This window comes from Sanguibacter biliveldensis, from assembly GCF_033798665.1.
GTDB lineage: Bacteria > Actinomycetota > Actinomycetes > Actinomycetales > Cellulomonadaceae > Sanguibacter > Sanguibacter inulinus.
This window is the reverse complement of the sequence record NZ_CP138359.1, coordinates 3,616,789-3,731,680: the sequence shown is the minus strand read 5'-3', so window position 1 is coordinate 3,731,680 and position 114,892 is coordinate 3,616,789. Positions and strand designations below refer to the sequence as shown.

The window sequence follows — 114,892 nt, the reverse complement described above, 5'->3', positions numbered from 1 at the left end:
CGGCCAGCCACTGCTCGGCGAGGCCGAAGCCGCGCTCGGCGAACCCGGCGCCGCCGGGGAAGGCGTCGTAGACGAAGACCGTCGCGCGCTCGGTGTCCACGTGCATCGCCGTCGAGACGCCGCCCAGGTCCCAGCGGTCGCAGGTCGCCAGGAGGGGGAGCAGGCCGATCGAGGCATGCTCGGCGGCGTGCAGCGCACCGGGGGCCTCGTCGGCGTCGACCTGGGCGTCCTCGAGCAGCTCGGCCGAGACCGTCCACCACACGGCGGCTGTCCGCAGCGTCCGCACGGGGAGGTCGAGGGGCTCGGTCCCGAGGACCTCTTGCGAGGGCATCCGGCGCCGCTGGAAGCTCTCGACCTGGCTGTGGACCTCGACAGTGCCGAAGCCCCACTCGACCGCGGGGCGGCCGTCGGCCGAGACCTGCGAGCCCCAGTCGACGTGCTCCTTCTCCTCGATGACGTCGATCGAGGTGGTCGACCGCGACCACGTGCCGTAGCCGACGTCTTCACGGCCGACGAGGGCGACCGAGTCGACGAGGTTGTAGTCCTCGACCACGAAGGTCTCGCCCTGGTGCACGTACACCGCGCCCGTGTGGACCGACCCGTCGGCGGCTGCGGCGTCGACGGTCCCGAGCAGGCGTCCTGTCGCGGACTCGACGACCGAGACCGGCGTGCCACCCTCGCCGCGGATGTTGGTGAATCCTGCGGCGTTCTCGTGGTGCGTCCAGAACCAGCCGGAGCTGCGGTGCCGCAGGGTCCCGCGCGCTGTGAGCTGGTCGAGGAGCGTGCGGGCCGCGTCTCCGCCGAAGAGCGGGAGGTCCTCGGTCCGCACAGGCAGCTCGCCGGCGGCGGCGCACAGGTGCCCGGCGAGCACGTACGGGTTGGTCGGGTCGAAGACCGTCGCCTCCATGGGTGTGCGGAAGATCGCGTCGGGGTTGTGCACGAGGAAGGTGTCGAGAGGGTCTTCCCGCGCGACGAAGGCGACGAGCCCGTCGGCCCCGGCGCGGCCCGCGCGCCCGGCCTGCTGCCAGAGCGAGACGCGGGTGCCGGGCCAGCCGATGATGAGCACGGCGTCGAGGCCGGAGATGTCGACGCCGAGCTCGAGGGCGTTGGTCGTCGCGAGGGCCCGGATCTCGCCCGAGCGCACGGCGGCCTCGAGGGCGCGGCGCTCTTCGGGCAGATAGCCGCCGCGGTAGGCCGCGACCTTCCCCGGCAGCGAGGGGTCGACGGGTCGCAGGTGCTCCTGGGTGGTCGTCGCGACGGACTCCGCGCCGCGCCTCGACCGGGTGAAGGCGAGGGTCCTGGCGCCGTGGACCGTGAGGTCGGCGAGCAGGTCCGCGGCGACAGCGGTCGCGGACCGGCGGGGTCTGTCGGCGTCGGCCGCGGCGTCGACGGGGTCGGCGTCGTCCACGAGCCCCAGGTCGTCGACGAGCCCGAGGTCCGCTGCGCCGCCCACGTCCCACGGGTCGTCGGTGAGCGCCGCGACGGCGGCGTCCCCGTCGGCCCTGTCTGCCCTGGACCGTTCGAAGGAGGCGGCGTCGTAGCGCGGGAGCTCGGGTGGCTCCCACAGGGCGAAGGTCTTGCGACCCGCGGGCGAGGCGTCCTCGGTCACGGCGACCACCTCGGAGGGGTCGACACCGACGAGCCGCCCGGCGCTCACGGCCGGGTCGGCCGTGGTGGCCGACGCGACGACGAAGGTCGGCCCGACGCGGGGGAGCAGCAGCCCGCTCGCGCTGCGGTGCTGCCCGGCTGCGCGTGAGCGTCCGCTGCCGCGGGTCGCCGAGCTCGGTGCGTAGTACGCGGCGAGGCGCTGCAGCCGGCGCAGCACGAGGGAGACGTGCGCGCCGAAGACCCCGCGGAAGGCGTGCCCCTCGTCGACGACCACGTAGCGCAACGACCTCAAGAACCGGGCCCACCGGGCATGGTTGGGCAGCATCGAGAAGTGCAGGTAGTCCGGGTTGGTGAGGACCACGTCGGCGTGGTCCTGGATCCACTTCCGCGCCGAGAAGGGGGTGTCTCCGTCGCAGGTGTCGACCTGCACGTCGCGGGCCCTCGACGCCGAGAGCAGCCGGGTGACCGAGGCGAGCTGGTCGGCGGCGAGCGCCTTGGTCGGGCTGAGGTAGAGCACCGAGCCGCGGTCGCGGGCGGACTCGATGCGGCCGGGGTCGAAGGCCGCGTCGGCGCGGTCGCCGCGCACGGAGGTGAGGGCGGGCAGCCAGAAGGCGAGGGACTTGCCCGAGCCCGTCGACGTCGCGACGATGGTGTGCTTGCCGGACCACGCGGCCTCGGCGGCCTCGACCTGGTGCACCCAGGGGCGGTCGACACCTAGGGCCTTGTACCCCGAGACGAGGGACGGGTCGGCCCACGCCGGCCAGTCGGCCTGCGTGCCCTCGCGGGCGGGGATGTGCTCGACGTGCGTCAGCTGCCCCGAGCGTCTGCCTCCGGCGAGGAGGACGTCGAGGAGTTCGTCTACGCGGGCCACCCGAGGATTCTCCCACCCGCCGAGGTGCCACCGGAGCTGGAGGCACGTCGGCGGTCAGGCGTCAGTAGATCTTCCGTCCCCGCTCGTCGGGGACCCCGGACTTGCGGAAGAAGTACGTGTTGATCTGGTCGCGCCACTCGACGGCCGACCTGTGCTGCTCGGCGAGGCGCTCGGTGACGCGGGCGGCGAGGTCGGGGTCGGCCAGCGGCGCGACCTTCTCCCACGCGGTGAGCATCTCCTCGACACGCTCGACCCCCGCGAAGTGCGTGTCGTAGATGTGCTGCACGACGGTCTTCCCCGAGTGCAGGACGTGGGAGTACGGCACATGGTGCAAGAACAGCAGGAGCTCGTCCGGGCAGGTGTCGAGCGACTCGTAGGTCTGGGCGAGGTCTAGCGGGAAGAGCCCTGCGAAGCCCGTGCCTGTCGCGCAGCTCCGGTCGACGCCCACGCCGTCGCGGTCGGCGAAGTGGTACGTGCCCCAGGCCGTGTACTCGTAGCCGTCGACGTCGGGCCCGTAGTGGTGACGCGTCGGGCTCACCATGAAGCCCACGCCGAGAGGTGCTGTGTACTGCTCGTACACGTCGAGGGACCCCGACAGCAGGTCGTGGACCGTCGACCGCAGCTCCGCAGGTGCGTCGCCGAAGGTCAGCGCGACCCACTCGTCGAGGATCTCCTCGGCCGTGAGCGTCGGGTCCCAGGCGAGGCGGCCGAAGGCGTAGAGGTTCGCCTGGGCGAAGGGGTGACCCGTCCAGAAGACGTCGTCCCCGACGTTCGAGACCGCGGCGAGACCACCGCCTGCGCTCCGGGGTGCGCCCGCGCCGCTGTCGGCGTCACCCGAGGCCGCAGCCTCGGTCCGGGCAGCCGCGGTGGCGGGCCCTCGGCTCGTCCCCGACGTCACGTCGGAGACCGCTGGCCCGTCGTCCCCCCACGGCCGCGCCTGGAGCGCGTCCGTCCACTGCGGCGCGAGGTACGCGACGTGCTTCTGCTGCCCCGTGTACTCCTGGGTCACCTGGACCTCGACGGCCACCCGGGTCTGCGGCATCGCCAGGACCACGGGGGAGAGCGGCTCGCGCACCTGGAAGTCGACCGGCCCGAGCTTGACCTGCAGCACGACGTTGTCGTCGAAGCGACCGTCGAGCGGGGTGAAGTGGTCGTACGCGGCCCGCGCCCTGTCGGTCGACCTGTCCCGCCAGTCCTGGTGGTGGTCGTAGACGAAGGCCCGCCAGTGCACGGTCCCACCGTGCGGGGCGAGCGCGCGGGCCAGCATGTTCGCCCCGTCGGCGTGGTCGCGCCCGTAGCTGAAGGGGCCCGGTTGCCCCTCGGAGTCGGCCTTGACGACGAACCCGCCGAAGTCGGGGACGGCCGCGTAGACGGCGCTCGCGGCCTGGGCCCACCAGGCCTGGACGCCCGGGTCGGCAGGGTCGGCCGTCGCGAGACCACCGAGCACGACGGGCGACGCGAAGCTCACCGACAGGTGGACGCGCACGCCGTAGGGCCTGAAGGCGCCGGCGAGCGCGACGACGTCGTCGAGGTGCGTGGTGAGCAGCTCGGCCTCGCGCCGCCCGACGTTGACGTTGTTGAGGGCGACGCGGTTCACGCCGCTCGCCGCGAGCAGCCGGGCGTACTGGCGGACCTTGCCGAGGTCCGGGCGCAGCGACCCGTCGTCGTAGAAGAGCGACCCGCCGGAGTACCCGCGCTCGACCTGCCCCATGACGGGGTGGACCGAGATGTTGTCCCAGTGGTCGAGGACGCGCAGGTCGTGGGTGGGCCTGTGGACCTCGACGGAGAGCCCGGCGCGCTCGTGGCTCGAGGTGCCCGACGCGGTCGAGGTGCTCGTGCCCTCGGGACCGCGCGCCCCCTGCGCGCCCGGTCCCCCCAGGGCGAGCGCACCCTCGCGCACCAGGTGGAACCAGCCGTGCAGCAGCCCGTGGCCGGTCTCGGCGAGCACCGTGGTGGTCGGGTCCTGCGGGGTACCGGACCTGACGACGACGAAGCCCTCGTCGCCGAGCGTGCTCGACGCCTCGTCGGCTGCAGCCTCGCGGGGCTCGCCCGGGCCGGTACCGCGGGGTTCGCCGAGACCTGCACCGGCTGCGGCGTCGATCGCCGCAAGCACCGGTTCGGGTGCGTCGTCGGGGACGGCACCCAGGAGTGCGAGGGTGAGGCGACCGGGGGCGGCCTCACCACCGCGGAGGGTGGCTGCGTGCGCGACCTCGGCGCGCACGGTGTCGACGAGAGGCCCGTCTCCGAGGACGACAGTGTCGACAGCACCCAGGGTCGCGAGTGCTGCGTCGGGGAGCCAGGCGGGGTGCACGCCGGGGGTCTGCGGGATCATCGGAGGTCTCCGTCGGTGAGGGCAGGTTCGGGGGACAAGGGTGCTAGGTCGGACCGGGTTGCGGAGTCGGACCAGGCTGCGGCGTCGGGCAGGGGTACCGCGTGGGACCGGGGTGCTGCGGCAGCCGGTGTCGCCACGACGAGCACCTGCTGCGGTGCCAGACTCACGGTCTCGCCCGTGCGCAGCGCCGTCCCGCCGAGCAGCTCGTCGCCGTCGACCGGGGACGCGACGTCGACGGCGTCGTCGCGGTGGTTGATGACGAAGGTGACCCGGCTCCCGTCGTCCTGGTAGCGCGTGGCCACCTCGACGTCAGGCACGTCGGCGAGCGGGCCGACGAGCTCGTGGCGGTCGAGCACTCGTCGCATCACCCAGGCGACGCCGTCGGTGTCGAGACCGGCACCGACGTACCACGCCTCCCCCTCACCCACCGGGTTGCGGGTGACGGCTGCGGTCCCGGCGTAGAAGTCCCGGGAGTACCGCCCGACGACCTCGGCGCCCTGCGGCAGCACGAGCTCGAAGAGCAGCGTCGAGCCGACCTCGATGGCGTCGCCCTGCCCGTCGTCGAGCACCACAGGGTTGACCACGTCGGCCTCCTGCGCGTCCCACTCGTCGACCCGCACACCCACGAGCGGTGCGAGCGGCCCGGGGACGTCGGTGAGGAAGGCGTTGTCGTCTTCGTCGACCCGACCCGACAAGAAGGTGGTCACCACAGTCCCGCCCCGCTGGGCGACGGCCGCCAGACGCTCCGCGAGGTCGCCCTTGACCATGTGCAGCGCCGGTGCGACGACCACGTCGTAACCGCTGAGGTCGGCCGTCACCGCGACGGCGTCGATGTCGACGTTCGCGTCCCACAGCGCCCGGTGGTACGCGAGCACCACCTGCTGGTACCGCACACGCCGCGAGGGTCCGTCGGACATCTCGAGGGCCCACCACGAGTCCCAGTCGAAGAGGATCGCGACCCGAGCCCGGGTGCGGGCGCCGAGAGTGAGCGTCCCGACGCGTCCGAGGTCTGCCCCGAGCGCGGCCGCCTCCCGGAAGACCCGGGTGTCGGAGCGCCCGGAGTGCCCGATGACCGCGCCGTGGTACTTCTCGCTCGCGCCGCGCGAGGCCCGCATCTGGAAGTACAGGACGGCGTCGGCACCGTGCGCGACGGCCTGCCAGCTCCACGACGCCATGACCCCTGGCGCCTTGAGCGGGTTGACGTCGCGGCTCGCGGTGACGCTCGGCGTCTGCTCCATGAGCCAGAACGGCTGACCGTCCTTGAGGCCGCGCATCAGGTCGTGGGTGAAGGCCATCCGGGCCTGCGACCGCGCGTCGGGCGGGTAGTTGTCCCACGACGAGAAGTCGAGGTGCGGCGCCCACCGGTGGTAGTCGAGGTGCTTGAACATCCCCATGAAGTTGGTCGTCACGGGCACGTCGGGGCTCGACTCGCGGATCGCGGCCTTCTCGTCGACGAAGTTCGCGAGCATCGCGTCGGTCATGAAGCGCAGGTAGTCCAGGGTGATCCCCTGGAAGGCCGTGTGCTCAGGCCCGCGCCAGTGCTCGCTGAGCGCCGACGGCGGCACGATCTGCTCCCACGCCGTGAAGGTGTGCGACCAGAAGGTGGTGCACCAGGCGTGGTTGAGCGCGTCGAGGCTGCCGTAGCGCTCGCGGAGCCAGCTGCGGAACCCTTCCGCGCAGAGGTCGCAGTAGCAGGCGCCGCCCGCCCCGCCGTACTCGTTGTTGACGTGCCACGCGACGACAGCGGGGTTGCCCGCGTACCGGGCAGCGACCCGCCGGGCGAGCTCGGTCGAGAACCTGCGGTACGCCGGTGACGAGGGGCACGAGTTGTGGCGCTGGCCGTAGAGGTGCCGGCGTCCTTCGAAGTCGACCCGGGTCACCTCGGGGAACTCCGTGGCGAGCCACGGTGGTTGCGCACCGGTCCCGGTGGCCAGGCAGATGAGCCGGCCCTCGGCGCTCGCCCGCTCGACGATCGCGTCGAGTCGCGTGAAGTCGTAGGTGTCGGCCGCGGGCTGGGTGTGCGCCCAGGCGAAGACCCCGAGGGTGACCGTGGTGATGCCGGCCGCGTCGAAGAGCCTGTAGTCCTCGTCCCACACCTGCGGCCCCCACTGCTCGGGGTTGTAGTCGCCGCCGTAGGGCAGGTGGTCGGTGGTCGGGAGGGTCATCCGAGGAACTCCTGGGTGATGTCGGTGCGCAGCCGGGCGCTCGAGCTGAGCAGCACGGCGGCGACGAGGGGGGCGAGCAGCACGGGCACCACGTCGGAGGTGAGGTAGGTGGTCCCGGCCAGCAGCACGAGGAGGGAGAGGTGCTTGAGGGAGGTCAGCGGTCGTCGGCCCAGCAGGTACCCGGCCAGGCGTGCGACGTCGCGCGCCCTGAAGTCGAAGAGCGCGGTGATCACCAGGGCGTTCATGCCCCACACCAGGGCGAGCGCGGCGACGACGACGAGGGCGCTACCCCACCACGCGGGGACGCCGGCGACGTCGAGGTGCGCGAGCGAGAAGGCGATCACCGCGAGACCGGCGACGAGCGGTGCCCAGAGTCTGAGGACGGCCAGCGCGTCGCGTCTGTAGGCACGCCAGTAGCGGCGACCCGTGGCGAGGTCGGCGATCTCCTCGGGGTGCGCGAGGACCGAGACCGCGGCCGCGAGGGCCGGGCCGGCGGGCAGCAGGGCGAGCACGAGGAGCGGCAGGTTGCTCGGGTCGCGGTCGAGCACCGTGGCCAGGGCGAGCGCTGGTGCGAGGCTCACCAGCATGACGACCTCGAGCACGAGGAACCTGTAGCCGAGGACGGCGCCCCGGGCGAGGAAGCCGTCGCCGATCTGGGTGCCGTCCCGGTGCTCGACCGGGCGCACCCCCGTCAGGCTCACCGGACCACCTCGTCCTGCCCGACGATCCGGCGGTCGTCGAGCCACGACGGGGTCTCGTCGACGACGGGCGTGATCTCGACGAAGGTCACGCCGTGCCGGCGCAGGTCCAGGTCGAGCTCGACGCGTCCGTCGACCACGGGCAGGCTCGCGTGCCGGCGGACCGGCTCGGCGAGCGCCCGGAGCGTGGCGACCTGCCGCTCGCTCGGCGACCGCGGGCGGCCCATGTGCTGCCAGGCGGCGAAGGCGTTGCCCTCGGTCTCGTCGACGCTCGCTGTCTCGACGAGCACCGTGGCCGGGCCGGACGTGCTGGTCGAGCCCGAGCACGTGCCTGTACCGGCCGGGTCTGCGACAGGCAGCGACAGCCGGACCTCGTGCCGCACGGGCGCGGCCGGACCCTCGGTCCCGTGGACGGGCTGCCACGCCAGGACTGTCACCCGCCCGTCGTCGTCGCGGCAGACGAGGTGGTCGTCTCCGCGGGCGAGCACGTGCTGACCCATCCGGGCCATGAAGGCGAAGAGGTGGAAGGTCGGCTTCTTGATCTGCCGGTGCGTGAGGAGACCAAAACCACCGTGGAAGATCGCCGCGGGGACACCCTCCTCCTCGAACATGTCGCTGAAGGTCCAGTACGAGAAGGAGTCGACGAGGTCGCCGCCCGCCGCGAGCACCGGGGCCAGGTAGGCGGCGTTGAAGGCTGTGTCGTGCACGGGGTTGTCGGGCCTGTACGACGAGCTGTACTCGGTGATGTGCACGGGGACCCCGGCGTAGCGCGTGCCGGCCAGGTGCTCCCGGGGCGCGGCGAGCTGCTCGAGCAGGTGGTCGGACTCGCGGAGCGTCTGGTAGGTGCCGAAGGGCACGTGCTGCGCGGGCCCCGTCGCATAGGCGTGCGAGCTGACGAAGTCGAGCGGCGCGTCGTGCGCCTCGACGAAGGCGAGGAACGGCTCCCACCAGGCGTCGGCCCCGGGGGAGATCGCCGGACCGCCCACCTGGATCTGGGGGTCGACGTCCTTGACCGCCCGGGCCGTCACCTCGTAGAGGCGGAAGTACTCCTGCTGGTCGGCGTCGAGCCAGAAGTTCACGAGGTTCGGCTCGTTCCACACCTCGACGGGCCACCCGCGGACCCGCTCGAGGCCGTAGCGCTCGACGAGGTGGGTCAGGGTCGCCCGGACCAGGTCCGCCCACGCGTCGTAGGACGAAGGGGGCGTGATGTTGCCCTTCCACCAGAACACCGTGGCGTCCCCGGAGGCGAGGGCCTCGGGCATGAAGCCGAGCTCGAGGAAGGGCTCGATGCCCAGCTCGAGGTAGGCGTCGACCACCTGGTCGAGGTAGGTGAAGGAGTAGAGCACCTCCTGGCGGCCGTCGACCTCGTAGGGCTTGTAGATCCCCATGCCGTCGCTGAAGAGCCCGTGACCGCGGATGTGCCGGAACCCGATCTCGCGCTGCACGAGGGCGAGGGAGTCCTGGTAGTCGCGGCGCAGCGCGAGCTCCATCCGGCCGGTGCCGACGCAGGTGCGCCAGGAGTCGCCGAGAAGGCCTGTCGAGGTGTCGGGGACGATCGTGCGCACGGGGGTCTCCAGGTGGGGGAGTCGTGGTGGGTCGGACGGGAGAACCGGGCGGGTCGGGCTGCGCGTGGTGCGCGACCAGACCCGCCCGGGGCGGCTGTCAGCCGTTGGCCTCGGCGTACCGGTCGTGGGCGGCGTTCACGAGCTCGATGTACTGCGTCGAGCCCTTGGCCTCGATCTCGGCGACGTAGGCGTCCCACTCGGACAGGTCACGCTGGCCGAGCACGAACTGCAGCGTGCCCTGCTGGACCGTGTCCTTGAGCGGGGTCTCGAGCAGGGTCGCCTGCTCACGCTCGATCTCGTCGAAGGGGAACGGCGGCTGCAGCGGCAGGACCTCCTTGTCGGCCATGCTCTCCTGGAAGGCGACCTCCTCGTCGGAGAAGGTCGACCACAGCAGGTCTGTCGTGCCGCCGTAGGCGAAGACACCGCCCGAGAACCCGAAGTCCTTCTGCAGGTGCTTCGGGGCGCCCGGGTTGAGACCGATGAAGTCGATCCCCGGATCCAGGACCCGCGTGCCGTCGGCGTCCTTGGTGTACGTCGTGCCCTCGACGCCCCACTTGGCGAACTCCTGGCCTTCGTCGGAGTACCAGAGCCAGTCGATGAACTGCATCATCGCGACGAAGTTCTCGTCGTCCTTCGCGTCGGAGCTGATCATCAGGCCGTTCTCGAGCAGCGCCGTGCCGGAGACGACGTCACCGACAGGCCCGGCGGGCAGGCGGATCTTCGAGATCTCGGCGTCCGGGAGCGTCGCGGCCAGGGCCGGGCGGTAGTCGTTGACGAGGGTCTGGGCGTTCGTGCTGATCGCGAAGGACTTGCCGTTCGCGAGCTTCTGGATCGCCGAGTCGTCGTCCTGCGTGAAGCTCTCCGGGTCGATCAGGCCGTCCTCGACGAGGCCGTGCAGGTACGTCACCATGTCGCGGTACTCGTCGGTGGTCCCGGGGAAGACGAACTCTCCGGCCTCTTCGTCCCACCTCTGGTTGGCGTAGCCCCAGCCTGCGGAGGTCCCGTAGGTCATGCCGAGCAGGTTGAGCAGGTTGCCCGCAGGGGTCGGGATGCTGAAGCGGTCCGAGAGCGGGTAGACGTCCGGGTAGGCCTCTTTCATGGCCGCGAGCATGTCGCGGAACTCGTCCCAGTCCTTCGGCTGCTCGAGGCCGAGCTCCTCCATGATGTCGGTGCGCACGGCGATCGTGTAGTCCTGCCACACGGCCTCGTGCAGACCGGGCAGCACGTAGTACTTGCCGTCTTCCTGGCGGAGGGTGTCGAGGTTGGCGTCGAGCCCCCACCGCTCGACCTTGTCCTTGAAGTTCGGCATGAGGTCGATGTAGTCGCTCACGGGCAAGATCGCGCCCGAGGAGACGAAGGCGGCCTCCTGGCCGGGGTACGTCTTGGGCAAGATCAGCGGGGCGTCACCGGCCCCGACGAGCAGGCTGCGCTTCTGCTCGTAGTCGCTCATCGGCACGACAGTCGGCTCGAGCGTGACGTTGGCCCGCTCCTCGATCTCCTGCCAGAGCATCCAGTCGTCCTGGATCGGGTAGTTCGGGTGGTCGCTGAACAAGATCGGGAAGGACAACGGCTCCGTCGCCGTGAACTGGTCGCCGACACCGTAGTCGGCCATCGACCCCGCGTCGTTGGCGAGCGCGGCGCCGGTGTCGTCGTCGGACGCCCCGCCGCTGCCGCAGGCCGCGAGGGCGAGCATCCCTGTCGCGACGGCGACTGCCGTCATGGTGTGTGTTCGCTTCATTGCTGGACACCTTTCGATACGCACTTCGTCGGTCGGATCGTTCGGAGGTTGCAGGTGCTGAGGGTGCTGAGGGTGCTGCGGATCTTGTGTGTGTGGGAGCTCAGCCCTTGACCGAGCCGAGCATCACGCCCGACACGAAGTACTTCTGGATCATCGGGTAGAGGCACAAGATGGGCAGGACGGTGAGGATGATCGTCACGGCCTGGATGTTCGCCGAGACCTGGGCGACCTCGGCCACACCGGCACCTGTCGAGCTGGCCGACGTGGCGCCCGAGATGAGGTTGCGCAGGTACACGGTCACCGGGAACAGCTCGGCCTTGTCCATGTAGAGGAAGGCCGCGAACCAGGAGTTCCAGAAGCTCACCGCGTAGAAGAGCAGCATCGTGGCGAGCACGGCCTTCGACAGCGGCAGCACGATGCGGGCGAGGGTGCCGTAGGTCGACAGGCCGTCGATCTGCGCGGCCTCCTCGAGCTCTTCGGGCATGTTCTCGAAGAAGGACTTCATCACCAGCAGGTTGAACACCGAGATGGCGTTGGGCAGCACGATCGCCCACAGCGTGTTCTTGAGCCCCAGGCTCGTGATGAGCACGTAGTTGGGGATCAGCCCGCCGTTGAAGAACATCGTGAACACCGCGATGCCGATGAGCAGACCGCGCCCGCGCAGGTTCTTCTTCGACAGCACGTAGGCGTAGCAGGTGGTGAGGACGATCGCGATGGCTGTCGCGACCACCGTGTAGACCACGGTGTTCTTGTAGTTGGTCCAGAACATCGAGTCGCTCATCACCAGCTGGTACGTGGTGAGGTTGAAGCCCTTCGGCAGCAGGTTGACCTGCCCCGCGCGGATCGCCGAGTCCGAGCTGAAAGACTGCGCGAGGATGTTGACGAAGGGGTACAGCGTCACGACGACGACGCCGAGCAGCACGACGGCGTTGACCACCTGAAAGACGCGGTAGCCGCGCGAGTCCTTGAGGCCCCGGGTGCGGGTGGGCGCAGGTGTGCGGGGCGGGGTCCCGGGCGTGCCGGGGGTCCCTGTCGGGGAGACTGTCGTGGTCACCACAGGCTTGCTCCAACGGCTCGGCGCGAGATCGCGTTCGCGGACAGGATGAGCGTCAGCCCGATGATCGCCTCGAAGAGACCGATCGCCGCGGCATAGCTGAAGTTGTTCGACACGAGCCCGACGCGGTAGAGGTATGTCGAGATGACGTCGGCTGTCGGATAGGTCATGGGGTTGTAGATGAGCAGGATCTTCTCGAAGCCCACAGCCATGAACGCGCCGATGTTGAGGATGAGCAGGGTGACCATGGTCGGGCGGATGCCCGGGAGGGTGACGTGCCAGGTCTGGCTCCACCGGTTGGCCCCGTCGATCCGGGCGGCCTCGTAGAGGCTCGCGTCGACGGTGGTCAGCGCCGCGAGGTAGAGGATCGTGCCCCAGCCGACCGTCTGCCACACCTCGGAGGACACGTAGATGGTCCGGAACCACTCGGGCTGCTGCAGGAACGAGATCGCGTCCCCGCCGAAGAACCCGAGGATCTGGTTGACCGTGCCCTCGAGGGACAAGATCTGCATGAGCATCCCGGCCACGATGACGATCGACAAGAAGTGCGGCAGGTACGAGACGGTCTGCACGAAGCGCTTGAAGTACCGCGAGCGCACCTCGTTGAGCAGCAGCGCCAAGATGATCGGCAGCGGGAAGCAGATGAGCAGAGACAGCGCACCGAGGGTCAGCGTGTTGCCGAAGACCTTCCAGAACGTCGGGTCCTCGAGGAACATCTGGATGTAGCGCAGGCCGACCCACTCGTCGCCGAAGATGCTCCCGCCCGGGCGGAAGCGCCTGAAGGCGATGACGTTGCCGAGCATGGGGAGGTAGCGGAACACGAGGAAGAAGAGCAGCGGCAGCACGGCGAGGGAGTAGATCTGCCAGTCCCTCCGCAGGACCTTGCGCAGCGGTGGCCGACCGTCCGACCTGCCGCGCCGCGCGGTCGACCGCGCCTTCTGCGTCCGGTCCGCCTGTGCAGGCGGTGTGGCCGGCGGCGGGGCGACAGCCTCGGGGGCCGTCACGGCCGGCCCCCGGTGGGCGCCCCGACCTCGACGTCCGTCACGAGCTCGCGGGTGTGGTCCGCCCGGCGCTCCTCGCCGACGAGCCGCAGCCCGAGCCTCGTGCTGACCTCTGCGCTCGACCTCGAGACGAGGAGGTCGACGTCACCGGGCTCGACCACCCTGTGGCCGGCGAGCCCGACGAAGGAGGTGAGGTCGGCGTGGACCGTGAAGGTCACGCGGCGTGACTCACCGGGGTCGAGCGCGACCCGCGCGTAGCCGACGAGCCTCACGACGGGACGGGTCACCTGCGCGACGTGGTCGTGCAGGTACAGCTGGACGACGTCCGCGCCGGCGACGTCACCGGTGTTCTCGAGCGTCACCTCGACCTGGACCTCGCCGTCGACGTCCCACGCAGCCCTGTCGCCAGGCTCTGCGCCGACGACGGAGGCCTCGCCCCACGAGATCGACGCGTAGCCGAGGCCGTGGCCGAAGGGGAAGGCCGCTGTCGGGTCGACGGACGACACGCTCGACCTGTGCCCGAGCGGCGGCGAGAGGTACGTGCCGGGCTGCGACCCGGGGTCGGCCGGGATGCTCACGGGCAGGCGTCCCGAGGGCGAGACCGCCCCGGTGAGGATCTCCGCGAGCGCGACCCCGCCGAGCTGCCCGGGGAAAAAGGCCTGGACGACGGCGGCGGCCTCGTCGGCGAGCCCTCCCAGCGCATAGGGCCTGCCGGTGAGCAGCAGCAGCACCACGGGGGTGCCCGTTGCGAGCACGGCCTCGACGAGCTCGGCCTGCACGCCGGGCAGCCGCAGGTCGGTCGCGTCGCAGCCCTCGCCCGAGGTGCCGCGGCCGAAGAGCCCGGCGCGGTCGCCGACGGCGACCACGCACACGTCGGCGTCACGGGCGCGCTCGACCGCCTCCGCGATGCCGCTGCGGTCGGGGTCGCTCACGTCGCAGCCGCGGGCGTAGGTCACGTCGTGGTGCTCGGCGAGGGCCGTGCGGACGGACGGGATGTCGATCCCGACGGCGTGGTCGGGGTGGTGGACCCCGACGTGCGCGGGGAAGGAGTAGCAGCCGAGCATGGCCATCGGCTGGTCGGCGAGCGGGCCGACGAGCGCGACCCTGGCGCCGGGTGCGAGCGGGAGCGTCGCGTCGCGGTTGGCGAGCAGGACGACGGCCTCGCGTGCGAGCCGCAGCGCGACGTCCTGCCGTTCGGCGTCGTCGAGGGTGAGGGTCTCGACGTCCGCGGGCAGGGCCTGCCAGCCAGGGTCGAGCAGGCCGAGCTCGGCCTTCTGGGTGAGCACCCTGTCGAGGGCCCTGTCGACGAGGGCCTCGGGGACGTCGCCGCGCCGGACGGCCTCGACGAGGGCCGGCCCGTAGGCGTCGACCGTGGGCAGCTCGACGTCGACCCCGGCACGGAGCGCGAGGTGCGCTGCCGCTGTGGCGTCGGCCGCGACCTTGTGGAGCGTCTCGAGGAACTTCACGCCGAAGTAGTCGGCGACCACGATCCCGTCGAAGCCCCAGGTGTCGCGGAGCAGCGTGGTGAGCAGGCCTTCGTCGGCGGCGGCCGGGACCCCGTCGACCTCGGCGTAGGAGTGCATGACCGAGCGGGCCCCGCCGAGGCGCAGTGCCATCTCGAAGGGCGGCAGGATCACGTCGCCGAGCTCGCGCGGGCCCATCGACGCCGGTGCGAGGTTGCGGCCCGAGCGGGAGGCGGAGTACCCGGCGAAGTGCTTGAGCGTCGCCACGACGCCAGAGTCCTCGAGGCCGCGCACGTAGGCCGCGCCGACGGTCCCCACGAGGTAGGGGTCTTCGCCGATGGTCTCCTCGGTGCGGCCCCAGCGGTAGTCGCGGGTGACGTCGAGGACCGGGGCGAGCCCCTGGTGGACCCCGGCGGCACGCATGGACTCACCGATCTGCCGGGACATCTCGGCGACGAGCGCGGGGTCGAAGGACGCCCCCCACGACAGCGGCACCGGATAGGCGGTCGCCTGCCAGGCTGCGAAGCCGGCGAGGCACTCTTCGTGGACCTGCGCGGGGATGCCGAAGCGGCTGGCCGCCATGATCTGCTCCTGCGAGGCGGCGAGCGACCTGGCACCGGAGACCGGGTCCACGGGGACGGTGCCGAAGGGCCGGGTCAGCTGTCCGAGGCCGTGCTGGACGAGCGTGTCCCACGGTGGGACGTCCTGCGTCAGGTCGGCCTGGTGCGGTGCGACGCCTCCGCCCGAGGCGTCGGCCCCGACCCAGACGCCTACGAGCTGCGCGATCTTCTCCTCGAGGGTCATCACGGCGACGAGCGCCGCGGCCCTCTCGGCCGGTGCGAGCCGGGTGTCCCTCCACGGGGCGTCCAGCTCAGGGGTGCCTGTGGCTGCCCCGGATGTCTGCGTGGTCATGCGACCCCTCGTCGTCGGTCACGTCGTCGTGCCGTCGCCCGGCGTCGTCGCCGGGCGCACCACTCCGTCGTGGTCTCGAAAGTATCGGCCGAAAGGGCGATACCTGTTGAGACGTGACAGTAGGGTGAAGTCTCGACGGGCGTCAAGGGTTTCGTGGAACAGGCTTTCCCGCTGTCGAGCGCGGGGGAGCGGGTGCTATGGTCGCTCGAAAGTTGCGACCCGACGACAGGTGAGAGCCGCATGGCAGCACGCACGACCAGGGGCGATGCCCCGACCGAGGCCGGGGCGCCGGGCGCGCCTGCGGTCGCCGCTGCCCACGCCGGGCCGGCCGCCCCCGCGACCATCGCGTCGATCGCGGCTGAGGCCGGGGTGTCGATCCCGACGGTCTCGAAGGTCCTCAACGGTCGCCCGGACGTCGCGCCCGAGACGCGCTCGCGGATCGAGGAGATGCTCGAGCGTCACCAGTACAGGCGGCGTCGTCAGCGGCCGACCTCGGCCGGGCAGCCGCTCATCGACCTCGCCTTCCACGAGCTCGACTCGGCGTGGTCGATCGAGATCATCCGGGGTGTCGAGGACGCCGCCGCGGCAGCCGGGGTCGGCGTGGTGCTGTCCGAGCTCGGGGGCGTGCACAGGCCTCCCCAGGAGTGGCTCGACGCGGCGCTGGCCCGCAGGCCTCTCGGTGTGCTGCTCGTGCTCTCCAACCTCGACGCCTCGCAGCGCCACCAGCTCGAGAGCCGGTCGATCCCCTTCGTCGTCGTCGACACCGCGGGCGAGCCGCCCGAGGACGTCCCGACGGTCGGGTCGAACAACTGGAACGGCGGGCTCTCCGCGACCCGGCACCTCCTCGCCCTCGGTCACCGGCGTGTCGCCGTGATCTCCGGTCCGAGCGACGTCCTGTGCTCGCGGGCGCGGGTCGACGGGTACCGCAGCGCGCACGACGAGGCCGGCGTCCCGCTCGACCCGAGCCTGACCCGCTACGGCGACTTCTACGTCGACGGCGGCTACGAGCACGGCCTCGCGCTGCTCTCGCGGCCCGACCGGCCGAGCGCGATCTTCGCGGGGTCGGACATGCAGGCCCTCGGGGTGCTCCGCGCCGCCCGCGAGCTCGGCCTGCGCGTCCCCGAAGACCTCTCGGTGGTCGGCTATGACAACCTGCCGCTCACCGAGTGGATCGGACCCGCGCTGACCACGGTCAACCAGCCCCTCAAGGAGATGGCCGGGACCGCGACGCGCATGCTCATCTCGCTCGCGCGGGGTGAGAGCATCCCCAACCGGCGCATCGACCTGGCGACGTCCTTGGTCGTCCGGGAGAGCACGGCGCGCTGGGAGGGGTGAGATCCGAGGTGCGTGCCGGACCCGCCGGGAGAGGCTGATGCCGCGGGTGGACCGTGCACGAGCCGCGCCACCTGCACGACCTTCACAGCCCCGGACGATGGCGCCCGGGGATCGACATGACCGACGACGAGGACGGCACATGGCCCTGTTCGACCTGCCCCTGGACCAGCTCGAGACCTACCGCCCGGAGGTGCCCGAGCCCGACGACCTCGACGCCTTCTGGCGCAGGACCCTCGACGAGGCGCGGGCACGGCCGGCGCTCGTCGACGCGGTCCGCGTCGACACCGGGCTCACCCTCGTCGACACCTGGGACGTGACCTTCGCCGGGCACGGCGGGGACCCGGTCAAGGCCTGGTTCTCCCGCCCGGCCGGTTCGGAGGGGACGCTGCTGCCCGCCGTCGTCGAGTACGCGGGCTACGGACGCGGGCGCGGGTTCCCGCACGAGAGGCTGACCTGGGTCGCGGCCGGCTACGCGAGCCTCGTCATGGACACCCGCGGCCAGGGCAGCCAGCACGGAAGCGGGGGAGACACCCCCGATCCCGTCGGCAGCGGTCCCGCGGCGCCAGGCTTCGTCACGCGGGGGATCGACGACCCGAGCGGGTACTACTACACGCGGCTCATCACCGACGCGGTCCGGGCCGTCGACGCCGTCCGCGAGCTCCCCGGGGTCGACCCGGCCCGGGTCGTCGCGGCGGGGAACAGCCAGGGCGGCGGGCTCTCGCTCGCCGTCGCCGGGCTGGTCCCCGACCTCGCGGCGCTGCTGACCAGCGTGCCGTTCCTGTGCCACGTGGGACGGGCGCTCGGCATCACCGACCAGCACCCCTATGGCGAGGTGGTCACCTACCTGGCGGTCCAGCGCGAGAAGGTCGACCAGGTGATGCGGACCCTCTCCTACGTCGACGGGGTCAACCTCGGCCGTCGGGCGACGGCCCCGGCGCACTTCGCCGTCGCGCTGCGCGACACCATCTGCCCGCCGTCGACGGTCTTCGCGGCGTACAACCACTACGGGAGCCGCGGTGGGTCGCCTGTCGTCGAGACGGAGATCTGCGTCTACCCCTTCAACCACCACGAGGGCGGCGACGCCCTGCACGTCCGCCGCCAGCTCGAGTGGCTCCGCGAGCGCGTGCCTGTGTGAGGGCTCGGCGCGACCTGCTCACGAGGTCGTGGGTCCCGCGCCGAGGTCGGTGCCGCTCACCGCTCGGCCCGGCCTAGGTCTCGACCGACACCAGGTCGCACGCCCTCCGCCGAGGTCGCACGGACACGCCGGCTGAAGGACCTGGGAGACCGGTTCTGGCGTGTCCGGACGACCTCGAGGCGAGGGGTGCGACCTCGCGGAGAGGGCCAGGGGTGAGTGGGAGAGACCGGGGTGGGGAGAACCTGCCTGTCGGTCTCTGCGTCAGCACGGCCGCGGCTGCTCGTCAGCGGCTGTGCTGGGAGGCGACGACCAGGTCGATGATCGTCCCGCCGATCGTCAGGTACAGCAGCGCGATGAAGATCGTGTGGACCAGCGTGAACCCGAGGAAGGTCTTCACGGCACCGGTCTGCGAGAAGTGGTCGCGCACCTTGCGGACGAAGGACGCCGGGTGGGTCACGTCCCAGCTGTTCAGACGCAGGTACCGCCCGAGGTACACGCCGACCGCGCTGAGCATGATGATCGCGATCGCGACCAGCCGGGTGTCGGGCCGCGTCAGCCCGGCGACGTCGTCCGTCGGGTGCATGGCGACGCCGTACATCACCTGCACCACGAGGACGTTGACCACGAGGTTGAGCACCCCGGACATCGCGAGGGTGATGACCAGGACGATGTCGTACCAGAGCGGTGTCGGGTCGTCGTCGGTGCGGTGGCTGAGGTTGAGCTCGGTGATGAGGTAGCTCGCGTTCGGCAGCAGCAGCAACCAGACGAGCGCGCTCACCACGGCGATGCTGATCGCGACAGGGTGCAAAGCCCCCTCGGTCGAGTCGCTGCGCGCGCCGGAGAGGGCTACGAAGGTCGCCACGAACCCGACCAGCAGCACGAAGACCGGCAGGATCGACAGGCCGATGTTGAGCAGCATCGGCCTGTACAGCGGCTGGTGGAAGGCGCGGGCGCGGGCGACGACGAGCACGACGGCGAAGACGTTCATGCCGATGACGCCGAGGACAAGACTGGGGATGACGGGCTCCTAGGGCTGTCGGTGCCGGTTGCGGCGTGTCGGGGGGCTCTGCTCAGGCATGTCGGTCGCGCCCCCGGTGAGCGAAGAGCCCGTACCGAGAGGCATGCCCGAGCGTCTGTACTGGGTGCTCGACGCCAGCCCGGCGAGCGCTAGGGCGGAGCCGACGCCCGCTGTGACGACGGCCGCTGTGGTGCTCTCGAGGAACCAGGGCAGCGGGACGACGCCGAGGAGCAGCCCGCCGAGCGCGACGAGCCAGACGTCTGCGCGCCAGTAGTAGGTGAAGGTCCACCAGCCCGGTGACCTCGTCCCGGGGCCGGGCGGGCCGAGCCGCCGCTCTGTGCGCAGGTACCACGCCTTCTTGACCCAGGAGCCGACGAGGGCCCCGGTGACCGCACCGACCAGCCCGCCGTAGACGCCGAGGAGGAAGACGACGTCAGACCCGCTGTCGAGGTTCGACAGCGTCGGGCTCGCCGCCTGGTCGACCGAGGCCTTCGACAGGGTCAGCGGCACGATCGCGACCCACACGGCGAGCGAGACCACGATCCACGAGGCGTGCGTCACCAGACCGAGCGGCCTGAACAGCGCGATGTTGTTCCCGTACCCGCGGACGATCGCCCCGCGTCGTTGCAGCTCGCCGACGAAGGTCAGGCAGCCGCCGACGAGGAAGGCACCGAAGGGTGGGAGGAGCACGTCTGTCGTCGTCGGGTAGGCGTCGACGAAGGGCAACGACAGGCCACCGAGCGTCTCTCCCCGCCGCACGAAGGCGAGGGAGTAGGTCACGGCCACCACTGCGCCGAGGACGAGCAGGATCGCACCGGCACCGAGCAGCAGAGCCCACCACCGCCTGGGGAGCACCTGGGTGCCGGGTCGAGTCATGCCCTGACCTTAGGGGAGGATGCCTGCACACGAGCGCCGCACCCCGCCCGCTCGGCCTCCACGCTGGCCGTCTACGGTCGAGCCGTGCAGCACTCGTGGTCACGGGCCAGAGCCCGTCAGGTCGTCGGCGTCGTCACGCTCGTGCTCGCCGCGGCCTTCGTCGTGTGCATCGTGCAACGCTACGGGCACCACTCCCGGCACATGTCTGCGCCCGGCTCGACGCCTGCGACGCCGCTCGAGCGCGGGGTCGGCTGGTCGGCTCTGCTGGGTGCGGCGCTGTGGTCGGCAGCTGCGGTCGACGGCCTGCTACGTCGCCCGTCCTCGGCGCGCCCGTTGAGCGTGTCCGCCAGGTCCGCCGTGGTCGCCGCGTCGTCCGCGGTGCTGACTGGCGTCGCGGTCGTGCAGCGGCTGCTGGTGCACCGGGACTCGACAGGGACCCTCGACGCGGTCGGCAACCTCACCCCGTTCGACGAGGTGCTCATGGCGATGTCGCTGACCGCGTGCGCGGTCGCGGCGATCTTCTTCCTGGTGGGACGGCTACGCGCGAAGTCACGGTCGGGCGCGCGAGCCGGTGGCGCGGTGTGAGTCTGGTGAACGCTTCGGGGCGACTGCTGCCGTGACCCGCAGCCGCCCATAGGCTCCCAGCACAGGCAGACCAGGGGGAAGAAGGCGCACATGACCACGACACGACGACGAGCGACCGGGGTAGGCCTGGGGCTCGTGCTCCTCACGACGGCCTGCAGCGAGAGCGGCGGCCTGACGATCAGCAACGAGAGCCCAGACTCCGTCACGGTGCGGCTCGGGGACGAGGAGGTCGTCGTGCCCTCCATGGGAGGCGCTCTGCTGCATCGCTACGGCTGCTCACCAGGTGACGTCGCGGTGGTCTCGGCCTCAGCCGCGGGCGACTCGACCATGCTGCAGGGCCCCGTCTGCTCCGACCAGCAGATCGTGGTCGACCGTGCAGGCCGCGTCACCGTGGCTCCTGAGGCGACCGACGGCTAGGAGCAGGGAGCTCGTGGGGCCTCGACTTTCCGCGCGCCCAGCTCGTCAGCGCCCCAGCACGAAGGCCTGGATCGCGACCACGGCGGCCCCGCGTGCCCAGTGCGCCAGCTCGGGGCTCTGCAGGCGGATGTCGAGGGGGCGGGTCCGGGGGTCGCGGTCGCCGTGCAGGCCGTGCTGGACGGCGTCGGCGGCGACCTCGGCCAGGCGCACGCCTTCGCCGCCGAGCACGACGCGCTCGGGCATCGTGAAGTTCGCGACCGCGGCCATGAGGCGGCCGAGCGCGCGTCCGCTCGCGTCGACGAGGTCGCGGGCCACGGGGTCGCCTGCGGCCGCGAGGTCGAGCAGCTGGTCGTACGTGACGTCCCGGCCGAGGTGTCGGGAGGCCTGGGTGACGAGCGCCCCCGTCGTGAGCATCGCCGTCGCGCAGCCTGTGTGCCCGCACGGCCCGACGGGCCCGTCGGGGGCGAGCGGGAAGTGCGACAGCAGGCTCAGCCCGGCCTCGGGGCTCTCGACCGCCTCGTCGTGCACGACGAGGCCGTAGCCGATCCCGGCACCGATCGTCACGAGCGCGAAGCGGGAGCAGCCGTGGCCCTCGCCGAACCAGTGCGTGGCCTCGGTGACCGCGACGATGTCGTTCTCGACGACGGTCCGCAGGCCTGTGCGTTCTGACAGCAGCGCCGCGAGGGGCAGGTCGCGCCAGCCGAGGTGGTCGGCGAGGGTCACGTCGGTGCGTCGCTTGACGTGACCGCCGAGGCTGACACCGAGCCCGGTGACGGATGCTGACGGCCGGACCGTCGCGAGGGTCGCGACGAGCTCGTCGACGAGGGTCGCGACGACGTCGACCACGTGCTCAGGGTCGGTGGCGTCGAGCGGTGCGTCGGTCGCGGCGAGGACGCCTGCGCGCAGGTCGGTCAGCGCGGCGTAGGCGTGGTCGCCGGTGAGCTTGACGCCGACGAAGTGGTGCGAGGACGGGTCGACGTCGAGGGGCTGGGCGGGGCGCCCGAGCCGTGGTGCGTCCTCGGTCTCTGCGGGGGTGAGTGCTTCGACGAGCAGCCCGGCGTCGAGCAACGGCTTGGTGAGCCGGGTGAGGCTGCCGGGGGAGAGGCCCAGCCGCTGCGACAGGGCGCTGCGTGACAGCGGCCCGTCGAGGAGGACCTCGAGGGCGATCTGGCGCGTCGGCCCGGACAGCGGTGTCCACGCTGTCGGAGCGGACGGCGCCGACACCGTCGGCTGGAGAGGGGAGGTCATGGTGTGGACGAGTTTATTCCACCTGTCAACTATGTGTTGCCCGCTCCCTGCCCCGGTCACGCCCAGGTCGTCCCATCAGGTCCGAGGTCGCACGGACACGCCAGATTCGCGGGTTCTCGACGATATCTGGCGTGTCCGTGCGACCTCGCGCGACGACGTGCGACTTCGGGACCCCACCCTTGACAGTCCTTTAAGTTTTGACGTAGAAATAATGCTGACGGGCGTCAGCAGTCGACGACGCTCGGCGGCTGCCGACACCGCCGTACCCGGCAGCACCCCAGCAGCACCCCGCGACGACGCCCTGACGAAGGAGTCACCCCTGTGACGACTGCAGCACCCGACCTCCTGCACCTGCGCGCGGCCGGGGTCAGCCTCGTCCTCGACGTGTCCGGGACCCTCCTCCCTCGTGTCCTGCACTGGGGGGCCGACCTCGGGGACGTCTCCCAGGCCGAGCTCGTCGAGCTGCGCCGTGCGAGCGTCCCGCAGGTCGCCGGGTCGAGCTTCGACCAGCCCGCAGCCCTGACCGTCGTCCCCGAGGCCTCCGCAGGCTGGCTCGGGACCCCGGGCATCAGCGGCCACCGCGCCGGAGCCGACTTCACGACGGCCCTGCGCACCACCGGGCCCGAGGCGATCACCCTCGGCGCAGGGGAGCGTCCAGGCTCGCAGCGCGTCACCATCCAGGCCGAAGACCCCGCAGCCGCCCTCGCACTCACCCTCGACATCGAGCTCACCGCAGCCGGTGTCGTCCGCACGCGCTCGTCGGTCACCAGCACGGCCGCCGCGGACCGTGCTCCCTACACGCTGTCCTCTCTCGACGTCTCGCTCCCGGTCCCGACCGAGGCCGACGAGATCCTCGACTTCACAGGTCGCTGGATCCGCGAGCGCTCGGCGCAGCGCAAGCCCTTCACCTACGGCACGCACGTCCGCGAGGTCCGCAAGGGCCGCAGCCTCGACGGGTCGTTCCTCGTCGCTGCCGGCCGCACCGGCTTCGGCTACCGCTCGGGCGAGGTGTGGGCGGTGCACGTCGCGTGGTCGGGCAACTCGCGGGTCGTCGCCGAGAAGGTGATGAACGGCGCCCGACAGCTCGCGGCCGGCGAGCTGCTGCTCCCGGGCGAGATCATCCTGGCGGCCGGCGAGACGTACACCTCTCCGTGGGTCCACGCCTCCTACGGCGACGGTCTCGACGAGGTCTCCGGCCGGTTCCACACCGACCTGCGGGCCCGCCCGCAGCACCCGTCGGTCGCGAACGGGCGCCCCGAGCGCCCGGTCCTCATCAACGTGTGGGAGGCGGTGTACTTCGACCACCGCCTCGACAAGCTCAAGGCCCTGGCCGACGAGGCTGCGGCGATCGGTGTCGAGCGCTACGTCCTCGACGACGGCTGGTTCCGGCACCGCCGCGACGACAAGGCGGGTCTGGGCGACTGGTTCGTCGACGAGGGTGTGTGGCCCGACGGTCTCGGACCGCTCGTCGACCACGTGCACGGCCTCGGCATGCAGTTCGGCCTGTGGTTCGAGCCGGAGATGGTCAACCCCGACTCCGACCTCGCGCGGGCGCACCCGGAGTGGATCTTGCGGCCCGGCGACAGGCTGCCGCTCGAGGCCCGCTGGCAGCAGGTCCTCGACCTCGGGCACCCGGGCGCCTACGACTACGTCCTCGAGCGCGTCGACTCGATCGTCTCCGAGTACGGCGTCGACTACGTCAAGTGGGACTTCAACCGTGACGTCGTCGAGGCCGGTCACACGACGACGGGCCAGGCCGGTGTGCACGAGCAGACGCTCGCGGTCTACAGGCTCATGGACGAGCTGCGCCGTCGGCACCCCGGTCTCGAGATCGAGAGCTGCTCGAGCGGCGGCGGCCGCGTCGACCTCGGCATCCTCGAGCGCACGGACCGCGTGTGGGCCTCGGACTGCATCGACGCCCTCGAGCGGCAGAGCATCGAGGCCGGGACCGGTCTGCTGGTGCCGCCCGAGCTCATGGGCTCGCACATCGGCTCGCCGCACTGCCACACGACGGGCCGCCGCCACGACCTGAGCTTCCGCGCGGGGACGGCGTTCTTCAGCCACCTCGGCATCGAGTGGGACCTCACGTCGGCCTCGGACGAGGACAAGGCGCAGCTGGCCCGCTGGATCGCCCTGCACAAGCAGCACCGCGGTCTGCTGCACACCGGGACGGTCGTCCGCGCCGACCACCCGCAGCCCACCACCTGGGTGCACGGTGTGGTCTCGACCGAGCAGGACGAGGCGATCTTCGCCGTCGTGCAGCTCGGGTCGGGCGCGGACGAGTACCCCGGCCGCGTCCGTCTGCCCGGCCTCGACCCGGCGCGCCAGTACCGCGTCACGCCGATCGACCCTGCCGACGCGATGGGCACCCGCTCTGGCGCTGCCCGCCTCGCGTGGTGGGACGACGGCGTCCAGCTCTCGGGCCGCACGCTCGACCGCGTCGGCGTCCAGGGGCCGACCCAGAACCCGGAGCACCTGGTGCTCCTGCACGTCGAGGCCGTCTGACCGGCCACCGAGAGACCTGCTCCGCCCGTTCGACCACCCACCCCGCACCACCCGAACCAGAGGCCATCATGACCACGGACTCCTCCGCACCTCTCGTGCGCCGCACGGCGACGACCCTCGCCGACGGCCGCGACCTCTTCTACTTCGACGACTCCGAGCCCTACGTCTCGGGGGAGCAGACGCGCCGTCTCGACGACCCGCGCCCGCTGCCCGGGCGCTACGAGCCCGTCGTGACGATCGGTGCCGATGGCGTCGAGACCGTCCAGCCCGTCACCGGTCCGACGATGCGCTACGACGTGCTGACAGGCGAGTGGATCCCGCACGCCGCGCACCGCATGAACCGCACCCACCTGCCCCCCGCCGACGCGAACCCGCTCGCCCCCGCCAAGCCGGGTGCCGCGTACTCCGACGGTGAGATCCCGGCCGAGGACTACGACGTCGTCGTCTTCGAGAACCGTTTCTCCTCGCTCATGCGCGTCCCGGGGACCGTCGACGAGATCACCCACGTCGACGGCGAAGACCTGTGGCAGCAGCGCCCGGCCGTCGGCCGCTGCGAGGTCATCTGCTTCTCGCCCGACTCGACGAAGTCCCTCGCCCAGATGAGCCCTCGTCGCATGCGCACCATCATCGAGGCCTGGGCCGACCGCACGACCGAGCTCGGCAAGGTCGACGGCGTCGAGCAGGTCTTCTGCTTCGAGAACCGCGGCCAGGAGATCGGCGTGACGCTCCACCACCCGCACGGGCAGATCTACGCCTACCCGTACCTCATGCCCAAGACCGAGACGATGCTCCGCCAGGCGCGCGCGCACCGCGAGAAGACCGGCCGCAACCTGCTCGCCGACGTCCTCGACGCCGAGCTGCGCTCGGGCCGGCGCATCGTGCTCGAGTCCGAGCACTGGGTCGCCTACGTGCCGATGGCTGCGCGCTGGCCCATCGAGATCCACCTCGCACCGCGCCGCGACGTCGCTGACCTGCCGGGCCTGACCGACGCCGAGCGCGAAGACCTCGCGACCGTGTACCTCGAGCTGCTCGGGCGCATGGACAGGTTCTTCCCGGCGGCCGAGGACGGCACGCCCACCAAGGCCCCGTACATCTCCGCCTGGCACCAGGCCCCGGTCCGCGAGGGCCGCGACGACCTGCGCCTGCACCTGCAGATCTTCTCGATCTTGCGGGCACCCGGAAAGCTCAAGTACCTCGCCGGCTCCGAGTCCGGCGGTGGTGCGTGGATCTCCGACACGACTCCTGAGCGCATCGCCGACCGTCTCGTGCAGGTGGCGTCATGACGAGCATCGACGTGGACTGGCTCGACGCCTGGGACGTCGAGGACGGCAGCGCGCAGGCGCGTGCCCTCTTCACCGAGGTCTTCGACGCAGCGCCCGACGGCGTGTGGTCGGCTCCGGGCCGCGGGAACCTCATCGGTGAGCACACCGACTACAACGGCGGTCTCGTGCTGCCCTTCGCGCTGCCGCACCGTACCTACGCGGCCATCACGCGCCGCGCAGACCGCACGGTGCGCCTCGTCTCCGCGCAGGAGGCCGGCACCGTCGTCACGGTCGACCTCGACACCGTCGCCCCGGGCACGGTCACCGGGTGGGTCGCGTACGTCGTGGGTGTCGCGTGGGCGCTCGAGCAGGCCGGCGCGACGCTCGGTGGCTTCGACGTGGCGATCACGTCCTGCGTGCCCTACGGCGCCGGGCTGTCGTCGTCGGCTGCCCTCGAGGGGTCGGTCGCGATCGGTCTCGACGCACTCTTCGACCTCGGGCACGGGGCTGACGACGCAGGTCGCCAGCACCTCGTCGCCGCGTGCATCCGCGCGGAGAACGAGATCGCCGGTGCACCGACGGGCGGCATGGACCAGGCCGCTGCGCTCCGCTCGCAGGAGGGCCACGCGCTGCTGCTCGACTGCCGCAGCCTCGAGGTCCGCCAGATCCCCTTCGACCTCGCCTCCGACGGGCTCGCGCTGCTCGTCGTCGACACGCGTGCCCCGCACGCCCTCGTCGACGGTCAGTACGCCGCGCGCCGGGACACCTGCGAGGCGGCCGCGGCCGTGCTCGGCGTCGAGACGCTGCGCGAGGTCACCGACCTCGACGCGGCTCTCGCGACTCTCACGGCCCCCGGTGCGCTGGATGCCTCTGGGCAGGACCCCGAGATGACCGCGCGACGCGTGAAGCACGTGGTCACCGAGATCGCCCGTGTCGGCGAGGTCGTGTCCTTGCTCGACTCCGGACGGACGTCCGAGGTCGGTGCCGTGCTGTCCGCGGCCCACGCCTCGCTGCGCGACGACTACGAGGTCAGCTGCCACGAGCTCGACGTCGCGGTCGACGCGGCCGTGCAGGCCGGTGCCCTCGGCGGACGGATGATCGGCGGCGGCTTCGGTGGCTCCGCGATCGCCCTGGTCCGCGTCGAGGACGCCGAGCAGGTCGCCGGCGAGATCGCCGCAGCCTTCGAGTCCGAGGGCCTGCGCGCGCCCGGGTTCCTGGTCGCGGTCGCGGGTGGCCCTGCGGCCTGACCCGAGACCGTGGCCGGGGGCACCTCCCCACCAGGTCGCCCTTCTTCGCCGAGGTCGCACGGACACGCCAGATCGGGGCCCCTGAGCCCGGATTCTGGATCCTTCTATGTCTCGTCAAGTGGGTTGGGTGTGGCGTTGAGGGTTCGGTAGATCTGGCGGGCGAGGTAGCGCTTGATGCAGCGTCGGATCTCTTTGGTGGTCAGGCCCTGGGCGCGTCGTTTCTCGACGTAGGCGCGGGTTTGTGGGTCGTGGATCATGCGATTGAGCGCGGTGGTGTGCAGTGCGCGGTTGAGGCGTCTGTCGCCGCCGCGGTTGAGCCGGTGGCGGGTGGTGTTGCCTGATGAGGCGGGGATGGGGTTCGTTCCGGCAAGGGCGGCGAAGGCTGCTTCGGAGTGCACTCGTCCGTGGTGAGACCAGGCGGTCAGGGCGATCGCGGCGGTGATGGGGCCGATGCCAGGCTTGTCTAGGAGCGGTGCGCCGTGGCTGGCCCGGACGAGGTCGTTGATGCCAGCGGCGTTGGTCGTGATCTGGTCGGTGAGGTCGTGTGCTTGCTTGGCCAGGCGGATCGCTTCGGTGCGGGCGGTCGCTGTGGCGAGGTCTTCGGCGCGGGGTCGCCAGCGGGCCACGATCATCACTTGAGCGTTGGTCAGGGGTCTGCGTGCGTCGATGCCCAGGTCCACCAGGCGATGCAGGGCGGTCAGGGCGTTGAGGGTGGCGGTGCGCTGGGTGGTCATGAGGTCGCGAGCGGTGATCAGGACGCGTAGCGCGGCCCGGACTCCCTCGCTCAGGCGCGGGTGACGTAGCTGGTCGGTGGCCAGGGGCAGGGCCGCGGCGGCGATGCGGTGGGCGTCGAGGACGTCAGACTTGCCCCTGGCTCGGTGGGCCCGGGCGTCCATCTGGGGTGCTTCGGCGACCGGGTAGCCGCGGGTTTCGACCGTTGTTGCCAGCTGGGCGCCGTAGGACCCGATGCCTTCGATGACCCACAACGCCTCGAGGTCGCCGCCGGTGCGAGCACCAGCCCAGGCGATCGCGCGGGCCATGCCGGCCTGGGTGGTCGGGAACTGGGCAGAGTCGATCTTCTGGCCGGTGGGTGTCACGACCGCCAGGACGTGATTGCGGGCGTGGGTGTCCACGCCGATGACGAACGGGTGAGCATGGGCGACGATAGTCATGGTGGTTGGAGCCCTTCGCTGATCCAGGGAAAACGGTCCGGCCACTGACGGCCGGCGCCAGCCTGGGGAACAGTCACTCCGGGACAGCACTGTGACGAGTCGCGCCCGCGAGGGTGGACAGCCTTCTGATCAGGTCACCGAGGTGGGCCAGGACGGCGCCGGCCACCCCACCTCGACCGGACAGATCCAGACCAAGGCACCCGATGATCGGGGCCAGCGTGTCCGTGAGTCACGACCAAGGCAAGCGGCCAGCACCATCCTCACCAGCCAGTCCCAGACCAGCCACCCCAAGACTCACAGCGTGTCCGTACGACCTCGCTAGCTGTGGTGCGACCTCGTCGGGGACGTTCGCGGGCGCGTCGTCAGGGATCTGTGCGGAGCAGGCCGTAGATGCACAGGTCGTGGCGGACCCCGTCGATCGGGTACGCCTCACGGAGCGTCCCCTCCAGGGTGAAGCCGAGCCTCTCCGCGAGCGCACGGCTGCGCAGGTTGTCCGCAGCCGTGCGCAGCTCGACGCGGTGCATCCCCTCGTCCTCGAAGAGCGTCTGGACGACGGCGCGCACCGAGCGCGTCATGATCCCGAGCCCCTGGTACGCAGAGCCCAGCCAGTAGCCGATCTCGGCCTTGTCGACCTCGCGGGTGATCCGGGCGCCGACCACGCCGGCGATCTCCCCGCGGTAGACGACCGCGCTCGGGAGCGCGCGTCCTTCGGCCCACGAGCGCTGGCCGGCGGTGACGTACTCGAGGGTCTCCTCGCGGGTGAGGTCCGGGCGGGCGATCTCCTCCCACGGCCGGAGGTGGTTGAGGCTCGAGAGCACCAGCGCGTGGATCGCGTCGGTGTGGTGGTGGTCGAGCAGCACGAGCTCGATGTCGTCGTCGACGCGTGAGGCGAAGGTTCTCGTCATCCCCCGACCCTAGCGACGGTATGCCGTCCGGAGAGGTCGCACCTCTCCGCCGAGGTCGAGCCCCAGGACCGCGACCTCGCCGCAGCCGTCAGCTGCGCTTCGCGACCGTCAGCAGCACGACCGAGTCTTCGTCGGCCTCGAGGGAGTGCCGGGCGTCGGGGATCACCAGCAGCGCACCCGGCGCCCCGTCCCAGCTGTCCTCGCCGCAGACGAGGCGGACCCGTCCCTGCAGCACCTGCAAGGTCGCCTCCCCGGGGCTGTCGTGCTCCGCGAGACCTTCACCGGCGGTCAGGGCGATGATCGTCTGCCGCAGCGTCTGCTCGTGCCCCCCGTAGACGGTGTGCGCGCTGCGTCCGTTCGAGGACATCCGGGCCTCGTCGAGGGTGGTGCGGGCCTGGGCTGTGAGCGAGAGCTTCTCCATCTCTCGAGCCTCCCAGCACAGAGGTCGCAGCACACGTGACCTAGGCCCTGGATCAGAAGATCTCACAGTCGTCCAGCGAGGCGGTGAGTCCGTTTGGCGGACCGCGTCCCGCCTGTCGGACTGGGTCCTAGGACCCCGGAGGGCCTCGGGAAGTCGTCGGACGATAGTGGTACCGGCGTACCCGCCCGGCCCCCACCCCGCAGAGAAGATCACATGAGCTCCCTTCCTCACGGCCGCATCGTCGTGGTCGGCGGCGGCATGGTCGCCCACCGGTTCGCCGAGCACCTGTGCCAGCGCTCGCCCGAAGGCGACTGGACCCTCACCGTCATCGGCGACGAGCCCCACGCCCCCTACGACCGCGTGCACCTCTCTGAGTTCTTCGCAGGGCGCACCCCGGACGACCTCGTGCTCGACGCCGGACCCTGGTCAGACCCGCGGGTCACCCTCGTCACCGGCGACGCCGTCGCCGCCCTCGACCTCGCGGGGCAGACCGTCACGACCCGCTCCGGCCGCGTCGAGGCCTACGACGACCTCGTGCTCGCGACGGGCTCGTGGGCCTGGACCCCGCGCACCGACGGCACGGACCTGCCGGGCGTCTTCACCTACAGGACGATGGCCGACGTGGTCGCCCTCGACGAGTGGGTCCGGCTGCGTTCGGAAAAGCTCGGCCGCCCGCTCGCCGGAGCCGTCGTCGGCGGGGGAGTCCTCGGCCTCGAGGCCGCCGCCGCCCTGCAGACCCTCGGCACGAGCGCGACTGTCGTCGAGTTCTCCGACAGGCTCATGAGCGTCCAGCTCGACCCGGGCGGCGGCGAGGCGCTCCGCGTCCTGGTGACCGACCTCGGCTTCGACGTCCGGACCTCGACAGGCGCGACACGTCTGGGGGCAGCCGGCGACGGAGCCGTCGCGACCATGGAGCTCTCCGACGGGACGAGCGTCCCCGCCGACGTCGTCGTCTTCTCGACGGGCGTCCGCCCCCGCGACAGGGTGGCCCGCGAGGCCGGCCTCGCGGTCGGCGAGCGCGGTGGCGTCGTGGTCGGCCCGACCTGCCGCACCTCCGACCCGTCCGTGTGGGCTATCGGCGAGTGCGCCTCCTACGAGGGCGAGTGCACGGGCCTCGTGGCGCCCGGGAACAAGATGGCCGAAGTGGTCGTCGACCAGCTGCTCGGTGGCACGACGACTTATGAGACCTTCCCCGAGGGCACCCGCCTCAAGGGCGTCGGAGTCGAGGCCGCGAGCTTCGGCGACGTCTTCGCCCTGACCCCCGGCGCACTCGAGGTGACCTTCGCCGACCCTGTCGCCAAGACGTACAAGAAGCTCGTCGTCTCCGACGACGCGAAGGTCCTGCTCGGCGGGGTCTTCGTCGGCGACGTCGCGCTCTACCCCTCGCTGCGCCCGATGCTCGGCCGCCCGCTCGGCGCCGACCCGTCGGCCTTCCTCGCCCCCGAGGGCGGCGCCGGCGTGCCGTCCCTCGAGCTGCCCGACGACGTGGTCGTCTGCTCCTGCGCGAACGTCACGGCAGGCACCGTCCGCGGTGCCGTGACCGAGCACGGGTGCACGAGCGTCGGCGAGGTCAAGGCCTGCACCAAGGCGGGGACAGTCTGCGGGTCGTGCGTCCCGCTGCTCACCAAGATCGTCAACGCGACCCTCGAGAAGTCCGGCATCGAGGTGTCCCGCGCGATGTGCGAGCACTTCTCGATGGCCCGCGCCGAGCTCTACGACCTCGTGCGGCGCGAGGGGCTGCGGACCTTCTCCGAGATCGTCGGGGCCCACGGGACCGGCCGCGGCTGCTCGGTCTGCAAGCCTGTCGTCGCCTCGATCTTGTCCTCCCTCGGCCCCGGCCACGTGCTCGAGCCCGAGCAGGCAGCCCTCCAGGACACCAACGACCACGTCATGGCCAACATGCAGAAGGACGGCACCTACTCGGTCGTCCCGCGTGTCCCCGGGGGCGAGATCACCCCGGAGAAGCTCCTGGTGATCGGCGAGGTCGCGCAGGAGTTCGGTCTCTACACGCGCATCACCGGTGCCCAGCGCATCGGGATGTTCGGGGCGCGGATCGACCAGCTCCCCGCGATCTGGACCCGCCTGGTCGACGCCGGCTTCGAGTCCGGTCAGGCCTACGGCAAGGCCCTGCGCAACGTGAAGTCCTGCGTCGGGCAGGCCTGGTGCCGTTTCGGGGTCAAGGACTCCGTCGGCATGGGGGTCCAGATCGAGATGCGCTACCGAGGGCTGCGAGCGCCGCACAAGTTCAAGATGGGCGTCTCCGGCTGTGCCCGCGAGTGCGCGGAGGCCCGGGCCAAGGACGTCGGCATCATCGCGACCGAGAAGGGCTGGAACGTCTACGTCGGCGGTAACGGCGGCTTCACCCCGCGCCACGCCGACCTGCTCGCCGAAGACCTCGACGACGAGCGCCTCATCCAGGTGATCGACAGGTTCCTCGCCCTCTACGTCCGCAGCGCGGACAGGCTCCAGCGGACGGCGCCGTGGGTCGCGGACTACCCGGGCGGGATCGCGGAGCTGCGGCGGGTGGTCGTCGACGACGCCCTCGGCATCGGTGCGGAGCTCGAGGCGTTCATGGCCCACCACGTCGAGAGCTACCGCGACGAGTGGGCCGAGACGCTCGCGGACCCCGAGAAGCTCAGCCGCTTCGTGTCCTTCGTCAACGCCCCCGACCAGCACGACCCCGACCTCTCGTACACCTCCGAGCGCGGCCAGGTCCGGCCTGCTCGGGCCGGAGAGGTCGCCGACCCCAACCCCGTGATCGCCCGCACGCTGGAGGTACGACGGTGAACGCCACGACTGATCGCTGGACACGGGTCTGCTCGCTGCCCGACCTCGTCCCCGAGCGCGGGGCGGCTGCACTCGTCGACGGTGTGCAGGTCGCGCTGTTCAGGCTCGAGGACGACACAGTCCTGGCCGTGCAGCAGCACGACCCCTTCTCCGGCGCGAACGTCCTGTGCCGCGGTCTCGTCGGGTCCGTCGGCGACGTCACGGTGCTCTCCTCGCCGATGTTCAAGCAGGTCTGGTCGCTGCGCACGGGTGAGTGCCTCGACGCCGGTGGCAAGGAACCGCAGGACCTCGCGACCTTCCCGGTGCGGGTCGACGGCGGCGACGTCTTCGTCGGACCGGCGGTCGTGCGGTGACCGTGTCGCAGGTGCACGCGCCCACGATGCTCGGGCTCGACCTGGCTGGTCGGCAGGTCCTCGTCGCCGGAGGTGGCCCTGTGGCCACACGCCGCGTGGGCACGATGCTCGACGGTGGGGCAGTCGTCGTCGTGGTCGCCCCGGAGGTGACCGACGAGCTGCGGAGCCTGGCTGCGGCCGGACGGGTGACGCTCCTCGACCGGACCGTGGAGCCTGGCGACGTCGACGGCTGCTGGCTCGTCCACGCCTGCACGGGCGACGCCGACGCCGACGCGATGCTGGCCCGTCAGGCAGACGCGCAGCGGGTGTTCTGCGTCGTGTCCTCCGACGTCACGCTCGGCTCGGCCCGCTCACCGGCGACCGCAGACGTCGCGGGCATGGTCCTCGCGGTGGTCTCGTCAGGGTCGGCGGACCCGCGACGGGTCGCTGCGGTCCGCGACAGCCTGGTGTCCCTCGTCCGCGGCGGACAGGTCGACCTCGGCGCGGTGCGCCGGGAAGCTGGCGGGGCTGGTGCCATGACCGGTGCTGCCGGTGCTGCCGGTGCTGCCGGTGCTGCCGGTGGGGCCGGGACAGCTGGGGAGCCTGCTGACCTCACGGGTCCTGGGTACCTCTCGCTGCTCGGTCCCACGGTCCTGCAGCCCGGCTCGGTCGCGCTCGTCGGCGGTGGGACGGGCGATCCCGACCTCATGACGGTCAGGGCGCGCACGCTCCTCGCGCAGGCCGACGTGGTCGTCGCCGACAGGCTCGGGCCCACGGCCGTGCTGACCGAGCTCGCCGACCACGTCGAGGTGGTGCACGTCGGCAAGAGCCCGGGCATCCACCAGGTCCCGCAGCAGGGCATCAACCAGATCCTCGTGGACCGTGCGCAAGCAGGGCTGCGGGTGGTCAGGCTCAAGGGCGGAGACGCCTTCCTCTTCGGTCGCGGCGGTGAAGAGGTCCTCGCCTGCCGGGCCGCCGGCGTGCCGGTCCAGGTGGTGCCGGGCATCACGTCGGCCGTCGCGGCGGCGGAGGTCGCCGGCATCCCGGTGACCCACCGCGGGACCGCCGACAGGGTGCACGTGGTCAACGGCCACGGCAGGCTGACCGACCTCGACCTCGCGGCACTCGCGACGCCGGGTGTCACCGTCGTCATGCTCATGGGGCTCGCGGGCATCGAGCGGATCGTGGCCGAGGCCCTCGCGGGCGGTGCCGCGCCGAGCAGACCCGCGGCTGTGGTGGTCCGGGCGACCCTGCCGGGGGAGCAGGTCGTCCGCGCCCCGCTCGCCGACCTCGCGAGCGCATGCCACGCAGCCGGTCTCACGTCGACCGGGGTCATCGTGGTCGGCGAGGTCGCCCGCGAGGGCTTCCTCGACCCGGCCGCGCCAGGTCGCGCTGCCGAGGCCCCGCCGAGCCGCAAGCAGCTCCGCGAGGCGGCTGCCGCTGTCGCACGCGCCTGACCCTGTCCGACGAGGTCGTACCCGTACCCACGAGGTCGTCCCTGCACCCACGAGGTCGTCCCTGCACCCACGAGGTCGTACAGACACGCCGTTCTGCGGGTTGACCACCGCGATCTTGGCGTGTCCGTACGACCTCGGGGGGATGAGGGTGATCTCGGGGTCACGCTCAGGCGGGTTCGGTCAGCTGAAGTCGCAGCCGACAGCCATCGTGACCACTCCGAGGACAGGTCCGTGGAGCGGCTCCCAGAGTGCGGCGAAGGCTTCGCCCTGCTCGCGGGTCTCGAAGATGACGCCGATGCCCGAGCCCGAGGACCCAGCGCCGTCGGCCCCACCGATGCCGAGCTCGGCGTCAGCCCCAGGCTGACACCTGAACGGCACCTCGGGGTCGAGGTATCCGAGGTCGAGCACCTGGTTCGCCGGCCTGTACAGGGCAGGGTCGACGTCTGCGAGGTACTCGCGGTCGCTGCCCGCGATCCACACGATCGTCTCGTCCGGGCGGCTGTCCCCGCGGAACGCCACGTCATGCGACATCTGCGCGGGCCACCCGGCGGCGACGCCAGGGTTCGGGACCGCCTGTCCCTGCTCGTCCATCCACAGCGACGCCACGTCGCCCGTGACCACCAGCTCTTCAGGGGTGGTGATCGGGGCGCCGGGGTTGAACGACTCGTCGTAGGGGATGCGTTCGGTCACCGTGGCCGTCTGGGAGACCCAGATCGAGTACCGCCCTGCCGGGAGCGGGGTCGTGCCGTCCGTGCACAGCGTGCGTGCGAGCGGGCCGGTCGTGGACACCTCCGACGGGAAGCCGTCACCCAGGTCGAAGGGCGTGGTCGTCGCAGTCGGTGCCTGCTCGGTCCACCCGACGACCACGCCGTCCTTGACCGCGACGGCGGTGAGGTGCGTCGAGACGACTCCGGCGAGCCCGTCGCCGGAACGGTTCCAGAAGGTCGCCGTGATGCTGTCGCCCGCAGCCCCCTCGATCCAGGTCGGGCTGAAGCCGAGGTCCGGGCTGCCTGACGGAGGAGTGACCACGGCACCGCACGCCGGGAACACGGCGGTCGGGTCCGCCTGCGGCAGGGCAGCGGGCTGGGACGGCTCTGGCTCCGTCGGAGCCGTGGGCTCGGCGGGCGCCTCGGTCTCGGCGGGCTCTGAGGTCGGCTCGGCGGGTGCGGTCGTCTCGCTCGGGGCCGAGCCAGGCTGCGGAGAGCCGATCACGTCAGGCAGCGGAGCGCTGTCGTCGCCGAACAGCTGCACGGCGGCGAAGGCGCCGGTGCCGACGAGCGTCAGCCCGGCGACGGCAGAACCGACGACGAAGAAGGGTCGGCGTCGACGCTTCGCTCGGATGCGCTCGGCAGCCGCCCGGCGGATCTGCTCAGCAGGCATGGCTCCGTCGACGGCGTCGTCCGCAGCGCGGGTGAAGGTGGTACGCAGGTCGTCGTTCACCGGTGGCTCCTCGGCTCGTCGTCGGTCGGGTGGTCTGTCCTGGTGGGTGGTGCGCCAGTTCCTGGCGCATCCTCCTGTGCTCGAAGGGCGGCAGAAGCACCAGACGTGCCCGGTGTGCCGGGCGAGGCTCCAGGGAGCGAGGGAGCGAACCGTTCGTCGCCCACAGCGCTGGCCGCACGCCCGCTGCCTGCGGGGACCGGTGCGAGGTCGGCCAGCAGACCGCGCAGCGCCGCGTGCGCGTCGGCGACGTGCCGGCGGGCCGTCCCCTCGGCGATGCCGAGCTCGTCGGCGATCTGCGGGACGGTGAGGTCGTCGTAGTACCGCAGCACCACGCAGGCACGCTGCCGCGGCGACAGCCGCTGGAGGGCGACGGCCACGTCGACCTGGTCGCCCGTCGCAGGCGCCGTGCTCTCCTGACGGTCGGCGCTCGCGGTGAGGTGCCTGATCCGCGACCAGCGCGTCCGGCGGCGGTACCCGTCGAGGTAGATCGTGTAGATCGCCCGTCGTACGTAGGCCTCTGCCGCGTGCGGCTGCGGTGCGGACTTCCGCGAGAAGACCTTCACCAGCGCGTCCTGCACGAGGTCTTCGGCGTCGCGCACGTTCCCGCTCAGCAGGTACGCGTACCCCAGGAGTGCTCGGTGCCGAGTGCGCACCAGCTCTCCCATGTCGTGCTCCCAGTCGTCCATCTCGTCCCCTGTCCTGGTGTTGCTGTCACACATCATGACGCTCGGGGTCGGCAGAACAGTGGGGGTGAGTTCTGGGTGACTCGCTGTGGGCTGATGCCGCCCGCGCTGCTGGGTCAGCCGCAGGCAGCCTCGCCGTCCACCTGGACCGGCGCGTAGCCGAAGGCCTCGGTGAAAAGGTCGACGAACCGTGCGGCGTCCTCGGGAGTCTCGAAGGCCACGGCGTACCCGAGGGTGAGCTGCAGGTCGTCTGTCGGCGACACCCCGGCGAGGGTGCCCGCGGCCTCGGGCTGGCAGGTGAGTGGGAGGACGTGCTCTCCAGGGGCGTAGCCGATGTGCTCGAGGGTCGTCCAGGCAGCTTCCTGGACGATAGCGGCGTCCATCCTGTCGGTCTGGCTCCGGGCCCCGAACCCGGCGATCGGCGAGAACCAGACGACGCTCTGGGCTGTCGCGGTCCCGGCCTGGACCGCAGGCGTGACGTCGGCGGGCCAGTCGAGCGACGCGGACGACTCGTCGAGGGCGGCCTCCGGGCTCCCGGTGGCCGAGCCGTCGGGAGCGCCGGCGCCGGTGGGGGTGCCCTCGGACATCGTCCCGGCCGCGTTCCCGAAGTACCTCACGACACCACCGTCGTCTGTCTCTGCGAGCGTCATGCTCAGCGCTGGTCCGACGACGAGTCCCGGGTCGCCGATCTCGGGCCAGGTGGCAGGACTGGGCGCGTCAGGGTCTTCGACGCGGGTGATGCCGTAGACGGTGTAGGTCCCGGGCTCGTACGCACCCGGCCGGGAGACCTGACCGCAGGCCTCGACGCCCCAGCTCGACAGCACCGCGACGCTGTCCGCGTCGAGCGAGGTCTGCATCCTCGACCATGTCGTCGGGCTCGCCGGAGGGGTCGCGACGACCACGCCGTCCTTGACCAGCACGAAGCCTGTCGGGCCGACGACCGTGCGCTCCACCTCGTCGGCACGGATGTTGACGTAGAGGGTCGGCAGAGGCTCGGTCGTCGAGAACGGCCGGTCGTCGAGCGGACCAGAGGTGATGTCGTCGCCGTCGAGGTCGCCCACCGCGGCGGGACGGTCCGCGGCGAAGGAGTACATGATCGACGGGGACGCCGTGGCCTCGAGGTAGTCGGGCGCGGGCTGCCCGCACAGCGTCCTGATGCTCTGGCCGCGCGGGTCGTCCGGGAGGGCGACGACAGGTGCGTCGTCGTCGCGGAACAGCTGGAGTGCGGCGAGGGCGCCCGTCGCGGTGACGGCGAGGCAGGCTGCCGTCGCGCCGGTGACCAGCACGGGCCTGCGCCGCCTGCGCTGCCGGACCGTCGCGAGGACCTTCTCGGAGGCCGCGTCGGGGTCGACCCTCGAGGCACCGAGAGAGGCCAGGGATCCGAGGTCGTCGCGCAGGGTGCGGGTCACTGTCGTGTCCTTGTCGTCGGGCTGGTCTGGTGCGCAGGAGCGCGGTCGATCTCCGGTGCAGCGGTGATAGGTGGCGCGAAGCGTGCGTGGTCTCCGGCGCCGGGCTGGTCGTGGCGACCGGACTGGTCGCCACCGCTGTCCGCGGAGCCGCCGTCGGTCTGGTCGGGCTCCGCAGAGCCCGGCTCGACAGCCGGGGACGCACCGAGCGTGACGGGAGAGTCGTCCGGGAGCTCGACGTCCTCGCCGAGGATCGCCCGGAGGGCCTGGTGCGCGTCGGACAGGTGCCGCTTGACGGTCCCCGGAGCGCACCCGAGAGACTTCGCCACCTGGGGGACGGTGAGGTCGTCGTAGTACCGCAGCACGACGCAGGCGCGCTGTCGGGGGGTGAGAGCGTCGAGGGCCACGGCCACGTCGAGCTGGGCGCTCGTGGCCAGCTCAGCACTCTCCTGGCGGTCGACGACCCCCACCAGGTGCTTGATGCCGGACCACCGTCGCCGTCGCCTGTACTGGTCGAGGTAGAGGGTGAGGATCGCGCGGCGCACGTAGGACTCCGAGGTCGCGGCCTCGGGCGCGCGACGACGGCTGAACACCTTGACGAAGGCGTCCTGGACCAGGTCTTCGGCTTCCTTGACGTTGCCGCACAGGAGGTAGGCGTAGCCGGTGAGCGCGCCGATGCGCTCGCGCACCATCCTGCTCAGGTCGTGCTCGTCGGTCATCGGTCCCCCTGCTGTCCCTGCTGCCCGGTGCCGACAGTCGTCGGTGCCCTCACCCCTCCACAACGCACCGTGCCCGCAGAACGTTGGGGCGCGTCCCCCTGCGCACCCCGTCCGGCCTGCGTAGACTGCCCGCTACGTCGACCGAGTGTGATCGGCGTCACATGCGACGGACGTCGTGTGCGGTGCAGTCGTCAAGGAGGACGGATGCTCGAGCTCGGAACCACCAGTCTTGTCATCGTCGGCGTGATCGCGGTGATCGGGGCGCTCTCCCTCGTCGTCGCCGTCGTGCTCCGACGCCAGGTGCTCGCCGCCCCCGAGGGCACGGACAGCATGAAGGAGATCGCGCTCGCGGTCCAGGAGGGGGCCTCGGCGTACCTCAGCCGGCAGTTCAGGACCCTCGCACTCTTCGTCGTCGTGGTCTTCGGGCTGCTCTTCGTGCTGCCCGGCGACGCGAGCATCCGGGTGGGCCGCTCGGTCGCCTTCGTCGTCGGGGCCGGCTTCTCGGCCGCGATCGGGTACCTCGGCATGTGGCTCGCGACCCGGGCGAACCTCCGCGTCGCCGCGGCCGCGATGCACCCTGGAGCCCGGACCGAAGGGGCCCGCATCGCGTTCCGCACCGGGGGAGTGGTCGGCCTGTCCGTCGTCGGCCTGGGGCTGCTCGGTGCCTCCGGGGTCGTGCTGCTCTTCCGCGGCGACGCGCCGTCGGTCCTCGAGGGCTTCGGCTTCGGAGCGGCGCTGCTGGCCATGTTCATGCGCGTCGGCGGTGGCATCTTCACCAAGGCCGCCGACGTCGGCGCGGACCTCGTCGGCAAGGTCGAGCAGGGCATCCCCGAGGACGACCCGCGCAACGCCGCGACCATCGCCGACAACGTCGGGGACAACGTCGGCGACTGCGCTGGCATGGCCGCGGACCTCTTCGAGTCCTACGCCGTGATGCTCGTGGCCGCGCTGATCCTCGGCAAGGCGACCCTCGGCGAGCAGGGGCTCGTCTTCCCGCTGATCGTCACCGCGGCCGGGGCCTTCGTCGCGCTGCTGGGCATCGCGACCACCCGGGTGCGCGGGTCGGAGAGCGGGCTGCGCGCGATCTACCGCGGCTTCTACGTCTCCGCCCTGCTCGGCGCGGTCCTCGCTGCCGTCGCCGCCTTCGCCTACCTGCCCGCGACCTTCGCCGAGTCGCCCGGGACCGCCGACCTCTCCGACGTCACGAGCGACCCGCGGGTCGTCGCGAGCCTCGCCGTGCTCGTCGGGGTGGTGCTCGCCGGGATCATCCTCTGGGTCACGGGGTACTTCACGGGCACCACCTCCAAGCCGACGCTGCACGTCGCCGCGACCTCACGGACCGGCGCCGCGACGGTGATCCTCTCCGGGATCGGCGTCGGCTTCGAGTCCGCCGTCTACACCGCAGGCATCATCGCCGCGGCGATCTGCGGGGTCTTCCTGCTCGCGGGCGGCTCGGTCTGGCTCTCGCTGTTCCTCGTGGCCCTCGCCGGCTGCGGGCTGCTCACCACGGTCGGTGTCATCGTCGCGATGGACACCTTCGGGCCGGTCTCGGACAACGCCCAGGGGATCGCCGAGATGTCGGGCGACGTCGACGAGGAGGGCGCCCAGGTGCTCACCGACCTCGACGCCGTCGGCAACACGACCAAGGCGATCACCAAGGGCATCGCGATCGCGACGGCCGTGCTCGCCGCGACGGCGCTCTTCGGCTCCTACGCCGACGCCGTCCAGTCCGCGCTGCGCGACGTCACCGACGCCGCGAGCACGGGGATCGTCACGTCGATGCTCAGCTTCTCGATCATCTCGCCCGTCACCCTCGTCGGGGTGATCCTCGGGGCGGCCACGGTCTTCCTCTTCTCGGGGCTGGCCATCGACGCCGTGACCCGGGCGGCCGGGGCGATCGTCTTCGAGGTCCGGCGCCAGTTCCGCGAGCACCCCGGGATCATGACCTACGAGGAGCGTCCCGACTACGGCCGGGTGGTCGACATCTGCACCCGCGACTCGCTGCGCGAGCTCGCGACCCCTGGCCTCCTTGCGGCCTTCGCGCCGATCGCCGTCGGCTTCGGGCTGGGGGTCGGTCCGCTCGCCGGGTTCCTCGCCGGGGCGATCGGTGCCGGGGTGCTCATGGCCGTGTTCCTCGCCAACTCCGGGGGTGCGTGGGACAACGCGAAGAAGATCATCGAAGACGGTGCCTACGGCGGCAAGGGCTCGCCCGCGCACGAGGCCGTGGTCATCGGCGACACCGTCGGCGACCCCTTCAAGGACACCGCTGGCCCCGCGATCAACCCGCTCATCAAGGTGATGAACCTGGTCGCGGTGCTCGTCGCGCCCGCGGTGGTCGCGATGAGCGTCCCGGCCGACGCGAACCACACGCTGCGTATCGGGATCGCGGTCGTGGCGGCGCTGATCGCCTTCGGGGCGATCGTCGCGAGCCGCCTGCGGGCCGCACGCGTGGACGCGGCGTCGCTCACCGAAGAACCCGCGGGAGCTGCGCGACGACCTCAGGACGGGTGACTGGCCTGCGCTGACCGCTGACCGGCTGCGGTCGGCGCAGGCCGGCCGACCAGCAGCCTCGACCGCACGACCGCACGACCGCACGACCGCACGACCGCACGACCGCACGACCGCACGCCAGCACGACCGCCTGGCCGCCTGGCCGCCTGGCCGGCGGTCATGCGGTCGCGGCGGTTGCGGCGGCGGGTGCGCAGGGCGAGCATGACCGCATGGACCACCTCGACGACCAGCACCCGCCGTCAGACGGCCCGAGCGGCCAGCCGCTGCGGATCCTCAGCTACAACATCAAGAGCCTGCAGATGGACGCGACCGCCGTCCGCGACGTCATCCGCGAGAGCGACCCCGACGTCGTCGCGATCCAGGAGCCCTGCCGCTACCTCACGGGCGGTCGCCGCCGGATGCGAGCCCTCGCCGCGGCGACGGGGACGGTCTGCGTGATCCCCGGAGGCAGCCCCTTCGGCGCCTACACGACGGGGCTCCTCGTTGCCCGCAGGCACGAGGGCGCCGTCGTCCGACGCCGCGGCCGACCGCTCAGCTGGCGGTGGTGGCGTCGGCGCGACCTGCGGGCGTGGCCGACGCGGCGGGGGAGCGCGCTCGTCGACCTCGGCGACGTCGTCGTGGTCTCGGTCCACCTCGGGCTCGACGCCCGCGAGCGCCTGGACCACTGCGCCGAGGTCGCGCGGCTCGTCGAGCGTGCCGGGGCGGCACGGTGCGTGGTCGCCGGGGACCTCAACGAAGAACCGGGTGGACCGGCGTGGCAGGCCCTCGGCACGCTCCTGCACGACGCCGTGCCCGATGCGCCGGGCCTCACCTTCGCGGCACCCAAGCCGCGTCGGCGGATCGACGGGGTGCTCGTCGGGGACGGGTTCGAGGTGATCTCGTCGAGGGTCCTGCGCACGCCTGCGGCGCTGCGGGGGAGCGACCACCTCCCGCTGCTCGTGGAGGTCGTGCGCCGGGCCTGAGGGTCTGGGCCCTGAGGACGGCCCCGCCGTCACGCTGAGCTACGTACCGACGGGCCGCGTACCGACGGGCCGCGTGCCGACGCGCCCCTCGTGCACAGGCGTTCCGGGTGCGTGCCGCGACGGCGCGTCCGACCATGGGGCATGGCTGATCACCCCGACACCCCGTCCCCCGACCACCTGCCACCCGAGGGCGTCGACGACGCGACGGTCGAGGCCGTCGGCGGCGTGACCGCGGCGCTCGAGGTCGTCGAGCAGGCGCGTGGCATGCTCTACGCCTTCCACAGGCTCACGGGGCGCGCCGACAACGAGCTCGCCGAGGCCCTCGACAAGCTCGAAGAGGCCGGTCACAAGGAGCTCGCCGACGAGGTCCGGGCCGACCTGGTGGGCCTCAACGTCCTGCAGGGGCGCTGGACCTTCCAGGTGGTCGAAGACTACGACGACGGCTACTGGACGCGGTTCCGCGGCTGGGAGAAGACCGTCCGCGACAGGCTCCTCGGCGGCCGGAGGCACGTCTACGAGGCTGGCCTGAAAGAGCAGAACCGCACCCCGGGCCGTGAGGGGCACGAGGCGCGTCCGCCGGGCTGAGGAGCAGCTGGCGCGCGGCGCGCACCGGTTTGGAAGGGTGCTCTGCGCCGCGCACCATAGAGAGATGACACCCTCCAGACCGCGCGCGTCTCGCCCCAGGGCCCTGGCCTCCGTCGTGCTCGCGGGTGCGGTGGCCCTCTCGGTCTCGGCGTGCGGCGACGACCAGCAGGCCGGAGGCTCGGACGAGGCGTTCTGCGCCGACTACGCGCAGTTCAGCCAGGCCGAGTTCCTCGACGGGGTCGACACGACCGACGTCGCATCGGTCCTCACGGCCCTCGACACGATGGTGCAGGACGCCAAGCAGATCCAGCCGCCGGACGAGATCTCCGCAGCGTGGACGACCGTGTTCCAGGCGAGCGAAGACCAGGTCCAGGTGATGCGCGGCGTCGACTGGTCCTCCGAGGCGGCGCAGCAGGAGTACTTCGCGTCGGTCGAGGGCTTCAGGTCCGACGAGCTCGACGCGGCGACGGCCGAGGTCGAGGACTACGTCGCCGAGCACTGCGCGTCCTGAGCGACCGGGTGAGATCCGCAGCGGATGGGGACTAGTGCCCCGATTCTGAGTTGCGGCTGTGAGCGACGCCCCCCGACTATGGACGCATGACTACACGCCGGTACACCAAGAACCTGTTCGCGACCTCCACGGCCGCCGTCCTCGCCCTCGGCCTCCTCGCCGGGTGCAGCAGCGGCGGGTCCCTCGAGGACTACTGCAAGGAGGGCGAGGCCCTCTCCTCCGGCGACTTCGCCCAGGACATCGACCCCAACGACCCCGACGCGATGAAGGCTGCCTTCGACGACATCGTCACGAAGGTCAAGGACATCGACGCCCCGGACGAGATCAAGGACGACTGGAACGTCCTCGTCGAGTCCGTCGAGAAGCTCAACGACGGCATGAAGGACCTCGACCTCACCGACGCCGACGACCAGGCCAAGTTCATGGAGCTCACGACCGAGCTCAACTCTGACGAGGTCACCGCAGCGAGCGACCGCGTCACCACCTTCAACGACGAGAACTGCGAGGCCTGATCCTCCAGGTCCCGGCGTGACCGACTGACAGAGGGCGGCTCCCCGACAGGGGAGCCGCCCTCTGCGCGTCTGCCGGCCGCGACGCGCTCGGGTGGTCTGCTCTGATGAGGAATCATTGCTGCCATGAGCCCGACCACGCACAGCGCCCCCGGCCCCTCGACCGACCCGGCCCTCGTCGCCCTCCTCAGGGCCGACCTGCAGGCCAGCGGGTTCACTGTCGAGGGTGTTGAGGACGCGCTCGGCCCTGTCGCCGCAGCGGCCCTGCACCGTGAGCAGGCGCTGCCCGCGCTCCGGGCGAGCGCACCGCAGGTGCCCGCGGCGACCCATGCCTCAGGTGCCTCGCCCTCTGGTCCGGCAGCCCCGGCGGCCCTGGTGGTCCCGGCACGGTCGGCGGTCCTCACGCTCACGCGGCTCTTCGTGCTCGGGCGCGAGGTCCCGGCCCGTGACCTCGACGCCGCACTCCCGGGCCTGGGGTCGGCCGGTGCGCAGGAGCTCGGCCTCGTCGCCCTCGACGACCCCACCGACCTCACCGCTGCTGGGCCGGTCGTCCGCCCGCTCGTCGACCTCCGGCCGTACTCCGCGCACGACGCCCGTGGTCCTGTCGACTGGTGGCTCGCCTCAGACCTCGGCGAGCTCGCCACGAGCACCCGGCTCTCGGGCGACCACGTCCTCGGTGCGGGTGGTGCGTCGATCACCCTCGCCCAGGTGACAGGCCGGTCGCCGCGAGCCCGGGTCCTCGACCTCGGCACAGGTTGCGGCATCCAGGCGCTGCACGCGTCGCGTCACGCCCAGACCGTCGTCGCGACGGACATCTCCGAGCGTGCGCTGCGCTTCGCGGCCTTCAACGCCGCCCTCGACGGGGCTGAGCTCGACCTGCGCCTCGGGTCGATGCTCGACCCCGTCGCCGGCGAAGAGTTCGACCTCGTCGTCTCGAACCCGCCCTTCGTCATCACCCCGCGCACCGTGCCCGCCGGGTCCGTGGAGCCCGGGCGCGACGCAGCCGACCGACCAGCGGGCCCCGGCGAGATCCCGACCTACGAGTACCGAGACGGCGGACGCTCGGGTGACGACCTCGTGCGCGACCTCGTCACCGGGGTCGGAGCGGTCCTGGCCCCCGGCGGGGTCGCGCAGATGCTCGGCAACTGGGAGCACCGCGCCGGGGAGGCGTGGACCGAGCGGGTCGGACGCTGGCTCGACGAGTCTGGCCTGGACGGCTGGGTGGTCCAGCGCGAGGTCCTCGACCCGGCCGAGTACGCCGAGACCTGGATCCGTGACGGTGGCACCACCCCGGAGCGTGAGCCCGAGGCCTGGGCGAGCGCCTACGGTGCGTGGCTCGACGACTTCGCGTCCCGGGACGTCGAGGCCATCGGCTTCGGGTTCTTCGTGCTGCGCAAGCCCCTCCCCGGGGAGGAGGTGACGCTGCGGCGTCTCGAAGAGCACACAGGATCGGTCCGCCAGCCTCTCGGTACGCACCTCGAGGCGAGCCTCGCCGCGCACCTCTGGCTCGAGACCCTCGACGACGAGGCCCTCGCGCAGCAGAGGCTCGTGGTCGCGGCCGACGTGACCGAAGAGCGTTTCTACACGCCGGGCGCCGCCGACCCGAACATCGTCATCGTGCGCCAGGGCGACGGGCTCGGCCGGGGCGTGCACGCGTCGACCTCGCTCTCGGCCCTGGTCGGGGCGTGCGACGGCGAGCTCTCCGTCGGGCAGATCGTCGCGGCGATCGCGACGATCTTCGAGGTGTCCGGCGCGGAGCTGGCCGCCGAGCTGCTGCCTGCGGTCCGCAACCTCGTCCGGGACGGTTTCCTGGTCCGAGACGCGGGGTGACGTCCGGCCGTCCGCGGCAGCCTCACTGCCAGACGGGCCGGCGCGGCCTGACCGCCGGACGGGCCGGCGTGGCCTGACCGCCGGACGGGCGGTCGCAGCCCGACCTCTAGCCGGACCGCGGCAGCCTGACCTCGAAGGTCGCCCCGCAGGATGCTTCCCCCGTGCCACGGGGACCGGTCCCGGGGCCGCCTCCGAGCGGCTGCGCCGGACTGTGCGCCGTGAGTGTGCCGCCGTGCTCCTGCACGATCGCCTGGGCGATCGCGAGGCCGAGACCCGTCGAGCCCCCGACGCGGTTGCGGGCCGAGTCCCCGCGGCTGAACCTCTGGAACAGCGACGGCAGCAGCGCCGGAGCGATGCCCGGGCCGTCGTCGGTCACGCTCACGACCACAGTCCCGGGCTCGGCCCGCAGCCCGAGGACCACCCGGGTCCCCGGAGGCGTGTGGACCCGGGCGTTGCTGAGCAGGTTGACGAAGACCTGCCGCAGCCGCGCCTCGTCTCCGCGGACGACGACGTCGGGGGCCGGCGCGTCGTCGTCCGCATCGTCGGTGCCCTCAGTGCCGTCAGTGCTGCCTGGGCTGTCAGTACTTCCAGTGCTCTCAGCGCTGCCAGTGCTGCCTGTGCGCTCAGTGCTCAGCAGGTCCAGCTCCCACACGTGGTCGTGGCTGGCCGCGTGGGCGTCGGCGAGCGCGTCGACGGCGAGCAGCGTGAGGTCGACCTCCTCGCGCTCGAGCGGACGGCCGGCGTCCAGCCGGGCGAGCAGCAGCAGGTCTTCGACGAGGGCGCCCATGCGCAGCGCCTCCGACTCGATCCGGTCGAGCGCGCGCAGCGTGTCGACGGGGACGTCGTCGGGCGACCGTCGGACGAGCTCGGCGTAGCCGCGGATCGAGGCGAGCGGGGTCCGCAGCTCGTGGCTCGCGTCGGCGACGAACTGGCGGACCTGCGTCTCGGACTCGTGCCGGGCGGCGAGCGACGACTCGACGTGCCCGAGCATCCTGTTGAGCGCTGCCCCCACGGTCCCGACCTCGGTCCGCTCGTCGGTGTCCTGCGGGTCTACGCCGTGGATCTGCTCGACCTCGCCCCTGTCGAGCTGGAGCTCGGAGACCCGCAGCGCGGCGCCCGCCACGCGTTCGAGGGGGCGCAGCGCCCGCCGGACCAGGACTGTCGCGGCCGCAGCGGCGAGCAGCACGGCGAGGACGATGAGCGCGACCTCGACCGCGACGTAGGAGCGCAGCGGGTCGTCGGCAGGCGCTGTCGAGACCGCGGTGACCACGGTGTCCCCAGAGGGCGTGGTGGTCGAGATCGCGAGGAAGCTGCCGAGGTCGCCGAGGTCGACCTCGTGGATGCGGCCGTCGGTGGCGAGGGCCTCGAGGGTCGCGAGGGCGTCGGTCCCCACGAGCGAGCGGAAGTCCCCGCTCTCGTCCACGTACCCGGCGTGCACGACCGTGCTCCCCGAGAGCAGGACGTCGATGTCGCCCGCCCCCTGGCCGGGGACCTGGTACTGGGAGGGAGCCTGCCCGGGGTCGGCCGCCGAGCAGTCTCCACCGTCAGGGCACCCGGAGGCCGGTGGGGTCGACGAGCCGCCGAGGTCTTTGAGCGGCCTGTCGACGGCACGCGAGCTCGCCTGCCGGAGGTCGTCCTCGATCTGCCCGACCAGCTCGCTGCGCAAGGAGAGCGTCGACACCACCGCGAGGATCGAGCAGATGAGCAGCACGAGACCGATGAGCAGCGCGACGAGCTGGCGGCGCAGCGTCCACGGACGTCGCCGGCTCTGCGCGTGACCTCGGTCGTCGGCCGCGGGCACCGCGCTCACGCAGCCGGCCCGGCGCCCACGGCGGTGGTCGACACCTGCGCAGCAGAGACTGCGGGCTTGAGCACGTACCCGACCCCGCGCAGCGTGTGGATCATCGGTTCGCGGCCGGCGTCGATCTTGCGCCGCAGGTAGGAGATGTACAGCTCGACGATGTTCGCCTGCCCGCCGAAGTCGTACTGCCAGACCCTGTCGAGGATCTGCGCCTTCGACATCACCCGTCGCGCGTTGCGCATGAGGTAGCGGAGCAGCTCGAACTCTGTCGCGGTCAGGTGCACGTCGTCGCCACCCCGGCTCACCTCGTGCGAGTCCTCGTCGAGGGTCAGGTCGCCGACCACCAGCAGCGCCTCGTCGCGCGCGGCGCTCGCCCCGGCCCGGCGCAGCAGCCCGCGGAGGCGCGCGACGACCTCTTCGAGGCTGAAGGGCTTGGTCACGTAGTCGTCGCCCCCGGCGGTGAGCCCGGCGACGCGGTCTTCGACGGAGTCGCGCGCGGTGAGGAACAGGACCGGCACACCGTCCTGCTGCTGGCGGATCCTGCGCAGCACCTCGATGCCGTCGATGTCGCCCAGCATGATGTCCAGGACGATCACGTCGGGCAGGGTCTCCCGTGCCAGGCGCACCGCGGACTGGCCGTCGAGGGCCGTCGAGACGTCCCAGCCCTCGTAGCGCAGAGCCGAGGTGAGGAGCTCGGCGAGGTTGGGCTCGTCGTCGACGACGAGCACCCGCAGGGGGCTGCCGTCGGCGCGGGTGAGGCGCGGCAGGGCGGCGCGGGCGGAGGTGTCGGAGAAGGCCATGGCTCCATGGTGCTCCGGCTTGCCCCAGGGTGTCCTGAGCCCGGGCTATGAGTTTCCTGTGAGGGTGCACCTCGAGACCACCCGACCGGCACCGGTGTGCGCGACTCGTCGACACGGTCTTCCCAGGACGGTCACAGGGGGTGGACTACCGTTGGACGGTGAACTCCGACCGACGACCCGGTGTGCTGCCGGCTGCGGGTGCCTCGGGCGCCGCACGCCGTGGGCGGCCCGCGCCGTCGACCCGCGCCACCCAGGTCCTCCCGACGGGCCCTGCAGGTCCTCGTGGACCTGTCGGCCCTGCGAGCACCGTGACCTCGGCAGGCTCGCCGGCGGGCCGTCCCCGGGCGGGCGGTCACCGCCCGCCGAGCGCACCACGAGGCGCAGACCTCTGGACGGGCGTCCCCGTCCGCACCCGCCTCCTCGCGGTGCTCGTGGCTGTCGCCGCGGCCGCAGGCATCGTGGTCGTGTGGGAGGTCTTCGTCGCCACCCGCACGGGCCAGGTGATCGAGGACTACGCCTACGACGGTGCCCTCACAGGTCGCACCCGTCTGTGGACCGTCGCCGAACCCGTCCTCGGCGTCGTCTCGGTGAGCTTCGTGGTCCTGGGCACCCTCGCTGCGATCCTCGCCGCGCTGGTCCGCAGGCGCTGGCTGCTCGCCGTCCAGGCCCTCGTCCTCGTCGGCGGGGCGAACCTCACCACGCAGGTGCTGAAGAAGATCGTCCTCGAACGACCGGTCTTCGACTCCGAGATGTGGTGGACCAACTCTCTGCCGAGCGGGCACACCACCGTCGCGGCGTCCGTCTCGGTCGCGCTGCTGCTCACAGTCCCGCGCCTCGCGCGGCCGTGGGTCGCGATCTTCGGGGCCGGGTACACCGCCGCGACGGGGATCTCCACGCTCGTGGGACAGTGGCACAGGCCGAGCGACGTGGTCGCCGCCGTCCTCGTGGTGCTGTTCTGGGGAGCCCTCGCCTGCGCGCTGACCACCCGCGACGCCCAGGACCCCGGCCCCGCCGACGACCGCCCGCGCAAGATCTCCGCCCCGAAGGGCTCGTCGTCCGCCTGGGTCCTCGCGATCCTCGGCGTGGCCGGGACCGGGGCCGCTGGGGTCGCGCTCTGGGCCCTCCAGCAGACGGCGACCGTCGTCGACGGGAGCGGCCAGCCCTTCACCTCCCAGGCCGAGCTGGTCGCCTACGCGGGCGGCGCGGCCGGTGTCGTGGCCGCCACGGCCGTCTCCTTCGGCCTCCTCCTGGCGCTCCGCCAGACCGTCGCGAGGCCCCGTTCGACGGCCTCCCGCAGCGGCCAGGTGTGACGACTGGAGCCCGGAGGCCGTAGGCTGCCGAGTTGAACGCCTGTCCAGGTCTCGCACCACCTCTCGTCACGGAAGCAGGGCTCTGAATGTCCGCTGGTCGCAAGCTCGTCATCGTGGAGTCGCCCGCCAAGGCGCGCACGATCGCCGGTTATCTCGGCGACGACTACGAGGTCGAGGCGAGCGTCGGACACATCCGTGACCTCCCGCAGCCGTCAGAGATGCCTGCGGACATGAAGAAGGGCCCCTTCGGCAAGTTCGCCGTCAACGTCGACGGCGGGTTCGAGCCGTACTACGAGGTCTACGCCGACAAGAAGAAGAAGGTCGCCGAGCTCAAGCGGGCGCTGAAGAACGCCGACGAGCTCTACCTCGCGACCGATGAAGACCGCGAGGGCGAGGCCATCGCGTGGCACCTGCTCCAGGAGCTCAAGCCGAAGGTCCCCGTGCACCGCATGGTGTTCCACGAGATCACCCGCGAGGCGATCAACAGGGCCCTCGAGAACACCCGCGAGATCGACGGCCGCATGGTCGACGCGCAGGAGACCCGCCGCATCCTCGACCGCCTCTACGGCTACGAGGTCTCGCCGGTCCTGTGGCGCAAGGTCCGTCAGGGCCTCTCGGCCGGGCGCGTGCAGTCTGTCGCGACCCGTCTCGTGGTCGAGCGCGAGCGCGAGCGCATGGCCTTCGTCACCGCGAACTACTGGGACGTCTCGGGTGACTTCACCACCCAGGACGGCCCCGACGCGGGCGAGTGGTTCTCCGCGAAGCTCGTCCAGGTGGACGGCTCGCGCGTGGCCTCGGGCCGCGACTTCACCGACGCCGGGACGCTCAAGAACGCCAAGGGCGTCGTGCACCTCGACGAGCAGGCGGCCCACGCCCTGGTGACCGCTCTCGCCGACCAGCCGGCCGTGGTCCGCAGCCTCGAGACGAAGCCGTACACGCGTCGACCCGCCGCGCCGTTCACCACCTCGACCCTCCAGCAGGAGGCGTCGCGCAAGCTCCGCATGTCCTCGCGGCAGGCGATGCGCACGGCACAGACCCTGTACGAGAACGGCTACATCACCTACATGCGTACGGACTCCCCGTCGCTGTCCACCCAGGCCACCGACGCCGCGCGCCGCCAGGCCGCAGAGCTCTACGGGCCCGAGTACGTGCCGTCCTCGCCGCGCGTCTACGCCTCGAAGTCCAAGGGCGCGCAGGAGGCCCACGAGGCCATCCGCCCCGCCGGTGACTCCTTCCGGACCCCGGCCCAGGTGTCCCGTGAGATCAGCGGCGACCAGTTCAAGCTGTACGAGCTCATCTGGAAGCGCACCGTCGCCTCGCAGATGGGCGACGCCCGCGGGTCGACCGCCTCGGTCCGCCTCGGTGTCGCCGGCACCCTCCCGGCGGGAGCGCCGACGATCGGCGACGCCGGCCCCGGTGCCCAGACCGACGCGGTCTTCGCGGCCTCGGGCACGGTCATCACCTTCCGCGGCTTCCTCGCCGCCTACGAGGAGGGCCGCGACTCCGAGCGCTACGACTCGGCCGACGGCACCGAGAACCCGAAGAAGGCCGAGGGCGACGCCCGCCTGCCGCAGATGGCCGAGGGCGACGCGATGACGTCGCGCGAGCTGTCCGCCGACGGGCACTCGACCTCCGCGCCGCCGCGCTTCACCGAGGCGAGCCTGGTCAAGGCGCTCGAGGAGCGCGGCATCGGCCGACCCTCGACCTACGCCTCGACCATCTCGACCATCCAGGACCGTGGCTACGTGCTGAGCCGTGGCCAGGCCCTCGTGCCCAGCTGGCTCGCCTTCGCGGTGATCCGGCTGCTCGAGGAGCACTTCGGGCAGCTCATCGACTACGACTTCACCGCCGAGATGGAGGCGGACCTCGACGCGATCGCCGCGGGCGACAAGGAGCGGGTCGCCTGGCTGACCCAGTTCTACTTCGGTGACGACACCGAAGGCTCGGACGAGGGGCTGCGCCAGCTGGTCGAAGACCTCGGTGACATCGACGCCCGCGAGATCAACTCGGTCCCGATCGGCGAGGGCATCACGCTGCGCGTCGGACGCTACGGCCCGTACATCGAAGACACCGCCGCCGAGGTCAAGGAGGGTGAGAACCCGCCGCGCGCCTCCGTGCCCGACGAGGTCGCCCCGGACGAGCTCACCGTCGCGAAGGCGCGCGAGCTCCTCGAGACGCAGGGCGACGGGGACATCGTCCTCGGCGTGGACCCGTCGACCGAGACGACCATCGTCGCCAAGGCCGGCCGCTACGGCCCGTACGTCACCGAGGTGCTGCCCGAGCCCGAGTTCGACGAAGGTCTCTCGGCTGCTGCGCTCAAGCGTGCCAAGGCTGCCCTGCCGAAGCCGCGCACGGCATCGCTGCTCAAGACCCAGTCGCTCCAGACGATCACCCTCGACGACGCGCTCCAGCTGCTCTCCCTGCCGCGCGTGGTCGGTGTCGACCCGGAGTCCGGCACGGAGATCACCGCGCAGAACGGCCGCTACGGCCCGTACCTCAAGCGCGGCACGGACTCCCGGACGCTCCCGAGCGAAGAGGCCATGTTCACGGTCACCCTCGCCGAGGCCCTCGAGATCTACGCTCAGCCCAAGCGCGGCCGCGGGGCTACGGCCGCGCCGCCGCTCAAGGAGCTCGGCGAAGACCCGACCTCGCAGAAGCCGATCGTCATCAAGGACGGCCGCTTCGGTGCCTACGTGACCGACGGGACGACCAACCGGACGCTCCCGAAGGACATCACCATCGAGGGCATCACGCACGAGCAGGCCGTCGAGCTGCTCGCCGAGAAGCGCGCGAAGGGACCGGTCAAGAAGACCACCCGGGCTGCTGCTGCCAAGAAGACCCCGGCGAAGAAGACCCCCGCCAAGGCCACGGCGGCGAGGTCCACCACCGCGAAGACGACGGCTGCGAAGACGACGACCGCGAAGAAGGCCCCGGCCAAGAAGGCACCCGCCAAGAAGGCCACGCCGGAGGCCTGACCGACGGTGCGAGCGAGCCCCGACGACCTGCTGGTCGCCGGGGCTCGCTGCGTCAGGCTCTGGACGCGCGTCTCGAGGTCTCCCTGGTAGCGGCGACAGCCTGCGCCGTCGACCGGCCGCGCGGGGGGCGGGCGAAGACGACGTGGCGCTGGAGCTCGTAGCTCGCGGCGAAGAGCACGACCTCGGTGAGCACCTTCGCGGGGAGCAGGGCCAGCCCGGCTGAGGTGAGGGCCAGCAGCAGGGCGTAGTTGGCAGCGAGGAGCAGCACGACCAGGGCGGAGTACCGGACCGCCGCCGAGCCGACGGGTCTCTCCCGGGCCGACTCGAAGACGAGCCGGCGGTTGGTGACGAAGTTGACCGTCGAGCTCACGGCGCGTGCGCCGAGCACAGCACCGAGCAACGAGCCCGTGAGCGCGTGCAGGACCAGCAGCACCAGGGTGTCGGTGAGGAACGCCGCGAAGGAGGCGACCATGAACTTCAGCAGCGGTGCGTAGATCCGTGCCGAGTCGCGGACGGGCCTGAAGTGGGACGACGCGTTGTCGTCGAGGTAGATCGTCGCGATCTCGACCTCCTCGACGCTCCGCCCGGTGGCCGAGGCGCGCAGCAGCAGGTTGAGCTCGTACTCGTACCTGTCCCCGTCGACGGTCAGCAGCCACGGCAGCATCGCGGCCGGGTAGCCGCGCAGCCCGGTCTGGGTGTCGTGGACGTCGAGGCCCGTGGAGAGGCGGAACATCGCCCGGGTCATGCTGTTGCCGACCCGGCTGCGCAGCGGGACGTCACCGACGAACCGGCGCGAGCCGAGGACCATCGCGGCCTCGGAGGTCTGCACCCTGTCGGCGACGCGGAGCACGTCGACCACGCTGTGCTGACCGTCGCAGTCGGCGCAGACCACATCGTGCCCCGGGGAGACCGAGACGACCCAGGCGAACCCCGTCTTCAGCGCCGCGCCCTTGCCGCGGTTGGTCGGGTGCGTCAGCACGAGGGCCCCGGCGGCCTGCGCCGCGGCGAAGACCGGCGCGAAGGCCGGTCCGGAGCCGTCGTCGACCACGACGACATGCAGCGCAGGGTCGGCTGCCCGGAGCGAGGAGACGAGGTCGACGAGCGGGGCTGCCGGCTCGTAGGCGGGGACCAGCACGATCACGGCCCTCACCCGCCGATGTACATGATGTCAGAGGTGCCGCGCTCTTGATCCTTGCCGAGCGGGTCGTTGACGAGCTCGCCGCCGAAGACCATCGTCGAGGACCCGCCGCCGTCGAGGTTGTAGGCGGTCGTGGCACCGAGGCCCTGCATGATCTCGGCGAGACCCGTCATGGTGACGCCGGCGCTGTACCCGGGGCTGCGCCCGTCGACCACCACGAAGACGAGGTGGTTGTCGTCGACCACGCCGACGGCAGTACGGGGCTGCTCGCCCTGGATCGAGTGGTTGCCGAAGTTCGTGTCCACCTCGACGTCATCGATCCCGGCGAGGACCTGCCCGTCCTCCAGGAGCGCGGGACCGAAGGACAGGGTGTTCCACACGCCGTCGGCGACGAGCTGGTCGGCCGTCGTCGAGGTCTCGTCGTAGACCTCGACGTGGCCGTCGGTGTAGAAGGCCAGTCCCTGCCGGGCGCCCTCGTCGCGGTAGACGACGCCGTTGCGGATGACGATCCCGGTGTCCCGGAAGCCGTAGTAGTCGCCGTTGATCGCGAAGACGGCGTCGTTGTCGGCGGCGATGTCCGAGGTCGTCTCGGTGATGTTCTCGCCGAAGGCGTTCTGCGCGAAGGCAGAGCGCAGGACCGTCGCGTCGGTGAGGGTCACGTCGGCGACGTAGTACGTCACGGTGTCGTCGCCGGTCCCGGTCGTGACTGTCGAGACAGAGATGTCGGCGTCGTCGGAGGTGTAGGTGGTGTCGGTGAGGACACCAGAGGTGTCGGACCCTGCTGTGTCTGCGGTCGAGGCCGTCGAGGTGCCTGTCGCCGCCGCCTGGCTGGCCTCGTAGGCGGCGACGTCGGAGATCTCGACGTGCTCGACGACGTACCTGTCGAGGGCCCAGGCCGTGCCGCCCGCGACGGGCAGGGCGACGGCGAGGACCCCGGCGAGGACCGCGCGCCGGACGCGGCGCGGTCTGCGTGGAGCTTCGGGGGTGCGGGTCGGCTGGTTCATGGTGCAGGTGTACCGAGGGGGTCTGTGCAGCAGGTATGTGCCGGCTGAGGTGCTCCCGTGGCTCGTCGAGCACCGTCTGGTGCCACTCGGCTAGCGTGGGCGCATGACTCTCAGCGTCGAACCGTCAGACACCACGACCATCTCCCTCACCGACGCCGTGCCCTCCCCGGCCGACGCGCCCGCCGTCCGGTGGGGCATCCTCGGAGCCGGTGGCATCGCCGCCGCCTTCGCCCGCGCCGTCACGCAGGACACCGCCTCGACAGTCGTCGCCGTGGGCTCGCGCGACGAGTCCAAGGCCCGTGCCTTCGCCGACGAGCACCTCGGCGACGACGCCGCGCAGGCGCACGTCCACGACTCCTACGAGGCGCTCGTCGCCGACCCCGACGTCGACGTCGTGTACGTCGCGACCCCGCACTCCCACCACCGTGACCACGCGCTCCTCGCGATCGGCGCGGGCAAGCACGTCCTCGTCGAGAAGGCCTTCACGCAGTCGGCCGCCGAGGCCGACGAGGTGCTCGCCGCCGCGAAGGCCCAGGGCGTCCTGGTCATGGAGGCCATGTGGACCCGGTTCTTGCCGCACGTCGCCGCGATCCACGAGATCATCGAGCGCGGCGACATCGGCCGTGTGGTCACCGTGGTCGCCGACCACGGCCAGTACTTCGACGTGCCGCCCGAGCACAGGCTCGTCAACCCTGAGCTCGCCGGCGGTGCGCTGCTCGACCTCGGGGTCTACCCGGTGTCCTTCGCGCACGACATCCTCGGTGCACCGTCGTCGGTCACGGCTGTCGGCCAGCTGACGGAGACCGGTGTCGACGGTCAGGTGAGCATCGTCTTCGACTACGAGAGCGGCCAGCAGGCGCTCCTGCACACGACCCTGTGGTCGGCCACACCGACCACGGCGAGCATCTCCGGCACGGAGGGTCGCATCGAGATCGACGGCGCCTTCTACACGCCGACGTCGTTCCGGGTGACGCGCCGCGACGGCACCACCCGCTCCTACTCGACGCCGCAGGTGCAGGGGCTGGCCTTCGAGGCGGCCGAGGTCGCCCGGCTCGTGTCGGAGGGCAAGACCGAGTCCGACCGCATGTCGTGGCAGGGCACGCTCGACGTGATGAACGCGCTCGACGAGATCCGCCGCCAGGTCGGCGTGGTCTACCCGGGCGAGGAGCGGGGCGTATGAGCGACGCCGCCGTGGGGTCGACCCCCGCGGTCGACGACCCGCGTCTGGCCCCGGCGCTGCGCTGGGGTGTGCTCGGTGCCGGCTGGATCGGCGGCTCCTTCGCCGACGCCGTCCGCGAGCACACGAGCGGGTCCGTCGTGGCGGCCGGTTCCCGGGACGCTGCCAAGGCCGCCGCCTTCGCGGCCGACCACGGCATCGAGCGCTCCTACGGCTCCTACGACGAGCTCGTCGCCGACCCTGACGTCGACGCCGTGTACGTCGCGACGCCGCACTCGCACCACCACGAGCACGCGCTCCTCGCGATCGCCGCGGGCAAGCACGTGCTCGTCGAGAAGGCCTTCACGCGGAACGCTGCCGAGGCGCGCGAGGTCGTCGCGGCGGCCCGTGCCGCCGGGGTGTTCTGCATGGAGGCGATGATGACGCGGCACCTGCCGCACACCGCGATGCTCCGTGAGATCGTCCAGCGCGGCGACATCGGGACGGTCCGTGAGGTCCGGGCAGGCTTCGACGTCACCGTGCCCTACGACCCGACGCACAGGATGTTCGACCCGGCCCTGGCCGGGGGAGCGCTGCTCGACCTGGGGATCTACCCGTTGTCCTTCGCGGTCGACCTGCTCGGCACCCCTGACGAGGTCCGTGCGACAGGTCTGCTGGCGCCGACGGGGGTCGACGCTCAGGAGACGATCGTGCTGCGCTACGGGCAGGAGGCTCTGGCGATCCTCACGACCTCGGTCCGGACCACGGCGCCCGGGACGGCGACGATCGTCGGCTCGGAGGGGCGGATCGAGATCGACGAGCGCTACCTCGTGCCGACGACCTTCCGGGTCGAGAACGCCCAGGGTGTCACCGAGTACGACGGCCGGCTGCGCGACGCCGACGGCGTGCTGGTGGTCGAGGGCAAGCAGTACGAGGCCGCCGAGGTGGCCCGGTGCGTGGCGGCCGGGCTCACGGAGAGCCCGCGCATGACCCTCGACCAGACCGTCGAGCTCATGGAGATCATGGACGACGTCCGCGCCCAGCTCGGGGTCGTGTACCCGGGCGAGGTCTCGGCAGGGCGACCGGTGGTCACCACGGCCTGACCGACCGGTGGGCGCCACGGCCTGACCGACCGGTCAGGCCTCGGGCTCCCCGGCGTCCTGCTCGCTGATCTGGCTTCCGGTCGGCTCGTCCGGGACGGCGACGACGTAGCTCTTGCCGTCGGCGCCGACGACCCGGGTGAGGGTGGTCCGCAACGCACGGTCCCTGCTGCGCTCTGCCTCCGAGGCAGGGCGCAGCGGCGCCGTCGAGTCGCCGACCTGGGCCGGGCCGAAGATCGGCAGCAGGCCCTCGGTGATCCGCAGCCCGCCCGAGCGGCCGTCGGGGTGGTCCGCTGCGTGCTCGGCCCGTCCGGGAGCGTGCTGGTCTGTGTCGTCCCCAGAGGTCGTGCCGTCACCTGTGTGCGGCTCGAGCGTTTCTCGCTGGGCACGGGCTGCAGCGCGGCGACGTCCGAAGATCACGGCTCTCCTCCGTTCTCGGCGCGCTGTCCGCACGTCGACTGTTGGTGCACCAACCATTGGTGTACCAAGCATAGCGCGTCTGTGCGTACGATGACCGGATGAGTGCGACCCCTGCGACCGACCCGCTGGCCCTCGAGAGCCAGGTCTGCTTCGCGCTCTCGGCAGCGGCGCGGGCGATGGTCGCCGTCTACAGGCCCATCCTCGAGCCGCTCAACCTCACGCACCCCCAGTACCTCGTGATGCTCGCGCTGTGGCAGCACGGCGACCTGTCGATGACGAGCATCGCCTCGCTCGTCCACCTCGACCCGGGGACCCTGACACCGTTGGTCAAGCGTCTCGAGGCCACCGGGTACGTGGCACGCGCTCGCGGCGCCGACGACGCTCGGGTCATGATGGTCTCGCTGACCCCTGAGGGAGCAGCGCTGCGCGTCGTCGCCGAGGGCATCCCCGAGCAGGTCGTCCGGCGGACCGGGCTCACCCTCGACGAGCTGACCGACGTCAGGCGGTCCGTCGCCCGGGTCGTCGAGGCAGGGCGAGACGCCGGCGTCCTCTGATCTACGAGGCCTGACGGGCCTCGGCCCTCACGGCCTGCGGTCGACGAGGGTCAGCGACCCGTCGGCGTTGACCCGCACGGCGACGGCGTCGACACCCGAGGCGTGCGCGTCTGCGTCGAGCTCGTCGAGGGTGTGCGTGCCCGCGACCGCGAGCGTCGCGCAGCCGGCCGCCCGGCCCGAGGCGAGCCCGGCGGGGGCGTCCTCGACCACGAGGCAACGCTCGGGCGCGAAGCCGAGCAGCTCGGCGCCACGCAGGAACGGCTCGGGGTCGGGCTTCCCGCGGGTGATGTCGTCAGCCGTGACGACCACCTCGGGTGCGCCGATCCCGGTGGCCGCGATGCGCACGGCGGCGAGGTCACGGGTGCACGAGGTGACGATCGCGTGCCTGTCCCGGGGGAGCGAGGCCAGCAGCTCGGCGGCGCCGGGCAGGACGCGGACACCGTCGGTGTCGGACAGCTCGATCTCGGTCACGCGGGCCAGTGCCGCCTCGACCTGCTCGGGTGCGACGAGGCGCTCGACGAGCGAGCGCGCGGGGGTCCCGTGCGCGATCCGGAAGTCCTCGCCGAAGCCGTGCTCACGGGCCCACAGGGCCCAGCTGCGGTCGACGGCCTCGATCGAGGAGATGAGCGTCCCGTCCATGTCGAAGAGGATGGCGTCGAAGGTGCGGTCGGCGAAGGCCAGTCCTGGAGAGAGCATGCCCCCGAGACTACAAGCGCCGACGGACCGGGTGCCGGGGCCACGGGTGGGGGCGGGGCTGTGTGGCCCTTGCTGGGGCAGCACCCGGACCGGCTGGGGGACGCGTCGACGCGTCGGTGGGCACAGATAGGCTGTGGGGCGTGAGCGCAGACGAGCAGGCAGGCGGCCAGCAGGGGTACTTCATCTCCTTCGAGGGCGGCGACGGCGCCGGGAAGTCCACCCAGTCCAGGCTCCTCGGGCTGTGGCTCGAGCAGGTCACCGGCCGCAGCGTCGTCTGGACGCGCGAGCCCGGCGGCACCGAGCTCGGGCTCGTGCTGCGCCAGGCCGTCCTGCACGGCGACCACGTCGACCCGCGGACCGAGGCGCTGCTCTACGCGACCGACCGCGCGCACCACGTCGCCTCCCTCGTCCGCCCCGCTCTCGAGCGCGGCGACGTGGTCATCACCGACCGCTACCTCGACTCCTCGGTCGCCTACCAGGCCGGCGGGCGCACGCTGCCCGTCGAGGAGATCGAGCAGCTGTCCCTGTGGGCCGTCGAGGGCCTGCTGCCGCACGCGACCGTGCTGCTCGACATCGACCCTCTCGTCGGCACGCGACGCCTCGACACCGCCCCGGACCGCCTCGAGCGTGCTGGGGACGAGTTCCACCAGCGCACCCGGCAGGCGTACCTCGACCGTGCCGCCCAGGACCCCGACCGCTGGGTGGTCGTCGACGCCTCCGGGACCGTCGACGACATCCACGAGACGATCCGTGAGGCTGTCGCCCAGCGCCTCGGCCTCGCGCTGCCCGAGGGAGTCTGAGGTGTCGGTCTGGGACGACGTCGTCGGGCAGGACACCGCCGTCGCGACCCTGCGGGGCGCGATCGCCGACCCGTCGGCGATGACCCACGCCTGGCTCCTCACCGGACCGCCCGGGTCCGGGCGGTCCAACGCCGCCCGTGCCTTCGCCGCGGCGCTCCAGTGCGAGCAGGGCGGGTGCGGCCACTGCCACGCCTGCACCACCACCCTCGCCGGGACACACGCCGACCTCACGGTCGTCGCGACCGAGAAGGTCACCATCGCGATCGACGAGGTGCGCTCGCTCATCACCCTCGCCTCCCGCACCCCCTCGCAGGGACGGTGGCGCGTGATCCTCGTCGAGGACGCCGACCGCATGGCCGAGCGCACCACCAACGTGCTGCTCAAGGCGATCGAAGAGCCGCCGCCACGCACGGTCTGGCTGCTCTGCGCACCCAGCCCGCAGGACGTCATGGTCACCATCCGCTCGCGCTGCCGCGGCGTGAGCCTGCGCATCCCGCCTGTCGAGGACGTCGCCGCGCTGCTCGAGTCCCGTGACGGGATCGAGCCGGCCGTCGCCCTCGCGAGCGCCCGCGCCGCGCAGTCCCACATCGGCCTCGCACGGCGTCTGGCCCGAGACGCCGGTGCCCGCCAGCGCCGTTCGTCGGTCTTGTCGATCGCCCGCAAGATCCGCGGGGTGCCCGACGCCGTCATCGCGGCCGGTGAGCTCGTCGAGGTCGCGCAGGCCGAGGCGAGGTCGGCCACCGAAGAGCGCGACGCGACCGAGAAGGCCGAGCTGCTGCGCTCGCTCGGCGCCGAGGGCAGCCAGACGCTGCCGCCGTCGCTGCGCTCGCAGGTCAAGCAGCTCGAGGACGACCAGAAGAGGCGCGCGACCCGGCGCCAGCGTGACGTGCTCGACAGGTCGATGGTCGACCTGCTGTCTCTCTACCGCGACGTGCTGGTGGTCCAGCTCGGGGCGCAGGTCGACCTCGTCAACACCGAGCTCGCGGAGACAGTCCAGGCGCTCGCCGAGGAGTCGACCCCGGAGCAGACCGTGCGGCGGATGGACGCGATCGGCGTCGCACGCACGCGGCTGGGAGGCAACGTGTCGCCGGTCCTCGCGCTCGAGGCGATGGCGATCGCGCTGCGGCCGCAGGGCTGAGCAGGAGGCTGGACGGCGGACCGGAGCCCGGGCTGAGCGACAGCCGGTCGGCTGGCGGGCGGCTGGTGGTGATGGTCCACAGGGCCATCGTCCGGTCTGTGGTCCACAGGACGGTCGTCTCGTTGGGCACGACGACGTGCAGTCGATAGGTTGGCTCCGTGACCTCAGCCCTCCATGCGACACCTGCGTCCTCTCCAGCACCCTCTGCGCCCGGCTCCGCCGCGCTGCCCGCCAGCCCGGCCCCGCGCCGCAGCAGGCTGCTGCGCGCTGCGGCTGCCCTCGCCGGCGTCTCCCTCGTCCTCGCGGCGTGCAGCGACCCCGGCTCGAAGGTCCAGACCGACGTGGACCAGCAGGCCGACACGGGCACCACGGCTCCGTCGGGCGATGCGCTGAGCACCGACGGGATCGACGCAGACCTCCTGCCCTTCTACGAGCAGACTGTCGACTGGTCCGACTGCGGCAGCGGCTTCGAGTGCGCCGACATCGAGGTGCCCTTCGACTGGGACGACCCCGCCGCCGACACCATCACGCTCGGTGCCAAGCGCTACCGCGCCTCGGGCGAGAAGCAGGGCACCGTGCTCATCAACCCCGGCGGTCCCGGCGGCTCGGGTGTGGAGTTCGTGCAGTACGTGCCCTTCCTCTTCGGCCAGCCGCTGCTCGAGAACTTCGACGTGCTCGGCTTCGACCCGCGCGGTGTCGGCGAGTCCAGCCCCGTGAGCTGCCTGTCCGACGCCGAGCGTGACGTCTCCGACGCGAAGACCTACACCTCCGACGCTGCAGGGCTCGCCGAGATGCGCGCCGACGCGAAGGTCTTCGGCGAGAAGTGCCTGGAGAACACCGGTCCGGTGCTCGGCGAGGTCGACACGCAGTCCTCGGCGCGCGACATGGACGTCATCCGCCACGTGGTCGGCGACGAGAAGCTCAACTACCTCGGCTACTCCTACGGCACCCAGCTCGGGGCGACCTACGCCGGTCTGTACCCGGAGAACGTGGGCCGGATGGTCCTCGACGGTGCGATCGACCTGCGCCTCACCGACCACGAGATGAGCCTGCAGCAGGCCGTCGGCTTCGAGAACGCCCTCACGGCCTTCGTCGAGGACTGCCTCGCGAGCGGCAGCTGCCCGCTCACCGGGACGACCGACGAGGCGCTCGCGCAGGTGTCCGGTCTGCTCGACCAGATCCTCGCCAACCCCATGCCGACAGGCGACCCGGCGCGCCCGCTGACGCAGACCCTCGCCTTCTACGGCATCGCCCAGCCGCTGTACTCCCAGCAGCTCTGGGGGCAGCTCACGGACGCCCTCGACTCGGCGATCTCCGAGGGGGACGGCAGCGGACTGCTCGCCTCGGCCGACAGCTACAACTCCCGCAACTCTGACGGCACCTACGCCGACAACCAGGGCGAGGCCTTCCGGGCGATCAACTGCCTCGACTCCCGCACCGAGGTCGACATGGCGACGCTCGACGCCGAGGCTGCCGAGATCGAGGCGGAGGCCCCGACGGTCGGGCAGTTCTTCACCTACGGCGGTCTGGGCTGCGCGGACTGGCCCTTCCCGCAGGCCGAGAAGACCGGCGACCTCGCCGCGAGCGGCGCCGCGCCGATCCTCGTCGTCGGCACGACGAACGACCCCGCGACCCCCTACGTGTGGGCGCAGGGCCTGGCCGAGCAGCTCGAGTCCGGTGTCCTCGTCACCTACGAGGGTGAGGGCCACACGGCCTACGGCCAGTCGAACTCCTGCGTCCTCGACACCGTGGACGAGTACTTCGTCGACGGGACCGTCCCCGACGAAGGCCTGGTCTGCTGACCGGCCTGAAGGCTGTCTCGGGGCCCTGGTCGCAGGGCCTCGAGGTGACGTGCACTGCGCGGCGTGTGCCGCACGTCGCGGCTGGTCACGGGACGTGCGGAGCATCACACAGTCTGTCGTTTTGGCGTCGCGGCAGATCGCTTGTAGGCTGAGCGCGGTTCTTCACCTGTGTCAGTGACTCGTCTCCGGGCACAGGAGAGGTCGGCCGCCTTAGCTCAGTCGGTAGAGCGTCTCACTCGTAATGAGAAGGTCATCAGTTCGATTCTGATAGGCGGCTCCAGCACCACGAACGGCCCGGTCCCCATTTGCGGGGGGACCGGGCCGTCGCGGTTCCTACAACAGGGTCAGCTGTGGATCATGTTGTACAGCGTCGCCTCGAGGATCCAGACCTCGGGGACGCCTGCCCGCATGAGGTTGGTGCGTTCCTCGGCCGAGGCAAGCTCGACCCAGCTGCCGTTGTGTGCGTAGATCCCGTGGACCAGCGAGGCGTAGCGGCCTCCAGCGCGGTAGATCATCTTTCGTCCTTCCAGTGGTTGTGCGGTGAGGGTGGTGAGTCGTGCTGCGACTGCCGCCACGGTGGCGGAGTCGGTGGTGATCTCGAAGTGCATCTCGTCCTTGCGGCCCGAGTAGTCGCCGCCCCAGCGGACGGCGGGTGAGACCTCTCCGAGGATGTTCCGGATCGCTGTGACCTGCGCGGCCGTGAAGGTGCCGCTCGCCCCCAGCGGGTGCGCGGGAGCGTTGAGGTCGATCGCTGTGCCGGACGCGTGGTTGGACACGTCCGAGCTGCCTTCGATGGTGCGGTTCGCCCAGCCCCACGAGCTCGGGACCGAGATCTTCTCGACGGTCGCGTCGAACCTGCGGGCGACGTGCTCGAGGACCGTGAAGACCGGTCCGGTGAGCACCCTGCCTGTCACCCAGGGGAACGGCGCGAGCCGGGTGTCAGTGCCAGACGTGATGACGGTCCAGCCGTTCTGGGACGTCGCCATGTCGTACCTCCTTCTGTTGTCCGTGCGGATGTGCGGATGTGCGGATGTGCGGAGTCGTGCGGTGACGGTGGTCGACCCTGTCGACCTGCTCGGACCGGTCAGCTGTGGATGAGGTTGTACAGCGTCACCTCGAGGATCCAGACCTCGGGGACGCCTGCCCGCATGAGGTTGGTGCGTTCCTCGGCGGAGGCGAGCTCGACCCAGCTGCCGTTGTGTGCGTAGATCCCGTGGACCAGCGAGGCGTAGCGGCCTCCAGAGCGGTAGATCATCTTTCGTCCTTCCAGTGGTCGTGCGGTGGTGGGTGCGCCGGTCCCGAGGGCGATCCCCCGGGCGGCCATGAACGGCTGCGGGTCCTGCGGGGTGCCGTTCACGTGCGTCTCGAAGTGCAGGTGGTTGCCCGTGGCGGTGCCGGTCTTTCCGACGGTGCCGATCTGCTGTCCCTGCGTGACGACCTGCCCGCGTGAGACGAGGACTGTCGAGTGGTGCAGGTACTTCGTGAGGATCCCCTCGGTGTGCTGGATCCAGACCTCGTTGCCCCCGGTGGGGGTGAACTGCGAGAACGTGACGGTCCCAGCGGCGGCTGCGTAGACCGGTGTCCCGGCTGGTGCGCCGATGTCCGTGCCGAGGTGCATCGAGGAAGCTCCCCCGGCAGGCGGGGTGCGCGGGCCGAACGGTGAGGTGATCGGCCCGGTGCACGGGTTGCTCCACATGGTGTTCTCCTTTCTTTGTCGGGTGATGATCTGGAGGTCGGGTGGTCCCGCCTCCGTGTCGTGCGGATGGTGATCGGTGCGCTGTGTCCCGGCCGGTCCGACCGACTCTCTGGGACTGCAGCGTGTCGATCGGGGTCGAACACGTGTACGAACCCACGAGGGGTCTCGTGATGTCCCAGACCCTGCTCGGGTTGCTCTCGGCTCCTCAGGGGAGGCCCAGCCGCACGCGTGTGAGAGGTCCCGCGACACCGTCCGGGACGAGGCCTGACCTGCGCTGGAACTCCGCGACGGCCGTTCGGGTCGCCGGTCCCTCGACGCCGTCGACGACGAGGCGCGAATAGGCCGGGTAGTCGCGGTTGAGCCGGGCCTGGACCGAGCGCAGCACCGGGTCCCCTGGGGCTGCCGGTCGCGCCACGGCTGTCGCAGACGAGCGTGTCGGCGGGGTGCGCCGCACCAGCCCTCGCCCGAGGTTCGACCACTCGCCGACGTCGACGTGCAGGTGGTTCTGGTGGCCGCTCGCCGATCCGACCGTCCCGTCGCGGGCATAGGTGGTCGCGAGCCCACGCTGCTCGGCCTCGCCGAGGGCGACGATCAGCCGTGCTCGTTCGGCCGGTCCGTTCGGGCCGTGGTTGAGGTCTGCGGCGAGGCCGTCGGCGTGCCACGAGCCGGTTCTGTGCACGCCGGGCGTCACGCCTCCGTAGGCCGGGTGCTCTCGGACGGAATAGCCAGAGCGTGCGGCCCATGCGAGGAAGTCGAGCAGGACGGGGGTGGGGGTGAGCTGTCGTGACAGGGCCATGTGGGGTCTCCTGGGGTCGAGGTCGGGGAGGCGAGCAGCCCTGATGATGCAAGGCCTCACGCTTGATCACGGAGAATCTATGGCGAGGACTTGAGGGGCCGGGTGTATGTCGGGCGACGAGACGACCCCAGGGCGGCACGGGCCACCCACCGGGGCACGTGCGTCTCGACCCGACGCCAGGCTGCGTGCCACACGGCGACCGCCGTGACGGTCACCAGGAGGGCTGTCGACTCGTCGCCGAGCGCCGATTCGAGCGGCCCCGCAGCCCAGGCGGGCAGGTGCGGCCCCGCGGAGGCCAGGATCGCGGTGACCGTCGCTCCCCAGATCGTCGGGACCGTCGTCCGCAGCCACGACGTCACGAGGTCGCTGTGCTCGGGGGCGGTGGGCGGCAGGTCGGTCGGTGGCGGGTCGGGTCGACTCTCTGTGGTGGTCGGGTCATCGGTGCTCATGTGGTCCTCCAGACCGGTTCAGTCGCCGAGGTCGGCGGGGAGCGGGGGCGGCGGCGGTGCGTCTGGGGCGCTGTGCCGCGCGATGTGCGCGTAGAGCGCGTTGATGAGGCGCAGCGCGCGCCAGTGGCGGTCGCGCACCTCGCGGACCTCGGCCTCGAGCTCGCCGATCCGGGCGGCGTGCCTGTCGACCTGCTGCTGGAGCGGTTCGAGCAGCGAGCGGGTCTGGGCCTCGACGAGGGACGACCAGTGCGCGTCGCCGGCGGCGTCGTCGTCGCGCAGGGCCGTGCGTCGGGCGATCGCGTGGTCGTGGGCGACCCGGAGCAGCGCTGCCAGGCCGCCGGCCCCGACGGTGCCGACGACGAGGCTCACGGCCGTCGGCACCCAGCTCATCGGACCGGTACCGGTGCCAGCGAGTCCCGCAGCTCGTCGACGAGTGCTGCGCGCGAGGGGCCGCGGAGGTCCCGGCGTTCTTTGGGGGTCATGCCCCCGCGGACCAGCCACGGACCGTAGGCGGTGTCTTCTTCGTCCTCGAGGGCGTCGAGCAGGCAGGCGCGGCGGACCGGGCAGGCGGCGCAGACCGCGGTCGCGCGGGCCGCGACGTGCCGGTTGACGGGGTCGAACAGCGCCGGGTCTGCGCCGTCGCAGGCGGCGTCGTCGACCCAGTCCAGCTCGAGGCGCCGGAGCGTGGCTCGGGGGGCTGTCTCGTGAGAGGTGGTCTCGGGAGGGGCGGTGCGCGCTGTCGGGGTGGTCTCGGGTCGGGTGAGAGTGGGTGTGTCCATGAGCGTCCTTCGGTCGGTCAGGTCGTCCTCCGGCGTCGTTCGTCGGTGTCGGGTGCCATCGATGGTTACACCATGTTCCGACAAGTTCAACGTGCTACTTCGTCGTCTCGCACGAACAAGTTCTGTTGCGCCCATCATCTCCGGTCATAATCCCGCGTCTTTGGTGTAGGGTGCCCTGAAGACGACGGACCGACGCGAAAGGGAGCCCTCATGCCTCTCGACCACGACGACAGGGCCCGTGAGGCCGTGGCCACCGAGCTGCGGCGACGCGGGGTGACACCCCGCCAGCTGGCGATCCAGGGCGGTCTCTCCGTCGACACGGTCAACGACTTCCTCAACGGGGTCCGCTGGCCGCGCAGCGGCAGCCTCGGCAAGATCGAGGCCTTCCTCGGCTGGCCGCCCGGTCGCCTGGACAGGCTCGGTGCGGGCGAGGACCTGAGCGGCGACGTCGACGCGCCGGGCGAGCCCGCGGACTCGCCTGCCTCGGGCGTCCTGCTCGACATCGACCCGGAGGTCTTCTCCGACCTCGACCCGAGCGAGCGCGCCGAGGCCGTCGCTGCCGCAAAGCTCACCTATCTCGAGCGGGCCCGGGAGATCCGCCGCTCACGAGGTGCCCTCTGAGGTGCCGCTCAGGGCTGGCCGGCGGGGTCCGTGTCAGCGGTCGGGCGCAGGATGGTCTGTCCCGGCGTCAGCCGGACGCGAGGCAGAGGGGGTCTGCATGAGCTACAGCCCGTGGAGGGACGCCGAGGTGCGTCATCCGCACCTGGACATCGAGCGGTGCGACATCGCACCGGCGCGCGGCGTCTGGGTGCGCAGCGAGAACATGATCCTCATCGACGAGAACCTGGACCGCCCGTGGCGCCGGGCGACGCTGGCGCACGAGCTCGCGCACGTCGACCTCGGGCACGTCTCGCTCGTCGAGGGGTATTTTGCGCGGCGGGTCGAGCGCGAGGCTGACATGCTCGCGGCGCGCCGGCTGCTCGGCAACGTCGACGTCATCGCCGACGCCGTCGCCGCCTACCCGGGGGACACGGCCGCCGTGGCCGACCAGCTCGACGTGCCCGTCGAGGTCTTGGTCCGCAGGGTCGAGAAGATGCACCCTCGGGACCGCGCGAAGATCGAGGCCCGCGTCTCGCGCAGCGCGGGCTGACCTCGCGCGGCCGCGGGTAGCCTCGACGAGGTCGTCGGCGCTCGACGACCCGTAGCGGCACCGGCTCACAGGTGCCCACCGCGGTGCACCGACCCAGGAGGACCCATGGCCCCCACGCTCCGTTCGATCGAGGCGAAGATCTCAGGCGGCGAGCCCGTCGGTCCCGAGGAGGTGCGGTGGCTCGCGGAGTCGCTCCGCGCGCTCGTGGGCCCCGACCCGGACCCCGACGACGAGCCCACGCCCGAAGAGCTCGCCGCCGAGTTCGGCCTCGGCTCGTCACCCTCGCCCGACATGATCGAGTACCTCCGAGAGTTCGTGCGAGACCGCCGGGCGCAGGAGGCCGCAGACGCCTCAGAGTGAGGCTCGTGTGTCCGGGAGGTCACCGCATGTTTCGATCATGTAGCGAAGTTACTAACTCGGGAGAATCTCTGAAGGTTCTTTGCTAGATTGCATCCAGAGCCTCCGCAGGGAGGCGGCGACGCGTCCGCGTCGCCCTGGACGAGAGGACCGATGATGTTTCTATCCACGGGGCGCAACCGAGCTCTGGCCGCGGTGGCGCTGGCCTCGAGCATGACGCTGGTGGTCGCCGGGTGCTCCAGCAGCGGCGCCGGAGCAGGCGGCGGCGAGGGCGAAGACCGCGTGCTCAACGTCTTCGCCGGGAGCCAGACGCCGATCACCGCCAACTTCAACCCGTACTCGCCGACAGCGCTGCACGCGTCGTCAGGGGCGATCTACGAGACGCTGTACTACTACAACAAGGGTGCCGCCGGAGACCCGACACCGTTGCTCGGAGAGTCCTTCGCCTTCGACGACACGGGCTCCGAGCTCACGGTCACCCTGAAGTCGGGTGTCACCTGGAGCGACGGCGAGCCCTTCACGGCCGACGACGTGGTCTTCACCTTCGAGCAGCCCTTCGCCTCGCAGGAGTGGATCACCTCGGTCGAGGCCGTCGACGAGACCACTGTGAAGTTCGTCTTCGACGGCCCGCAGTACACCAACGAGTTCACGGTCCTCGGGTCGACCTACATCGTCCCCGAGCACATCTGGTCCACGATCGAGGACACCACGGCCTACGCCGACGCCGAGCCCGTGGGCACCGGACCGTACATCGTCGACAACGTCTCGACCTCGGCCTACACGATCGTCGCGAACCCCGAGTACCGCGAAGAGGGCAAGCCCGCCGTCAAGAAGGTCCGCTACCTCGGCATCGACAGCAACCAGTCGGCCGAAGACCTCATCCGCACGGGGAAGATCGACTGGGTCAGCATGTTCTCGCCCGAGCCCGAGTCGATCACGGCCGACGGCCGCATGGGGTACCTGCCGCTCTACAGCACCGCGACGGTCATCTACACCTGCGCGAACGCCGAGATGGGGTGCGAGGGCCCCCAGACGGACGTCGCCGTCCGCCAGGCGATCGACGCGGCCCTGGACAGGTCGTCGATCAACGAGAAGGCCTTCGCCGGCGTCGGCGGGGCGGCGTCCCCGACCTTCGCCCTGCCAGGACGTGACGACCAGTGGGTGGCGCCGGGCATGCCGTCCCAGAGCCCGCAGCAGAGCGACGTCGAGGCCGCCCAGGCCATCCTCGAAGAGGCCGGCTACGCCCCGGACGCCGACGGCGTCTACGCCAAGGACGGCCAGCGGCTCGAGATGACCCTCGTCTCGGTCGACGGCTGGAACGACTACAACTCCGCGGCCAAGCTCATCGCCGAGCAGGTCTCGGCTGCAGGCATCCAGGTCACGGCGACGACGGTCTCGCAGAGCGAGTTCGCCGACGCCCGCCAGAGCGGTGAGTTCCAGCTGATCATCGGCGGGGTGAGCGGCACGTCGGTCGCCGACCCGTTCCAGATCTACCACGACTGGTTCACGACGGGGACGACGGCCCCGGTGGGCGAAGAGGTCCCGCTCGGTGCCTGGAACTTCTCGCGGTACGCCGACCCCGAGGTCGACGCGGCTGTCGAGGCCGCCTCGGTGACCGACGACGCGGCGACCAAGCTCGAGGCCTACGGCGTGATCCAGGAGAAGATCGTCGAAGACCTGCCGTACATCCCGCTGATCCTCTCCGCGTCGCAGACCTTCTACGACACGGAGCACTTCACGGGCTGGCCGACCGAGGACGACCTCTACGCCTTCCCGGCACCGTTCACCCCGACGGCCGCCGGTCTGATCCTGTCCACCCTGGAACCTGTGGACTAGGGCTGCCGGCCGGCGCGCCGCCGCGCGCCACCAGCAGACGACGAGAGAGGCCGGGCGCCGCGAACGCCCGGCCTCTCTCGTCGTCTGTCCGGGGTGAAAGCCAGGGAGACCGCAGACGACGGACCGCAGACGACGGTGCGTCCGCTGCCCAGACCCTCGCGAGCCGTCTGACCGCACGACGGCACCGGAGGCGTGGCGACTACGCGGTCTCGCGGCGTGCGCCCGTCGCGAGGAGCCCGCTGACAGTCATGATCGTCAGCGCCCCGAGGACGACGAACAGCGGGACGGTCCATCCGTCTGTGGCTGTGTGCAGGGCGCCGATGGCGTACGGCCCGGCGGCAGCGGCGCTGTAGCCGAGTCCCTGGATCATCGCCGACATCCGCCTGGCCTCGCTCTGCGACCGTGACCGCTGGACCACGAGCGTGAAGATCACCGTGAAGTTGCCCCCCTGGGACATCCCGGCGAGAGCGGCCCACAGCGGCCACAGGTGAGGGGCCACGAGCAGGCCGACGGGGAGCGAGAGCCAGAGCACGCTCATGCAGGCGAAGACCGCGCGCAGCGGCATCCGGCGCGACATGAGCAGCGGGACCCCGACACCTCCGACGATGCCGAAGAACTGGAAGATCGACGCGGCGCCACCCGCACCCGAGTCGCTCATGCCCTGGGTGTCCGTGAGGATCTTGGGCAACCAGGTGGTGACTGCGTAGTAGGAGAAGGCCTGTCCGACGAAGGTGAGCGTCAGGCACCACGCGATACCGCGCCGCCAGACGGGCCCGAGCTCGGCGTCGGAGGTCCCGTGCGCGGGCACCAGGACGACGGGCACCTTCTCGCGTCCGGCCGTCGCGCGCTGCCACAGGACCGCTGCGGCGATCATCACCAGGCCCCACGCGACGAGAGCCCAGCGCCACCCGAAGGACGCGGCCAACGGTGCTGTGACGAGCGTGGTGACGACCGAGCCGAGGTTGAGCGCCCCTGTGTACAGACCTGTCACGGCCCCGGCGGACTGCGAGAAGTCCCGCGCGATGAGGACGGGGACCGCGACGTTGCCGATCGTGATCGCCGCACCGATGATCACGGTGCCCACGACCGCCATCTCGAAGCCGCCGGCCGAGCGCACGCAGGTCCCGACGAACACCGCGAAGAGCGAGAGGGCGATGGCGCGCTCGATCCCGACCCGCCCGATGAGCATCGAGGCGAAAGGGGCGACGAGGGCGAAGCAGAGGACCGGGATCCCGGTGAGGATCCCGACGGTCTCCGGCGTGACCCCGAGTCCGTCGGCGACCGTCGTGACGATCGGCGCGAGGGAGATGAAGGGGGCCCGCAGGTTGAGGGCGTAGACCAGCATCGCGAGGAGGAGCAGCCCGCTCGTCCCGTAGATGCGTGCGCGTTTCGAGATGTTTGCTCCTGATGTCGTCGTGATGATCGATGACAGGTTACGCTCCCCGGCCCGCGCCGATCTTCGCGTGCCCATGCTCCTACCGGGCGAGGACCTGGACCCGCCCTCCGCCAGACCGTGACCATACCGAGACCTGACCTCGTGCAAGAGAGCGCGGGCTGATGACACAGTCCAGTCACGGCATCGAGCATGCCGACGATGCCTGGCAGGCCGCCAGGCAGAGACGTCCGGAGGACCGTGTGACGCCCGAGACCCGCCCAGACCGCGACGAGGCCTGGTTCGACGCGCTGTTCCGCGAGCATGCGCGCAGCGTCTACAGGTATGTCGCGCGCCGTGCTGCGCGCGACGACGTCGACGACCTCACGGCCGACGTGCTGACCGTCGCGTGGCGCCGGCGGGAGGAGGTCCCCGAGGGGCACGAGCTCGCCTGGCTCTACAGGACCGCGGCCTTCACCGTCGCCAACCACCACCGCCGTTCGCGCCCCGTGCTCGTCGAGGTTCTCCCCGAAGACCCCGATCAGACGTCGCCCGAGATCCTCGTCGTCGCGGACCTCGAGGTGCGGGCCGCACTCGCCTCGCTCTCGGACCGCGACCGCGAGATCTTGCTGCTCACGGCCTGGGACGGTGTGGACGGCGACGGGCTCGCGGAGACTCTCGGCATCTCGCGCGGTGGCGCCGACGCAGCGCTGTCCAGGGCCCGCAGCCGGTTGCGAGCCGCCTGGGAGGCGCAGGAGGAAGGGACCGAGGCGGCGACGGAGAAGCCCGGTCCCACGTCCGTCGGCAGGTCACCGGCTGACGGTCGCGCTGACGGTGCGACCGACCTGCCGGACCCGGAGCCTCCGCAGCTTCCGCAGGGTACGACGCGCAAGGACGACGACGCTGACGACACAGACAGGGTGACGGGCCGACAGGGTGGCCCAGCCCCCAGGAGGACATGATGGACACCACCGACCGCACCCCCCAGCAGCACGGCGACGAGCCTGACGAGGCCTACGACAGGCTCCGTGCAGCCGATCCCGCAGCGACCGCCGAGCCCGACCTCTCCGCGATCCGGGCCGTTGTGACCAGCAAGATCGCGGCGTCGACCGGCGACGAGCCGGTCGGGGTGCGTGCCGCTGGCGGCGCACCTGACGAGCCCCAGGGCTCTGCGTCCGCCCAGCCGGGGGTCGTCGACCTCGCTGCAGCCCGCGCACGCCGTCGGCCCTCGCGCTGGCTCCAGGTCGCAGCCGCCGCAGTCGGCGTGGTCGCCGTGGGGACCGCCGGATACGCCTTCGGCGCCCAGGGCTCAGACCCGGAGCCGACGGCGGGTGGCGTCGGGAGCGAGGCTGCCGACGCACCGGCTCTCCCCGTCCCGGCTGGTCCAGCCGCGGGCGACCAGCAGGGTCTCGGCGCACCGTCGACCGAGGAGAGCGCTGCCTCGCAGGCCGACAGGTCGATGATCGCGCCCTTCGGCGGGATGCGGACGCTCTTCACGGCTGTCGGCCTCGGCGACGAGCCGGGCACAGCCACCGCCTACGGCTACGACTCGTCGGCAGCCTTCACCTCGGAGAAGGCCTCGGCGATCGCAGCCCTGGTCGGGCTCGAGGGCACCCCCGAGCTCGTCTACGGGGCGTGGCACCTCGGGTCGACCGACTGGACGGGCCCGACCCTCGACGTGCAGCCCGACGCCGCGACGAGCTTCTACTACAGCGACCCGACGCAGGACCCGTGGGTCGAAGGTTCGACGGCCGTCGCCGTCGACGGCGCGACCGCCACCGCGCAGCTCGCCGACATGATGACGACTCTCGGCGTCGACCCGGCCGGCTACACGCTGACCGTCGAGGACACCGGCACGCAGAACGTCACGACTGTCACCGCGTACCCTGTCGCCGGCCCCGGGGCGACCGGCCAGACGTGGCAGCTCAGCGTCTCGAGCGAGGGGATCTACAGCCTGAGCGGGACCCTCGCGCCCCTCGTCGACCTCGGCACCTACGACGTCGTCGGCCCCACGACCGCCGTGTCCCGGTTGACCGACCCCCGCTTCGGCGCGACCCCGGACTTCTCGATCCTCGCGGACCAGCCCTCCGCCAGGGCCGACGTCCAGACGCCCGAGATGCTCGACCCCGGCATCGGGGTCGACTCGGCCGAGGTGCCTTCTGAGGACCCCGCCGCCGTCCCGACGGTCCCGCCGACCCTGACCCCGGGGACCAGCTTCTCGTGGCCTGTCGCCGAGGTGGCGATCACCGGAGCCGAGCTCACGACCACCACGGTCTACGCGGCCGACGGGTCTGTCGCCCTCGTGCCGGCCTACAGGCTCACGGGAGACGACGGCAGCGGCTGGACCGTCGTGGCCGTCACCGAGGAGCACCTGGACTTCGCGGCCCAGCGCTGAGGTGCTGACTGTGGTTGGCCGCCCAGCTGCTCAGCTGGTCGGCCGCCCAGCGGTCCAGCCGCTCAGCGGTTCTGGGACGCCAGGGTGCGCAGCGCGCCGCGCTGCAGCTGAGCGCCGGCCGACTGGACGAAGGCGGGCATCCACCCGAGCTCGGCCGTGAGCCACCGGCGGGCGACGGCGTCGACAGGGAAGAAGGTCCGGCGGAAGAGGTCGTTGCGCACGGCGACTGTCGTGCGCGGCTCGTCGGCCACCACCTGCCAGCGGCTGCTGCCGCACTGCTTGACGAGGACGTCGCCGAGGGCCACGCCGAGCGCGCCGACCAGATAGTCGGGGTCCCAGCGGTCCGACTCGGGTGCCCTGTGCCACGCCCGGCAGTACGCGTCGAAGAGGGACGAGAGGTACCCGACAGACCGCAGGTCGGCACCGGGGCCCCGCAGGTGCTGGCGGAGCTCTTCCATCCACACGAGCTCGACCACGCTCGGCTCGCGCAGCACGACGGCGCCGTCCTCGGGGCCGGGGGCCGCGGGCGTCGGGTCGGCCTGCGGGGACGACGTGCGTCCGTGCGGTCGCAGCAGTGGCTTCATGCCCTCCCTATCGGCCGGAGGTCACCCGTTCTTGACGATTTCCGGGCGAGTCTGCGCCGCCTTTCATCCGCTGGTCGAGCCAGCCCGCCCCAGCGGCGAGGACCAGGAAGACGACGGCGACGACGAGCGTGCTCAGGAGCGCCGAGGCGTAGCCGTCCTCCGCGGCGTCGAGGAAGGGGTACGGGTACCAGCCCACGATCTCACCGCGCACGAAGGTGTACGCGATCCAGGCGAGCGGCGCGACGAGCGACCACCCGATGGTGCTCCGGTCGATCCTCGGGCGCGGCCCGAACAGCACCCAGCCGACGACGACGGCCAGGGGGGAGAGCACGTGCAGCAGCAGGTTCGACACCGCGCCGGCGGCCGAGAGCTCGACGAGCCCTCGCAGGACGGTGTTGTAGACGATGCCCGTCACGGCGATGCACAGGATCGCGTCGAGGCGGGCGACGCGGAACACCCGCCCGTCGCGGTCCGGCCGGACCGCGAGCAGGACCGCGACGACGCACACGAGGACGTTCGACAAGATCGTGAAATAGCTGAAGAGCCTCACGAGGCGCTCGAGCATGGATCCTGCCTCGCCGGGCCCGTCGAGGAGGGCGACGACCACCTCCATGACGACACCTGTCCCGGCGAGGAGGGCTGTCGCTGCGTGCCACGTGCGCTGGACGACCACTGCGTCTCCCGGGGGTGAGGCGTCTCGCGCGCCTGTCGGAGCGCGTCGCCAGTCTAGGCAGGTGGTCCCGGGGTGGCGAGATGTGCGTGCGCTCGAGCCCTGGGGCTCGGACCTGGTCAGGGGTACGGTAGGGGGACAAACCGTACCCGACGTGAAAGAGGTCCTCATGCCTACTCGCACCGCACGCACAGCATGGAACGGCACGCTCGAGGAGGGCGCTGGCCAGGTCGAGCTCAGCAGCTCGAAGGCGGGGACCTTCGACGTGTCGTTCCCCAAGCGCGCAGCTGACGAGGCGGGTGGCACGACCAGCCCCGAAGAGCTCATCGCCGCGGCGCACTCCTCCTGCTACGCGATGCAGCTCTCCGCGCTCATCGGCGAGGCCGGCGGCACGCCGGACTCCCTCGACGTGAGCGCCGACGTCTCGCTCGCCCCCGACCCCGCCGGCGGCTTCCAGATCACGAAGATCGTGCTCACGGTCCGCGGCGAGGTCTCCGGGATCGACGAGGCGACCTTCCTCAAGGCGACCGAGGACGCGAAGGCCACCTGCCCGGTGTCCAAGGCCCTCACCGGCACGACGATCACGCTGGACGCCTCGCTCGAGAAGTAGCAGGGCAGCAGGAGAAGACCATGACGCACAGGACCGCCGGGCACGAGCCCGGCGGTCCTGCTGCGTCATCGGGGGAGGGGCCCCGTGAGGTCTCCCAGGACGGCCGAGAGCGTCCGGACGAGGAGGTCGCGCAGCTCGTGCTGGGTCAGCGGGCTGCCGGCCAGCCACGCGGCTGTCGTGTTCTCGGCGAGGGCGACCCACCCGCGCGACAGGAGGGCGAGCGCGTCGGGGCCGAGCCGCTGGTCCCCTCCGGAGGCGTCCGGGGTGGGCGAGGTGCTCGACGCGTGGACCGCGGTCGAGCGGCGGGCGAGGCGCTCGACGAGGAGCGAGCGGGCGTCGGCCAAGATCTCCTGGGTCTGGGGGTCGTCGTGGAGCGCACCCCGCCAGATGTCCGTCCACAGCTCCCGGCGGGCGGTGACCGTGGTGATGAAGGCGTCGAGCACGACGACGGGCCGTTCGGGGGTGACCGGGCCCTGCGTCGCGGCGAGGGCGGCGAGCAGGTCGTCGACCGCGGCGGAGACCACGGCGCGCTGCAGCCCGACCACCGAGCCGAAGTAGTGGAACACCAGCGCCTTCGAGGCCCCGGCGGCCGTCGCGACGGCCTGCGTGCTGAGGCTGCCGATCCCGTCGGCGGCAGCGAGCCGCTCGGCCACGACGAGCAGCTCGCGTCGGCGGTCGGCAGGCTCGAGTCGGGTCCGGGGTGTGTCGCGGCTCATGGCTCTTGTCTACCAACAGTGTTGACCTCAGGTCAACAGCGTCGTAGATTCTTTGTTGACCACTAGTCAGTACGAGGGGCACATGACGACTCACGACCACCCAGAAGCCATCTCGCTGCGCGCAGTGCGCGTCGAGGGACGGCGCGACACCATGCTCGACCCGGTCACCCTCCGGCTCGAGCGGGGCTCGCGCCTGCTCGTCGTCGCCGAGCCGGGCCACGGGCACACGGCGCTCGCGCTCGTCGCGACGGGCCGCATGGTGCCCGACGAGGGAGACGTGCTCCTCGACGGGCGGCCCGACGCCGAGACCCTGCGCAAGGTCTCAGCCGTGGTCGACGCCCCCACCATCACCGAGCCTGACGACGCCCTGACCGTGGCCGGGACCGTCGCCGAGGGGCTCGCCCTCGCCGGGCGGCCCTCCGGCCGTCGGGCTGTCAACCACTGGCTGACCGAGCACGACCTCGCCGAGCGCCGCTCGCTGCGGGTCGACCAGCTCGACCCCGTCACACGCGTCCAGACGCTGCTGGCGCTGGGCGCCGCAGACCCGGCCGTGCGGTACCTCGTCCTCACCCTGCCCGACCGTCACGGCGGGAACCCCAAGGACTGGTGGCGGATGGCCGGTGGGTACGCCGAGTCCGGCTACGGCGTGATGGTCCAGTGCACCCCCGCCTCGGCCCACGTCCTCGAGGCCGGACGGCACATCGAACGGCCCGTCGAGGGCACCGACAACCACGACGCGATGGAGGTCCTGCGATGAAGGCCGTCCGGATCAGCCTCTCCGAGCTCCGCCGCATCAGTGCCGGCACGCTCCCCAAGCTCGCGATCGCCGCCTTCGCGATCATCCCCACCCTGTACGCAGGCCTCTACCTCTTCGTGAACTCCGACCCGTACTCGCGTCTCGACCAGGTCCCGGCGGCCCTCGTCGTCGAGGACACCGGAGAGTTCGGCCAGAAGGTCGCGGACAACCTCCTCGACGACGGCGGCTTCGGCTGGGTCGAGACCTCACGGGCCGAGGCGCAGGTCGGGGTCCGCTCCGGCGAGTACGACGCCGCGCTCGTGATCGGCCCGACCTTCAGCGACGACCTCGCGTCCTCGGGAGAGTTCGCGCCGCAGCAGGCGAGCATCACGCTCGTCACCAACGACGCCAACAACTACCTGGCGCGCACGATCGCGGACCAGATCGTCGGGAAGGTGCGCGACTCGATCGCCTCCGAGGTCGGCACCGAGGCGGCAGCGCAGTTCCTCGCGGGCTTCTCCGACATCCGCACGAGCCTGGAAGACGCCGTGAGCGGCGCGACCGAGCTCACCGACGGGACGGCGCAGCTCGTCACAGGCTCGGACCAGCTCGTCACGGGCTCGGCGGACCTCGCGACGGGTGCGTCGACGGCAGCCACGGGTGCCTCCGACCTCGCGACAGGTGCGAGCACCCTCAAGACCGGCGCCGCCACGCTCGCGACAGGCGCGAGCACCCTCAAGACCGGGATCGACGACCTCGACACAGGTCTTGGGACCCTCAAGACCGCCACGACAGACCTGCCCACCCAGGCGCAGGCTCTCGCCGACGGCGCGAAGAAGGTCGCCGACGGCAACGCGACGATCGCCGGCTACGGCGACGCTGCAGCCACGGGCGCGCAGGCGCTCGTCGACGACCTCGACACCATCCGGACCGGGATCGCCGACGACCTGCGCGCGCAGGGCCTCACCGAGGAGGAGATCACCACGGTCCTCACGGCCCTGGACACAGCGCGCCAGCCCATCACCGACGCCTCGACGGCGCTCGGCGAGGTCTCGACCTCCCTCGACACGCTGTCCTCAGGCGCTACGCAGGTGAGCGACGGGGCTGCAGCGCTCGCGCTCTCCGCACCGACCCTCGCCCAGGGGATCGCCGACGCCGCCACGGGGGCCGACAGCCTCGCGACAGGCGCGTCGACCCTCTCGACAGGTGCCTCTGACCTCTCGACGGGCGCCTCGGAGCTGTCGACGGGCGCCGACTCGCTCAAGACCGGGACCGCGACCCTCTCCGAAGGCGCCAGCACCCTCGCGACGGGCGTCTCGACCCTCCACGACGGGATCGTCGCGGCCGACTCCGGAGCGGTCCAGCTGCGCGACGGCCTCACCTCCGGCATGGGCGAGGTGCCCGACGTCGACGCCCAGACGCAGGACGACACCGCCCAGACCATCGGCAACCCCGTGGTCGTGCAGAACGAGTCGCTCACCAGCGCGGGCACCTACGGTGCCGGTCTCGCGCCGTTCTTCCTCTCGCTCGCCTCGTGGATCGGCGCCTACGTGCTGTTCCTGCTGGTCAAGCCGCTGTCCAGGCGTGCGCTCGCAGCCGGGCGGTCCATCTGGTCGTCGGTCGCCACAGCCCTCGGCGGGTGGCTGACACCTGCAGCCATCGGTGTCGCGCAGGCTGCGCTGATGTTCACGGTGACCAAGTTCGCCCTCGACATCCAGCCCGCCTACCCGTGGTTCACGGCGCTGTTCCTCGTGCTCGTCTCGGCGACCTTCGTCGCGATCCTCCAGGCCCTCAACGCCTGGTTGGGTGCGGCCGGGCAGTTCCTCGGTCTGGTCCTCATGCTCACCCAGCTGGTGACCGCGGGCGGGACCTTCCCGTGGCAGACGATCCCGGAGCCGCTGCGCTCGCTGCACCAGTTCTTGCCGATGAGCTACGGCGTGGACGGCCTGCGGCACCTGCTCTACGGAGGCTCGCTGACGAACGTCGGGACCGACGCGGCCGTGCTCGCGCTGTTCCTCGTGGGGTCGCTCGCGGTGACCACGCTCGCTGCTCGCAAGCAGCGGCTGTGGACCGTGCGGACGCTCCAGCCCGAGCTGGTGCTCTGACGGAGCAGCAGGACGGTACGGCGGACGATCTCGTCCGCCGTACCGTCCTGCTCGTGGTCGGCAGCGCCGGTCAGTCGACTGTGACCGCCTCGAGCACCGGCAGCCGTGCCGCGCGGATCGCCGGCCACGCCGCCGCGAGCACACCGACGACGACCGAGATGCCCAGCATCACCGCGAGACCACCCCACGGGACGACGAGCTCGGTCAGCCCGGAGCTCTGGAACACCGTCGGCATCCCCGCGGCCAGCCCGACGCCCACGGCCAGCCCGAGGACTGTGCCGAAGACCGCCGTGAGGACCGACTCGATGGTGATCGTCGCGGCGAGCTGCGCCCGGCCGAGGCCCACGGCCCGCATGAGGCCGATCTCGCGGGTCCTCTCGATGACCGACAGGGCCAGGGTGTTGACGATGCCCAAGATCGCGATGACGATCGACAGCCCGAGCAGCGCGTAGAGGATCGTCAGCACCTGGTCCACCTGCGCCGCGAGCGAAGAGACGAACTTGTCGTTGTCCATGACCGAGACGATCATGTACGGCTTCGCCGCTGCGGTCACGGCTGCGTCGAGATCGGCCTGGGAAACGCCGTCTGCTGCCTGCAGCAGGACCATCGTGGCCATGTCTGCAGGACTCAAGGCCAGTTGGTCGAAGATCGAGTCCGCCACCAGGAGCGGGGTGCCCAGGGCCGGGGAGTCGAAGACCGAGCCGATGGTCACCTCGACCTCGCCGACCTGCGTCGACAGGGTGAGGCTGTCTCCGAGCGCCCAGCCGTTGGACGTCATGGCTGACTTCAGCACGCTGACCTGACCGTCAGCGAGGGTGTCGAGATCGCCCTCGACAGCCTCGGTCGCCCAGCTGCGGTCGAAGACGCCAGGGTCCGCGCCGAGGGCGTAGAGGCTGACGGGGTCACCCCCGGTGGCGTCCGTGACGAAGTACTGGTCGAGCAGCATCGCGTCTGCGGCACCGACCTCGGGCAGCGCGTCGATGTCGGAGACGACCCCGGCGGGCAGGGTGCCCGTCGCCGACTGGACGATGAGGTCGGCACGCGACTCGTTCTCCACGATGCTGCTGACCGACGACTGCGCCGACGCGGCGAGGACCGAGGCGGCCCCGACGAGCGACATGCCGATCATCAGCGCGCTGGCTGTGCTCGCCGTCCGGCGAGGGTTGCGGGTCACGTTGCCGGACGCGAGCTTCCCGAGAGGCTTGACGAGCCAGACGAAGGGCAGCGCCATGACGCGCAGGACGGGCTTCGCGATGGCCGGCGCGAGCAGCAGCACGCCCACGACGACGGCGGCTGCGCCGATGCCGAGGACGCTCCCGGTGCTCGCGGTGTCGTCCCGGGCGGCGGTGACGACGGCCGCGATGACGGCGCTCGCCCCTGCGCCGGCGACGACCAGCCCGGCGATGGTGCGGACCCGCAGCGAGGCGCTCTGGGCCGGGGAGTCGTCCCGCATCGCCTCGACAGGCGCGACGAGCGCCGCACGCCGGGCGGGCACAGCCGCCGAGAGGATGCTCACGACGATCCCGAGCACGAGCGAGATGACGACCATCGAGGTCGAGACCGGCACGCTGCCCGCGAGCTCCATGCCCATCGAGGCGAAGAGCGCCTTGAGCGCGAGGACCAGCCCGAGACCACCGGCGACCCCGAGGGCGCCGCCGATCGCCCCGACGACAGCCGCCTGGACGAGGATCGACACGAAGACCTGGAGCGGTGACGCCCCGACAGCCCGCAGCAGCGCGAACTCCCGCTGACGCTGACGGACCGTCATCGCGAAGGTGTTGGAGATGATGAACCCGCCGACGAACAGCGAGATCCCTGCGAAGACCAGCAAGAAGGTCTCGACGAAGCCGAGCATGGTCGAGATCTCGTCCCGGGCCTCCTCACGGGCCGTCTCGCCGGTGACGACCTCGACGGGCGCCGCGTCGGTGGCACCGGCCGCCGGCCGGACTGCCGCGTCGACGCGCTCCGCGAGTACCGTGTCGTCGACGCTGCCGTCGCCGAGGACCGAGATGGTCGAGACCATGCCGTCGGGCGAGAACGCCGCGGCAGCCGTGGCCTCGTCGAAGAACACGATGGTCGCACCGGCCATCGAGGCACCCATGTCGACGATGCCCGTGAGCGTCGCCTCCGTGAGCTGCCCGCCGACGACGAGGGTCGTGGTGTCACCGACCGCCAGCCCCGTCGTCTCGAGCGCACCGGCCTCGAGCATGAACTCCGCAGGCCCGCTGGGGGCGGCTCCCTCGGAGATCGGCGTCGCCGGGTCGTCGGCGTACCAGGCGAGCCCGAAGGTGGGCGCGCCCGTCGTCGGCGGCACCGTGCCGTCGGCCCCGACGAGCACGAGCGGACCGGTGAGGTCGGCGAAGGCGTGGGCGACGCCGTCGACCTGCGCCACGGTGGTCACGAGGTCGGCCGGGATCGTGTTGCGGACGGCCCCGGCGCTCGCGTTCTCCTGCACGAGGGTCGACACGTCGTCGGCCCCTCGCAGATACACGTCGGACGAGGTGCCGGCGTCGACGATCCCGTCGAAGGTGTCGGACAGCATCTCGCGCAGCGAGAAGGTGCCTGCCACGAAGGAGACGCCGAGGACGACGGCGAGGATGGACAGCCCGAGGCGGACGAGGTGCGCCTGGACGTTGCGCAGCGCGACGCGGAGCATCAGCCCGTCACCTTCTGGCGCGTGAGGGAGCCGAGGACGTCGAGGACTGTGGCTGGGGTCGGCTCGGAGAGCTCGGCGACGATCTGCCCGTCCGCGAGGAACAGCACCCGGTGCGCGTTGCTGGCCGCGACGGGGTCGTGCGTGACCATGACGACGGACTGGCCCAGGGTGTCGACGGAGGTCCGCAAGAACGAGAGCACCTCACGCGAGGACGTCGAGTCGAGGTTGCCTGTCGGCTCGTCGGCGAACACGACCGACGGCTTCGACACGAGAGCCCGGGCGCAGGCGACACGCTGCTGCTGCCCGCCGGAGAGCTCGGCCGGGCGGTGCTTGAGCCTGTCGCCGAGACCCACGGCCTCGACCACCTCCGCGAGGTACGCGCGGTCGACAGGCACCCGGGCGATGTCGAGGGGGAGCGTGATGTTCTCCTCGGCGGTGAGGGTGGGCACGAGGTTGAAGGACTGGAAGATGAACCCGAGATGGGTGCGGCGCAGACGTGTGAGCTGACGCTGGTTCATCGACGACACCGTGAGGTCGTCGACGACCACGGTCCCTGACGTCGGGGTGTCCAGGCCCGCCATGCAGTGCATGAGCGTCGACTTGCCCGACCCGGACGGGCCCATGATCGCGGTGAACTGCCCGCGGGCGAAGTCGACGTCGACCCCGGCGAGAGCCCTGACGACGGTCGAGCCCTTGCCGTAGGTCTTGGTGAGACCACGGGCCGTCGCGATGGCCGCTGAGCGGCTGCCGGGTCCCGGGGACGTGGGGGCGGTGCTGGCGGGGGAGGGCGACATGACCGTGCTCTTCTCTGCTGAGTCGGGTGGTGCGCGGGGTGCGCCCGCGTCTGAGACCATCCTGGCCGTGGCCGACCGCTGCGGGAATAGGGGAGGTCCCCCACCCGACCCTGAGACCTTCCTGAGAGTCCTGTCGCTCGGACCCCGGGCTGCTGTGGCGTTCTCCCCGCTCCGCTGACCTGCTGCTATACGTCGAGGTCGCTGCTGAAGCGGCGCTTGGCCCCGGGCCCGAGGTCACGCGGGTCCGAGACCGTCGTGGTGAGGACAGGACGCCCCAGCAGCACGGTCAGGGCCGCGTCGAGCGTGCTGAGCCCGGGCTGTGCGGGAACCGTCGCCACGGGGGGAGGCGTGGCCCGGGTCGGCAGCGCGGTGAGGTGGATCGTGCCGTCCGCCGCCTGGTGCAGGTGCCAGGCGGCGAGCCCGTAGGCCTGCAGCAGCTGGGTGGTGTCGACCGACGGGACCCAGCGGCCGTCGGCCGTCTGGAAGCGGACGGCCGCCCGACCCTCGAGCCCGACGAGGACCGTCGCCCAGGTCCCCTCGGCATCGCGCTCGCGGACGAGGGCCGCGGTGTCCCCGGTGCGGTACCGCAGCAGCGGGAGGTATGGGTTGTCGTCGACCGTGACGACCACGTCGCCCCGCTCGCCGTCGGGGACCGGCGTCCCGTGCTCGTCGAGGATCTCCACGTGGACGCGGCGGGGCAGGACCGTGTGGCGCGTCTGGCCGTCCGTCGTGCGGTCCCCGGTGAGGTCTGCGGCGACGAGCCCGGCCTCACGGGTGCCGTAGACGTCGACGACGGGCGCTCCCCACCGCTGCTCGAGCCGTCGCCGTGCCCCCGGTGCCAGGTGGGCGGCGCCGGAGAAGACGACGAGAGGGTGCAGGTCGACCTCGAGGTCGGCGAGGGCGAGGAGCGACAGGGGGTTGCCGCTGAGCACCTGGGCGTCTGCGTCGGCGAAGAAGGCCTCGCGGTCACCAGGGGTGCGCCAGCCGTCGGGGTGCACGTTGACGCGGGCCATCGGCGCGCCGCCCTTGGCGGTCAGGGCGGAGGCGTAGGTGAAGGCCGTGCGCTGGTCGACGACGTTGAGCAGGCACGTGCGTCCAGGCTCGGCCTCCCATGACACACCTGCGCGAGCGGCGAGGTCGGTGAGGTAGACGACCTCGGCGGCGGTCGAGAGCGGGTGCAGCGGCACGACGAGCGCGGCGCCGGTGCTGCCCGAGCTCGACCCCTCGAGCACACGGTCGAGGGGGACGTCGACGGGGACGAAGTCCGCGACCCCGCGCCCCAGGTCGTCGCGGGAGACAGGTGCCACGTCGTCCAGGCTGCGGGGCGCACGACCCTCGCGGCGGGCGAGCGCCCTGTAGTGCGGGACCGTCGTCGAGACCCGCTGCACCAGCTCGTCGACCCAGGCGGGGCGAGCCCACACCTCGCCCCTGGGCTCCCAGGACCTCTGTGCTGCGTCGGCGGCGCGCTCTCGCAGCACCGGGAGGTCGTCGGGGACCACCCTGTCGCCGCAGACGTGCACCCACGCGGGGGCGTGCGGGTGGTCCCGCAGCGCCTGCATCCCTGCGAAGTCCTCCTCGGACAGCGACGGCCACCGCTCGGCGTCCGTCAGTGCCACGGCCGAGAAGGCCTCGTACTCGGCGAGCGCGGGGTCGGGGACACCGCGGGGGAGGGCCTTCAGGTCGGGCCCGCCTGGGGAGGCGTGCCGCGGAGGGGCCGCTGACGGGCCGCTGGCGTGGGCGCCGGTGACGTCCTGGTCCTCAGACATGGCTCACCTGCGCCGCGGCCTCGCGGGCGCGCTTCGCGGCGAGCGCCCTGTTGAGCTCTTCCGTGCGGCGGGCCTCTTCGGCGAGCTGGGCGAGGACGAGGCTCTGGATCGCTGTGCTGACGGTCTGCCACCGGGCCTCGGCGTCGACGGCGGTCTCGTCGCCGGGGTGCAGTCCGCAGGCGCGCAGCACGGCGCGCGCAGTCTCCTCGCGGGTGGCCGTCGTGCTCGGCCACGTGGAGGGCTCGAGGACCGGGGCGAGGACCGTCGACAGGCGCGAGATCGCCGTGAGGGCCCAGTCGGTCGTGGCCTCTGGTCCCGTGAGCACCTCTGCGAGGACCGGGGTGCGCCGCAGAGCGGGGTCGGCCAGCACCCAGGAGGTGATCAGCGCGGCGCGTGCGCGCTGGTCGCCGAAGCCGCCCGGGGCCGAGAAGAAGGTCCGCAGCCAGGCGATCTGCTGCTGGGTCCGCACACCCCCCGGGGCGAGGTCGGCGAGGGTGTCGGAGACGACCGCGGCGGCGTCGACGTGCGCGCGGCCGGGCCGGGGGCTGCCGTCGCCGAGGGCACCGACCGCTGGCAGCCTGTCAGCGGGGGTCTGGGCGATCCGCTGCATCACGGTCGCGAGCGTCGGGCCGGGGCGCAGCGGCTGCGCGGGGTCGACGAGCCCGTCTCGTACGGTCATGCGTTCTGCCCCCAGAGGGTCCGGGCGAGGTCTCTCGCGAAGGGGACGACATCCTCCCAGGCCGACACCGTGTAGACGGCGTAGCCAGGAGCCATGTCGACGTAGCGGTCGGGTGGTCCTGCGACGTTGAGCACGAGCGATCCTCCGCCGCCGGCGGCCCGGACCGCTCGGGCCGCGCTCGTGGTGAGCGGCTCGAAGTCCTCGGGGAGGCTCCAGGCCCCGTCGGCGAACATGCTCACGACCCCGCTGTCCGAGATCACCGCGATGTGCCGACGCCGACGCCGGGCGGGACTGCCCGCGCTCGCGGTGCTCCCGGTGCTGCCGGCGGTCGTGGTGCTCGCGGCGTTCCCGGTGCTCCCGGAGCGGTCGGCCTCGTCGAGGTGCGTCTGCTCGAGCAGCGGGATGGGGAAGGACGTGCTCCCGCCGAAGTAGGCGACGACGGCTGACATCACGGCTGTCGCGTCCCGGGTGAAGCCGTCGGTCCCGGCGATCTGCCCAGGCCCGCTCCAGGTGGTCGCCTGCACGCGCGCGCCGCTGCGCAGGGCGGAGAGTGCGAGGACGGCACCGGCCAGCGCGATCGGGGCGGGCTGGTGGCGAGGGTCGGGCATCGAGCCTGAGGAGTCCAGGTACAGGTCGAGGTCGACGGGCTGGTCGTCGGTCTCGGTCGAGGTGGTCGAGTCGAGGTGGCGCTGGACCGTCGTCATCCCGGGTACGACCACAGGTGAGGCGAGCATCGTCGCGGTCCAGTCGACGTCGGCGAGGTCGTCGCCCGTCTCCCACGGGTCGAGGCCGCCGAGCAGCGTCTCGGGAGCCGCGGGGGTGGCGGTCGTCGGGAAGGGGATGAGGTGACGGGCCGCGTGCTCCCGGTACCAGGCGATCGCCGCGGACTCGACGTCGGTCGCGACCCCGAGCGACTGCAGCACGGCTGCGTAGTCGGCTGGGGTGAGCGTGCTCCCGGCGCTCTGGGACACGACGGGGTCCCGCTGCAGCCCGGACTCGGGTCCAGAGGTCGGCGAGGTCGAGTCGTCGGTTGCTGCGAGAGCGCCGACGACGCGGGGGTCGAGTGCTGGGTGGACGGGCGGGCGGAGGGCGTCCGAGGCTGTCGCCAGACCGGGGACAGGCGTACCCGGGTGCTCGTGCTGGGCGCAGGGCAGGTCGACGACGGTCTGCCCGCCGCCGCTCCCGGTGTCTCGTGCCAAGAACGGACGCAAGACCATGGCGAAGCCGCCAGCGCCGGCAGCGGGGTCGTCGGCGTAGGTCCGGACGAGCCTGGCGAGCACCTGCGCCTCGGCGTCAGCGTGCGGCCCGGGTCCACTGAGCGTCCCCGCAGGGAGCGACCACAGGATCTCGTCCGTGCGCAGCACGAGGCTCATGACCTCTCCCTGTGGCGGACCGAGCCTGCGCCACAGCCCGACCATGTCGATCCCGGCGCGGGTCTGCAGCCTGTCGTTGATGAGCATGTCCGACCACAGGTTGGTCACCAGGCCGGCCCGGTGGTCCAGGTCCACCAGCCCCAGGCGGACCTGCGCGGTCATCCGGCCGGCCGTGAGCATGTCGGCCGGGGAGTAGACGTGGTGACCGATCTCGTGCGCGAGGACAGCCACGGCGTGGTCTTCGATCCCCTCGTGGAGCACCTGCTCGAGGTCGATCGACACCTCGACGTCGCCGAGGCTGAACCACGCGAAGCTCGTCGCCCCGCTCACCTCGCCAGCACCGTGGAGCCGCGGTGGTCGCAGACGGGTGAAGCGGCCCCACGCGCCGAGCGCCTCGGGCCAGGCGTCCGTCCAGGCAGCCCTGAGCGCCGCATACCGTGCGTCATCGGGTCGGGGCGCGCGGGTGACGGGGAGCGGGAGCGCCGCCGGGACCGCAGGAGCCTGGTCGGCAGAGGTCCCCGTCCCGCGACGACGACCGCCCCTCACGGCTGGTCCTGGGGGACGTGGTGCGAGGCGGCACGGGCACGGTCCTCGCCTGCGCCGGTCCGCACGAGGTCGAGCCTGTACGACGTCGCGCGGCTCACCAGGACCATCCCTGCACTGGTGGTGCCCGCTCCGGTGACGGTGTCCTGAGCACCCAGGTGGGGTGCGACTGCGTCGACGAGCGCGGGGTCTGGTCGCACGGCCGCCAGCAGGTTGTCGAGCTCGACGGTCGAGGTCGAGCGTTCCGCGCTCTCGCGCAGGACAGCCGTCCCGTGGACGTCGGCGACGACCACCCAGACCTGGTCGTCAGCCGCGACCCGCCATGTCGGTGTGGCTGCCTCGACGGTTCCCAGGACGAAGGGGACACCGACCCACGGCCCGCCGCTACCACGGAAGCCACCGACCTGTCCGGTCCGGCCAGCCGCCGGGGCACCGGGCCACCAGAAGGGGTCCGCAGCGCTGCGCGCCAAGACGTCCCGCGGACTGTCCGTGCCGTGTCCCGAGACCCGTGAGCCAGGTACCGCAGCACCTGCACCAGGGGTACCGGCTGCGCCGGAGGTCTCACTGCCGGCACTGTCGGCACCGACTGCGCCGCCTGCGCCGCCTGCACCGTCGGCACCGCCTGCGCCGGACCTCTCACCGGCTCCACCGCCAGCGCCGCCTGCAGCGAGGCTCTCGTCGACGGCACGGGCCAGGTCGAGGAGCCGTACGAGAGCAGCATCGGGGAGCGATCCTGCAGCAGCGAGCGCTGCGCCGCGCAGCCTCACGAAGCCCGACCTCCAGGCGGCGACCGCAGCCGCCGCACGCAGGGCGTCGTCGTCGTCGAGGTGCGCGTCGGCTGCGCAGAACCGCCGGCCCCACTCACCGAGGTCGGCCCCTCGGGCGACCCGTCCGGCTCCTTGGACGACGACGTCGACGGTCACCTTCGGCGAGCGGCCCATGGCACGGGGCAGGAAGGGGACGACCCCCAGGAGTGCCCAGCGGTCGGCCGAGGACTCGTGCCACGCGCGACGCACGACGACGGCGCTCACGGCGTCGACGAGGACGGGCACGACCGCCGCGAAGGCTGCCGGGTCGCCCATGGTCCGCGCGAGGTGGTCGGCCCCCGGACCCATCTCGAGCAGGGCGGTGCGCAGCGCGTCGGCTGATGCGCCGGCGGACCGAGCGGCGGCGACACGGGAGTTGAGGACGTCGCGCTGCGCGACCAGCTCGCCCTGCCACGTGGGGACTGTCGTGGTGGACGGGGCCATCAGCGGTACCAGCGCAGCCACGTGAGGTAGTTGGTGTACCGCTGGTGCGCGTACTTGAGCACGAGGGCGTCCTCGTAGACGTGACCGTGCAGCTTGCCTGCACCCTCCCACCCGGCGAGGATCTGCTCGATCCGGCGCATCCTGTCGAGCACGACGTCCTCACCCAGGGAGTCCAGCCCGGCCTGCACCTGCTCGAGGACCTCGCCGACGGGGTCGTCCTGGTCCAGCCCGTACGCGTCGTACTGGGCGCAGGCGTCGTCGAACATCGTCCGGATCCACGACACGCGGTCCGAGCGCAGCGGCTCGCGGTCGGCGTCGTCGAAGACCGTCGACTGCTGGTCGGGCACGAGCTTGTCGTGCAGCACGAAGGGCAGGACGGCGCGCAGGTCGTCGAGGCCGACGCTCGAGCGACCACGGAAGTAGGCCATCGCCTTCGCGTACGCCACGAGGGACTGCAACGCCCGGACGGAGAGCCCGTTGAGGGTCTGGGCACCGATGTCCGAGAGCTTGTCGCGCCCGGTGTCCGAGCTCGCCACGAGGTGCGGGTCGATCCCGGCGAGACGCGCGGTGTCCTTCGTGCGGTACTCGAACTGCCACGCCGACCCCTCGAGCAGCTCGAGCTGGCTCGCGAAGAACTCGAGCCGTCGTCGGACGGGCCGCTCGATCTGCACGGCGGTGACCTCGCGGTGCAGGCGCTCGTGCTGCGCGTCGTCGAAGACGATCGACTCGGGCACGGCCCGCTCGGGGTGGATGCCCTGCTCGGCCCGCGCCACGAGGTCGCCGAGGAACCTGTTGTTGAAGGGCAGCGCGTGCACCACCACGTCGATGCGGTCCCGCAGCGCCTCGACCACCTGGTACGTGCCGCCGCCGGCGTCGTCGTTGGCGGTGAGGTACCAGGCGGACTCGCCCGTCTCGTAGAACTGGTCGAAGACCTCGACGTACCCGTCCGCGAGGACCGTCAGCAGCGCCGACTGCGTACGAGTCGGGATGCGGTTGTACTCGTCGACGATCTTCACGCGCATGCCCAGCCAGGACCGCCAGGCGACGTCGACGTCGGCGAGCGAGTCCGCCTGCACGAGGTCCTTGGGCAGCGGTGTGCCGAACATGTCGGAGACCGTGAGCTGTGGGTGACCGTGCTGCATCGCGCGGCGCACGTCCTGGATCGGGTACCCGGCCAGCACGCCCATGAGCACGGCGCTCGCGGTCTTCCCTCGACCCGGTCCGCCGATGAGCAGGCACCGTCCTCGCACGGCGAAGGTGAGCAGCGGCAGCAGCACGAAGCTCGAGTAGGACTGGTCGGAGGGCAGCGTGAGCAGCGCCTTCGAGTCGCCGAGCCTGAAGCTCGTCTCCGGGGTCCCCGGCCCTGCGGAGAACTCGACGTCGTAGTGCGGGGAGATGATCGCGTGGTTGACCACCCAGAAGTACGCCTGCCGCAGCTTCTCCGCGAGGTCTGCGTCCTGCGAGCCCTCGGTGGGGGTCGCCGTGCCGAAGAGGTCTGCGACGTCGAGGTCGTAGTCACCCTGCGTGCTGGACGTCCCGCCCGGGGCCGGCCTGGTCGGCGCGTCCGAGACGTGCCCGAGGGGCGATGCTGGAGACGATCCGGACGAGGTCGCTGACGCGGGGCTGCTGGTGTGCTCTGTCACACGGGCGAGTCTGCCACGGGGGCACCGGCCCGTCAGGCCGTCGCAGGGCCGCTGGGGAGAAGGCCCCATCACTGCTCCCTGTGGACGAGCACCTTGGCTGAGAGCCTCAGCCTCAGCCTCAGCAGCCCGAGCCTCCGCGGCGTGTCTGTCCTGCTGGCTCAGCCCCTGCGGTCCGAGCCAGCCGGCGCCGTCGGGTCGGGCAGCGGGGCGCCGACCTCCTGACCCTGCTGGTCCATCGGCGGGGCCACCCACCGCGGGACCGCGACGAGGGCGTCGACCAGGCGGACCGCCTCGGCGAGCCGTTCCTCCCGGGTCCCTCGGAGCTCGACCCACGGGGCACCGCCGTCCTCCTGCGCGGCGAGCTCCTCGCGGAAGCGCTGCTGCATGCCGTGCCGGATGTGCTCGCCGTCGCGCAGACCGTCCTGCACGAAGGGGATCTCGTCGCCGGTCAGCAGGTAGAGGTCGGGCACGCGCGAGGCCGCGAGGGCCTGCACGGACGGAGACGGCGTCCCCATGTACCTCTCGTGCCACAGGGTCGTCGCGAAGGCGTCGGTGTCGCAGACCACGAGGGGGATCGGCGTGGTGGCCGCAGCATGGTCCTCCACCCGGCTCTGCTCCAGGGCGATGAGGTCGAACTCGGCCGTGTGCCAGGGGGTCTCGAGCCCGCCCGGACGGACCTCGGACCACTCCCGGCCGAACTCCGGGACCGCAGGCAGCCCGTAGTGCGCCTGCAGGGCCTCGGAGAGGGTCGTCGTCCCCGTCGACTCCGCCCCGACCACCACCACGCGCCGCGCGAACCAGGACCGCACGGCTGGCGGCAGCGCCCACCAGTGCGCCCCGGGGTCGGACCGGACCGCCGAGCCGCTCACGCTCACCGCGGCACGGCCCGGGTCGACCTGGACCCACTCCGCGTCGAAGCGGCGTGCCATCTCGGCTCCGTAGACGTCCGAGGTGAAGACGGCGTCGACAGGGACGCTGACCGAGCACCCGGGCACGCAGCCGGCGTCGAGCAGGTCCTTCATCACCTGGACGTGCGCCTGCCACGCGTCGTGGGACTCGTAGTCGACGGGCGCGTCGTCGAGCCCGGTGACGACGTGCGCGCCCGGGAGCTCGTCGCGCAACCACTGTGCTCGCAGGTCTGCCGGGATCGACTCCTGCGACGACCACAGCACCTGCACGGTGACGTGCTCGCACTGCGCCAGCGCCGTGCGCACGAGGTTCAGGTGCCCGGCGTGGACGGGGTAGAACTTGCCGATGACGAGGCCGTGCCGGGACCGCCGTCGCGGTCCCTGCTCATCGACGGGCACACCGTCAGCACCGCCAGCACCACGTGCCCCGCCCACGGTGCTCGTGCTCCGCCCGCCGGTCACCGTGACGACCCCGGAGCCGGAGCACCAGGTCGAGGCTCGGCGAGAAGCGCCTCGTCCGCAGCCTCCGACCTGAGCAGCGCGACCTTCCAGTCCCGCAGCCCCAGCAGGCACAGCCCGATGAATCCCGCGTAGAGCACAGCGGTCAGGTACAGCCCGGACGACAGGTAGAGCCACACGAAGATCACGTCTGCGACGATCCACACCACCCAGTTGCCGACCCACTTACGACCGAGCATGAGCTGCGCGACGAGGCTCAGGGAGGTGGTCACCGAGTCGAGCCAAGGGCTCGACGCGTCGGTCCAGGTGCTCAGCACCCAGGCGAGCAGCCCGACGAGGGCGACCACGGTCACCGCGGCTGCCGGCCACACCCAGCGGGGTGTCCGGCGCACGGCGAGCGTCCCGCCGCCGCTCCCTCCGCGGAGCCACCAGTACCAGCCGAGGCTGGCCAGCACGAGGTACACCACCTGGAGCCCAGCCCCGGCGTAGAGCCCCGTCGAGGCGAACAAGATGATGTAGACACCGTTGTTGACGATGCCGACGGGGAAGGTCCAGACGTTCTGTCGTACGGCCAGGTACACGCACACAGCACCGGTGACGAACCCGATGATCTCTTCGGCAGACATGCGGACAAGATTCCCACACGCCAGCCCGCCACCTATGCGCCACTCAGATGCTCGGGCGCCAGGACGCGACCCCGGCGTGCGCAGGCGTCCGGAGAGTGGTTGGCGCGCGAGGTCCTGCGCGGGCGGTGGAAGAATGCGCGTGTGGCTACCCCGGTAGAGGTTGAGATCAACGGTCCCGACGGCACCCCGCGCACCGTCCGGTCCGCAGACGCGCACGCAGACCTCGTCGCGTCGCTCCGCCGAGCCGTCGACGGGGAGGTCTCCGACTCGACGCTCCGCCGTGCCGAGTACTCCTCCGACGCCTCCAACTACCGCGTCGTGCCGCAGGTCGTCGTGGTGCCCAAGGACGTCGACGACGCGCTCGCGGCCATCACCGTCACCCGCGAGGCCGGTGTCCCGCTGACCACCCGCGGGGCAGGCACCTCGTGCGCCGGCAACTCCGTGGGTCCGGGCGTGGTGATCGACTTCTCCCGCCACGTCAACACGATCCACCACCTCGACGTCGAGAACCGCACGGCGCGTATCGACCCCGGCGTCGTCATGTCCTCCCTGCAGAAGGTCGCCGCGCCGCACGGCCTGCGCTTCGGCCCTGACCCGTCGACCCAGAACCGCGCGACCCTCGGCGGCATGATCGGCAACAACGCCTGCGGTCCGCACGCCGTCGCCTACGGGCGCACGGCCGACAACGTCGTCGAGCTCGACGTCGTCGACGGGCTCGGCCGCCGCTTCACAGCGGGGGCCGACGGCCAGGGCGTCGACAGGGTGCCCGGGCTCGGCGAGCTCGTCACCACCAACATGGCTCTGCTGCGCACCGAGCTCGGCCGCTTCGGCCGCCAGGTGTCCGGCTACTCCCTCGAGCACCTCCTGCCGGAGAACGGCACGAACCTCGCCAAGGCCCTCGTCGGGACCGAGGGCACCGTCATGTCGATCCTCGGTGCGACGGTGAACCTCGTCCCGATCGCCGGTGCCCCGACCCTCGTGGTCCTCGGCTACCCGGACATGCCGAGCGCGGCCGACGCGGTCCCCGCGCTCCTCGCGCACTCGCCGCTCGCCGTCGAAGGTCTCGACGCCCGGCTCGTCGACGTCGTGCGCCGTGCCAAGGGCGCAGGCTCGGTCCCCGAGCTGCCGCCGGGCGGCGGCTGGCTCATGGTCGAGGTCGGCGGCACGACCGCGCAAGAGGCCCTCGCCAACGCGCAGGCCATCGTCCGAGACTCCGGGACGATCGCCACCCGCATCTTGCCGGCAGGCCCGGAGGCCACGGCCATGTGGCAGATCCGCGCCGACGGCGCCGGCCTCGCCGGACGCACGCCCTCTGGCGCGCAGGCCTGGCCCGGCTGGGAAGACTCAGCCGTCCCGCCCGTCCACCTGGGTGCCTACCTGCGCGACCTCGACGCTCTCATGGCGCGGTACGGCGTCGACGGTCTGCCCTACGGCCACTTCGGCGACGGCTGCGTGCACCTGCGCATCGACATCCCGCTCGAGGCCTCGGGCGACGTCCTGAGGTCCTTCATGACCGAGGCTGCTGCGCTCGTCGGCACCTACGGCGGGTCGCTCTCCGGCGAGCACGGCGACGGCCGCGCCCGCTCCGAGCTGCTTCCCTCGATGTACTCGGCCGAGGCCATCAGCGTCTTCGAGCAGTTCAAGGCGCTCTTCGACCCCCACGACCTCCTCAACCCCGGCGTGCTCGTGCGTCCCGACGCCGTCGACGCGCACCTGCGCCGCCCGGCCGCCAAGCCTGTCGCGCTCTCGGGCGGCTTCGGCTTCGGGCACGACGGCGGTGACTTCACCACCTCGGTCCACCGCTGCGTCGGCGTCGGCAAGTGCCGTGCGGACTCGACAGCCGCGGGCGGTTTCATGTGCCCCTCGTACCTCGCGACCAAGGACGAGAAGGACTCGACCCGTGGCCGCGCCCGCGTGCTCCAGGAGATGGCCAACGGCACCCTGGTCACCGGGGGCTGGCGCTCGCCCGAGGTGCACGAGGCCCTCGACCTCTGCCTGTCCTGCAAGGCCTGCTCGAGCGACTGCCCGGCCGGGGTCGACATGGCGCAGTACAAGTCGCAGGTGCTGCACGAGTCCTACAAGGGCCGGCTGCGCCCGATGAACCACTACGTGCTCGGCTGGCTGCCCCGCTGGGCGCGCCTCGCGAGCCGCATGCCACGCCTGGTCAACCTTGCGCTGAGCGTCAAGCCGCTCGCCAAGCTGTCCCTCACGATCGGCGGCATGGACACCCGACGCTCGATCCCGTCCTTCGCCGACGTCCCCTTCCGCACGTGGTGGAAGCGTCAGGGCACCCAGCTCGCTGCCGGTTCGCGCGCGGTGGGCACGACGACCGAGCGCCGCAAGCCCAAGGTGGTCCTGTGGACCGACTCCTTCAGCGACTCCCTCGCCCCGTCGGTCCCCGAGGCCGCCGTCAAGGTGCTGCTCGCCGCCGGCTACGACGTCGTCGTCCCCGAGGGCGAGGCCTGCTGCGGTCTGACCTGGATCAGCACGGGTCAGCTCGACGGCGCCAAGAAGAAGCTGTCGACGCTCCTCGACACCCTCGGTCCCTTCGCCGTCAACGGCGTGCCCATCGTCGGCCTCGAGCCGTCGTGCACGGCGGTGCTGCGCTCCGACCTGCTCGACCTCTTCCCCGACGACCCGCGCGCCCACGCCGTCTCGACAGCCACGCACACCCTCGCCGAGCTGCTCACCGACCCGCAGACGCGCCCGGCCGAGGACTCCGGCTGGGCCATGCCTGACCTCTCGGACGTCACGGCCGTCGTGCAGCCGCACTGCCACCAGTACTCGGTCATGGGCTACAAGACCGACGAGGCCCTGCTCGTCGGGGCCGGCGCGAAGATCCGCACCCTCGCCGGCTGCTGCGGCCTCGCCGGGAACTTCGGCATGGAGAAGGGCCACTACGACGTCTCGGTCGCCGTGGCTGAGAATGCGCTCCTGCCTGCTCTGCGAGAGGCTGAGGAGGGCGACGTCTTCCTCGCCGACGGATTCTCCTGCCGCACCCAGGCCGACGACCTCGCCGGGGTGAAGGGCAAGGCGCTCGCCGAGCTCCTCGCCGACAGGCTCTGAACCGTCGGACGGCAGACGTCGCACGGTCGTCGTCACGGCCAACACCCCACTGCCTGAGAGGAGCACCATGACCCGCATCGTCATCGTCGGAGGGCACGGCAAGATCGCGCTCAAGCTGGCCACGCTGCTCACCACCGCCGGCCACGAGGTCACCTCGCTCGTGCGCAACCCGGACCACCGCGACGACGTCGCCGCCACGGGCGCTGCGCCCGTCGTCGCCGACGTCGAGAAGCTCAGCACCTCGTCGATCGGCGACGTGATCGCCGGCCACGACGTGGTCGTCTGGTCCGCCGGAGCCGGTGGCGGCTCACCCGAGCGCACCTACGCTGTCGACCGCGACGCGGCGATCCGGTCGATCGACGCAGCCGTCGCAGCAGGCGTCCCGCGCTACGTGATGGTCTCGTACATGGGCGCCGGACCGGACCACGGGGTGCCCGAGGACAACTCCTTCTTCGCCTACGCCGAGTCCAAGGCCGCGGCTGACGAGCACCTGCGCGCGTCCACCCTCGGCTGGACGATCCTCGGCCCGAGCAGCCTCACGGACGACCCGGGGACGGGCGCGATCGAGGTCGGCGACGACCTGGAGTCAGGCTCCGTCCCGCGCGACGACGTCGCTGCTGTCGCCGCAGCCGTCATCGAGGCACCAGCCTCGGTCGGCCGCACGATCCAGTTCAACTCCGGTCCGACCCCGATCAGCGACCTCTTCGACTGACCCGCGTCCGCGGGGTCGGGTCGGAGGTCCTCGGCCCCGCATCGTGGGTGGGGCTACCGGCTCGCCCGGCGGTCTCCTCTGTCGCCCCGCGCCGGGCGGTGGCACGATGGGCGGATGCTCTTCGCCTTCTCTGTCGCTCCGCTCGGTGCTGGGGAGTCCGTCACGGACTCCGTCGCCGAGGCCGTCCGCATCGTCCGCGAGTCTGGTCTGCCCAACCGCACCGACTCGATGTTCACGACCATCGAGGGGGAGTGGGACGAGTGCATGGACGTCATCAAGCGAGCGACCGAGGCCGTCGGTGCCGGCGGGCACAGGGTCTCGCTCGTGGTGAAGGCTGACATCCGCCCCGGGCACACCGGCGAGCTCGACGGCAAGGTCGAGCGTGTCGAGGCACGGCTCGCGGCCTCGACGGGCAGCGCGACAGACAGCACGGACAGCGGGACGCGGTCCGACCGCGTGTGACATGGACCTCCGCCGCGCAGGTCTGGTCGTGCTCCACCCACGAGGGTCCCGCGACCCTGTTGCCGTGAGGTCGGGATCGCTACCCTGTGGGGATGCCCCTGTTCGACCTCGAGGGTGGCGCGCGCGCCGAGCCCGTGACGACGATGCGCCCTGACGACGCCTCGTTCGGGCAGGTCCTCTCGGTCGTCCTCGAGCACCTCCCGACGCTGCTCGGCGAGCGGCTCTTCATGACACTCGAGCGCAAGGCGGCTCCGGTCGCGCTCGGTGACGGTGCCGCGACGGTGATCGCGATCGACGCCGCAGGAGACCCGGTGGTCGTCCAGGCCGTGCCGCTGCTCGCCGCCCAGCATCTGGTCGTCGCGCTCCGCGGCGCCGGCCGGGCGTCGGGGACCACCCGGCGGGCCCTGGCGGCGTCCTACGCTCAGGGGCCTGACAGGTTCCACCGTGATCTCGCCGCGTTCTTCGACCGGGACGGCGCACCGCGCGCGACGGGATCAGGCCGCACGGCCCGCCTGGTCCTGGTCTGCTCGGAGATCGACGACGACGCCGTCGAGGCGGTCTCGTTCCTCTCGGTCGACGCCGCGCGGGTGCAGGTCCTCACGGTCGGGATCGTCGAGGGGGCGAACGGTCGCCGCCTGCTCGACGTGTCGTCCTTGCGGCCCGGAGAGCTCGGGGCCCGTCAGACGGTCTCGCTCGACCTGAGCACTCCCGACGCCGATCCCGACGTCAGCCCGCAGGCGCCAGCCGAGACGACGCCCGCGCCTGGGCAGAACCCCGCCGAGGCGCAGCCTCTCCAGGCCTTCGGACGCAGCAGCCCGCAGCCAGCATGGCCGGGTCCGGCCCTCCGGCGCGAACGCTCCTACCCTGTCTACGACTCGCCCCCGCAGGACGACGAGCCTGTCGAGACGAGCGCCGCGCCCCCCGTGGACGCCAGGCTCGCCCTCGTCGCGCGCACCCTCCAGGCGCCTCTCGACCTCGTGTGGGTCCGGCACCGCCGCGGCGAGCGTCTCGAGGTGGTCCTGGGCCTCGACGGTCTGCTGCACGCCCCGGACGGCGTGAGCTTCGGTGACCCTGACGCGGCCGTGCAGGCGCTGTCCGGCTCGGCGTCCTCGAACGGCTGGCGGGTCTGGCGCGCGGGCGAGGCAGGACCGAGCCTCGACGAGCTCGTCTCAGAGGCTCAGGAGTCCGACCAGCCGTAGGCGCTCGCCCACCGCTGGATCTGCGCGTAGTACACGCTGCGCACAGGCAGGGCCGACAGGGCGAGGTCGTGGACCGCCCCGGCGATCCGTGCCACGGTGACCGTCGGCCCGAGCTGGACGGCCCGCCGGACGATGGCCTCCACGTCGAGCACGGAGTCGGCCGAGCGCATGTCCTCCGACCACCGCGGCGAGATCACGGTCTTCGACGAGGCCATCATCAGGACAGGCTGCGTGATGCGCAGCCCACGGGCCACCTCGGCGTGCCCGGCGATGATCGCCCGCAGCCACCCGGCCCGGACGGGGAAGGTCGGGGTGGGCCGCCAGCGCTCGTCGAACTCCCACTCTCCACCGTCGGACCTGCGGATGGTGCGGGCATAGTTCCCGGTGTCGATGTTGGGCAGCGGTGCCTTCGCCTGGAACCTGGCGAGCTGCGTGATCGCGGGCGTCGAGACCGTGCGGACCACGGAGGAGCCCTGCAGCTCGAGCCACGGGCTGTTGAGGACCAGGCCCGAGGTCTGGCCAGGGTGGCGGTCTGCCCACAGCACGGCTGTGAGCCCACCTGTCGAGTGGCCGTGCAGCATGACGGAGGTGTGCGGGCCGAGGTCGGCCCGGATCTCGGCCAGGGCCGCGGCGAGGTCTTCGTCGTAGGTGCGCAGCGTCGTCACGTAGCCGGGGGTCTGCCCGGGGCGCAGGCTCCGGCCGTACTTGCGCAGGTCGAGCGCGTAGAAGGCGACACCCTGCCGGTGCCAGAACTCTGCGGTCTCTGTCTGGAAGAAGTAGTCGGACCACCCGTGCACGTAGAGCACAGCGCGGGCCGAGCGCACGGCGTCCGGCGGACGGTACCGCGCCAGGGAGGCGACGACAGGCCCCTCGTCGTCAGGGGTGAGCTCGAGGGTCCGCACCTCGAAGGGGTCGCCGAGGACGTCCTGCTCCCAGCCCGCGCCGCGCGTGCGCGGCGACGCGGCCTGCGTCCGACGGGCGAGCTCGTGCGCGACGACGTCGGAGATGTGCGCGTCGAGGGCCGGCACGACACCCTCGGGGGTCTCGGCACGCGACAAGAACCTCGGCAGCGGGACCCGGTCCGTCATGGCGTCAGGACGATCTTGCCGACGTGCTCCCCGCCGGCGAGCCGGGTCACGGCGTCGCGTGCCCCGCTGAGCGGGTAGGTCCGGTCGATGCGGGGGCGCAGGTCGGTGCGCACCATGAAGGCCAGCAGGTCAGACAGCTCGTCGCGGGTGCCCATGGTGGCGCCGAGCACCGAGATCTCGTTGAAGAAGATCCGCGTGAGCTCAGCGGCTGTGGGGTCCCCGGAGGTGGCTCCGGCGACCACGACGGTCCCGCCGGGCCGGACGGAGCGGACCGAGTGCGACCAGGTCGCCGCGCCGACCGACTCGATCACCGCGTCGACCCGGTGCGGGAGCCGAGCACCGCTCTCGAGCACGTGCGCGGCCCCGAGGGCTGTGGCAGCTGCACGCTTCGTGCCGGACCGGCTGGTGACGATCACCTCGAGACCGGCCGCAGCACCGAGCGCGACCGCCGCCGTCGCGAGACCACCGCCGGCCCCCTGCACCAGGACGCTCTGACCCGGGGTGAGCCGGGCCGACCTGAACAGCATCCTGTACGCGGTGAGCCACGCCGTCGGGATGCACGCGGCCTCCTCGAAGGAGAGGTCCGAGGGCATGGGCACCAGGTTGTGGGTCGGCACGCTCACCTGCTCGGCCAGGGTGCCGTCGTACCTCTCCGAGAGCAGGGTGCGCGGCTCGTCCGGACCGACGCCGTGACCGTCCGCACCGATCACCGCGTGCACGACGACAGCGGAGCCGTCAGGGGCGTAGCCCGCGGCGTCGGTGCCGAGGATCATCGGGAGCTGCTCTGCCCGCAGACCGACGCCGCGCAACGACCAGAGGTCGTGGTGGTTGAGGCTCGCAGCACGCACGTCGACGGTCGTCCACGCGTCGCGGCTCGCCGGCTCAGGTCTGTCACCGACCTCGAGGCCGTCTGCGGGCGAGTCGGGCGAGAAGCGCGTCACGGATGCGGCAAGCATGGACCCAACGTACAGCGCACGGGCTCGGCGCGACGGGGACCAAGGTCGACGCCCTGGTCAGAGGATCGGCAGCATCCGCCCGAGGTCGGGCACGCCGCCCGCGGTGTCCTGCGAGGCGAGCGCGCGGGCGAGGTCGTCGACGTCGTAGGGGGTCCGGCCTGTGGCCAGCCTGATCCACAGGCCCGGGTCGGTCACCTCGAGCGAACCGGCCCCGCGCCGCACGACGATGTCGAGGAGCTCTTCGGCGACGATCCGCTGCGCCGTCCGGTCGATCGGGTTCGCAGCGCCCGCAGAGCCGACGACCCCCGAGAGCGAAGCGACGAGGTCTTCGGCGTGGACCACGAGCTCGACGAGGCGCGACATCGCCATGTCTCGCAGCCGGATGGGACCGCGGCGGGCCTGGACGACCCTGTGCCCGTCGGGGCCGAGAGCGTCCAGGGCGGCGAAGGCCTTCTGGGCGCGCGCCTCGACCTCGACGAGCGGTGCGTGCGCGATCTCCGCGGCGAGCGCACGGGTGACCTGGTCGATGTCCGCGGCGCGCTCGGGGTAGGTCCCGAGGTACTCGGCGAGGGTCAGCGGCACCGTGCCCGCGGGGGCCGGCGTGCACACAGCCAAGGCCTCCATCGCCCGGCCGAGGTGTGCCACGAGCTCACCGTTCGTCCAGCCCTCGAGGGAGCTCGGCCTGTCACGGGTGCCCAGCAGGTCGTCGCCCAGCGGGGCGACCCAGGTGCGCAGCCGGTCCCACTGGGTGGTGAGCGCTGCGGAGATGTCGGCGAGGTCGGCGGTCATGGGGTCATCCTGCCCGACGACCGCCCCCGAGGACAGGGGCGCCGAGGCGGGCCGCACCCGCCGACCCCCACCGTTCCTCCCCGTCTCCTGTTCCTCAGACGCGCACCGGAGCCCTAAGGTTGCGCACATGTCTCGAACCCGCCGGAACCCCGCCCGCTCTGCGGCCGCAGGGGTGCTCGTCCTCGTCGTCGCCGTCCTCCTGCCGCTCACGCTCGCAGCGCGCTGGGCGGACGACACCGTGGCGGACACCGACGGGTACGTCGCCGTCGCCGACGAGGTCGTCGCCGACCCTGCGGTCCAGGCAGCCCTCGCCGACCAGCTGACCACCCAGGTGGTCGGGCAGGTGCCCGCGACAGGGGTCGCGACAGTCGACACCGGGGTGCGCGGCATCGTCGAGGGAGCCGTGCAGCAGGCCGTGGCCAGCGACACCTTCGCCTCGGTCTGGTCGCAGGCGAACCGCACGGCTCACAGCACGGTCCTCGCCCTGCTCCAGGGTGAGACCTCCCGCGTCACCCTCGACGACTCCGGTCAGGTGGTCCTCGAGCTCGGAGCCGTGGCCGACGCCGTCACCGCGCGGATCGTCGAGTCCGGGCTCGTGAGCGCCGACGCGATCCCGACCTTCGACACGAGCGTCCCGTTGTTCCAGAGCAGCGCCCTCGACGACGCCCGGACCGGCTACGAGGCCCTCACGCTCGTCGCGACCTGGGCGCCGTGGGTCGCGCTCGCGGTCCTCGTGCTGGCTCTCGCCCTCGCGTACTCGCGCGGGCTCGTGCTCATCTGGGTCGGCGTCCTGTCTGCCGTGGGGACAGGGCTGCTCATGGCAGCCCTCGGGCTGCTCTCCGAGCGGGCGACCCTCGCGGTCACCAGCCCGTCGGTCTCGCCGGCCCTCGTGGGGTCGATCACCGACGTCTTCACCGAGTCCGCGCAGCACGCCCTGCGGACGGGGCTCGTCGTCTCCGGGGCACTCGTGGTCGTGGGCGTCGTGGTGCTCGTCGTCGAGAAGACCGTTCGGTCGCACCGGGCCTAGCCGTGCTCGGACAGGACCGTCCGTGCCGCGACGGTCAGCGGCGCTTGTGCACCCCGGCGAGGAACTCGCCGACGATCGGCCCGAGCTGGTCGAACTCGATGAGGAACCCGTCGTGCCCGTAGGCCGACCGCAGCAGCCGCACGGGCTCGGCGCGCGGGACCTCCCGCGCGATCCGCTCTGACTCGGCCGGGAGGAACAGCCTGTCGGTGTCCACACCCACCACCAGCACGCGTGAGCGGATGGACTGGAGCGCCGTCGTCACGCCGCCACGGTCCCGGCCGAGGTCGTGGGTGAGCATCGACTCGGTGAGCACCACGTAGCTGTTGGCGTCGAAGCGGCGGGCGAGCTTGGACGCGTGATGGTCCAGGTAGGACTGCACGGCGAACCTGCCGCCGTGCATGGGGTCGTCCCCGCCCTGCGGGATCCGCCCGAAGCGCTCGTCGAACTCGAGGGCGCTGCGGTAGGTGGTGTGGGCGATCGACCGGGCGATGCCGAGGCCGACGTGCGGACCGTCGCCGTCGGCCGCGTCGTAGTAGTCGCCGCCGCGGAACCTCGGGTCGGCGTGGATGGCGGTGAGCTGCGGGTGCGCCCAGGCGATCTGGTCCCCGGGGGTCTGCGCGGCCGAGGCGATGATCGCGGCGGACTCGACCTCGATGCCGGCCTCGGGGCCGAGCAGCGTCCACTCGAGAGCCCGCAGCCCGCCCATCGAGGCGCCGACCACGAGGGCCCACGAGGTGATGCCCAGCGACCTGGAGAGCTCGATCTCGGCGGCGACCTGGTCGCGCACGGTGATGATCGGGAAGGCAGAGCCCCACGGCGCGCCGTCGGGCGCGAGGCTCGACGGCCCCGTCGACCCCTGGCAGCCGCCGACCACGTTCGGGGCCACCACGTAGTACCTGTCGGTGTCGATGGGTGCGCCTGGCCCCACCATCTCGGACCACCAGCCGGCGGTCGGGTGGCCCGGGCCCGCCTCGCCGGTGACGTGGCTGTCGCCGGTGAGGGCGTGCAGCACGAGCACGGCGTTGTCCCGGCGGTCGTTGAGCGTGCCCCACGACTCGTAGGCGACCTGGACGCCGGGGAGCTGCCCGCCACCCTCGAGCTCGAGGGCCCCGATCTCGACGTGCTGCCTGTCGCCGACGGGGTCGCCGGGTCGCCAGGCGCCGCTCGCCGGGAAGGTGGTCGGGTCGAGGCGTCGCGACTGCGCGCGCGAGGGCCCCCCGGAGCGGCTCCAGCCCTGCGGCTGGGGGGCACCCCGGTCGACGTCGTCGGTCCGGTCGCCCGGACGCTGCTGCTCGTCGGTCATCGTCGTCCACTGTACGGAGGTCCCGGCGCCCGGCGCCCGGGTGTCCACGGCGGCCCGTGACGGGTCGTCGCAGCCTGGGCGGGGCGCCGGGACCTCGCTCACGGTCGGCTCACGCGTCCTGCGCGGCGGGGGTCTCGACGGCACCCTTGGCGGCGATGAAGCCACCCTCGAGGTCGGCGAGGATGTCGTCGACGTGCTCGATGCCCACGCTCAGCCTGACGAGTCCCGGCGTGACGCCCGAGGCCGCCTGCTCCTCGGGTGTCAGCTGGCTGTGGGTCGTGGACGCCGGGTGGATGACGAGTGAGCGGACGTCGCCGATGTTCGCGACGTTCGAGTGCAGCTCGAGCGCCGACACGAAGGCCTGCCCGGCGGGGGAGCCACCCTCGATCTCGAAGGCGACGATCGCGCCAGCACCGCGCGGCGTGTACTTGAGGGCGTTGGCGTGCCAGGGGCTCGACTCGAGACCGGCGTAGTGGACGCGGGCCACGTCGTCGCGGGCCTCCAGCCAGGCGGCGACCGTCGCCGCGTTCGAGACGTGCCGCTCGACGCGCAGCGACAGCGTCTCGATGCCCTGCGCGATGAGGAAGGCGTTGAAGGGCGAGATGGCCGAGCCGAGGTCGCGGAGCAGCTGGACCCGGGCCTTGAGCACGTAGGCGAGGTTCGCGCCGAGGATCCCGTCCACGCCGAGGTCGCGGGCGTAGACGAGCCCGTCGTAGCTGGGGTCCGGGGTGTTGAAGCCTGGGAAGCGCTCGGGGTCCTTCGAGAAGTCGAAGTTGCCGGAGTCGACGATCACGCCGCCGATGGCCGAGCCGTGCCCGCCGAGGTACTTGGTGGCCGAGTGCACGACGATGTCCGCGCCGAACTCGATCGGGCGCAGCAGGTAGGGGGTCGCCACGGTGTTGTCGACGATGAGCGGGACGCCGACCTCGTGCGCGACGGCGGCTACGGCCTCGATGTCGAGGATGTCGGCCTGCGGGTTCGGGATGGTCTCGCCGAAGAACGCCTTGGTGCTCGGGCGGACGGCGTCGCGCCAGGCCTGCGGGTCGTGCGGGTCGGTGACGAAGGTCGTGGTGATGCCGAGCTTCGACAGCGTGTTCTGGAGCAGGTTGTACGTGCCGCCGTAGAGCGAGGGGCTCGCCACCACGTGGTCACCGGCCTCGGCGACGTTGAGGATCGCGAAGGTCGTCGCAGCCTGCCCGGAGGAGAGCAGCAGCGCTCCGACACCACCCTCGAGGTCGGCGATGCGGTTCTCGACGGCCTCCTGCGTGGGGTTGCCGATGCGCGTGTAGATCGGGCCGAGGTCCTTGAGCGCGAAGCGGTCGGCGGCGACACCGGCGTCAGGGAACACGAAGGAGGTGGTCTGGAAGATCGGCAGCGCGCGTGCCCCGGTCGTCGGGTCGGGGGTCTGGCCGGCGTGGATCTGACGGGTCTCGAAGGACCAGCTGGGCGAGGTCATGAGGGCTCCTGGGAAGGTCGGGTGCGGGGAGCGCGTGCCGCACCTGTGCGACCGGCCGCGGCGGCCTGTCGCGTCCCTGCGAGAGCAGGAGGGCAGACGGGGCCGGGAGCGGCCGGACGGCCTGCGGTCCGTCCCGCAGGTGCCAGGCTGGTTCGACGACGCGCTGTCGAGCAGTGAGCCTCGGGGTTGACGCCGGGTAGGGCGCGGGTCCGCGGGCTCGGTGAGCTCAGGGGTGCTCGGTCAGCAACACATTCGCATCGTCATGCTGGGAGCGTAGGGTGCCGCAGAGGCCCAGGGGAAGCCGCGAGGGTCCCGAGTCTCATTCTGTGGACACCGCGTCTCACGCTGCGGGTGGGGCTCGTGTGACGTGTGGTGCGGGTGATACTTGCGTGAACGCTGTGACAGATGTTCACAGGCGGGGCATCCGTGGGTACGCTCACGAGGACCGTCACGAGATTCATGCGAGAGGACCACCCGAGATGGCGTCACCCCTGCGCGACAGGCGGGCAGCAGCACGTCGCGGTCCCCTCGTCGGAGCTCTTGCCCTGAGCTTCGTCATCGGCCTCGGAGCCAGCACCCCTGCGGTCGCCGACGACCCCGTCCCCTCGCAGGACGAGGTCGACCAGGCTCGTGGGCAGGTCGCGCAGGCCGCGACAGACGTCGCCGCGATGGACGTGCAGATCGCCCAGCTCGAGCAGACCCAGCAGACCGCGCTCGAAGACGCCGCGCTCGCCGGGTCGGCCTACACGCAGGCCGTCGTCGACTACGACGCCGCGGTCCTCGTCGCGAGCGAGGCGACGACCAAGAGCGAGGCCGCCGCTGCGCGGGCCGAAGAGTCGCGCAAGCTCCTCGTGGGGATCGCCCGCGAGAGCTCCCGCAACGGTGGTGGGCTCGACCAGATGGGTATGCTCCTCACTGTCGACGGCGTCCAGGACGCCGTGAGCGAGGCCAACGCCGTCGACCTCGTCGGGTCCAAGGCCGACAAGGCCGTCCAGCAGTTCCAGGCCGACACCGTCGTCGCCGAGACCCTCAAGGGGATCGCGGACCAGGCTGTCGCCGACCAGCAGACGAAGAAGGAGGAGGCTGACACCGCGCTCGCCTCCGCCCAGCAGAAGCAGGCCGAGGCCGACACCGCGGTGAGCGACGCCGCCGCGCAGCGCACGACCCTCGTCAACGCTCTGGCCGCGGCCCGCAGCACGAGCGTCGAGGTCGAGCAGCAGCGCCAGGACGGTCTCGCCGCCCAGCGCGCCGCCGCAGCCGAAGAGGCAGCCCGGGCCCGCGTCGAGCGCGAGGTCGTCCCGGCCGCCGCGCCGGTCCCCGCACAGCCGAGCACGCCGGCGACCGACCAGCCGGGGACCACCCCGGCTCCGACCACGCCAGCCCCCACGACCCCCGCACCGACCACCCCGGCCCCGACGACGCCGGCCCCCACGACGCCGACGCCCACGACGCCCCCCGTCGTGACCCCGCCCGTCGTCACCCCGCCCGTCGTGACGCCTCCTGTCGTGACCCCGCCCGTGGTCAAGCCCCCCGTCACGCCGCCGCCGTCGACAGGTGGCAGCTGGCGCGGCAGTGCTGCGCAGGGCCAGGCGGCCGTCGACTGGGCGAAGACCCAGACGGGTCTGCCCTACGTCTGGGGTGCCAACGGCCCGAGCGCCTACGACTGCTCGGGCCTCACGTCGAAGGCCTGGGGCAACGCCGGCCTCTCGATCCGCCGGACCTCGCGCGACCAGTACACGCAGTCCGCCAAGGTGAGCCTCGACGCCATGCGTCCGGGCGACCTGGTCTTCTGGGCCTCGAACCCGAACGACCCGTCGACGATCTTCCACGTGGCCATGTACGCCGGCAACGGGCAGATCGTCGAGGCTGCCGAGCCCGGCGTCCCCTCCCGCGTGACGCACATGCGCTGGAACAAGACGCTCGTCCCCGTCGCCGGTCGCCCCTGACCGATCCGGGCCAGCACCACAGCTGGTACGACGAAGGGCGGCTCCCACGGGAGCCGCCCTTCGTCGTACCAGCTGCGTGTCGTACCTGCTGCGCTGTGGTGCTGCGCGAGCCGGGGTCACCGGCCGCGACGGCCTCAGTGGTTGTAGTAGCCCGCGTCCTTGGCCCGCTGGAAGGAGCGCTCGATCTCGGCCTCGGCCTCGGCCTTGCCGGTCCAGTGGGCGCCCTCGACGGACTTGCCCGGCTCGAGGTCCTTGTAGACCTCGAAGAAGTGCTGGACCTCGAGACGGTGGAAGTCCGAGACGTCGTCGATGTCCTGGCGCCAGGCTGCGCGCTGGTCGCCCGTCGGCACGCAGAGGACCTTGTCGTCGCCGCCGGCCTCGTCGCGCATGCGGAACATGCCGAGCGCGCGGCAGCGGATCAGGCAGCCGGGGAAGGTCGGCTCCTCGAGCAGGACGAGCGCGTCGAGCGGGTCGCCGTCCTCGCCGAGCGTGCCCTCGATGAACCCGTAGTCGTCCGGGTACCGCGTAGAGGTGAAGAGCATGCGGTCCAGACGGATGCGACCGGTCTTGTGGTCGACCTCGTACTTGTTGCGCTGACCCTTGGGGATCTCGATCGTGACGTCGAACTCCACTGTTCTTTCCTCCAGTAGCACCGTTCCCGTGGCAGGCGGTGCGCCGGGGAGTGCGGTCGTGATGCGGCCTGTCGACAGGCCGACGGTCGGTGTGTCCACTCGCCAGGGTAGACGACAACCTGTCGGATCGGGGTGGGAGATCGCCCGAGGTGCCCTGAGTGACCTAGTCTGACCGCACGGTGTGCGCGAGAGCACGCCACGGTGCCCACGCGAGCGAGTGCGGGACGCCGGCAGCCGCGAGACCGACCAGAGGACACGACGAGCATGGCGCTGATGGCCCGAGTAGTCACGGGAACTGTCGCGGCAGCCCTCGTCGTCACGGGTGGGTACGCCTGGGCCGACATCCACGACTTCGTCCCCGGCATCCTCACGATCGGCCCAGAGCCCGCCCCGCCGGCCCCGTTCCCGACAGCCCCGGGAGCCACCCTCGGTGCTGCGCCCACGAGCGTGGTCAGCACGCTCGACCCCGCTGCGCCGACGCCCGGGGCCGCAGAGCTGCAGGCAGCCGTCGACGCCGTCGTGGCAGACCCTGTCCTCGGTCCCTCTGTCGGGGTCGTCGTCTCGGACGCGCTGACCGGCGAGGTCCTCGCGTCCTCGACCCCGGGCACGCCACGGGTCCCGGCGTCGATCCAGAAGCTCTTCACGGCCGCCGCAGCGCTGAGCACCCTCGACCCCGACTCTGTCCTGACCACCACGGTGACGCAGGCCGCCTCGGGGCGGCTCACGCTGGTCGGCGGCGGCGACATGATGCTCGCTGCCGGCGCGGGCGACCCCGCAGCCGTCAACGGGCGTGCCGGGCTCGACGACCTCGCGGCGCAGGTCGCCGAGACCCTCAGGCTCACCGGGGGCACGACGGTCCAGCTCACGCTCGACGACTCGCTCTTCACGGGATCGGCGACGGGCCCCTGGGCCGACGACATCCCGGGCCTGGGCTTCGCGGCCCCGGTCGCCGCCGTCGCTGTGGACACCGGGCGGCTCAGCGCGGGGGAGTACGCGCCGCGGACCGACGACCCGGCCATGGCCGCCGCACGCACCTTCGCAGCGGCCCTCGGCCAGCACGGCGTCACGGTCGAGGGTGAGCCGACCCGTGGGACGTCGGGGGCTGGCGACACCGTCCTCGGATCGGTCGACTCCGCACCCCTCGGCCAGGTGGTCGAGTACTTCCTGCACACCTCGGACAACACCATCACCGAGGTGGTCGGCCGGCTTGTCGCGATCGAGGCCGGGCTCCCGGCCTCCTTCGGGGGCGCGACCCAGGCCGTGGCCCAGCAGCTCGACAGGCTGGGGGTCGACACCGAGGGCCTCACGCTCGCCGACGCGAGCGGGCTCGGTGACGGGTCCAGAGCCTCGGCGACCACGCTGTCAGAGCTCCTGGCCGTGATGTCGAGCCCGTCGCACCCCGAGCTGCGGACCGTCATGACGGGCATGCCCGTCGCCGCGCTCGACGGGACGCTGAGCGACCGCTTCGTCGCGACCGACGCCGCAGGGCTCGTGCGGGCCAAGACCGGCAGCCTCCCCGGGGTCACCTCCCTCGCGGGGAACCTGCTCACGGACGACGGCCGAGAGCTGTTGTTCGTCGTCATGGCCGACCAGACCCCCGGACCCGGCCAGTGGGACGCGCGGGCCGCGATCGACGGCTTCGTGGCTGCGCTGACGGACTGCGGATGCCGATGAGCCAGCAGGACCAGCAGCCTGCGGCACAGGCCCGCGAGCTCGTCGACTGGGAGGACGCCGCCCAGATCGCGGGCAGGCTCGCGAGCCCCGGACCTGTCGCGAGCCGGGACGAGCTCGAGGCGCTCGTCGCGTCGCTGCGCGGGGCCGCGGCCCGGGCCGTCGACCCCGTCCTGGAGATCACCCGGATGACCGCAGCCGACGGTCGTGACCTCTCCGCGACGGGGCTCTCCGGGGTCCTCGTGCTCGACAGGCCGGGATGGGCCCGGGCGAGCGCCCGCTCGATGCAGTCGATGACTGCCGGGGCGCTGCGCCTGCCGACCCGGACCGTCCCGCTCGCCGCCGAGCTCGTCGCGAGCGCCGAGGTGGGCGCGACCCTCGCGCTGCTCTCGACCAAGATCCTCGGTCAGTTCGACCCCTTCGGCCCTGCCGACGGCAACCTGCTGCTCGTCGCGCCCAACGTGCTCCAGACCGAGCGTGACCTGCGAGTGCGCCCTGAGGACTTCAGGCTCTGGGTGTGCCTGCACGAGCAGACGCACGCCCTCCAGACCGCGGCTGCGCCGTGGATCGCCGACCACCTCCGCGCGAAGACGCAGACGCTCCTCGCGGACCTCAGCACCAGCACGAGCGACCTCCGGCAGGCACCCGCCCGACTCTTCGGCGCGGCACGCGCGGTCGTCTCGGCCGTACGGGGCACGACGGGGCCCGACGGGCAGACGCTGTCTCTCGTCGACGGCGTGCTGACCCCCACGCAGCGCCAGGCCCTCGACGAGGTCGGCGCCGTCATGGCTCTGCTCGAGGGGCACGCCGACGTGGCCATGGACGCCGTCGGCAGCTCGGTCGTGCCCACGGTCCGCAGCATCCGCCGGAAGTTCAGCGCCCGCCGCTCGGCCGGCGGCACGAGCACACCGGACCGGGTGCTGCGCAGGCTCCTCGGGATGGACGCGAAGATGGCGCAGTACCGCGACGGTGCGGCCTTCGTCCGGGGCGTCACGCGCGTCGTCGGGACCGACGGTGTCAACGCCGTCTGGAGCGGACCCGACGCCCTGCCCTCCCCGCGCGAGATCGCCGACCCCGTCGCGTGGGTCCGTCGTGTGCACGGCTGAGCCAGGCACCCTCGGGTGAGCGGACCCCCACGGGCCGTCGCCCTCGCGCGGCTGCACGTACGTGCGGCTCTCGCGCCGCTGGCCGCCGAGCACCCGGGTGCCCTGGTGCTGGTCGCGTGCTCGGGCGGCGCCGACTCGCTCGCGCTGGCCGCCACGACAGCCTTCGTCGCGCCGCGGCTCGGTCTGCGTGCCGGGGCCGTCGTCGTCGACCACCGGCTCCAGGACGGCAGCGACCAGGTGGCCGCAGACGCCGCCGCCCGCTGCCGCGCGCTCGGGCTCGACCCCGTCGAGGTACGCACCGTCCAGGTGGCCCGGGGCCCGGGGTCCGGCGGCCCCGAGGGCGCGGCCCGCGACGCCCGCTACGCGGCGCTGTCGGATGCTGCCGACCAGAGCGGAGCCGTCGCCGTCCTGCTCGGCCACACCGCGGACGACCAGGCGGAGTCTGTGCTGCTCGGGCTGGCCCGCGGGTCCGGGGCGCGGTCGCTCTCGGGCATGCGCGGCCAGGTCGGGCGCCTGCGCAGACCACTGCTCGCCCTGCGGCGCACCGAGACCGAAGAGGTCTGCAGGGCGGCCGGGGTCGACTGGTGGACCGACCCGACCAACGCCGGGGACGGTCCTGACGCCCCGCTGCGGTCGAGGGTGCGGGCCGCGGTCCTGCCGCTGCTCGACGACGTGCTCGGGCCGGGCGTCGTGGACGCCCTCGTCCGCACGGCCGACCAGCTGCACGACGACGACGCAGCGCTGTCGACCCTGGCCCGAGAGCTGCTGTCCGCGGCGCTCGTCGACGAGGACGGACCGGGCCGCGCGCCCCGCGACGTCGTGATCCTCGACGTCGAGGTCATCGAGGCCGCGCTCCCGGCGCTGCGGACCCGGGCGCTGCGGCTGGCGGCGCTCGCCGCAGGGTGCCCGGCGGGAGCCCTCGGTCGGGAGCACGTGCTGAGCGTCGACGGGCTCCTGACGCGCTGGCGCGGGCAGGGCCCGCTCCACCTGCCGGGGGGCGTCACGGCCACCAGGGTGTGTGGCAGGCTTGTCCTCGAACCCCCCCACCACTGACTCAAGGAGCCCTCCCCGTGGGATCTGCCCAGGCTGGCGACATCCATCACATCCTGCTGAGCGAGGAGGAGATCGCTGCGAAGCTCGACGAGCTCGCGCTGCGCATCGACGCCGACTACGCCGGCAAGGACCTCCTGCTCGTCGGGGTCCTCAAGGGCGCCGTCATGGTGATGGCCGACCTCTCGCGCCGGATCGAGCACCAGGGTGTCGAGATGGACTGGATGGCCGTGTCGTCCTACGGCTCCGGGACCAAGTCCTCGGGTGTCGTGCGTATCCTCAAGGACCTCGACGCCGACCTCTCCGGCCGCCACGTCCTCATCGTCGAAGACATCATCGACTCTGGCCTGACGCTGTCCTGGCTGATCTCCAACCTGCGCAGCCGGGGGCCTGCGTCGGTCGAGGTCGCCGCGATGCTGCGCAAGCCGGACGCCGCCAAGGTCGAGGTCGACGTCCGCTACGTGGGCTTCGACATCCCCAACGAGTTCGTCGTCGGCTACGGCCTCGACTACGCCGAGAAGTACCGCACGCTGCCCTTCGTGGGCACGCTCGCGCCGCACGTCTACGAGAGCTGAGCCCAGCGCTGGCGAGCAGCGCAGGCACCACCCCTGACCCCTCCGGTCGGCCTGATCGTCCTGCCCTGGGCGAACAGGCCTGGTCGGAGGGGTCAATCTTCAGGGTCGCCGTGTATTTTCGACGACGTACCAGTGTGCGAGCGGAAGGATGCGGGGCGTGCCCCGTCGTCGATGAACATGAAACGCATTGTGAGCGGACCGTTCCTGTGGATCGTCCTCGGTCTGGTGATCGTCGGCTTCGCCCTCAGCACGCTGTTCGGTGAGAAGGTCTCCAAGATCGACACCTCGGACGGGCTCACGCTCCTCGCGGGGGACACCGTCGAGCAGGCCCTCGTCGTCGACGGAGACCAGCGCGTCAGGCTGACGCTGACCGAGCCCTTCACGGTCGACGGTGACGACAAGGGCAAGAGCGTCGAGTTCTACTACGTCGAGCCCCAGGGCGAGCAGGTCGTCGACGCTGTCGTCAAGGCCGACCCCGAGAAGGGCTACAACTCCGAGGTGGCCCGTGCCGGGTTCCTCTCGTCGATGCTCTCGATCATCATCCCGTTCCTCATCATCGGCGTGATCTTCTACTTCATCCTCTCGCGCATGCAGGGGGGCGGCTCGCGGGTCATGGGCTTCGGCAAGTCGAAGGCCAAGCTCGCGACCAAGGACACCCCGCAGGTGACCTTCGCCGACGTGGCCGGTGCCGACGAGGCCGTCGAAGAGCTCCGCGAGATCCAGGAGTTCCTCTCCGAGCCCGCCAAGTTCCAGGCCGTCGGCGCCAAGATCCCCAAGGGTGTGCTGCTCTACGGCCCTCCCGGGACCGGCAAGACCCTGCTGGCCCGCGCCGTCGCCGGCGAGGCCGGCGTCCCGTTCTACTCGATCTCCGGCTCGGACTTCGTCGAGATGTTCGTCGGTGTCGGTGCCTCCCGTGTCCGCGACCTGTTCGCGCAGGCCAAGGAGAGCGCCCCGGCGATCATCTTCGTCGACGAGATCGACGCCGTCGGCCGGCATCGTGGTGCCGGCATGGGCGGCGGCCACGACGAGCGCGAGCAGACGCTCAACCAGCTCCTCGTCGAGATGGACGGCTTCGACGTCAAGGCGAACGTCATCCTCATCGCCGCGACCAACCGCCCCGACATCCTCGACCCCGCCCTGCTGCGGCCGGGTCGATTCGACAGGCAGATCGCCGTCGAGGCACCCGACCTCCAGGGTCGCGCCGACATCCTCGCCGTGCACGCCAAGGGCAAGCCGATCGTCGAGGGCGTGGACCTGCGCGCCGTCGCCCGCCGGACCCCGGGGTTCTCGGGAGCCGACCTCGCCAACGTCCTCAACGAGGCCGCGCTGCTCACAGCACGCAGCGGAGCCCAGCTGATCGACGACCGCGCCCTCGACGAGGCGATCGACCGCGTCATCGCGGGACCGCAGAAGCGCACCCGCATCATGAACATCAAGGAGCAGAAGATCACGGCGTACCACGAGGGTGGTCACGCCCTGGTCGCCGCCGCGATGCGCTACACGGACCCCGTCACGAAGGTGACGATCCTGCCCCGTGGCCGGGCCCTCGGCTACACGATGGTCATGCCGTCGGAGGACAAGTACTCGACCACCCGCAACGAGCTGCTCGACCAGCTCGCCTACGCGATGGGTGGCCGCGTCGCCGAAGAGCTCGTCTTCCACGACCCGACCACGGGGGCGTCGAACGACATCGAGAAGGCGAGTGCCACGGCCCGCAAGATGGTCACCGAGTTCGGCATGAGCGAGCGCCTCGGTGCGATCAAGCTCGGGCAGAGCGCCGGTGAGCCGTTCATGGGCCGCGACATGGGGCACCAGCGCGACTACTCCGAGGCTGTCGCCGGGACCGTCGACCACGAGGTGCGTCGTCTCGTCGAGGCTGCGCACGACGAGGCGTGGTCCGTCCTCGTGGAGTACCGCGACGTGCTCGACCACCTGGTCCTCGAGCTCCTCGAGAAGGAGACGCTCAACCAGGCCGAGCTCGCCGCCATCTTCGAGCCCGTCGTCAAGCGCGAGCCGCGCGAGGTGTGGCTCTCGAGCGAGCAGCGGGCCGTCTCCGACCGCGGACCTGTCCTCACCGAGGCCGAGAAGGCCCTCCAGGGTGACGCCCCGGTGATCCCCGAGGACGAGGCCGCTGCGGCCCGCGACGAGCACCCGGCCGAGGCCGTGGGCGAGGTCCCGCCGGGCGGGACCGTCGGACCTGTCGACCTCGGCAAGCCCGGCCCGAGCGACGAGACGGGCGCATGAGCGACGTGACGGACGAGAGCGGCGTGCACGCCGAGCACGCGCCGGTCGACCTCCCGCGCGCCGCCGCGGCGGTCCGCGAGCTCTTGATCGCCGTCGGCGAGGACCCGGACCGTGAAGGCCTGCTGGACACCCCGGCCCGGGTCGCCCGGGCCTACGCCGAGACCTTCGCAGGGCTCCGGCAGGACCCGGCCGACGTGCTCAACGCGGTCTTCGACATCGGCCACGAAGAGATGATCCTCGTGCGCGACATCGAGGTGTACTCCACCTGCGAGCACCACCTGGTCCCCTTCCACGGGGTCGCCCACGTGGGCTACATCCCCGGGGTCGACGGTCGGGTCACCGGGCTGAGCAAGCTGGCCCGCCTGGTCGACGTCTTCGCCAAGCGCCCGCAGGTCCAGGAACGTCTGACCGCGCAGGTCGCCGACGCGCTCGTGGAGCACCTGGCGCCGCGCGGCGTGATCGTCGTGATCGAGTGCGAGCACCTCTGCATGTCGATGCGCGGCGTGCGCAAGCCCGGCTCGCGGACCGTCACCTCCGCCGTCCGCGGCCAGATGCGCGAGGCCGCCACCCGGGCTGAGGCCATGAGCCTCATCGTCGGGCGCTGACGGCCCGGGCCATGCCTCTGCCGACGAACGCCGGCTCCACGGCCCGACCGGGTCCGGAGCCGCTGCCCGCCTCCCTGCACGGACGTGACCGGACCCTCGTCATGGGTGTCGTGAACGTGACCCCTGACTCGTTCTCCGACGGCGGCGAGTGGTTCGAGCCCGGGGCGGCGATCCGTCACGGGCGCGAGCTGCTGGCCGAGGGCGCGGACATCCTCGACGTCGGCGGTGAGTCGACGCGTCCGGGGTCGGCGCGGGTGAGCGTCGAGGACGAGCTCGCGCGGGTGCTGCCCGTGGTGCACGCGCTCGCCGCCGAGGGTGCCGTCGTATCGGTCGACACGACCCGGGCCGTCGTCGCCGAGCAGGCTGTCGCCGCGGGTGCGCTCATCGTCAACGACGTCTCGGGTGGTCTGGCGGACCCGGCCATGGCTGAGGTCGTCGCCCGGACCGGGGTCGTCTACGTCGTCATGCACTGGCGTGGGCACGCCGACGTCATGGACAGCCTCGAGCACTACGACGACGTGGTCCTCGACGTCCGCCGTGAGCTCGCCGAGCGGGTCGACGCCCTCGTCGCTGCGGGCGTGCGCCGCGAGCAGCTGGTCGTCGACCCCGGGCTCGGCTTCTCCAAGGCGGGATCGGCCAACTGGCCGCTCCTCGCCGGGCTCGACGAGCTCGCGTCGCTCGGTCTCCCGGTGCTCGTCGGGGCCTCGCGCAAGAGGTTCCTCGGGCGCCTGCTCGCAGGCGCCGACGGGGAGCCTGTCGCTCCGCTCGAGCGTGACCACGCGACAGCCGCCGTGAGCGCCCTCGCGGCCGCAGCGGGCGCCTGGTGCGTGCGCGTCCACGAGGTGAAGAGCACCGCAGACGCCGTCCGGGTTGCCCAGGCATGGGTCGGTGCCGGACGATCACTGGACCGCTCGGGGACACCTGGGCCAGATCTTCCTGGAGGCGGGGCCGTGCGCGACGACGAGCGCGGTGCCGCAGACCAGGGTCCGGGCGCCGCGGCGCCGCACGATCACACGACAGCACCACGACGGACGACGAAGGACGGGGAGAGCGCATGAGCACCTTGGTGCAACGATCGGTCCTGGACGCGAGCGGCTTCCCGCTCGACCAGATCCAGATCCTCGGTATCGCGGCACGAGGCTTCCACGGCGTGCTCGAGAGCGAGCGCGAGGCAGGTCAGGACTTCAGCGCCGACGTGACCCTCTACCTCGACACCCGTGCGGCTGCCCGGGACGACGACCTCGACGAGACCGTGAACTACGCGCTCGTCGCCCAGGACGTCGTCGACATCCTCACCGGTGCCCCGGTCGACCTCATCGAGACCGTCGCGGAGCAGATCGCCGCAGCGATCCTCGACCGCCCGCTCGTGGCCTCGGTCGACGTCACCGTCCACAAGCCGCAGGCGCCGATCCCCGTGCCGTTCTCCGACGTGACCGTGACGATCAACCGCGACAGGCTCAACGTGCCCGTGGTCGCGTCGCCGGTCGCCCCTGCCCTCGACGAGATCCCGCTGGCAGACCGCGCCGCGGAGCCCGTGGCCCTGCCGGTCGAGGGTGATGCACCGCAGCCCGTCCCGGGGCTCCCCGCCGGGGTCGAGGAGCCTGCCGTCGCGCTCACAGCGCTGCCGGCCGTCGTGCCTGCCCCGGCCGATCTCCCCGAGGCCTTCGAGCCCGTCGCGCTCCGGGTCGACGAGGTCGACCACGCACCGGAGGCCGAGGCGCCGCAGCCGTCGGCCAACCCGACGCTCGACCTGCCCCTCGGGGTCCTCACTGCTCCGGTCGCCGCCCGCGAGGCCGACCCGGCGAGCTACGGCGAGTCCGAGCTCCACCTCGAGTCCGACCTGGTCCACGACGGCGACGAGACGTCTGAGGACTCTGCGCCTGCGTCGCGTGCAGGCACCGCGAGTGATGGCGCACCGTCTGGTCTGCCGGAGGTCGCCGCCGTCCCGCCCCTCGACGAGGCAGCCCTCGCCGAGCAGGCACGTCTCTCGGAGGAGGTCCGCAGGCCTGAGGTCTTCGGTCTGCGTCCGCGCACCGAGGTGCACGACAGGTCCGAGACGAACGTCAGCCCCGCCGCCGACCCCGACGACGAGGCCCGA

General features: G+C 71.8%; 97 protein-coding genes and 1 tRNA gene (2 of these 98 running past the window's edge). 48 read left to right on the top strand and 50 right to left on the bottom strand.

Going from position 1 to position 114,892, the window contains the following annotated elements:
* The 9 genes from SANBI_RS16240 to SANBI_RS16200 form a co-directional block, all read right to left on the bottom strand.
* A protein-coding gene (locus SANBI_RS16240) for a DEAD/DEAH box helicase (RefSeq protein ID WP_319156878.1) crosses the window boundary here: on the bottom strand, positions 1-2,479 show its 5' portion. The gene continues 143 nt to the left of window position 1, outside the view; the window shows 2,479 of its 2,622 coding nt (coding positions 1-2,479); it begins with the start codon at positions 2,477-2,479; its stop codon lies off the left edge, out of view.
* Positions 2,480-2,540: 61 nt separating this feature from the next.
* Entirely contained in the window at positions 2,541-4,811 is a 2,271-nt protein-coding gene (locus SANBI_RS16235; RefSeq protein ID WP_319156875.1) for an alpha-glucuronidase, read from the bottom strand.
* Positions 4,808-6,976 carry a beta-galactosidase gene (locus tag SANBI_RS16230; protein ID WP_319156872.1) on the bottom strand — a complete coding sequence of 723 codons (2,169 nt, stop codon included), beginning with the start codon at positions 6,974-6,976 and terminating at the stop codon, positions 4,808-4,810. The genes SANBI_RS16235 and SANBI_RS16230 overlap by 4 nt, the downstream gene beginning before the upstream one ends.
* Positions 6,973-7,677 (bottom strand): glycosyl transferase, encoded by a 705-nt coding sequence (locus SANBI_RS16225; RefSeq protein WP_319156870.1) that lies wholly within the window; start codon positions 7,675-7,677, stop codon positions 6,973-6,975. Before SANBI_RS16225 ends, SANBI_RS16230 begins: the two co-directional genes overlap by 4 nt.
* On the bottom strand, positions 7,674-9,239 hold the full coding sequence (locus SANBI_RS16220) for a GH39 family glycosyl hydrolase (RefSeq protein WP_319156867.1): 1,566 nt from the start codon (positions 9,237-9,239) through the stop codon (positions 7,674-7,676). Before SANBI_RS16220 ends, SANBI_RS16225 begins: the two co-directional genes overlap by 4 nt.
* A 97-nt stretch (positions 9,240-9,336) precedes the next feature.
* Positions 9,337-10,977, bottom strand: coding sequence for an ABC transporter substrate-binding protein (locus SANBI_RS16215; RefSeq protein ID WP_319156865.1), 1,641 nt, complete (start codon positions 10,975-10,977; stop codon positions 9,337-9,339).
* Positions 10,978-11,077: 100 nt separating this feature from the next.
* Positions 11,078-12,034 (bottom strand): carbohydrate ABC transporter permease, encoded by a 957-nt coding sequence (locus SANBI_RS16210; protein WP_373367317.1) that lies wholly within the window; start codon positions 12,032-12,034, stop codon positions 11,078-11,080.
* Positions 12,028-13,035 carry an ABC transporter permease gene (locus SANBI_RS16205; RefSeq protein ID WP_319156861.1) on the bottom strand — a complete coding sequence of 336 codons (1,008 nt, stop codon included), beginning with the start codon at positions 13,033-13,035 and terminating at the stop codon, positions 12,028-12,030. Before SANBI_RS16205 ends, SANBI_RS16210 begins: the two co-directional genes overlap by 7 nt.
* Positions 13,032-15,407: a beta-xylosidase/alpha-l-arabinosidase gene (locus tag SANBI_RS16200; RefSeq protein ID WP_319156859.1), complete on the bottom strand. Its 2,376-nt coding sequence runs from the start codon at positions 15,405-15,407 to the stop codon at positions 13,032-13,034. Before SANBI_RS16200 ends, SANBI_RS16205 begins: the two co-directional genes overlap by 4 nt.
* Before the next feature lie 240 nt (positions 15,408-15,647).
* Between SANBI_RS16200 and SANBI_RS16195 the strand changes: the two genes are divergently transcribed.
* Together SANBI_RS16195 and SANBI_RS16190 are read left to right on the top strand one after the other, a co-directional pair.
* The gene (locus SANBI_RS16195) at positions 15,648-16,742 is read left to right on the top strand and encodes a LacI family DNA-binding transcriptional regulator (RefSeq protein WP_319156856.1); all 1,095 of its coding nucleotides are present in this window, start codon (positions 15,648-15,650) and stop codon (positions 16,740-16,742) included.
* A 139-nt stretch (positions 16,743-16,881) separates the two neighbouring features.
* Positions 16,882-17,877, top strand: a complete 996-nt coding sequence (locus tag SANBI_RS16190; RefSeq protein WP_319156854.1) for an acetylxylan esterase — start codon at positions 16,882-16,884, stop codon at positions 17,875-17,877.
* Positions 17,878-18,160: 283 nt separating this feature from the next.
* Here the strand turns inward: SANBI_RS16190 and SANBI_RS16185 are convergent, their stop codons facing one another.
* Together SANBI_RS16185 and SANBI_RS16180 are read right to left on the bottom strand one after the other, a co-directional pair.
* Positions 18,161-18,865, bottom strand: a complete 705-nt coding sequence (locus SANBI_RS16185) for a DUF1361 domain-containing protein (RefSeq protein WP_319156852.1) — start codon at positions 18,863-18,865, stop codon at positions 18,161-18,163.
* Between the two features lie 39 nt (positions 18,866-18,904).
* Positions 18,905-19,771, bottom strand: a complete 867-nt coding sequence (locus SANBI_RS16180; protein WP_319156850.1) for a hypothetical protein — start codon at positions 19,769-19,771, stop codon at positions 18,905-18,907.
* Between the two features lie 84 nt (positions 19,772-19,855).
* Here SANBI_RS16180 and SANBI_RS16175 point away from each other — a divergent pair, with 84 nt between their 5' ends.
* Positions 19,856-20,356, top strand: a complete 501-nt coding sequence (locus tag SANBI_RS16175) for a hypothetical protein (protein WP_319156848.1) — start codon at positions 19,856-19,858, stop codon at positions 20,354-20,356.
* A gap of 90 nt (positions 20,357-20,446) precedes the next feature.
* Positions 20,447-20,773, top strand: coding sequence for a hypothetical protein (locus SANBI_RS16170; RefSeq protein WP_319156846.1), 327 nt, complete (start codon positions 20,447-20,449; stop codon positions 20,771-20,773).
* A 45-nt stretch (positions 20,774-20,818) separates the two neighbouring features.
* Here the strand turns inward: SANBI_RS16170 and SANBI_RS16165 are convergent, their stop codons facing one another.
* Positions 20,819-22,021 carry an ROK family transcriptional regulator gene (locus SANBI_RS16165; RefSeq protein ID WP_319156841.1) on the bottom strand — a complete coding sequence of 401 codons (1,203 nt, stop codon included), beginning with the start codon at positions 22,019-22,021 and terminating at the stop codon, positions 20,819-20,821.
* Positions 22,022-22,342: 321 nt separating this feature from the next.
* Between SANBI_RS16165 and SANBI_RS16160 the strand changes: the two genes are divergently transcribed.
* The 3 genes from SANBI_RS16160 to galK all read left to right on the top strand — a co-directional run bounded on the left by SANBI_RS16160 (position 22,343) and on the right by galK (position 27,035).
* A complete protein-coding gene (locus SANBI_RS16160; protein ID WP_319156839.1) occupies positions 22,343-24,526 on the top strand; it encodes an alpha-galactosidase in 2,184 nt (727 codons plus the stop codon).
* Positions 24,527-24,594: 68 nt separating this feature from the next.
* Positions 24,595-25,809, top strand: coding sequence for a galactose-1-phosphate uridylyltransferase (gene galT / locus SANBI_RS16155; protein ID WP_319156837.1), 1,215 nt, complete (start codon positions 24,595-24,597; stop codon positions 25,807-25,809).
* Positions 25,806-27,035, top strand: coding sequence for a galactokinase (galK, locus tag SANBI_RS16150; RefSeq protein ID WP_319156835.1), 1,230 nt, complete (start codon positions 25,806-25,808; stop codon positions 27,033-27,035). Before galT ends, galK begins: the two co-directional genes overlap by 4 nt.
* A gap of 104 nt (positions 27,036-27,139) precedes the next feature.
* Here the strand turns inward: galK and SANBI_RS16145 are convergent, their stop codons facing one another.
* The 3 genes from SANBI_RS16145 to SANBI_RS16135 form a co-directional block, all read right to left on the bottom strand.
* Complete coding sequence (locus tag SANBI_RS16145; RefSeq protein ID WP_319156833.1) at positions 27,140-28,207, bottom strand: IS110 family RNA-guided transposase; 1,068 nt, start codon at positions 28,205-28,207, stop codon at positions 27,140-27,142.
* Positions 28,208-28,569: 362 nt separating this feature from the next.
* The gene (locus SANBI_RS16140; RefSeq protein ID WP_319156831.1) at positions 28,570-29,112 is read right to left on the bottom strand and encodes a GNAT family N-acetyltransferase; all 543 of its coding nucleotides are present in this window, start codon (positions 29,110-29,112) and stop codon (positions 28,570-28,572) included.
* Positions 29,113-29,200: 88 nt separating this feature from the next.
* Positions 29,201-29,533, bottom strand: a complete 333-nt coding sequence (locus SANBI_RS16135; protein ID WP_319156829.1) for a cupin domain-containing protein — start codon at positions 29,531-29,533, stop codon at positions 29,201-29,203.
* Between the two features lie 213 nt (positions 29,534-29,746).
* Here SANBI_RS16135 and nirB point away from each other — a divergent pair, with 213 nt between their 5' ends.
* The 3 genes from nirB to cobA are packed head-to-tail and all read left to right on the top strand — an operon-like array spanning position 29,747 to position 34,109.
* The gene (nirB, locus tag SANBI_RS16130) at positions 29,747-32,320 is read left to right on the top strand and encodes a nitrite reductase large subunit NirB (RefSeq protein ID WP_319156826.1); all 2,574 of its coding nucleotides are present in this window, start codon (positions 29,747-29,749) and stop codon (positions 32,318-32,320) included.
* Positions 32,317-32,673 (top strand): nitrite reductase small subunit NirD, encoded by a 357-nt coding sequence (gene nirD / locus SANBI_RS16125; protein WP_319156824.1) that lies wholly within the window; start codon positions 32,317-32,319, stop codon positions 32,671-32,673. Before nirB ends, nirD begins: the two co-directional genes overlap by 4 nt.
* An 11-nt stretch (positions 32,674-32,684) precedes the next feature.
* Entirely contained in the window at positions 32,685-34,109 is a 1,425-nt protein-coding gene (cobA, locus tag SANBI_RS16120) for a uroporphyrinogen-III C-methyltransferase (RefSeq protein ID WP_319156823.1), read from the top strand.
* Between the two features lie 180 nt (positions 34,110-34,289).
* On the opposite strand, the gene SANBI_RS16115 is transcribed toward cobA, so the two are convergent.
* The 4 genes from SANBI_RS16115 to SANBI_RS16100 form a co-directional block, all read right to left on the bottom strand.
* Entirely contained in the window at positions 34,290-35,549 is a 1,260-nt protein-coding gene (locus tag SANBI_RS16115; protein ID WP_319156821.1) for a hypothetical protein, read from the bottom strand.
* Positions 35,546-36,235 carry an RNA polymerase sigma factor gene (locus tag SANBI_RS16110; protein WP_319156820.1) on the bottom strand — a complete coding sequence of 230 codons (690 nt, stop codon included), beginning with the start codon at positions 36,233-36,235 and terminating at the stop codon, positions 35,546-35,548. The genes SANBI_RS16115 and SANBI_RS16110 overlap by 4 nt, the downstream gene beginning before the upstream one ends.
* 113 nt (positions 36,236-36,348) lie before the next feature.
* Positions 36,349-37,641 (bottom strand): hypothetical protein, encoded by a 1,293-nt coding sequence (locus tag SANBI_RS16105; protein WP_319156817.1) that lies wholly within the window; start codon positions 37,639-37,641, stop codon positions 36,349-36,351.
* Positions 37,638-38,357: an RNA polymerase sigma factor gene (locus SANBI_RS16100; RefSeq protein ID WP_319156815.1), complete on the bottom strand. Its 720-nt coding sequence runs from the start codon at positions 38,355-38,357 to the stop codon at positions 37,638-37,640. The genes SANBI_RS16105 and SANBI_RS16100 overlap by 4 nt, the downstream gene beginning before the upstream one ends.
* A 204-nt stretch (positions 38,358-38,561) precedes the next feature.
* Between SANBI_RS16100 and SANBI_RS16095 the strand changes: the two genes are divergently transcribed.
* The 6 genes from SANBI_RS16095 to SANBI_RS16070 all read left to right on the top strand — a co-directional run bounded on the left by SANBI_RS16095 (position 38,562) and on the right by SANBI_RS16070 (position 45,265).
* On the top strand, positions 38,562-40,868 hold the full coding sequence (locus SANBI_RS16095; RefSeq protein WP_319156813.1) for a sodium-translocating pyrophosphatase: 2,307 nt from the start codon (positions 38,562-38,564) through the stop codon (positions 40,866-40,868).
* Between the two features lie 209 nt (positions 40,869-41,077).
* Entirely contained in the window at positions 41,078-41,830 is a 753-nt protein-coding gene (locus tag SANBI_RS16090; protein ID WP_319156811.1) for an endonuclease/exonuclease/phosphatase family protein, read from the top strand.
* 141 nt (positions 41,831-41,971) lie between these two features.
* Positions 41,972-42,415: a hypothetical protein gene (locus SANBI_RS16085; RefSeq protein WP_179912484.1), complete on the top strand. Its 444-nt coding sequence runs from the start codon at positions 41,972-41,974 to the stop codon at positions 42,413-42,415.
* A 64-nt stretch (positions 42,416-42,479) separates the two neighbouring features.
* Positions 42,480-42,926 carry a hypothetical protein gene (locus tag SANBI_RS16080; RefSeq protein WP_319156809.1) on the top strand — a complete coding sequence of 149 codons (447 nt, stop codon included), beginning with the start codon at positions 42,480-42,482 and terminating at the stop codon, positions 42,924-42,926.
* Between the two features lie 86 nt (positions 42,927-43,012).
* Complete coding sequence (locus SANBI_RS16075) at positions 43,013-43,438, top strand: hypothetical protein (protein WP_056127875.1); 426 nt, start codon at positions 43,013-43,015, stop codon at positions 43,436-43,438.
* A gap of 123 nt (positions 43,439-43,561) precedes the next feature.
* Positions 43,562-45,265, top strand: a complete 1,704-nt coding sequence (locus SANBI_RS16070; RefSeq protein WP_319156805.1) for a DUF7059 domain-containing protein — start codon at positions 43,562-43,564, stop codon at positions 45,263-45,265.
* A 106-nt stretch (positions 45,266-45,371) separates the two neighbouring features.
* On the opposite strand, the gene SANBI_RS16065 is transcribed toward SANBI_RS16070, so the two are convergent.
* Both SANBI_RS16065 and SANBI_RS16060 read right to left on the bottom strand, forming a co-directional pair.
* Positions 45,372-47,075, bottom strand: a complete 1,704-nt coding sequence (locus SANBI_RS16065) for a sensor histidine kinase (RefSeq protein WP_319156803.1) — start codon at positions 47,073-47,075, stop codon at positions 45,372-45,374.
* Positions 47,072-47,866: a response regulator transcription factor gene (locus SANBI_RS16060; RefSeq protein ID WP_056127880.1), complete on the bottom strand. Its 795-nt coding sequence runs from the start codon at positions 47,864-47,866 to the stop codon at positions 47,072-47,074. Before SANBI_RS16060 ends, SANBI_RS16065 begins: the two co-directional genes overlap by 4 nt.
* 158 nt (positions 47,867-48,024) lie before the next feature.
* Here SANBI_RS16060 and SANBI_RS16055 point away from each other — a divergent pair, with 158 nt between their 5' ends.
* Together SANBI_RS16055 and topA are read left to right on the top strand one after the other, a co-directional pair.
* Complete coding sequence (locus SANBI_RS16055) at positions 48,025-49,176, top strand: phosphatase PAP2 family protein (protein ID WP_319156800.1); 1,152 nt, start codon at positions 48,025-48,027, stop codon at positions 49,174-49,176.
* Positions 49,177-49,262: 86 nt separating this feature from the next.
* Positions 49,263-52,151: a type I DNA topoisomerase gene (topA, locus tag SANBI_RS16050; RefSeq protein WP_319156798.1), complete on the top strand. Its 2,889-nt coding sequence runs from the start codon at positions 49,263-49,265 to the stop codon at positions 52,149-52,151.
* A 52-nt stretch (positions 52,152-52,203) separates the two neighbouring features.
* Here topA and SANBI_RS16045 read toward each other — a convergent pair whose 3' ends face one another.
* Positions 52,204-53,301, bottom strand: a complete 1,098-nt coding sequence (locus SANBI_RS16045) for a glycosyltransferase family 2 protein (protein WP_319156796.1) — start codon at positions 53,299-53,301, stop codon at positions 52,204-52,206.
* Positions 53,298-54,293 carry a phosphodiester glycosidase family protein gene (locus tag SANBI_RS16040; RefSeq protein ID WP_319156794.1) on the bottom strand — a complete coding sequence of 332 codons (996 nt, stop codon included), beginning with the start codon at positions 54,291-54,293 and terminating at the stop codon, positions 53,298-53,300. The genes SANBI_RS16045 and SANBI_RS16040 overlap by 4 nt, the downstream gene beginning before the upstream one ends.
* 103 nt (positions 54,294-54,396) lie before the next feature.
* Between SANBI_RS16040 and SANBI_RS16035 the strand changes: the two genes are divergently transcribed.
* Complete coding sequence (locus SANBI_RS16035) at positions 54,397-55,473, top strand: Gfo/Idh/MocA family protein (protein ID WP_319156791.1); 1,077 nt, start codon at positions 54,397-54,399, stop codon at positions 55,471-55,473.
* Positions 55,470-56,552: a Gfo/Idh/MocA family protein gene (locus tag SANBI_RS16030; RefSeq protein WP_319156789.1), complete on the top strand. Its 1,083-nt coding sequence runs from the start codon at positions 55,470-55,472 to the stop codon at positions 56,550-56,552. Before SANBI_RS16035 ends, SANBI_RS16030 begins: the two co-directional genes overlap by 4 nt.
* A 33-nt stretch (positions 56,553-56,585) precedes the next feature.
* Here the strand turns inward: SANBI_RS16030 and SANBI_RS16025 are convergent, their stop codons facing one another.
* A complete protein-coding gene (locus tag SANBI_RS16025; RefSeq protein WP_319156787.1) occupies positions 56,586-56,969 on the bottom strand; it encodes a hypothetical protein in 384 nt (127 codons plus the stop codon).
* A gap of 98 nt (positions 56,970-57,067) precedes the next feature.
* On the opposite strand from SANBI_RS16025, the gene SANBI_RS16020 reads away from it, so the two are divergent.
* On the top strand, positions 57,068-57,523 hold the full coding sequence (locus tag SANBI_RS16020; protein WP_319156785.1) for a MarR family winged helix-turn-helix transcriptional regulator: 456 nt from the start codon (positions 57,068-57,070) through the stop codon (positions 57,521-57,523).
* A 27-nt stretch (positions 57,524-57,550) separates the two neighbouring features.
* On the opposite strand, the gene SANBI_RS16015 is transcribed toward SANBI_RS16020, so the two are convergent.
* Positions 57,551-58,219: an HAD-IA family hydrolase gene (locus tag SANBI_RS16015; RefSeq protein WP_319156782.1), complete on the bottom strand. Its 669-nt coding sequence runs from the start codon at positions 58,217-58,219 to the stop codon at positions 57,551-57,553.
* Between the two features lie 140 nt (positions 58,220-58,359).
* On the opposite strand from SANBI_RS16015, the gene tmk reads away from it, so the two are divergent.
* From tmk to SANBI_RS15995, 4 genes are all read left to right on the top strand, one after another.
* A complete protein-coding gene (gene tmk, locus SANBI_RS16010; protein ID WP_319156780.1) occupies positions 58,360-59,019 on the top strand; it encodes a dTMP kinase in 660 nt (219 codons plus the stop codon).
* 1 nt (position 59,020) lies between these two features.
* Complete coding sequence (locus tag SANBI_RS16005) at positions 59,021-60,157, top strand: DNA polymerase III subunit delta' (RefSeq protein ID WP_056127899.1); 1,137 nt, start codon at positions 59,021-59,023, stop codon at positions 60,155-60,157.
* Positions 60,158-60,315: 158 nt separating this feature from the next.
* Positions 60,316-61,959, top strand: a complete 1,644-nt coding sequence (locus SANBI_RS16000) for an alpha/beta hydrolase (protein ID WP_319156778.1) — start codon at positions 60,316-60,318, stop codon at positions 61,957-61,959.
* A gap of 204 nt (positions 61,960-62,163) precedes the next feature.
* Positions 62,164-62,239: transfer RNA gene (locus tag SANBI_RS15995), tRNA-Thr, on the top strand.
* 64 nt (positions 62,240-62,303) lie between these two features.
* Here SANBI_RS15995 and SANBI_RS15990 read toward each other — a convergent pair.
* From SANBI_RS15990 to SANBI_RS15965, 6 genes are all read right to left on the bottom strand, one after another.
* Positions 62,304-62,945, bottom strand: coding sequence for a M15 family metallopeptidase (locus SANBI_RS15990; RefSeq protein ID WP_319156776.1), 642 nt, complete (start codon positions 62,943-62,945; stop codon positions 62,304-62,306).
* A 98-nt stretch (positions 62,946-63,043) separates the two neighbouring features.
* On the bottom strand, positions 63,044-63,655 hold the full coding sequence (locus SANBI_RS15985) for a M23 family metallopeptidase (RefSeq protein ID WP_319156773.1): 612 nt from the start codon (positions 63,653-63,655) through the stop codon (positions 63,044-63,046).
* Positions 63,656-63,860: 205 nt separating this feature from the next.
* The gene (locus SANBI_RS15980; protein ID WP_319156770.1) at positions 63,861-64,451 is read right to left on the bottom strand and encodes a peptidoglycan-binding domain-containing protein; all 591 of its coding nucleotides are present in this window, start codon (positions 64,449-64,451) and stop codon (positions 63,861-63,863) included.
* Positions 64,452-64,528: 77 nt separating this feature from the next.
* Positions 64,529-64,900 (bottom strand): hypothetical protein, encoded by a 372-nt coding sequence (locus SANBI_RS15975; RefSeq protein WP_319156768.1) that lies wholly within the window; start codon positions 64,898-64,900, stop codon positions 64,529-64,531.
* 18 nt (positions 64,901-64,918) lie between these two features.
* The gene (locus SANBI_RS15970) at positions 64,919-65,290 is read right to left on the bottom strand and encodes a hypothetical protein (RefSeq protein WP_056127915.1); all 372 of its coding nucleotides are present in this window, start codon (positions 65,288-65,290) and stop codon (positions 64,919-64,921) included.
* Complete coding sequence (locus SANBI_RS15965) at positions 65,287-65,679, bottom strand: WhiB family transcriptional regulator (protein WP_319156766.1); 393 nt, start codon at positions 65,677-65,679, stop codon at positions 65,287-65,289. Before SANBI_RS15965 ends, SANBI_RS15970 begins: the two co-directional genes overlap by 4 nt.
* A gap of 210 nt (positions 65,680-65,889) precedes the next feature.
* Here SANBI_RS15965 and SANBI_RS15960 point away from each other — a divergent pair, with 210 nt between their 5' ends.
* The 4 genes from SANBI_RS15960 (at position 65,890) to SANBI_RS15945 (ending at position 69,022) form a co-directional block, all read left to right on the top strand.
* Positions 65,890-66,300: a helix-turn-helix domain-containing protein gene (locus SANBI_RS15960; protein WP_056127922.1), complete on the top strand. Its 411-nt coding sequence runs from the start codon at positions 65,890-65,892 to the stop codon at positions 66,298-66,300.
* 97 nt (positions 66,301-66,397) lie between these two features.
* Positions 66,398-66,829 carry an ImmA/IrrE family metallo-endopeptidase gene (locus SANBI_RS15955; protein WP_179913583.1) on the top strand — a complete coding sequence of 144 codons (432 nt, stop codon included), beginning with the start codon at positions 66,398-66,400 and terminating at the stop codon, positions 66,827-66,829.
* Between the two features lie 105 nt (positions 66,830-66,934).
* A complete protein-coding gene (locus SANBI_RS15950; RefSeq protein ID WP_319156762.1) occupies positions 66,935-67,189 on the top strand; it encodes a hypothetical protein in 255 nt (84 codons plus the stop codon).
* Between the two features lie 153 nt (positions 67,190-67,342).
* On the top strand, positions 67,343-69,022 hold the full coding sequence (locus SANBI_RS15945; RefSeq protein WP_319156760.1) for an ABC transporter substrate-binding protein: 1,680 nt from the start codon (positions 67,343-67,345) through the stop codon (positions 69,020-69,022).
* A gap of 199 nt (positions 69,023-69,221) precedes the next feature.
* Here SANBI_RS15945 and SANBI_RS15940 read toward each other — a convergent pair whose 3' ends face one another.
* The gene (locus tag SANBI_RS15940) at positions 69,222-70,493 is read right to left on the bottom strand and encodes an MFS transporter (protein WP_319156757.1); all 1,272 of its coding nucleotides are present in this window, start codon (positions 70,491-70,493) and stop codon (positions 69,222-69,224) included.
* A gap of 164 nt (positions 70,494-70,657) precedes the next feature.
* Between SANBI_RS15940 and SANBI_RS15935 the strand changes: the two genes are divergently transcribed.
* Both SANBI_RS15935 and SANBI_RS15930 read left to right on the top strand, forming a co-directional pair.
* Positions 70,658-71,356 carry an RNA polymerase sigma factor gene (locus SANBI_RS15935; RefSeq protein ID WP_319156755.1) on the top strand — a complete coding sequence of 233 codons (699 nt, stop codon included), beginning with the start codon at positions 70,658-70,660 and terminating at the stop codon, positions 71,354-71,356.
* Positions 71,356-72,789, top strand: coding sequence for a hypothetical protein (locus SANBI_RS15930; RefSeq protein ID WP_319156753.1), 1,434 nt, complete (start codon positions 71,356-71,358; stop codon positions 72,787-72,789). The genes SANBI_RS15935 and SANBI_RS15930 overlap by 1 nt, the downstream gene beginning before the upstream one ends.
* Positions 72,790-72,851: 62 nt before the next feature.
* On the opposite strand, the gene SANBI_RS15925 is transcribed toward SANBI_RS15930, so the two are convergent.
* Both SANBI_RS15925 and SANBI_RS15920 read right to left on the bottom strand, forming a co-directional pair.
* Positions 72,852-73,373 carry a DUF3806 domain-containing protein gene (locus SANBI_RS15925; RefSeq protein WP_319156751.1) on the bottom strand — a complete coding sequence of 174 codons (522 nt, stop codon included), beginning with the start codon at positions 73,371-73,373 and terminating at the stop codon, positions 72,852-72,854.
* Between the two features lie 7 nt (positions 73,374-73,380).
* Positions 73,381-74,046 (bottom strand): Pr6Pr family membrane protein, encoded by a 666-nt coding sequence (locus SANBI_RS15920; protein WP_319156749.1) that lies wholly within the window; start codon positions 74,044-74,046, stop codon positions 73,381-73,383.
* 166 nt (positions 74,047-74,212) lie between these two features.
* Between SANBI_RS15920 and SANBI_RS15915 the strand changes: the two genes are divergently transcribed.
* Positions 74,213-74,653 carry an OsmC family peroxiredoxin gene (locus SANBI_RS15915; RefSeq protein WP_056127944.1) on the top strand — a complete coding sequence of 147 codons (441 nt, stop codon included), beginning with the start codon at positions 74,213-74,215 and terminating at the stop codon, positions 74,651-74,653.
* A 65-nt stretch (positions 74,654-74,718) separates the two neighbouring features.
* Here the strand turns inward: SANBI_RS15915 and SANBI_RS15910 are convergent, their stop codons facing one another.
* The gene (locus SANBI_RS15910) at positions 74,719-75,369 is read right to left on the bottom strand and encodes a TetR/AcrR family transcriptional regulator (RefSeq protein ID WP_319156747.1); all 651 of its coding nucleotides are present in this window, start codon (positions 75,367-75,369) and stop codon (positions 74,719-74,721) included.
* 82 nt (positions 75,370-75,451) lie between these two features.
* On the opposite strand from SANBI_RS15910, the gene SANBI_RS15905 reads away from it, so the two are divergent.
* Together SANBI_RS15905 and SANBI_RS15900 are read left to right on the top strand one after the other, a co-directional pair.
* The gene (locus SANBI_RS15905) at positions 75,452-76,126 is read left to right on the top strand and encodes an ABC transporter ATP-binding protein (RefSeq protein ID WP_319156744.1); all 675 of its coding nucleotides are present in this window, start codon (positions 75,452-75,454) and stop codon (positions 76,124-76,126) included.
* Positions 76,123-78,210: a YhgE/Pip domain-containing protein gene (locus SANBI_RS15900; RefSeq protein ID WP_319156741.1), complete on the top strand. Its 2,088-nt coding sequence runs from the start codon at positions 76,123-76,125 to the stop codon at positions 78,208-78,210. Before SANBI_RS15905 ends, SANBI_RS15900 begins: the two co-directional genes overlap by 4 nt.
* Positions 78,211-78,280: 70 nt before the next feature.
* On the opposite strand, the gene SANBI_RS15895 is transcribed toward SANBI_RS15900, so the two are convergent.
* The 9 genes from SANBI_RS15895 to pnuC all read right to left on the bottom strand — a co-directional run bounded on the left by SANBI_RS15895 (position 78,281) and on the right by pnuC (position 90,907).
* Entirely contained in the window at positions 78,281-80,866 is a 2,586-nt protein-coding gene (locus SANBI_RS15895) for an ABC transporter permease (RefSeq protein ID WP_319156739.1), read from the bottom strand.
* Positions 80,866-81,660, bottom strand: coding sequence for an ABC transporter ATP-binding protein (locus SANBI_RS15890; protein WP_319156737.1), 795 nt, complete (start codon positions 81,658-81,660; stop codon positions 80,866-80,868). Before SANBI_RS15890 ends, SANBI_RS15895 begins: the two co-directional genes overlap by 1 nt.
* 185 nt (positions 81,661-81,845) lie before the next feature.
* Positions 81,846-83,426 carry an AMP-binding protein gene (locus SANBI_RS15885; protein ID WP_319156735.1) on the bottom strand — a complete coding sequence of 527 codons (1,581 nt, stop codon included), beginning with the start codon at positions 83,424-83,426 and terminating at the stop codon, positions 81,846-81,848.
* Positions 83,419-84,105 carry a hypothetical protein gene (locus SANBI_RS15880; protein WP_319156733.1) on the bottom strand — a complete coding sequence of 229 codons (687 nt, stop codon included), beginning with the start codon at positions 84,103-84,105 and terminating at the stop codon, positions 83,419-83,421. Before SANBI_RS15880 ends, SANBI_RS15885 begins: the two co-directional genes overlap by 8 nt.
* Positions 84,102-86,024 (bottom strand): hypothetical protein, encoded by a 1,923-nt coding sequence (locus SANBI_RS15875; RefSeq protein WP_319156731.1) that lies wholly within the window; start codon positions 86,022-86,024, stop codon positions 84,102-84,104. The genes SANBI_RS15880 and SANBI_RS15875 overlap by 4 nt, the downstream gene beginning before the upstream one ends.
* Positions 86,021-87,271 carry a hypothetical protein gene (locus tag SANBI_RS15870; RefSeq protein WP_319156729.1) on the bottom strand — a complete coding sequence of 417 codons (1,251 nt, stop codon included), beginning with the start codon at positions 87,269-87,271 and terminating at the stop codon, positions 86,021-86,023. Before SANBI_RS15870 ends, SANBI_RS15875 begins: the two co-directional genes overlap by 4 nt.
* Positions 87,271-88,914: a MoxR family ATPase gene (locus tag SANBI_RS15865; protein WP_319156727.1), complete on the bottom strand. Its 1,644-nt coding sequence runs from the start codon at positions 88,912-88,914 to the stop codon at positions 87,271-87,273. The genes SANBI_RS15870 and SANBI_RS15865 overlap by 1 nt, the downstream gene beginning before the upstream one ends.
* 158 nt (positions 88,915-89,072) lie before the next feature.
* Entirely contained in the window at positions 89,073-90,221 is a 1,149-nt protein-coding gene (locus tag SANBI_RS15860; protein ID WP_319156725.1) for an AAA family ATPase, read from the bottom strand.
* A gap of 59 nt (positions 90,222-90,280) precedes the next feature.
* Positions 90,281-90,907 carry a nicotinamide riboside transporter PnuC gene (gene pnuC, locus SANBI_RS15855; RefSeq protein ID WP_319156723.1) on the bottom strand — a complete coding sequence of 209 codons (627 nt, stop codon included), beginning with the start codon at positions 90,905-90,907 and terminating at the stop codon, positions 90,281-90,283.
* A 141-nt stretch (positions 90,908-91,048) separates the two neighbouring features.
* Between pnuC and SANBI_RS15850 the strand changes: the two genes are divergently transcribed.
* From SANBI_RS15850 to SANBI_RS15835, 4 genes are all read left to right on the top strand, one after another.
* Positions 91,049-93,973, top strand: a complete 2,925-nt coding sequence (locus tag SANBI_RS15850; protein WP_319156721.1) for an FAD-binding and (Fe-S)-binding domain-containing protein — start codon at positions 91,049-91,051, stop codon at positions 93,971-93,973.
* Positions 93,974-94,040: 67 nt separating this feature from the next.
* On the top strand, positions 94,041-94,685 hold the full coding sequence (locus SANBI_RS15845) for an SDR family oxidoreductase (RefSeq protein ID WP_319156719.1): 645 nt from the start codon (positions 94,041-94,043) through the stop codon (positions 94,683-94,685).
* A 114-nt stretch (positions 94,686-94,799) separates the two neighbouring features.
* Positions 94,800-95,147, top strand: coding sequence for an MTH1187 family thiamine-binding protein (locus SANBI_RS15840; RefSeq protein WP_319156717.1), 348 nt, complete (start codon positions 94,800-94,802; stop codon positions 95,145-95,147).
* A gap of 92 nt (positions 95,148-95,239) precedes the next feature.
* Positions 95,240-96,346, top strand: coding sequence for a restriction system modified-DNA reader domain-containing protein (locus tag SANBI_RS15835; RefSeq protein ID WP_319156715.1), 1,107 nt, complete (start codon positions 95,240-95,242; stop codon positions 96,344-96,346).
* On the opposite strand, the gene SANBI_RS15830 is transcribed toward SANBI_RS15835, so the two are convergent.
* From SANBI_RS15830 to SANBI_RS15820, 3 genes are read right to left on the bottom strand one after another with little or no spacing between them, the layout of a single operon-like run.
* Positions 96,325-97,434 carry an alpha/beta hydrolase gene (locus SANBI_RS15830; RefSeq protein WP_319156713.1) on the bottom strand — a complete coding sequence of 370 codons (1,110 nt, stop codon included), beginning with the start codon at positions 97,432-97,434 and terminating at the stop codon, positions 96,325-96,327. The two genes, SANBI_RS15835 and SANBI_RS15830, sit on opposite strands and share 22 nt — an antisense overlap.
* Positions 97,431-98,390, bottom strand: a complete 960-nt coding sequence (locus SANBI_RS15825; protein WP_319156711.1) for a zinc-binding dehydrogenase — start codon at positions 98,388-98,390, stop codon at positions 97,431-97,433. The genes SANBI_RS15830 and SANBI_RS15825 overlap by 4 nt, the downstream gene beginning before the upstream one ends.
* A 57-nt stretch (positions 98,391-98,447) precedes the next feature.
* Positions 98,448-99,179: a maleylpyruvate isomerase N-terminal domain-containing protein gene (locus SANBI_RS15820; protein ID WP_319156709.1), complete on the bottom strand. Its 732-nt coding sequence runs from the start codon at positions 99,177-99,179 to the stop codon at positions 98,448-98,450.
* A gap of 127 nt (positions 99,180-99,306) precedes the next feature.
* Here SANBI_RS15820 and SANBI_RS15815 point away from each other — a divergent pair, with 127 nt between their 5' ends.
* Positions 99,307-100,206, top strand: a complete 900-nt coding sequence (locus SANBI_RS15815; RefSeq protein WP_319156707.1) for a hypothetical protein — start codon at positions 99,307-99,309, stop codon at positions 100,204-100,206.
* 34 nt (positions 100,207-100,240) lie between these two features.
* Here the strand turns inward: SANBI_RS15815 and metX are convergent, their stop codons facing one another.
* Positions 100,241-101,509, bottom strand: coding sequence for a homoserine O-acetyltransferase MetX (gene metX / locus SANBI_RS15810; protein WP_408669715.1), 1,269 nt, complete (start codon positions 101,507-101,509; stop codon positions 100,241-100,243).
* A gap of 109 nt (positions 101,510-101,618) precedes the next feature.
* On the bottom strand, positions 101,619-102,965 hold the full coding sequence (locus tag SANBI_RS15805) for a bifunctional o-acetylhomoserine/o-acetylserine sulfhydrylase (RefSeq protein ID WP_319156703.1): 1,347 nt from the start codon (positions 102,963-102,965) through the stop codon (positions 101,619-101,621).
* Positions 102,966-103,444: 479 nt separating this feature from the next.
* Between SANBI_RS15805 and SANBI_RS15800 the strand changes: the two genes are divergently transcribed.
* Positions 103,445-104,911 carry a C40 family peptidase gene (locus tag SANBI_RS15800; RefSeq protein ID WP_319156701.1) on the top strand — a complete coding sequence of 489 codons (1,467 nt, stop codon included), beginning with the start codon at positions 103,445-103,447 and terminating at the stop codon, positions 104,909-104,911.
* Positions 104,912-105,045: 134 nt separating this feature from the next.
* On the opposite strand, the gene SANBI_RS15795 is transcribed toward SANBI_RS15800, so the two are convergent.
* Entirely contained in the window at positions 105,046-105,543 is a 498-nt protein-coding gene (locus SANBI_RS15795) for an inorganic diphosphatase (RefSeq protein ID WP_056128005.1), read from the bottom strand.
* A 273-nt stretch (positions 105,544-105,816) separates the two neighbouring features.
* Between SANBI_RS15795 and dacB the strand changes: the two genes are divergently transcribed.
* The 8 genes from dacB to folK form a co-directional block, all read left to right on the top strand.
* Entirely contained in the window at positions 105,817-107,217 is a 1,401-nt protein-coding gene (gene dacB / locus SANBI_RS15790; protein ID WP_319156698.1) for a D-alanyl-D-alanine carboxypeptidase/D-alanyl-D-alanine endopeptidase, read from the top strand.
* Positions 107,214-108,320, top strand: a complete 1,107-nt coding sequence (locus tag SANBI_RS15785) for a zinc-dependent metalloprotease (protein WP_319156696.1) — start codon at positions 107,214-107,216, stop codon at positions 108,318-108,320. Before dacB ends, SANBI_RS15785 begins: the two co-directional genes overlap by 4 nt.
* Before the next feature lie 15 nt (positions 108,321-108,335).
* Positions 108,336-109,373 (top strand): tRNA lysidine(34) synthetase TilS, encoded by a 1,038-nt coding sequence (gene tilS / locus SANBI_RS15780; protein ID WP_319156694.1) that lies wholly within the window; start codon positions 108,336-108,338, stop codon positions 109,371-109,373.
* 17 nt (positions 109,374-109,390) lie between these two features.
* Positions 109,391-109,945 (top strand): hypoxanthine phosphoribosyltransferase, encoded by a 555-nt coding sequence (gene hpt, locus SANBI_RS15775; protein WP_012868174.1) that lies wholly within the window; start codon positions 109,391-109,393, stop codon positions 109,943-109,945.
* A gap of 171 nt (positions 109,946-110,116) precedes the next feature.
* Positions 110,117-112,189 (top strand): ATP-dependent zinc metalloprotease FtsH, encoded by a 2,073-nt coding sequence (gene ftsH / locus SANBI_RS15770; RefSeq protein WP_319156691.1) that lies wholly within the window; start codon positions 110,117-110,119, stop codon positions 112,187-112,189.
* The gene (gene folE, locus SANBI_RS15765) at positions 112,186-112,794 is read left to right on the top strand and encodes a GTP cyclohydrolase I FolE (protein ID WP_179914114.1); all 609 of its coding nucleotides are present in this window, start codon (positions 112,186-112,188) and stop codon (positions 112,792-112,794) included. The genes ftsH and folE overlap by 4 nt, the downstream gene beginning before the upstream one ends.
* An 11-nt stretch (positions 112,795-112,805) precedes the next feature.
* On the top strand, positions 112,806-113,852 hold the full coding sequence (folP, locus tag SANBI_RS15760) for a dihydropteroate synthase (RefSeq protein ID WP_408669714.1): 1,047 nt from the start codon (positions 112,806-112,808) through the stop codon (positions 113,850-113,852).
* On the top strand, positions 113,849-114,892 hold the 5' portion of the coding sequence (folK, locus tag SANBI_RS15755) for a 2-amino-4-hydroxy-6-hydroxymethyldihydropteridine diphosphokinase (RefSeq protein WP_319156688.1). 2,688 nt of this gene lie beyond the right edge of the window; only the first 1,044 of its 3,732 coding nucleotides appear in the window; it begins with the start codon at positions 113,849-113,851; the stop codon falls past the right edge of the window. Before folP ends, folK begins: the two co-directional genes overlap by 4 nt.

Bases quoted from the DNA above. Each gene is read 5' to 3' on its own strand.
- SANBI_RS15925 (WP_319156751.1), bottom strand. From the start codon at position 73,373: ATGAAGCCACTGCTGCGACCGCACGGACGCACGTCGTCCCCGCAGGCC.
- SANBI_RS16200 (WP_319156859.1), bottom strand. From the start codon at position 15,407: ATGACCACGCAGACATCCGGGGCAGCCACAGGCACCCCTGAGCTGGAC.
- SANBI_RS16170 (WP_319156846.1), top strand. From the start codon at position 20,447: ATGACCACGACACGACGACGAGCGACCGGGGTAGGCCTGGGGCTCGTG.
- SANBI_RS15825 (WP_319156711.1), bottom strand. From the start codon at position 98,390: ATGCTTGCCGCATCCGTGACGCGCTTCTCGCCCGACTCGCCCGCAGAC.
- SANBI_RS16135 (WP_319156829.1), bottom strand. From the start codon at position 29,533: ATGGAGAAGCTCTCGCTCACAGCCCAGGCCCGCACCACCCTCGACGAG.
- SANBI_RS16015 (WP_319156782.1), bottom strand. From the start codon at position 58,219: ATGCTCTCTCCAGGACTGGCCTTCGCCGACCGCACCTTCGACGCCATC.
- SANBI_RS15880 (WP_319156733.1), bottom strand. From the start codon at position 84,105: ATGACCGTACGAGACGGGCTCGTCGACCCCGCGCAGCCGCTGCGCCCC.
- SANBI_RS15955 (WP_179913583.1), top strand. From the start codon at position 66,398: ATGAGCTACAGCCCGTGGAGGGACGCCGAGGTGCGTCATCCGCACCTG.
- SANBI_RS15815 (WP_319156707.1), top strand. From the start codon at position 99,307: ATGTCTCGAACCCGCCGGAACCCCGCCCGCTCTGCGGCCGCAGGGGTG.
- folP (WP_408669714.1), top strand. From the start codon at position 112,806: ATGCCTCTGCCGACGAACGCCGGCTCCACGGCCCGACCGGGTCCGGAG.
- SANBI_RS16085 (WP_179912484.1), top strand. From the start codon at position 41,972: ATGGCTGATCACCCCGACACCCCGTCCCCCGACCACCTGCCACCCGAG.
- pnuC (WP_319156723.1), bottom strand. From the start codon at position 90,907: ATGTCTGCCGAAGAGATCATCGGGTTCGTCACCGGTGCTGTGTGCGTG.
- SANBI_RS15895 (WP_319156739.1), bottom strand. From the start codon at position 80,866: ATGCTCCGCGTCGCGCTGCGCAACGTCCAGGCGCACCTCGTCCGCCTC.
- SANBI_RS15990 (WP_319156776.1), bottom strand. From the start codon at position 62,945: ATGGCGACGTCCCAGAACGGCTGGACCGTCATCACGTCTGGCACTGAC.
- SANBI_RS15915 (WP_056127944.1), top strand. From the start codon at position 74,213: ATGCCTACTCGCACCGCACGCACAGCATGGAACGGCACGCTCGAGGAG.
- SANBI_RS16180 (WP_319156850.1), bottom strand. From the start codon at position 19,771: ATGACTCGACCCGGCACCCAGGTGCTCCCCAGGCGGTGGTGGGCTCTG.
- SANBI_RS15820 (WP_319156709.1), bottom strand. From the start codon at position 99,179: ATGACCGCCGACCTCGCCGACATCTCCGCAGCGCTCACCACCCAGTGG.
- ftsH (WP_319156691.1), top strand. From the start codon at position 110,117: ATGAACATGAAACGCATTGTGAGCGGACCGTTCCTGTGGATCGTCCTC.
- SANBI_RS16215 (WP_319156865.1), bottom strand. From the start codon at position 10,977: ATGAAGCGAACACACACCATGACGGCAGTCGCCGTCGCGACAGGGATG.
- SANBI_RS15910 (WP_319156747.1), bottom strand. From the start codon at position 75,369: ATGAGCCGCGACACACCCCGGACCCGACTCGAGCCTGCCGACCGCCGA.
- SANBI_RS15830 (WP_319156713.1), bottom strand. From the start codon at position 97,434: ATGACGGACCGGGTCCCGCTGCCGAGGTTCTTGTCGCGTGCCGAGACC.
- SANBI_RS15945 (WP_319156760.1), top strand. From the start codon at position 67,343: ATGTTTCTATCCACGGGGCGCAACCGAGCTCTGGCCGCGGTGGCGCTG.
- SANBI_RS16075 (WP_056127875.1), top strand. From the start codon at position 43,013: ATGACTACACGCCGGTACACCAAGAACCTGTTCGCGACCTCCACGGCC.
- SANBI_RS16060 (WP_056127880.1), bottom strand. From the start codon at position 47,866: ATGGCCTTCTCCGACACCTCCGCCCGCGCCGCCCTGCCGCGCCTCACC.
- SANBI_RS15950 (WP_319156762.1), top strand. From the start codon at position 66,935: ATGGCCCCCACGCTCCGTTCGATCGAGGCGAAGATCTCAGGCGGCGAG.
- SANBI_RS15905 (WP_319156744.1), top strand. From the start codon at position 75,452: ATGACGACTCACGACCACCCAGAAGCCATCTCGCTGCGCGCAGTGCGC.
- SANBI_RS16195 (WP_319156856.1), top strand. From the start codon at position 15,648: ATGGCAGCACGCACGACCAGGGGCGATGCCCCGACCGAGGCCGGGGCG.
- SANBI_RS15840 (WP_319156717.1), top strand. From the start codon at position 94,800: ATGCTCTTCGCCTTCTCTGTCGCTCCGCTCGGTGCTGGGGAGTCCGTC.
- SANBI_RS15870 (WP_319156729.1), bottom strand. From the start codon at position 87,271: ATGGCCCCGTCCACCACGACAGTCCCCACGTGGCAGGGCGAGCTGGTC.
- folE (WP_179914114.1), top strand. From the start codon at position 112,186: ATGAGCGACGTGACGGACGAGAGCGGCGTGCACGCCGAGCACGCGCCG.
- SANBI_RS15985 (WP_319156773.1), bottom strand. From the start codon at position 63,655: ATGTGGAGCAACCCGTGCACCGGGCCGATCACCTCACCGTTCGGCCCG.
- SANBI_RS16070 (WP_319156805.1), top strand. From the start codon at position 43,562: ATGAGCCCGACCACGCACAGCGCCCCCGGCCCCTCGACCGACCCGGCC.
- SANBI_RS16020 (WP_319156785.1), top strand. From the start codon at position 57,068: ATGAGTGCGACCCCTGCGACCGACCCGCTGGCCCTCGAGAGCCAGGTC.
- galT (WP_319156837.1), top strand. From the start codon at position 24,595: ATGACCACGGACTCCTCCGCACCTCTCGTGCGCCGCACGGCGACGACC.
- SANBI_RS16190 (WP_319156854.1), top strand. From the start codon at position 16,882: ATGGCCCTGTTCGACCTGCCCCTGGACCAGCTCGAGACCTACCGCCCG.
- SANBI_RS16090 (WP_319156811.1), top strand. From the start codon at position 41,078: ATGGACCACCTCGACGACCAGCACCCGCCGTCAGACGGCCCGAGCGGC.
- SANBI_RS16230 (WP_319156872.1), bottom strand. From the start codon at position 6,976: ATGACCCTCCCGACCACCGACCACCTGCCCTACGGCGGCGACTACAAC.
- SANBI_RS15890 (WP_319156737.1), bottom strand. From the start codon at position 81,660: ATGTCGCCCTCCCCCGCCAGCACCGCCCCCACGTCCCCGGGACCCGGC.
- SANBI_RS15800 (WP_319156701.1), top strand. From the start codon at position 103,445: ATGGCGTCACCCCTGCGCGACAGGCGGGCAGCAGCACGTCGCGGTCCC.
- SANBI_RS15930 (WP_319156753.1), top strand. From the start codon at position 71,356: ATGGACACCACCGACCGCACCCCCCAGCAGCACGGCGACGAGCCTGAC.
- metX (WP_408669715.1), bottom strand. From the start codon at position 101,509: ATGACCGACGAGCAGCAGCGTCCGGGCGACCGGACCGACGACGTCGAC.
- nirB (WP_319156826.1), top strand. From the start codon at position 29,747: ATGAGCTCCCTTCCTCACGGCCGCATCGTCGTGGTCGGCGGCGGCATG.
- SANBI_RS15885 (WP_319156735.1), bottom strand. From the start codon at position 83,426: ATGTCTGAGGACCAGGACGTCACCGGCGCCCACGCCAGCGGCCCGTCA.
- SANBI_RS15965 (WP_319156766.1), bottom strand. From the start codon at position 65,679: ATGGACACACCCACTCTCACCCGACCCGAGACCACCCCGACAGCGCGC.
- SANBI_RS16035 (WP_319156791.1), top strand. From the start codon at position 54,397: ATGACTCTCAGCGTCGAACCGTCAGACACCACGACCATCTCCCTCACC.
- galK (WP_319156835.1), top strand. From the start codon at position 25,806: ATGACGAGCATCGACGTGGACTGGCTCGACGCCTGGGACGTCGAGGAC.
- SANBI_RS15970 (WP_056127915.1), bottom strand. From the start codon at position 65,290: ATGAGCTGGGTGCCGACGGCCGTGAGCCTCGTCGTCGGCACCGTCGGG.
- SANBI_RS16165 (WP_319156841.1), bottom strand. From the start codon at position 22,021: ATGACCTCCCCTCTCCAGCCGACGGTGTCGGCGCCGTCCGCTCCGACA.
- SANBI_RS15975 (WP_319156768.1), bottom strand. From the start codon at position 64,900: ATGAGCACCGATGACCCGACCACCACAGAGAGTCGACCCGACCCGCCA.
- SANBI_RS15785 (WP_319156696.1), top strand. From the start codon at position 107,214: ATGAGCCAGCAGGACCAGCAGCCTGCGGCACAGGCCCGCGAGCTCGTC.
- SANBI_RS15960 (WP_056127922.1), top strand. From the start codon at position 65,890: ATGCCTCTCGACCACGACGACAGGGCCCGTGAGGCCGTGGCCACCGAG.
- SANBI_RS15980 (WP_319156770.1), bottom strand. From the start codon at position 64,451: ATGGCCCTGTCACGACAGCTCACCCCCACCCCCGTCCTGCTCGACTTC.
- SANBI_RS16140 (WP_319156831.1), bottom strand. From the start codon at position 29,112: ATGACGAGAACCTTCGCCTCACGCGTCGACGACGACATCGAGCTCGTG.
- SANBI_RS15805 (WP_319156703.1), bottom strand. From the start codon at position 102,965: ATGACCTCGCCCAGCTGGTCCTTCGAGACCCGTCAGATCCACGCCGGC.
- SANBI_RS15845 (WP_319156719.1), top strand. From the start codon at position 94,041: ATGACCCGCATCGTCATCGTCGGAGGGCACGGCAAGATCGCGCTCAAG.
- SANBI_RS16040 (WP_319156794.1), bottom strand. From the start codon at position 54,293: ATGAACCAGCCGACCCGCACCCCCGAAGCTCCACGCAGACCGCGCCGC.
- SANBI_RS16030 (WP_319156789.1), top strand. From the start codon at position 55,470: ATGAGCGACGCCGCCGTGGGGTCGACCCCCGCGGTCGACGACCCGCGT.
- SANBI_RS16110 (WP_319156820.1), bottom strand. From the start codon at position 36,235: ATGGACGACTGGGAGCACGACATGGGAGAGCTGGTGCGCACTCGGCAC.
- SANBI_RS15940 (WP_319156757.1), bottom strand. From the start codon at position 70,493: ATGGGCACGCGAAGATCGGCGCGGGCCGGGGAGCGTAACCTGTCATCG.
- SANBI_RS16185 (WP_319156852.1), bottom strand. From the start codon at position 18,865: ATGAACGTCTTCGCCGTCGTGCTCGTCGTCGCCCGCGCCCGCGCCTTC.
- SANBI_RS16145 (WP_319156833.1), bottom strand. From the start codon at position 28,207: ATGACTATCGTCGCCCATGCTCACCCGTTCGTCATCGGCGTGGACACC.
- topA (WP_319156798.1), top strand. From the start codon at position 49,263: ATGTCCGCTGGTCGCAAGCTCGTCATCGTGGAGTCGCCCGCCAAGGCG.
- SANBI_RS15835 (WP_319156715.1), top strand. From the start codon at position 95,240: ATGCCCCTGTTCGACCTCGAGGGTGGCGCGCGCGCCGAGCCCGTGACG.
- SANBI_RS16095 (WP_319156813.1), top strand. From the start codon at position 38,562: ATGCTCGAGCTCGGAACCACCAGTCTTGTCATCGTCGGCGTGATCGCG.
- SANBI_RS15900 (WP_319156741.1), top strand. From the start codon at position 76,123: ATGAAGGCCGTCCGGATCAGCCTCTCCGAGCTCCGCCGCATCAGTGCC.
- SANBI_RS16235 (WP_319156875.1), bottom strand. From the start codon at position 4,811: ATGATCCCGCAGACCCCCGGCGTGCACCCCGCCTGGCTCCCCGACGCA.
- dacB (WP_319156698.1), top strand. From the start codon at position 105,817: ATGGCCCGAGTAGTCACGGGAACTGTCGCGGCAGCCCTCGTCGTCACG.
- SANBI_RS16100 (WP_319156815.1), bottom strand. From the start codon at position 38,357: ATGACCGACGAGCACGACCTGAGCAGGATGGTGCGCGAGCGCATCGGC.
- SANBI_RS16080 (WP_319156809.1), top strand. From the start codon at position 42,480: ATGACACCCTCCAGACCGCGCGCGTCTCGCCCCAGGGCCCTGGCCTCC.